The 95,796-nt window shown below is 60.8% G+C and carries 85 protein-coding genes; 37 read left to right on the plus strand and 48 right to left on the minus strand.

Features of this window, described 5'->3' with window-relative positions:
• Positions 1 to 25 precede the first annotated feature (25 nt).
• The gene (locus AB4N47_RS04990; RefSeq protein ID WP_016770864.1) at positions 26 to 247 is read left to right on the plus strand and encodes a DUF1127 domain-containing protein; all 222 of its coding nucleotides are present in this window, start codon (positions 26 to 28) and stop codon (positions 245 to 247) included.
• A gap of 64 nt (positions 248 to 311) precedes the next feature.
• Positions 312 to 1,538 (plus strand): winged helix-turn-helix domain-containing protein, encoded by a 1,227-nt coding sequence (locus tag AB4N47_RS04995; RefSeq protein WP_341639382.1) that lies wholly within the window; start codon positions 312 to 314, stop codon positions 1,536 to 1,538.
• Between the two features lie 98 nt (positions 1,539 to 1,636).
• Here AB4N47_RS04995 and AB4N47_RS05000 read toward each other — a convergent pair whose 3' ends face one another.
• Entirely contained in the window at positions 1,637 to 2,983 is a 1,347-nt protein-coding gene (locus tag AB4N47_RS05000) for a class II 3-deoxy-7-phosphoheptulonate synthase (protein WP_038861070.1), read from the minus strand.
• A gap of 151 nt (positions 2,984 to 3,134) precedes the next feature.
• Between AB4N47_RS05000 and AB4N47_RS05005 the strand changes: the two genes are divergently transcribed.
• Positions 3,135 to 3,890, plus strand: a complete 756-nt coding sequence (locus AB4N47_RS05005) for a spermidine synthase (protein ID WP_341639383.1) — start codon at positions 3,135 to 3,137, stop codon at positions 3,888 to 3,890.
• A 116-nt stretch (positions 3,891 to 4,006) separates the two neighbouring features.
• Here the strand turns inward: AB4N47_RS05005 and AB4N47_RS05010 are convergent, their stop codons facing one another.
• The gene (locus AB4N47_RS05010) at positions 4,007 to 4,798 is read right to left on the minus strand and encodes a crotonase/enoyl-CoA hydratase family protein (protein ID WP_073472434.1); all 792 of its coding nucleotides are present in this window, start codon (positions 4,796 to 4,798) and stop codon (positions 4,007 to 4,009) included.
• Positions 4,799 to 5,217: 419 nt separating this feature from the next.
• On the opposite strand from AB4N47_RS05010, the gene AB4N47_RS05015 reads away from it, so the two are divergent.
• The gene (locus AB4N47_RS05015; RefSeq protein ID WP_016770859.1) at positions 5,218 to 6,891 is read left to right on the plus strand and encodes a DEAD/DEAH box helicase; all 1,674 of its coding nucleotides are present in this window, start codon (positions 5,218 to 5,220) and stop codon (positions 6,889 to 6,891) included.
• Positions 6,892 to 7,006: 115 nt separating this feature from the next.
• On the opposite strand, the gene AB4N47_RS05020 is transcribed toward AB4N47_RS05015, so the two are convergent.
• A complete protein-coding gene (locus AB4N47_RS05020; RefSeq protein WP_341639384.1) occupies positions 7,007 to 7,774 on the minus strand; it encodes a DODA-type extradiol aromatic ring-opening family dioxygenase in 768 nt (255 codons plus the stop codon).
• A 103-nt stretch (positions 7,775 to 7,877) separates the two neighbouring features.
• Here AB4N47_RS05020 and AB4N47_RS05025 point away from each other — a divergent pair, with 103 nt between their 5' ends.
• A complete protein-coding gene (locus tag AB4N47_RS05025) occupies positions 7,878 to 8,534 on the plus strand; it encodes a thiopurine S-methyltransferase (RefSeq protein ID WP_341639385.1) in 657 nt (218 codons plus the stop codon).
• Positions 8,535 to 8,705: 171 nt separating this feature from the next.
• Here the strand turns inward: AB4N47_RS05025 and htpX are convergent, their stop codons facing one another.
• Together htpX and AB4N47_RS05035 are read right to left on the minus strand one after the other, a co-directional pair.
• Complete coding sequence (htpX, locus tag AB4N47_RS05030; protein ID WP_007908619.1) at positions 8,706 to 9,593, minus strand: protease HtpX; 888 nt, start codon at positions 9,591 to 9,593, stop codon at positions 8,706 to 8,708.
• A gap of 303 nt (positions 9,594 to 9,896) precedes the next feature.
• The gene (locus AB4N47_RS05035; RefSeq protein ID WP_016770856.1) at positions 9,897 to 11,108 is read right to left on the minus strand and encodes a pyridoxal phosphate-dependent aminotransferase; all 1,212 of its coding nucleotides are present in this window, start codon (positions 11,106 to 11,108) and stop codon (positions 9,897 to 9,899) included.
• Positions 11,109 to 11,332: 224 nt separating this feature from the next.
• Between AB4N47_RS05035 and msrB the strand changes: the two genes are divergently transcribed.
• The 3 genes from msrB (at position 11,333) to AB4N47_RS05050 (ending at position 12,773) form a co-directional block, all read left to right on the plus strand.
• Positions 11,333 to 11,728, plus strand: a complete 396-nt coding sequence (msrB, locus tag AB4N47_RS05040; RefSeq protein ID WP_130887911.1) for a peptide-methionine (R)-S-oxide reductase MsrB — start codon at positions 11,333 to 11,335, stop codon at positions 11,726 to 11,728.
• 104 nt (positions 11,729 to 11,832) lie between these two features.
• Complete coding sequence (locus AB4N47_RS05045; protein WP_341639386.1) at positions 11,833 to 12,318, plus strand: glutathione peroxidase; 486 nt, start codon at positions 11,833 to 11,835, stop codon at positions 12,316 to 12,318.
• A complete protein-coding gene (locus AB4N47_RS05050; RefSeq protein ID WP_341639387.1) occupies positions 12,315 to 12,773 on the plus strand; it encodes a MarR family winged helix-turn-helix transcriptional regulator in 459 nt (152 codons plus the stop codon). The genes AB4N47_RS05045 and AB4N47_RS05050 overlap by 4 nt, the downstream gene beginning before the upstream one ends.
• Here AB4N47_RS05050 and AB4N47_RS05055 read toward each other — a convergent pair.
• Positions 12,757 to 15,078 (minus strand): hybrid sensor histidine kinase/response regulator, encoded by a 2,322-nt coding sequence (locus AB4N47_RS05055; protein WP_258710320.1) that lies wholly within the window; start codon positions 15,076 to 15,078, stop codon positions 12,757 to 12,759. The genes AB4N47_RS05050 and AB4N47_RS05055 overlap by 17 nt on opposite strands.
• Before the next feature lie 165 nt (positions 15,079 to 15,243).
• Here AB4N47_RS05055 and AB4N47_RS05060 point away from each other — a divergent pair, with 165 nt between their 5' ends.
• Entirely contained in the window at positions 15,244 to 16,134 is an 891-nt protein-coding gene (locus AB4N47_RS05060) for an ATP-binding protein (RefSeq protein ID WP_341639388.1), read from the plus strand.
• Positions 16,131 to 16,613: a GAF domain-containing protein gene (locus tag AB4N47_RS05065; RefSeq protein WP_016770850.1), complete on the plus strand. Its 483-nt coding sequence runs from the start codon at positions 16,131 to 16,133 to the stop codon at positions 16,611 to 16,613. The genes AB4N47_RS05060 and AB4N47_RS05065 overlap by 4 nt, the downstream gene beginning before the upstream one ends.
• Here the strand turns inward: AB4N47_RS05065 and AB4N47_RS05070 are convergent, their stop codons facing one another.
• The 8 genes from AB4N47_RS05070 to AB4N47_RS05105 all read right to left on the minus strand — a co-directional run bounded on the left by AB4N47_RS05070 (position 16,614) and on the right by AB4N47_RS05105 (position 27,981).
• Positions 16,614 to 19,559, minus strand: coding sequence for an HD domain-containing phosphohydrolase (locus AB4N47_RS05070; RefSeq protein ID WP_460154427.1), 2,946 nt, complete (start codon positions 19,557 to 19,559; stop codon positions 16,614 to 16,616).
• Between the two features lie 49 nt (positions 19,560 to 19,608).
• On the minus strand, positions 19,609 to 23,253 hold the full coding sequence (locus tag AB4N47_RS05075) for a transporter substrate-binding domain-containing protein (protein ID WP_341639390.1): 3,645 nt from the start codon (positions 23,251 to 23,253) through the stop codon (positions 19,609 to 19,611).
• Positions 23,254 to 23,261: 8 nt separating this feature from the next.
• Positions 23,262 to 23,888, minus strand: a complete 627-nt coding sequence (locus AB4N47_RS05080; RefSeq protein ID WP_016770847.1) for a response regulator transcription factor — start codon at positions 23,886 to 23,888, stop codon at positions 23,262 to 23,264.
• A 372-nt stretch (positions 23,889 to 24,260) separates the two neighbouring features.
• Positions 24,261 to 25,589 (minus strand): deoxyguanosinetriphosphate triphosphohydrolase, encoded by a 1,329-nt coding sequence (locus AB4N47_RS05085; protein ID WP_016770846.1) that lies wholly within the window; start codon positions 25,587 to 25,589, stop codon positions 24,261 to 24,263.
• A 69-nt stretch (positions 25,590 to 25,658) separates the two neighbouring features.
• On the minus strand, positions 25,659 to 26,822 hold the full coding sequence (locus AB4N47_RS05090; protein ID WP_341639391.1) for an EAL domain-containing protein: 1,164 nt from the start codon (positions 26,820 to 26,822) through the stop codon (positions 25,659 to 25,661).
• Positions 26,823 to 26,942: 120 nt separating this feature from the next.
• Positions 26,943 to 27,281 carry a hypothetical protein gene (locus tag AB4N47_RS05095; protein WP_016770844.1) on the minus strand — a complete coding sequence of 113 codons (339 nt, stop codon included), beginning with the start codon at positions 27,279 to 27,281 and terminating at the stop codon, positions 26,943 to 26,945.
• Entirely contained in the window at positions 27,278 to 27,664 is a 387-nt protein-coding gene (locus AB4N47_RS05100) for a phage holin family protein (RefSeq protein WP_008079909.1), read from the minus strand. Before AB4N47_RS05100 ends, AB4N47_RS05095 begins: the two co-directional genes overlap by 4 nt.
• A gap of 2 nt (positions 27,665 to 27,666) precedes the next feature.
• Positions 27,667 to 27,981, minus strand: coding sequence for an ElaB/YgaM/YqjD family protein (locus AB4N47_RS05105; RefSeq protein WP_016770842.1), 315 nt, complete (start codon positions 27,979 to 27,981; stop codon positions 27,667 to 27,669).
• Positions 27,982 to 28,281: 300 nt separating this feature from the next.
• Here AB4N47_RS05105 and AB4N47_RS05110 point away from each other — a divergent pair, with 300 nt between their 5' ends.
• The gene (locus AB4N47_RS05110) at positions 28,282 to 29,490 is read left to right on the plus strand and encodes an ammonium transporter (protein ID WP_341639392.1); all 1,209 of its coding nucleotides are present in this window, start codon (positions 28,282 to 28,284) and stop codon (positions 29,488 to 29,490) included.
• Here the strand turns inward: AB4N47_RS05110 and AB4N47_RS05115 are convergent.
• A complete protein-coding gene (locus AB4N47_RS05115; RefSeq protein WP_016770839.1) occupies positions 29,487 to 31,199 on the minus strand; it encodes a cation:proton antiporter in 1,713 nt (570 codons plus the stop codon). The two genes, AB4N47_RS05110 and AB4N47_RS05115, sit on opposite strands and share 4 nt — an antisense overlap.
• A 198-nt stretch (positions 31,200 to 31,397) precedes the next feature.
• Between AB4N47_RS05115 and AB4N47_RS05120 the strand changes: the two genes are divergently transcribed.
• From AB4N47_RS05120 to AB4N47_RS05130, 3 genes are all read left to right on the plus strand, one after another.
• Positions 31,398 to 31,637 (plus strand): glutaredoxin family protein, encoded by a 240-nt coding sequence (locus AB4N47_RS05120; protein ID WP_122611525.1) that lies wholly within the window; start codon positions 31,398 to 31,400, stop codon positions 31,635 to 31,637.
• Positions 31,638 to 31,746: 109 nt separating this feature from the next.
• A complete protein-coding gene (locus AB4N47_RS05125) occupies positions 31,747 to 32,064 on the plus strand; it encodes a hypothetical protein (protein WP_016770837.1) in 318 nt (105 codons plus the stop codon).
• A gap of 70 nt (positions 32,065 to 32,134) precedes the next feature.
• Positions 32,135 to 33,025 carry a pseudouridine synthase gene (locus AB4N47_RS05130; protein ID WP_341639393.1) on the plus strand — a complete coding sequence of 297 codons (891 nt, stop codon included), beginning with the start codon at positions 32,135 to 32,137 and terminating at the stop codon, positions 33,023 to 33,025.
• An 82-nt stretch (positions 33,026 to 33,107) separates the two neighbouring features.
• On the opposite strand, the gene AB4N47_RS05135 is transcribed toward AB4N47_RS05130, so the two are convergent.
• Together AB4N47_RS05135 and mobA are read right to left on the minus strand one after the other, a co-directional pair.
• The gene (locus AB4N47_RS05135; protein ID WP_016770600.1) at positions 33,108 to 33,329 is read right to left on the minus strand and encodes a YgdI/YgdR family lipoprotein; all 222 of its coding nucleotides are present in this window, start codon (positions 33,327 to 33,329) and stop codon (positions 33,108 to 33,110) included.
• Positions 33,330 to 33,407: 78 nt separating this feature from the next.
• Positions 33,408 to 34,010 carry a molybdenum cofactor guanylyltransferase MobA gene (gene mobA, locus AB4N47_RS05140; protein WP_122601955.1) on the minus strand — a complete coding sequence of 201 codons (603 nt, stop codon included), beginning with the start codon at positions 34,008 to 34,010 and terminating at the stop codon, positions 33,408 to 33,410.
• 81 nt (positions 34,011 to 34,091) lie between these two features.
• Here mobA and moaB point away from each other — a divergent pair, with 81 nt between their 5' ends.
• The gene (gene moaB / locus AB4N47_RS05145) at positions 34,092 to 34,631 is read left to right on the plus strand and encodes a molybdenum cofactor biosynthesis protein B (RefSeq protein WP_341639394.1); all 540 of its coding nucleotides are present in this window, start codon (positions 34,092 to 34,094) and stop codon (positions 34,629 to 34,631) included.
• Entirely contained in the window at positions 34,615 to 35,841 is a 1,227-nt protein-coding gene (locus AB4N47_RS05150) for a molybdopterin molybdotransferase MoeA (RefSeq protein WP_341639395.1), read from the plus strand. Before moaB ends, AB4N47_RS05150 begins: the two co-directional genes overlap by 17 nt.
• 59 nt (positions 35,842 to 35,900) lie before the next feature.
• Here the strand turns inward: AB4N47_RS05150 and AB4N47_RS05155 are convergent, their stop codons facing one another.
• Positions 35,901 to 36,209 carry a hypothetical protein gene (locus tag AB4N47_RS05155; protein WP_341639396.1) on the minus strand — a complete coding sequence of 103 codons (309 nt, stop codon included), beginning with the start codon at positions 36,207 to 36,209 and terminating at the stop codon, positions 35,901 to 35,903.
• A 315-nt stretch (positions 36,210 to 36,524) separates the two neighbouring features.
• Here AB4N47_RS05155 and yegS point away from each other — a divergent pair, with 315 nt between their 5' ends.
• A complete protein-coding gene (yegS, locus tag AB4N47_RS05160; RefSeq protein ID WP_206421794.1) occupies positions 36,525 to 37,442 on the plus strand; it encodes a lipid kinase YegS in 918 nt (305 codons plus the stop codon).
• Here the strand turns inward: yegS and AB4N47_RS05165 are convergent.
• From AB4N47_RS05165 to AB4N47_RS05175, 3 genes are all read right to left on the minus strand, one after another.
• Positions 37,426 to 38,085, minus strand: a complete 660-nt coding sequence (locus AB4N47_RS05165; protein ID WP_016770832.1) for a response regulator — start codon at positions 38,083 to 38,085, stop codon at positions 37,426 to 37,428. The two genes, yegS and AB4N47_RS05165, sit on opposite strands and share 17 nt — an antisense overlap.
• A complete protein-coding gene (locus AB4N47_RS05170) occupies positions 38,082 to 38,975 on the minus strand; it encodes a sensor histidine kinase (RefSeq protein ID WP_263217635.1) in 894 nt (297 codons plus the stop codon). The genes AB4N47_RS05165 and AB4N47_RS05170 overlap by 4 nt, the downstream gene beginning before the upstream one ends.
• Positions 38,976 to 39,439: 464 nt before the next feature.
• On the minus strand, positions 39,440 to 39,910 hold the full coding sequence (locus tag AB4N47_RS05175) for a hypothetical protein (RefSeq protein ID WP_341639397.1): 471 nt from the start codon (positions 39,908 to 39,910) through the stop codon (positions 39,440 to 39,442).
• A 454-nt stretch (positions 39,911 to 40,364) separates the two neighbouring features.
• Here AB4N47_RS05175 and AB4N47_RS05180 point away from each other — a divergent pair, with 454 nt between their 5' ends.
• Positions 40,365 to 41,300, plus strand: a complete 936-nt coding sequence (locus AB4N47_RS05180; RefSeq protein WP_122611530.1) for a chemotaxis protein CheV — start codon at positions 40,365 to 40,367, stop codon at positions 41,298 to 41,300.
• Positions 41,301 to 41,487: 187 nt separating this feature from the next.
• Complete coding sequence (locus AB4N47_RS05185; RefSeq protein ID WP_341639398.1) at positions 41,488 to 42,294, plus strand: MOSC domain-containing protein; 807 nt, start codon at positions 41,488 to 41,490, stop codon at positions 42,292 to 42,294.
• A 73-nt stretch (positions 42,295 to 42,367) separates the two neighbouring features.
• Here AB4N47_RS05185 and ppnP read toward each other — a convergent pair whose 3' ends face one another.
• The 8 genes from ppnP to AB4N47_RS05225 form a co-directional block, all read right to left on the minus strand.
• Complete coding sequence (gene ppnP / locus AB4N47_RS05190) at positions 42,368 to 42,652, minus strand: pyrimidine/purine nucleoside phosphorylase (RefSeq protein ID WP_039759849.1); 285 nt, start codon at positions 42,650 to 42,652, stop codon at positions 42,368 to 42,370.
• Between the two features lie 71 nt (positions 42,653 to 42,723).
• Positions 42,724 to 43,266: a 3'-5' exonuclease gene (locus tag AB4N47_RS05195; protein ID WP_024013686.1), complete on the minus strand. Its 543-nt coding sequence runs from the start codon at positions 43,264 to 43,266 to the stop codon at positions 42,724 to 42,726.
• Positions 43,267 to 43,336: 70 nt separating this feature from the next.
• Positions 43,337 to 45,298 (minus strand): acetyl/propionyl/methylcrotonyl-CoA carboxylase subunit alpha, encoded by a 1,962-nt coding sequence (locus tag AB4N47_RS05200; protein ID WP_341639399.1) that lies wholly within the window; start codon positions 45,296 to 45,298, stop codon positions 43,337 to 43,339.
• A 112-nt stretch (positions 45,299 to 45,410) separates the two neighbouring features.
• The gene (locus AB4N47_RS05205; protein ID WP_341639400.1) at positions 45,411 to 46,208 is read right to left on the minus strand and encodes an enoyl-CoA hydratase/isomerase family protein; all 798 of its coding nucleotides are present in this window, start codon (positions 46,206 to 46,208) and stop codon (positions 45,411 to 45,413) included.
• Positions 46,205 to 47,362, minus strand: coding sequence for a citronellyl-CoA dehydrogenase (gene atuD, locus AB4N47_RS05210; protein ID WP_056788533.1), 1,158 nt, complete (start codon positions 47,360 to 47,362; stop codon positions 46,205 to 46,207). Before atuD ends, AB4N47_RS05205 begins: the two co-directional genes overlap by 4 nt.
• Positions 47,363 to 47,392: 30 nt before the next feature.
• Positions 47,393 to 49,009: a geranyl-CoA carboxylase subunit beta gene (atuC, locus tag AB4N47_RS05215; protein WP_341639401.1), complete on the minus strand. Its 1,617-nt coding sequence runs from the start codon at positions 49,007 to 49,009 to the stop codon at positions 47,393 to 47,395.
• Positions 49,010 to 49,012: 3 nt separating this feature from the next.
• The gene (locus tag AB4N47_RS05220; protein ID WP_122700113.1) at positions 49,013 to 49,897 is read right to left on the minus strand and encodes an SDR family oxidoreductase; all 885 of its coding nucleotides are present in this window, start codon (positions 49,895 to 49,897) and stop codon (positions 49,013 to 49,015) included.
• Positions 49,898 to 49,909: 12 nt separating this feature from the next.
• The gene (locus AB4N47_RS05225) at positions 49,910 to 51,694 is read right to left on the minus strand and encodes an acyclic terpene utilization AtuA family protein (RefSeq protein ID WP_341639402.1); all 1,785 of its coding nucleotides are present in this window, start codon (positions 51,692 to 51,694) and stop codon (positions 49,910 to 49,912) included.
• A 184-nt stretch (positions 51,695 to 51,878) separates the two neighbouring features.
• On the opposite strand from AB4N47_RS05225, the gene AB4N47_RS05230 reads away from it, so the two are divergent.
• The 3 genes from AB4N47_RS05230 to AB4N47_RS05240 all read left to right on the plus strand — a co-directional run bounded on the left by AB4N47_RS05230 (position 51,879) and on the right by AB4N47_RS05240 (position 54,492).
• Positions 51,879 to 52,502, plus strand: a complete 624-nt coding sequence (locus tag AB4N47_RS05230) for a TetR/AcrR family transcriptional regulator (protein WP_341639403.1) — start codon at positions 51,879 to 51,881, stop codon at positions 52,500 to 52,502.
• A 93-nt stretch (positions 52,503 to 52,595) separates the two neighbouring features.
• A complete protein-coding gene (locus tag AB4N47_RS05235; RefSeq protein ID WP_341639404.1) occupies positions 52,596 to 53,393 on the plus strand; it encodes a substrate-binding periplasmic protein in 798 nt (265 codons plus the stop codon).
• A gap of 85 nt (positions 53,394 to 53,478) precedes the next feature.
• Positions 53,479 to 54,492 carry a GNAT family N-acetyltransferase gene (locus AB4N47_RS05240; protein ID WP_341639405.1) on the plus strand — a complete coding sequence of 338 codons (1,014 nt, stop codon included), beginning with the start codon at positions 53,479 to 53,481 and terminating at the stop codon, positions 54,490 to 54,492.
• A gap of 136 nt (positions 54,493 to 54,628) precedes the next feature.
• Here AB4N47_RS05240 and AB4N47_RS05245 read toward each other — a convergent pair whose 3' ends face one another.
• Complete coding sequence (locus AB4N47_RS05245; RefSeq protein ID WP_008088195.1) at positions 54,629 to 55,183, minus strand: RNA polymerase factor sigma-70; 555 nt, start codon at positions 55,181 to 55,183, stop codon at positions 54,629 to 54,631.
• Between the two features lie 370 nt (positions 55,184 to 55,553).
• Here AB4N47_RS05245 and AB4N47_RS05250 point away from each other — a divergent pair, with 370 nt between their 5' ends.
• The 4 genes from AB4N47_RS05250 to AB4N47_RS05265 all read left to right on the plus strand — a co-directional run bounded on the left by AB4N47_RS05250 (position 55,554) and on the right by AB4N47_RS05265 (position 70,756).
• Positions 55,554 to 68,552 (plus strand): non-ribosomal peptide synthetase, encoded by a 12,999-nt coding sequence (locus tag AB4N47_RS05250; RefSeq protein WP_460154428.1) that lies wholly within the window; start codon positions 55,554 to 55,556, stop codon positions 68,550 to 68,552.
• Between the two features lie 192 nt (positions 68,553 to 68,744).
• Positions 68,745 to 69,560 carry an alpha/beta fold hydrolase gene (locus AB4N47_RS05255; protein WP_341639407.1) on the plus strand — a complete coding sequence of 272 codons (816 nt, stop codon included), beginning with the start codon at positions 68,745 to 68,747 and terminating at the stop codon, positions 69,558 to 69,560.
• A 168-nt stretch (positions 69,561 to 69,728) separates the two neighbouring features.
• Positions 69,729 to 70,406, plus strand: coding sequence for a hypothetical protein (locus AB4N47_RS05260; protein ID WP_460154429.1), 678 nt, complete (start codon positions 69,729 to 69,731; stop codon positions 70,404 to 70,406).
• A complete protein-coding gene (locus AB4N47_RS05265) occupies positions 70,358 to 70,756 on the plus strand; it encodes a ParB/Srx family N-terminal domain-containing protein (protein WP_460154430.1) in 399 nt (132 codons plus the stop codon). Before AB4N47_RS05260 ends, AB4N47_RS05265 begins: the two co-directional genes overlap by 49 nt.
• Before the next feature lie 29 nt (positions 70,757 to 70,785).
• Here the strand turns inward: AB4N47_RS05265 and dsbG are convergent, their stop codons facing one another.
• The 4 genes from dsbG to AB4N47_RS05285 form a co-directional block, all read right to left on the minus strand.
• Positions 70,786 to 71,556, minus strand: a complete 771-nt coding sequence (gene dsbG / locus AB4N47_RS05270) for a thiol:disulfide interchange protein DsbG (protein ID WP_341639409.1) — start codon at positions 71,554 to 71,556, stop codon at positions 70,786 to 70,788.
• Complete coding sequence (locus tag AB4N47_RS05275) at positions 71,532 to 72,413, minus strand: TlpA disulfide reductase family protein (RefSeq protein WP_071173088.1); 882 nt, start codon at positions 72,411 to 72,413, stop codon at positions 71,532 to 71,534. Before AB4N47_RS05275 ends, dsbG begins: the two co-directional genes overlap by 25 nt.
• Positions 72,413 to 74,146 carry a protein-disulfide reductase DsbD gene (gene dsbD, locus AB4N47_RS05280; protein WP_341639410.1) on the minus strand — a complete coding sequence of 578 codons (1,734 nt, stop codon included), beginning with the start codon at positions 74,144 to 74,146 and terminating at the stop codon, positions 72,413 to 72,415. Before dsbD ends, AB4N47_RS05275 begins: the two co-directional genes overlap by 1 nt.
• Before the next feature lie 97 nt (positions 74,147 to 74,243).
• Entirely contained in the window at positions 74,244 to 74,936 is a 693-nt protein-coding gene (locus AB4N47_RS05285) for a hypothetical protein (protein WP_122611544.1), read from the minus strand.
• 253 nt (positions 74,937 to 75,189) lie between these two features.
• On the opposite strand from AB4N47_RS05285, the gene AB4N47_RS05290 reads away from it, so the two are divergent.
• The 5 genes from AB4N47_RS05290 (at position 75,190) to AB4N47_RS05310 (ending at position 79,756) form a co-directional block, all read left to right on the plus strand.
• A complete protein-coding gene (locus tag AB4N47_RS05290; RefSeq protein WP_024013672.1) occupies positions 75,190 to 75,870 on the plus strand; it encodes a response regulator in 681 nt (226 codons plus the stop codon).
• Positions 75,870 to 77,192 carry an ATP-binding protein gene (locus AB4N47_RS05295; RefSeq protein ID WP_341639411.1) on the plus strand — a complete coding sequence of 441 codons (1,323 nt, stop codon included), beginning with the start codon at positions 75,870 to 75,872 and terminating at the stop codon, positions 77,190 to 77,192. Before AB4N47_RS05290 ends, AB4N47_RS05295 begins: the two co-directional genes overlap by 1 nt.
• A gap of 216 nt (positions 77,193 to 77,408) precedes the next feature.
• Positions 77,409 to 77,930 carry a GNAT family N-acetyltransferase gene (locus tag AB4N47_RS05300; protein WP_341639412.1) on the plus strand — a complete coding sequence of 174 codons (522 nt, stop codon included), beginning with the start codon at positions 77,409 to 77,411 and terminating at the stop codon, positions 77,928 to 77,930.
• Positions 77,931 to 78,036: 106 nt separating this feature from the next.
• A complete protein-coding gene (locus AB4N47_RS05305) occupies positions 78,037 to 79,449 on the plus strand; it encodes a diaminobutyrate--2-oxoglutarate transaminase (RefSeq protein ID WP_122601940.1) in 1,413 nt (470 codons plus the stop codon).
• 82 nt (positions 79,450 to 79,531) lie between these two features.
• Positions 79,532 to 79,756, plus strand: a complete 225-nt coding sequence (locus AB4N47_RS05310; RefSeq protein ID WP_137216173.1) for an MbtH family protein — start codon at positions 79,532 to 79,534, stop codon at positions 79,754 to 79,756.
• Positions 79,757 to 79,931: 175 nt separating this feature from the next.
• On the opposite strand, the gene AB4N47_RS05315 is transcribed toward AB4N47_RS05310, so the two are convergent.
• From AB4N47_RS05315 to soxR, 10 genes are all read right to left on the minus strand, one after another.
• On the minus strand, positions 79,932 to 80,837 hold the full coding sequence (locus AB4N47_RS05315; RefSeq protein WP_110646816.1) for a metal ABC transporter substrate-binding protein: 906 nt from the start codon (positions 80,835 to 80,837) through the stop codon (positions 79,932 to 79,934).
• Positions 80,838 to 81,737: a metal ABC transporter permease gene (locus AB4N47_RS05320; RefSeq protein WP_007917717.1), complete on the minus strand. Its 900-nt coding sequence runs from the start codon at positions 81,735 to 81,737 to the stop codon at positions 80,838 to 80,840. It lies immediately after the preceding gene.
• Positions 81,737 to 82,588: a metal ABC transporter ATP-binding protein gene (locus tag AB4N47_RS05325; RefSeq protein WP_341639413.1), complete on the minus strand. Its 852-nt coding sequence runs from the start codon at positions 82,586 to 82,588 to the stop codon at positions 81,737 to 81,739. Before AB4N47_RS05325 ends, AB4N47_RS05320 begins: the two co-directional genes overlap by 1 nt.
• Complete coding sequence (locus AB4N47_RS05330) at positions 82,585 to 83,514, minus strand: metal ABC transporter substrate-binding protein (RefSeq protein ID WP_460154431.1); 930 nt, start codon at positions 83,512 to 83,514, stop codon at positions 82,585 to 82,587. Before AB4N47_RS05330 ends, AB4N47_RS05325 begins: the two co-directional genes overlap by 4 nt.
• A gap of 35 nt (positions 83,515 to 83,549) precedes the next feature.
• Positions 83,550 to 84,125: a DUF6162 family protein gene (locus AB4N47_RS05335; protein WP_073472510.1), complete on the minus strand. Its 576-nt coding sequence runs from the start codon at positions 84,123 to 84,125 to the stop codon at positions 83,550 to 83,552.
• A complete protein-coding gene (locus AB4N47_RS05340; protein WP_016770802.1) occupies positions 84,122 to 84,460 on the minus strand; it encodes a hypothetical protein in 339 nt (112 codons plus the stop codon). Before AB4N47_RS05340 ends, AB4N47_RS05335 begins: the two co-directional genes overlap by 4 nt.
• On the minus strand, positions 84,457 to 84,999 hold the full coding sequence (locus AB4N47_RS05345) for a hypothetical protein (protein ID WP_016770801.1): 543 nt from the start codon (positions 84,997 to 84,999) through the stop codon (positions 84,457 to 84,459). The genes AB4N47_RS05340 and AB4N47_RS05345 overlap by 4 nt, the downstream gene beginning before the upstream one ends.
• The gene (locus AB4N47_RS05350) at positions 84,996 to 86,195 is read right to left on the minus strand and encodes a PepSY domain-containing protein (protein WP_122507476.1); all 1,200 of its coding nucleotides are present in this window, start codon (positions 86,193 to 86,195) and stop codon (positions 84,996 to 84,998) included. The genes AB4N47_RS05345 and AB4N47_RS05350 overlap by 4 nt, the downstream gene beginning before the upstream one ends.
• A 213-nt stretch (positions 86,196 to 86,408) precedes the next feature.
• Positions 86,409 to 86,867, minus strand: a complete 459-nt coding sequence (locus tag AB4N47_RS05355) for a VOC family protein (protein WP_122507475.1) — start codon at positions 86,865 to 86,867, stop codon at positions 86,409 to 86,411.
• A 112-nt stretch (positions 86,868 to 86,979) separates the two neighbouring features.
• Positions 86,980 to 87,432 (minus strand): redox-sensitive transcriptional activator SoxR, encoded by a 453-nt coding sequence (gene soxR, locus AB4N47_RS05360; RefSeq protein ID WP_341639415.1) that lies wholly within the window; start codon positions 87,430 to 87,432, stop codon positions 86,980 to 86,982.
• Positions 87,433 to 87,524: 92 nt separating this feature from the next.
• Between soxR and AB4N47_RS05365 the strand changes: the two genes are divergently transcribed.
• The 5 genes from AB4N47_RS05365 (at position 87,525) to AB4N47_RS05385 (ending at position 92,223) form a co-directional block, all read left to right on the plus strand.
• Positions 87,525 to 87,887, plus strand: a complete 363-nt coding sequence (locus AB4N47_RS05365; protein ID WP_263217394.1) for an antibiotic biosynthesis monooxygenase — start codon at positions 87,525 to 87,527, stop codon at positions 87,885 to 87,887.
• A gap of 101 nt (positions 87,888 to 87,988) precedes the next feature.
• Entirely contained in the window at positions 87,989 to 88,258 is a 270-nt protein-coding gene (locus tag AB4N47_RS05370) for a hypothetical protein (RefSeq protein WP_016770723.1), read from the plus strand.
• Positions 88,259 to 88,359: 101 nt separating this feature from the next.
• Positions 88,360 to 88,974 (plus strand): LysE family translocator, encoded by a 615-nt coding sequence (locus tag AB4N47_RS05375; RefSeq protein ID WP_024013660.1) that lies wholly within the window; start codon positions 88,360 to 88,362, stop codon positions 88,972 to 88,974.
• Positions 88,975 to 89,179: 205 nt separating this feature from the next.
• On the plus strand, positions 89,180 to 90,346 hold the full coding sequence (locus AB4N47_RS05380) for an aminotransferase class V-fold PLP-dependent enzyme (RefSeq protein WP_341639416.1): 1,167 nt from the start codon (positions 89,180 to 89,182) through the stop codon (positions 90,344 to 90,346).
• A gap of 68 nt (positions 90,347 to 90,414) precedes the next feature.
• Complete coding sequence (locus AB4N47_RS05385; protein WP_341639417.1) at positions 90,415 to 92,223, plus strand: aminopeptidase P family protein; 1,809 nt, start codon at positions 90,415 to 90,417, stop codon at positions 92,221 to 92,223.
• A gap of 44 nt (positions 92,224 to 92,267) precedes the next feature.
• On the opposite strand, the gene AB4N47_RS05390 is transcribed toward AB4N47_RS05385, so the two are convergent.
• Together AB4N47_RS05390 and AB4N47_RS05395 are read right to left on the minus strand one after the other, a co-directional pair.
• On the minus strand, positions 92,268 to 92,864 hold the full coding sequence (locus tag AB4N47_RS05390; RefSeq protein WP_341639418.1) for a 2-hydroxychromene-2-carboxylate isomerase: 597 nt from the start codon (positions 92,862 to 92,864) through the stop codon (positions 92,268 to 92,270).
• A 41-nt stretch (positions 92,865 to 92,905) separates the two neighbouring features.
• Positions 92,906 to 93,634: an SDR family oxidoreductase gene (locus AB4N47_RS05395; RefSeq protein ID WP_024013656.1), complete on the minus strand. Its 729-nt coding sequence runs from the start codon at positions 93,632 to 93,634 to the stop codon at positions 92,906 to 92,908.
• Positions 93,635 to 93,725: 91 nt separating this feature from the next.
• Here AB4N47_RS05395 and AB4N47_RS05400 point away from each other — a divergent pair, with 91 nt between their 5' ends.
• Positions 93,726 to 94,295, plus strand: a complete 570-nt coding sequence (locus AB4N47_RS05400; RefSeq protein WP_130927548.1) for a TetR/AcrR family transcriptional regulator — start codon at positions 93,726 to 93,728, stop codon at positions 94,293 to 94,295.
• Here the strand turns inward: AB4N47_RS05400 and AB4N47_RS05405 are convergent, their stop codons facing one another.
• Both AB4N47_RS05405 and rhtA read right to left on the minus strand, forming a co-directional pair.
• The gene (locus AB4N47_RS05405; RefSeq protein ID WP_039759777.1) at positions 94,296 to 94,577 is read right to left on the minus strand and encodes a hypothetical protein; all 282 of its coding nucleotides are present in this window, start codon (positions 94,575 to 94,577) and stop codon (positions 94,296 to 94,298) included. It lies immediately after the preceding gene.
• 169 nt (positions 94,578 to 94,746) lie between these two features.
• Entirely contained in the window at positions 94,747 to 95,634 is an 888-nt protein-coding gene (gene rhtA, locus AB4N47_RS05410; RefSeq protein ID WP_016770790.1) for a threonine/homoserine exporter RhtA, read from the minus strand.
• Between the last annotated feature and the right edge of the window lie 162 nt (positions 95,635 to 95,796).

Below are 95,796 nucleotides of genomic sequence, written 5' to 3' on the forward strand. Positions count from 1 at the left end.
GCCATCCACAAAAGGAGGCAAGACGATGAAAGGTCAAAGAGAGTATGCAAGCCAAGAACAGCTGTCCGGCCATGGCCATATCGTGTCCGATCTGCTGCACAAATTCAGCCGCTGGTATGAGCTGCATCGTGAACGGGAAATGCTCGCCGGTCTGAGCGATGAGGCGCTGAAGGACATCGGCATCAGCCGCGCCGATGTCGAGCATGAAACCGTGCGGCCGTTCTGGGACGACCCGATGCATAAATGATGAGGCTATCGCTACACAAACCCCTTTCAGGTGAGGTAGGTTGCGAGCAGACATGGAGGAATAAATGCCCGCGACAGTGTCCTTTTCCCTCAAACAGGCGCGACGTCTGGCGCTGGCTGCCCAAGGGTTCAACGGGCGCCAGCCGCCGACCGTCAATGCCAGTCATCTCAACCGGCTGATCGAACGGCTGGGTCTGCTGCAAATCGATTCCGTCAATGCCGTGGTGCGCTCGCACTACCTGCCGCTGTTTTCCCGTCTCGGTTCCTACCCCTCTGACTTGCTCGACCAGGCTGCCTGGAGTTCGGGCCGTCGGCGCACGCTGTTCGAATACTGGGGCCATGAAGCGTCGCTGTTGCCGCTGTCGATGTACCCGTTGCTGGGCTGGCGTATGCAACGGGCCAAGCGTGGCGAAGACATCTATCAGCAATTGGCGAGGTTTGGTCGCGAACAGCAGGAAACCATTCGCCGCGTGCTGACTGCGGTTGAGGAGCGGGGCGCGCTGGGTGCCGGCAGTCTGTCGACCCGCGAAGACAAGGCCGGGCCATGGTGGGACTGGAGCGCTGAGAAACATGCGCTGGAATGGTTGTTCGCCGCCGGTGAGGTCACAGTGTCGGGGCGACGCGGTTTCGAGCGCTTGTACGATTTGCCCGAGCGGGTGATTCCTGCTGCGATCCTGCAACAGCCCACGCCGGACGAGGCCGAGGCGCAACGCGGTTTGCTGTTGCATGCGGCGCAAGCATTGGGCGTTGGTACGGAAAAAGACCTGCGTGATTACTTTCGCCTGAGCCCTGCGGATGCTCGGCCGCGTCTGGCTGAGTTGGTTGAAGCTGGTCAATTGCAGATGTGTGAAGTCGCCGACTGGCGGCAGATCGCCTATTGCCTGCCGGAGCCCAAAGTGCCGCGCAAGGTCATCGCCAGTGCGCTGCTATCGCCGTTCGATTCGCTGATCTGGGAACGCAGCCGCACCGAGCGCCTGTTTGATTTCCGCTATCGCCTGGAAATCTACACACCGCAGCCTAAGCGGGTTTACGGCTATTACGTGCTGCCGTTTTTGCACAACGAGCGGATCGCCGCGCGGGTTGATCTGCGCGCCGAACGGGCGGCAGGACAGTTGGCGGTGCATGCGGTGCACGAGGAAGAACCGGGGCTGGACGAGGAGGGCATGCTGGCGCTGGCGCTGAATTTGCGGCGGATGGCGGGTTGGCTGGGTTTGGCGCGGGTGCAGTTGAATTGTCAGCGCGAGAGTGCGGCTCGGCTCAGAGTCGCGTTCGCGCAGGTTGAGGGTATCTGAGCTGGCCCCTTCGCGAGCAAGCTCGCTCCCACATTGGTTCTGTGTAGGCCACAGGTCCTGTGTGGGAGCGAGCTTGCTCGCGAAGATGGCGACTCGGTCTAGCGGCGGACTTGCTTCAGAGTCTCGGCAATCAAAAACGCCAATTCCAGCGACTGATCGGCATTCATCCGCGGATCACAGTGGGTGTGATAACGATCGGACAAGCCATCCTCGGTAATCGGCCGGGCGCCGCCGATGCACTCGGTGACATTCTGTCCGGTCATCTCGATATGGATGCCGCCGGCATAGCTGCCTTCCGCTTCGTGCACCTGGAAGAACTGCTTCACCTCGCCAAGGATCTGAGCGAAGTCACGGGTCTTGTAGCCGCTGCTGGCCTTGATGGTGTTGCCGTGCATCGGGTCGGAGCTCCACAGCACCTGCTTGCCTTCGCGCTGGACCGCGCGGATCAGTGCCGGCAGATGATCGCCGACCTTGTTCGCGCCCATCCGTGCGATCAGGTTCAAGCGGCCCGGATCGTTGTCCGGGTTGAGCACGTCGATCAGGCGGATCAGGTCATCAGGGTTCATGCTCGGGCCGACTTTGACCCCGATCGGGTTGTTCACCCCCCGCAGGAATTCAACGTGCGCGCCGTCGAGCTGACGGGTGCGGTCGCCGATCCACAGCATGTGCGCCGAGCAATCGTAGTAATCGTTGGTCAGGCTGTCGCGGCGCACGAAGGCTTCTTCGTAATTCAGCAGCAGCGCTTCGTGGGCAGTGAAGAAACTGGTTTCGCGCAGTTGCGGCGAGCTGTCCATGCCACAGGCGCGCATGAACGCCAAGGTTTCATCGATGCGGTCGGCGAGGTGGCTGTACTTCTCGGCCAGCGCCGAGTTGGCGATGAAATCCAGGTTCCACTTGTGCACCTGATGCAGGTCGGCAAAACCGCCCTGAGCGAAAGCGCGCAACAGGTTCAGGGTTGCCGTGGACTGATGGTAGGACTGCAGCAGACGTTCCGGATCCGGCACGCGGCTCTTTTCGTCGAAGCCGATGCCGTTGACGATGTCGCCACGGTAGGCCGGCAGGGTCACGCCGCCGATGGTTTCGTCGTTGGCCGAACGCGGTTTAGCGAACTGGCCGGCCATGCGCCCGACCTTGACCACCGGGCAGCCAGCGGCGAAGGTCATGACGATTGCCATTTGCAGCAACACTTTGAAGGTGTCGCGGATCTTCGCGGCGGAAAATTCGGCGAAGCTTTCCGCGCAATCGCCGCCCTGCAACAGAAACGCGCGACCCTGGGTGACTTCGGCGAACTGGCGGCGCAGCTCGCGCGCTTCGCCGGCGAACACCAGCGGCGGATAGCTGGCCAGGGTCTGCTCGACCTGGCGCAGGTGCGCGGCGTCGGGGTATTGCGGTTGTTGCTGGATCGGCAGGGCGCGCCAGCTGTCAGGGCTCCACGGTTGGCTCATCACGGTCTCGAAGTTCATACGCAGGGAAGCGCCATGTTAGCAGCAATTAGTGCGTGACCTGCTCCCGCCCCATCGCCGACAATCGCCGCTTTGCCACGGCGCCACAGCGGTGCCATCGCGTCACCGCGCCCGGTGACCATCAGGAGACGAAATGACTGAGGAGCGCGTCGAGCATCTGCTCGCCGAAGTACAGGATGAGTTCGGCGTGATTCGCGTGCTGGAAGTGGCCGATTACCGCTTTCTCGAGTTCGGCGATGCGATCGAGCAGAGCTGCGTGTTCACTGCCGACCCGAGCTGGCTGGAGTACGACTACACCCGCGCCATGCTGATCGGCGCGCTGTGCCACGAGCAGCCGGAGAGTGCGCTGTTTCTCGGTTTGGGCGCGGGCACGCTGACCCAGGCTTGCCTGAAGTTTCTGCCGCTGGAAGACGTCGAAGCCATCGAACTGCGCCCGGACGTGCCGCGCCTGGCCATCGAATATCTCGGTCTGGATGATGATCCGCGTTTGTACATCCGCGTCGGCGATGCGCTGGAATTGCTGCCGACTGCCGAGCCGGCGGATCTGATTTTCGTCGACCTCTATACCGATGTCGGTCCCGGTGTCGGGCATCTGGCCTGGAGTTTTCTCGGCGATTGTCAGAAGCGCCTGAATCCGGGCGGCTGGCTGGTGATCAACCAGTGGGCCACCGACGATGGCAAGCCACTGGGCGCGGCGTTGTTGCGCGGGCTCTATCACCGGCATTACTGGGAGTTGCCGGTGAAGGAGGGCAACGTGATTCTGATTGTCCCGGCGGATCTCGATCAGGCGCTGGACATGCAGGCGCTGACCCAACGGGCCGAAGCGCTGGCGCCGCAGCTGGGGTATTCGTTGCATTCGTTGATCAACGCGATTCGCCCCGCAACCTGAGTGGCGACTCGGTCAACTGTAGGAGCTGCCGAAGGCTGCGATCTTTTGATCTTGATTTTTTGAAGATCAAAATCAAAAGATCGCAGCCTTCGGCAGCTCCTACAGGGGGGCACTCATCAGATGCCTTTGAAGATCCCCGGCCTCCGCTCCACCAACGACCGCACCCCCTCCCGGGCATCCTCAGTGGCGAGCAACTTCTTCACCAGCGCCGGTAATGCCTGCGCCGCCGCTGTCTCCCCCTCATAGCGCGCCTGTCGCGCTGACATCAAGGTCGCCTGCACGCCCAGCGGTGCCTGCCGGGCAATCCGTTCGGCCAGCTCGATCGCGCGGGGCAGCAAATCTTCGCTGGCCATCACTTCCTGGACCAAGCCCAGATGCAACGCATCGTGGGCATCAAATTCATCGCCAGTGAGCAACCAGCGCATCGCATTGCCCCAGCCGGCAATCTGCTGGAAACGCAAAGTCGCGCCGCCAAACGGAAAGATCCCACGCTGTACTTCCATCTGCGCGAAGCGAGTGTTGCTCGCGCACAGGTTGATGTCTGCCGCCAGCATCAGCTCGATGCCGATGGTCAGGCAGTAACCCTGCGCGGCGACGATGACCGGTTTGCTCACCCGTGGGCCGACGAAAACGCCCCAGGGATCGCAGCCGCCGCTCGGAACCTGCCAGCCTTCGGCCAGGGCGGCGCTGGCATTGACCAGATCAAGCCCGGCGGTGAAGTGCTCGCCGTGGCCGAACACCACGGCGACCCGCGCTTCGCGGTCGGCTTCGAATTCGCCGTAGGCCAGGCTCAGGTCGTTGAGCAGGTCAATATCGAAAGCGTTGCGCTTGGCCGCCCGATCGAGGCCGATCAAGTGCACATGACCACGACGTTCTCGGCTGACGCGGCCGGCGCAGGGCTGATTCATGGTTAAATCCTCAAGCGGGAAGGGCGGGTGCGCGGCGCTTTGCCGCAGGTCGGTGAACCGTTTAAGCGTCATCGCCCGCAGGGCCGGGCCTTTGCAAAATAGACCGTTGCGCGATTATCCGCAAAACCCCGTTACACGGCGGTGACACACGGATAAGGGCCACAAAAAAAGCTCCCTTTTCGGGCGAAATCCGGTATAGTGCGCGCCGGCCTTTAACCGGGCCGCGTTTAGGTAGCGCATTTCCCGAAGTCAGCTTCGGCTGCACGTCCGCATTGCGGGCTCTTCCTTGACGATTCATCTTCATTCATTCGTTTTCGCAAATCCCCGCCGACAAAGCTGCCAGGGCGACTCTTGAGTCTCAACACGGCATGCGCAGCTTTGGAGCATGGGTCTTTGCGGATGCACTTAGAGGCAGACCCATGACCCAGGAAACCGGCGGATTCGCCGCTTTTAATCTCAACCCGAATATTCTTGCAGCCGTCGCAGCGACTGGCTACGAAGAGCCTTCGGCGATTCAGCAGCAATCGATCCCGATCATCATGGCCGGCCAGGACATGATTGGCCAGGCGCAAACCGGTACCGGTAAAACCGCCGCGTTCGCACTGCCTATTCTGCACCGCATCGATCCTGCCAAGCGCGAACCGCAAGCCCTGATCCTGGCGCCAACCCGAGAGTTGGCGCTGCAAGTAGCAACCGCTTTTGAAACCTACGCCAAGCAAATGCCAGGCGTCACCGTCGTGGCTGTCTACGGCGGCGCGCCGATGGGCCCGCAACTCAAGGCAATCCGTAATGGCGCACAGATTGTTGTCGCTACTCCGGGTCGTCTGTGCGACCACCTGCGTCGCGACGAGAAAGTCCTGTCGACCGTGAACCATCTGGTTCTCGACGAAGCTGACGAAATGTTGAAGCTGGGCTTCATGGATGACCTGGAAGTCATCTTCAAGGCTCTGCCATCGACCCGCCAGACCGTGCTGTTCTCGGCGACCCTGCCGCAGTCGATCCGCGCCATTGCCGAACGCCACCTGCGCGATCCGCAACACGTCAAGATCCAGACCAAGACCCAGACCGTTACCGCGATCGAACAGGCTCACCTGTTGGTTCACGCTGACCAGAAAACCTCGGCCGTACTCAGCCTGCTGGAAGTCGAAGACTTCGACGCGCTGATCATGTTTGTGCGCACCAAGCAAGCGACCCTGGACCTGGCCAGCGCCCTCGACGCCAAAGGCTACAAAGCCGCCGCGTTGAACGGTGATATCGCCCAGAACCAGCGTGAGCGCGTGATCGACTCGCTCAAGGATGGTCGTCTGGACATCGTTGTTGCCACCGACGTTGCTGCCCGTGGTCTGGACGTTCCGCGCATCACTCACGTGTTCAACGTTGACATGCCGTACGACCCGGAATCCTACGTGCACCGTATCGGCCGTACCGGCCGTGCCGGTCGCGAAGGTCGTGCACTGCTGCTGGTGACTCCACGTGAGCGCCGCATGCTGCAAGTGATCGAGCGCGTAACCGGTCAGAAAGTTGCCGAAGTACGCCTGCCAGACGCTCAAGCCGTTCTCGATGCACGCATCAAGAAACTGACCAACAGCCTTTCGCCGCTGGTCGCTGATGCCGAATCGACTCACGGCGAACTGCTTGATCGCCTGACTGCCGACATCGGTTGCACCCCGCGTGCACTGGCCGCTGCGCTGCTGCGCAAGGCTACCAACGGTCAAGCGCTGAACCTGGCCGCAATCGAGAAGGAACGTCCACTGGTGCCGAACAACGCACCGCGTGGCGACCGTCCTGAGCGTTCCGGTGATCGTCCTGATCGTGGTGACCGCGAGCGTCGCGCGCCAATGCCTTTGGGCGAAGGCCGTGCTCGTTGCCGTACCGCGCTGGGTGCGCGTGACGGTATCGCTGCGAAAAACCTGCTGGGCGCCATCCTCAACGAAGGCGGTCTGGCCCGTGAAGCGATCGGTCGCATCCAGGTGCGTGACAGCTTCAGCCTCGTCGAACTGCCGGAAGAAGGTCTGGAAAAACTCCTGACCAAGCTGAAGGACACTCGCGTGGCTGGGAAGCAGCTGAAGCTGCGTCGCTACCGCGAAGATTGATCCGCCCTTGGGCTGATTGATCGAACATAAAAAATCCCCGACTGGTTCGGGGATTTTTTTTGCCTGTTCATCGGGCGACACAACCCCTGTGGGAGCTGGCTTGCCAGCGATGACGTCAGCCGAAGCGATAAATATCCATACCCAGCGCCCCCATCGTGAAACCCTGATGCGCCACGCTGAAAACCCCGCCAGCACCGCGAGCAAAATACAACGGCAACAGATGCTCATCACTGGGGTGACTGCGCACGGCATTCGGCGCCTGCTGGCGATAATCATGCAGCGCCGTTTCATCGTCGGCCGCCAGCTTGTCGATCATCCAGTCACGAAAATCCCGCGCCCACGGTTCAATGCTTTCCGGGCCGGCATGCCAGTCCAGCTCGCGGAGGTTGTGGGTGATGCTGCCGGAGCCGATCAACAGAATGCCTTGCTCACGCAGGCTCGCCAGCGCACGGCCAACCCGGGTCTGCAACGCCGGCCCGCCACGACTCGGCAACGAGACTTGCACCACCGGAAGGTCGGCCTGCGGATACATCAACGACAGCGGCACCCAGACACCATGATCGAACGGTCGTTGCGGATCGAGCCGCGCCGGCAGGTCATTGGTGTTCAACCGCTCAGCCACCTCTGCGGCCAGTTGCGGATTACCCGGGGCCGGGTACTGAACCTCAAACAGCGCACGGGGGAAACCGCCGAAGTCGTGCCAGGTTTCCGGATGCGGGTGGCTGCTGACCAGCAGTTCCTGGCTTTCCCAGTGCGCCGAGACGATGACGATGGCTTTGGGGCGTGGCAGTTCAGCGGCCAGTCGCGCCAGTGCCGGGCCGCTGGCACCGGGCTCCAGCGCCAGCATCGGTGAACCGTGGGAGATAAACAGGCTGGGCAACATGGACGGGCTCCTGAGCGCTAAGATGAACCATCTTCAGTCAGATCATCGATCTGAATCCAATATAAGTTTCTGCGGTTTTTCATCGGTTTTTCGGGAGTGAGCCATGCAGCCTGAGTTTTGGTACAAGAAATGGGATTCGAACCAGATCGGCTTTCATCAGTCCGAGGCCAACCCGTATTTGCAGCGCTACTGGCCGGAGCTGGCGATTGCACCGTCGGCACGCGTGCTGGTGCCGCTGTGCGGCAAGAGTCTGGACCTGCTCTGGCTTGCCGGGCAGGGACATCAGGTGCTTGGAGTGGAGCTAGCGGAAAAGGCTGTCGAGGAGTTTTTCAGCGATCATCAATTGCAGCCGCAGATCAGCGAGAAGGGCGCATTCAAGGTTTATCGCAGTGATGCCATCGAACTGTGGTGCGGGGATTTTTTCGCGCTGACGGCAGAGGATGTTGCCGGTTGCACCGCGCTGTATGACCGCGCCGCGCTGATTGCCTTGCCGGACGCGATGCGCCAGCGCTACGCGGCGCATCTGCAGCAGTTGCTGGCGCCGGAGATGAAAGGGCTGGTGATTACCCTGGATTACGATCAGACGCAGATTCCCGGGCCGCCGTTTGCGGTGAATGATGATGAGGTGCAGCGGTTGCTCGGCCAGGGTTGGCAGCTGCAGAAACTGGAAGAGCGAGATATTCTGGCTGAGAGCCCCAAGTTTCAGCAGGGCGGGGTTGAGTGGTTGATGGAGAGGGTTCATCGGGTTTCTTCCAGATAGTTTTCTGTCAGCAGCTCCGGCGTCTTCGCGAGCAGGCTCGCTCCCACAGTGGGATGCATTCCAAAGGTGGGAGCGAGCCTGCTCGCGAATGGGGCTTTGCCGACAACGCATGATCTGGAGATACAAAAAAGGCCCGCATCGCTGCGGGCCTTCTTTTTCACTTCGGTCAAATCAACCGCGACGACGCAGTGCGTCAATACGCTCTTCCAGCGGCGGGTGGCTCATGAACATGCGGGCGAAGCCCTGTTTGATGCCACCGTTGATGCCGAAGGCGTTCAGGGTGTCGGGCATGTGCACCGGCAGGCCCTGTTCGGCGCGCAGACGTTGCAGAGCGCCGATCATCGCGCTGGTACCGGCCAGGCGGGCGCCGGCTTCGTCGGCACGGAATTCGCGCTTGCGCGAGAACCACATGACGATTGCGCTGGCGAGGATGCCCAGCACCAGTTCGGCGAAGATGGTCGCCACGTAGTAGGCGATGCCCTGACCTTCTTCGTTCTTGAAAATCACCTTGTCGACGAAGTTGCCGATGATTCGCGCGAAGAACATCACAAAGGTGTTCACCACGCCCTGGATCAGCGCCAGCGTGACCATGTCGCCGTTGGCGACGTGACCGATTTCGTGGGCCAGTACGGCTTTCACTTCATCGGGCGAAAAACGCTCAAGCAGGCCCTGGCTGACCGCGACCAGCGCGTCGTTCTTGTTCCAGCCGGTAGCGAAAGCATTCGCTTCGTAGGCCGGGAAAATCCCGACTTCAGGCATCTTGATCCCGGCTTCGCGGGACAATTGCTCGACCGTTTGCAGCAGCCATTGCTCATGACGGGTGCGTGGCTGGCTGATGATTTGCGTGCCGGTGCTCATCTTCGCCATCCACTTGGAGATGAACAGCGAGAACAGCGAGCCGGCGAAACCAAAGACCGCACAGAAAACCAGCAGCTGACTGAGGTCGAGGTCGACCCCGTTGGCCGCCATGAACCCGTTGAAGCCGAACAGGCTCAGGGTGATGCTGGCTATCAGCACGACCGCCAGGTTAGTGGCCAAAAACAGCAGGATGCGCATCATGGTTGTAGAACTCTCCTCAAGCTAAAGATGTAGCGTACTGCGGGGTATATAAGGTGCGGCACCGGGCTATTCAACCGAGTGACTATTTCAAACTGTGTCCTACAGCGGTTTCCTGAGCAAAAAGAAAATTCCCACCCTCGATTCCGACACGGATGACACAGCCTTTCGCCCCGCCGCCATTAGGTCAGACACGTCTGTACGGCTCGCATCGCAAGTGTAGAAGGGCTGCAAAGGCGCGGAACAAAGATGTGTTGCTGAATCAGACAGTGCGCAACAGCCAATTCGTTGCGCACTGCTGGCCCATTACTGGCGGTAGGACTTGAGGAAGTTGCCGATGCGGCCGATGGCCATTTCCAGATCATCGACGCGGGGCAGGGTGACCACGCGGAAGTGATCCGGCCACGGCCAGTTGAACGCTGTGCCCTGGACCACCAGCAGCTTCTCGGAAAGCAGCAGATCAAGCACGAACTTCTCGTCGTTGTGGATCGGGCAGACCTTCGGGTCGATTTTCGGGAACGCGTACAACGCGCCCATCGGCTTCACGCAGCTGACGCCGGGAATATCGTTAAGCAACTCCCAGGTGCGGTTACGCTGCTCCAGCAGGCGACCCTGCGGCAGCACCAGATCGTTGATGCTCTGGTAGCCCCCTAGCGCGGTCTGGATCGCGTGCTGGCTCGGCACGTTGGCGCACAGGCGCATGTTGGCCAGCATGTCGATGCCTTCGATGTAACTCTGCGCGTTGTGTTTCGGCCCGGAAATGGCAATCCAGCCGGAGCGGAAACCGGCCACGCGGTAGGATTTCGACAGGCCGTTGAAGGTCAGGCAGAGCAGGTCCGGCGCCAGAGAAGCGGTGCAGATATGCACGGCGTCGTCATAAAGAATCTTGTCGTAGATCTCGTCGGAGAACACCACCAGATTGTGCGCGCGGGCGATTTCCAGCATGCCCAGCAACACTTCCTTCGAGTACACCGCACCGGTCGGGTTGTTCGGGTTGATGATCACCATGGCCTTGGTGTTCGGGGTGATCTTGGCCTTGATGTCGGCCAGATCCGGGAACCAGTCGGCGCCTTCGTCGCACAGATAATGCACGGCGTTACCGCCAGCGAGGCTGACGGCAGCGGTCCACAGCGGATAGTCCGGGGCTGGCACCAGCACTTCGTCGCCATTATTGAGCAGCGCCTGCAGCGACATCACGATCAGCTCGGACACACCGTTGCCCAGGTAGATGTCTTCGATGCCGACACCTTCAACCTGCTTCTGCTGGTAGTACTGCATCACCGCCTTGCGCGCGCTGAACAGGCCTTTGGAGTCGCTGTAACCCTGCGCGGTCGGCAGGTTGCGGATCACGTCCTGGAGGATTTCGTCCGGCGCTTCGAAACCAAACGGCGCCGGGTTGCCGATGTTCAGCTTGAGGATGCGCTGGCCTTCCTCTTCCAGTCGTTTGGCGTGCTTGAGCACCGGGCCGCGAATGTCGTAGCAGACGTTGGCGAGCTTGTTCGATTTGCTGAACTGCATGGCGATGTGATCCCGAAAATGAACGATCCAGGCGGCAAATGGACAACCGTACTGGGATTGCTGCGTCTTCGCACAGGCGGAGGTCTGGCGCTTTTGCGCTCAGAATCCGTTTGAATGCGCCCGGTCTGGCTGCCAGACTGGCGCGTGACGAGGCGCAATCATACGTGCCGCCCGATCCGTGGAAAAGGTACAGATCGGGCTTTTTCAGCCGCTGAGGTGTGATGATGGAAAAGTTGCAGAAAACCCTGGAAGAATGGCGTGCCATGCTCGACCCCGAGCAGTACAACGTCTGCCGTCTGAGTGCCACCGAGCGTCCGTTCTCGGGCAAATACAACGACACCAAAACCGACGGTGTCTACCACTGTGTGTGCTGCAACGAGCCTTTGTTCGATTCGAAGACCAAATTCGATTCCGGCTGCGGCTGGCCAAGTTTCTATCAGCCGATCGGCGAAAGCGCGATGACAGAAATCCGCGACACCAGCCACGGCATGATTCGCACCGAAGTGAAATGCGCGCGCTGCGATGCGCATCTGGGGCACGTATTCCCGGATGGCCCGCCACCGACCGGCCTGCGTTATTGCATCAACTCGGTGTGCCTGAATCTCGAGCCGCGCGAATAACCGAAACAGGCGACATTGCGTCGCCTTTTTATCGAGCAATTAGATTGCACGCAATTCAATTGCTCGTTATGTTTGCGCCTTCCTCACCATTGCGGAGCCGACCCATGAGCGACAACCTGCTGAATATCCCGTGCACCACCATCAAGGGTGAGCAAAAGACTTTGGCCGATTTCGCCGGTAAAGCGGTGCTGGTGGTCAATACTGCGAGCAAGTGTGGCTTCACTCCGCAATACAAGGGCCTCGAAGATCTCTGGCAGACCTACAAGGACCAGGGGCTGGTGGTATTGGGTTTCCCTTGCAACCAGTTCGGCAAACAGGAGCCGGGCAATGAGGGCGCCATCAGCGAATTCTGCGAACTGAATTTCGGCGTCAGCTTCCCGCTGTTCAAGAAGATCGACGTCAACGGCGCCGATGCTCACCCGCTGTTCGTGCAGTTGAAGAAGCGCGCCCCGGGCCTGCTCGGCTCGCAGGGCATCAAGTGGAATTTCACCAAGTTTCTGATCGGCAAGGATGGCCAGTTGGTCAAGCGTTTCGCCCCGACGACCAAACCGCAGGACCTGAGCGGCGAGATCGAAGCTTTGCTGAAATGAGCCAGCCGGGTGACTCGCTGAGGCTCGACAGCCAGTTGTGCTTCAAGCTTTACGCGGCCTCGCGGGCGGTGATTCGTGCCTACAAACCGATGCTCGATCAGTTGGGCCTGACGTACCCGCAGTACGTGGCGATGCTGGTGCTGTGGGAATGGCAGGATGCTGCGCCGGAGCAACCGACGGTCAAGGCCTTGGGCGAGCGTCTGGCGCTGGACTCGGGGACATTGACGCCATTGCTCAAGCGTCTGGAGCAGATCGATCTGGTCCAGCGTCGGCGCTCGGCACGTGATGAACGCGAAGTGCATTTGAGCCTGACCCCTGCCGGAGCAGCATTACGCGAGCAGGTCGGGCCACTCAAGGCGCGCCTGCTCTGCGACAGTGGCGTTGATCTTAACCGGCTCAACGACTTGCGCGCCGGCCTCGATCATTTGCTCGGGCAAATCAAAGCGCTGACGTAGTCGGCATCCACTGATCGAGCAGCGCGGCGAGTTCTTCGCGGCGAAACGGTTTGGCCAGATAGTCGCTCATGCCCGCCGCGCGGCAGCGTTCGCGTTCCTCGGACATGGCATTGGCGGTCAGCGCGACAATCGGCAGATTCGGCCAGCGCCCGCTCTGGCGAATCTGCCGACTGGCTTCATAGCCATCCATCACCGGCATGTTGCAGTCCATCAGCACCAGATCGAAATCGGCAAACTCCAGCTGATCCAGCGCCTCGGCGCCATGCCCCGCCACCACCACATCGCAGCCAAGCTTGCCAAGCATGCCTTTTGCCACCAGTTGATTGACCGGGTTGTCCTCGACCAGCAGCACCTTGCCCCGGCGCGCGGACGGCGAGGCGTCCGCTTGCGCTTCGGTGAGGGCGGCGACCTCCGGTTGCAGAATCCGTCGCAGATGCTGGTACAGCGCGTTGCGCGCCAGCGGCCGGGCCTGCTGCTGCAAGGGGGCGAGGGCGGCGGCTTCTTCGCTGGGCAGAAAACTGCCGTAAGCAGTCACCAGCAGAATCGGCGCGGTGATGCTCGGGCGCAGACCGAACAGGCATTCCGGACAATCGGTGATCAGCACATCCGGATTCAGGCCCAGCAGCGAATCATCAATGGTGCGCTGCGTGTATTCCAGGCCCCACACCGGCAACAGGCTTTTCAGCAATTCCGCCAAGCCACTGCTGGCAGCGGTGATGGCGAGAACCTTGCCGCGTAACGGTATCGGCGGCAGCGCGCGGGTGTGAGAGGGCAGTGGCAGTTCGGCGCAGAACTGGCTGCCGAAGCCGCTTTCGGAACTGATGGTCAGCCGACCCTGCATCGCTTCGCACAGGTTGTACGTTAGCGCGAGCCCCAGCCCGGTGCCGCCGTACTGACGGGTGATACCGGCGCCGGCCTGGGTGAACGGCTGGAAGATTTTCACCTGCGCTTCCTGGGCGATGCCGATGCCGGTATCGCAGACTTCGATGCGCACGCCACCCTTGTGTGCCGACAGGCGCACATCGACCCGACCGAAGCGGGTGAATTTCAGAGCATTCGACAGCAGGTTGCTGACGATCTGCCGCACTCGGGTCGGGTCGCCCAGTACCAGCGCCGGGAAGTGCGGCTCGATCAGACAGGTCAGCTCGACGCTCGGCGCGGCGTTCTGCGAGAGCAGGTTGGCGGTGTCTTCGATCAGCGAGCCGAGGTCGAACGGGATGTTTTCCAGCTCCAGTTGCCCGGCGTCGAATTTCGACAGGTCGAGAATATCGTTGAGCAGTTCCACCAGCACCTTGCCCGAGTCGTGGGCGATCGACAGCTGTTGCTGCTGCTCGGCGTTGAGCGGGCCGTCCAGCGACAGCGCGATCATCCCCAGCAAACCGTTGAGCGGTGTGCGGATTTCATGGCTCATATTGGCCAGAAACGCCGAACGCGCTTCGGCCATGTCCAGCGCGGTGCGGCGGGCCACTTCCAGTTCTTCGTTGGATTGACTGAGGCGGGCGTTGATTGCCTTGAGTTCGGCGGTGCGCGCCGAGACGATGTCTTCCAGTTGCGCGAGGTATTCGGTCAGGCGGTTTTCCGCGGTGCGCCGCTGCTGGATTTCGGTGGCGATGTTCTCGAACTGCTGATTGGCGACCTTGACCAGCACGCCGATCTCATCGTTGCCGTGGCCGGCGGGGCACTCGAGCGTGGTCGGCTCGGCGCTGCGCGGGTCGCGGCCGCTGAGCTCACGGATGACCCGCACCAGTGGCTTGGTGAGCATCACGTAGAACAGCGCCAGGAGGATCCCGGTCAGCAGCAGACTGCGGGCGAAACCGTTGAGCAGGGTGACTTCCGCGCGGCGCAAGAAGCGGCTGCCAAAGGCGTAAGTGTCGACTTCCAGTTTGAGGACGCCGAGGGATTCGTTGGGCAAATGGTCGAGGTACAGGCGATCTTCGAAATGACGCTTGGCGCCGAACAGGAAGTCGCTGATCAGCCGATAGCTGCTCTGCAGTTCCGGGCGTTTGACGTTGGCCAGGACGGTCTCGTTGTTGTCGATCAATTGCGCGGCGATGATCGCCGGCGAGCGCAGCAGGCCGAGGGTGAGCTCCTGCGCCAGTTCGGCATCGATGTTGTAGGCGATGCGCGAGGCCGGATTGTGGCTGATTTCCAGCAGTGCGAGGATTTCCCGGTTGATGGAAGCGTCTTCGCTGGCATAATCGATGCCGATCTGCAGCAGACTGAGCAGGGTGCCCAGAATGAACCCGACCAGCACGGTAAGCCTGGCTTGCTTGTAAGACAGCCGGTGGGTGAATTTGATATCCATGGGTTGTTGAACCACTTCCGTTTCCCTTCGCTGCTCAAGCATAGTCGATCATGCAGGGATACCGAGGTTCCCGAATCGCCTTGTAACAAGGCTTGCTGAGGCGATTTTATCTGTATGTCGGCGCTGGATCGTCATCATCACTGTGAAAGTGCCCGAGGAGAAGACGTGGATTCCCGATTGAATGCTTTTCTTGAACGCGCCGAGTCGGTTCTGACGCGAATCGAACCACTGTTGCCGGCACCGCGCCCCGTCATTGACTGGAACACATGCCTGGCAGCGCGCTGGCAGCGTGACGGTCGCAGCGGCTACCTGTTGCCGCTGGAAGTCAGCCTCGACATGCGTCTGTCCGACCTGATCGGCGTCGACCGTCAGCTGGAGCAGTTGGGGCGCAACACGCAACAATTTCTTGATGGCATGCCGGCCAACCACGCCTTGCTCTGGGGTTCGCGCGGTACCGGCAAGTCTTCGCTGGTGCGTGCGTTGCTGGCCGAGCACGCCGGTGCCGGCCTGCGTCTGATCGAGATCGAACGCGATCACTTGGCTGACCTGCCACGGGTGGTCGAGCAAGTCGCCAAATTGCCGCAACGTTTCGTGCTGTTCTGCGATGACCTGTCGTTCGAATCCGGCGAAGGCGACTACCGCGTGCTGAAAAGCGTGCTCGACGGTTCGCTCGAGCAGGCACCCGACAACGTCTTGCTGTACGCCACTTCCAACCGCCGCCACCTGGTGCCGGAAAAGGAAAGCGACAACGAAAACTGGAAGCGCGTCGACGGCGAACTGCACCCGAGCGAAGCGGTGGAAGACAAGATCGCCCTGTCTGACCGTTTCGGTCTGTGGCTGTCGTTCTACCCGTTTACCCAGGAACATTTTCTCAACGTCGTCGAGCACTGGATCGGCCAGTTGGCCGCCGAGGCCGGCCTGAGCTGGCAGCGCGACGAAGCACTGGACATCCTCGCCGTGCGCTGGGCCACCGGCCGCGGTAATCGCAACGGACGTTGCGCGTATCAATTCGCCCGCTACTGGGTGGGACTGAAATTGCTGGAGCACAAGGCATGATTGATTTGCAACAAAGCGGCCAGGGCCTCGAAGGCTACGGTATGTTGGCCGCGCAACTGGAATCGCTACTGGCGGACGAGCGCGATTTCATCGCCAATGCCGCGCAGTTCTCGGCGTTCCTGTTCAACCAGCTCGATGATCTGAACTGGGCCGGTTTCTACCTCAATCGCAACGAAGAGCTGGTGCTCGGCCCGTTTCAGGGCCAGATCGCTTGCGTGCGCATCCCGTTCGGGCGCGGTGTGTGCGGCGCTGCTGCTGCCAGCCTGCAAACCCAGCGCGTCGAGGATGTGCATGCTTTCCCCGGTCACATCGCCTGCGACAGCGCGTCCAATAGCGAACTGGTTGTGCCGTTGGTCAAGGACGGACGCCTGATCGGCGTGCTCGACCTCGACAGCCCGAAGCTGGCGCGTTTCGGCGCCGAGGATCAGGCCGGCATCGAGCAACTGGCGGCGATTTTCCTGCGCCTGACCGACTGCTGATCAACCGCTGAGGCCAGCCTTGTGCAACAGGCTGGCCGTATCCACGCTGTCGATTTGCGCGGGATCAAGAAACCGCGTCGCGTACTGCAGGTACACACCCTCATTGATGAACAGGCCGAACAGCGGCGCATCGATGTGCGCTTCACGGCACATGGTCGCCATGATCCCCAGCGCCTCGCTCAACGACTTGGCTTTCTTGTAAGGGCGATCGGCGGCAGTCAGCGCTTCGAAAATATCGGCAATCGCCATCATCCTCGCCGGCAGGCTCATCTCCTCGCGTTTCAGCCGTTTCGGATACCCGGTGCCATCCATTTTTTCATGATGACCACCGGCGATCTCGGCAATGCTGTCCAGGTGGCCGGGGAAGGGCAGGTGGCTGAGCATCATGATCGTCTGCACCATGTGATGGTTGATGATGTAGCGCTCTTCACGGGTAAGGGTGCCGCGGGCGATCTTCAGGTTGTGCAGCTCGCCGCGGTTGTACTTGTACTCGGGTACATCGAGTTTGAAGCCCCAGGGGTTGTCCTCGGGGATCAGCTCGTTCTTGTCGCGTTCGATCAGATGCTCGGGTTTGTCGGCGAGCAGTGTTTCACTGACGGGCAGCGTCGCCGCCGGTGTTTTTGCCTGGCGGCGGTTTTCTTCCCATGACACACCGAGGCGATCATCCAGTGTGCGCAGCCATCTGCGTTGCGCGACTTGCTCGAGGCGCAGCAGATCGGCCTCGGCCATGGCCTCGCCACCGAGATTGCAGCGGGCGACAAAGGCGAAGTCGTCGTCGAGCATCAGCAACTCACTATCACGGGCGCGGGCCAGCGCCGCTTCGTCTCCACCGCTTGCCAGCGTCTGCCAGTAGTTGATCCACACGTCACGCTTGAGCACCTCGAAGCGGGTGCGGATTTCGTGGATGCGGTCGTTGATGGTCTCGAGCTTGGTGGCCTTGTCGACTACGTATTCCGGCGTCGTGACCTTGCCGCAATCGTGCAGCCACGCTGCGATGTGCAACGCCTCCCATTCATCCTCGCTCGGTTGGTAAGCGCTGAACGCCGGGTCCTGGCTTGCCGCAGCGGCCTGGGCGAGCATCAGCGTCAATTCCGGAACCCGCTGGCAGTGGCCACCGGTGTAGGGGCTCTTGGCATCGATCGCGCTGGCGAGCAGTTGGATGAAGGCATCGAGCAGTTGTTTCTGCCGCGCTTGCAGACGCTGACTTTCGATGCTCACCGCCGCCGCGCCGGACACCGCCTGCAAGAAGGCGATACGATCGGGGCGCAGCTTTTCCAGATCGCCCGGCGCGCCGCTGTCATTGACCAGCAGAATCAGCAGGCCGATGGTTTCGTCGTGCTGGTTGTGCAGGCGGATACCGATCAAGTGGATGCGCGGTGATTCCATGGCCAAGAGGATTTTCTGCAAGTCGCCGGCCTGATCGAAGCCCAGATGGCTGACGGTATTGTTGGCGCTGGCCAGTTGCTCGAACCACGCCGGGCCGGTGTTCTTATGCAGCTCGCGTCCCTCAATGTCGAACGCCTCCAGCTTCCGCGGCACGCCATCAATCACCAGTCCATAAGGTTCCATGCGCGCGCCGTCGGCTTCGCGCAGGTAGATCAGACCGGCCTGTGCCTGAGCGATCTGCACGGTTTCGAACAGCACGCGTTCGAGTAGCGGGGCAAAACGGGTTTCGGCGCAAAGGCTGTCGGTGATGCGGAAGAAACTGCCGAGGGTTTCTTTCATCCGCGCCATCGACAGGCTCAATTGATCGACTTCCAGTACGGGCGAGCGGCGCGCCAGCGGGGAACTGAAGTCGAAGCTGCGGATGGCGTCGGCTTCTTTGACCAAGGCATGCAGCGGCTTGACCAGAATCCGCGAAATCACCCAGCCCAATGGCAGGCACAGCAACAGGATGGCGAGGGTGATCAGCGCGCCTTGCCAGCGCATCCGGAACGCATCCACCAGCAATTCGTCTTCCGGCACCAGCAGCGCCAGTTGCAGACCTTTCGGCCCGCCTTCCTCGATGCTGGTGCGCGCGACGATCCATTGCCGATCGTTTACTTGCAGACGCTTGCCGATAGTGTCGGAGCTGAGCAGCGCGTTCAGCTCAGGGCTGAGATCGGCCGCTCTGGCCAGACGCGCAGTGCGGTCATCGATGATCAGGCGATGGCTGTCGTGATAGGCCACGGCGTTGCCGTCGGTGTCGTACAACGCGATTTCTGTCGAGGGCGTGACCCGGTGCTTGCCCAGGGCGGTCGACAGCGAAGCGAGGGTCAGATCGGCGCCGATCACGGCATTCTCGCCGCTGCGCCGGGCCAGCGTGGTGCCGACATTGTGGGTCGAGAAAAATACATAGGGCTCGGTGGTGATCTGCCCGGCCTGTTGCAGGGCGTCGCTGAACCAGGTCCGGCTGCGCGGATCGTAAGGCTCGTCTGGATGATCGCGGCGGCTGAGCGGCGTCAGTGCCTGATCAAAGAACAGTGATTGCGAGCGTACAGTGCCTTGCGGCTCGTGCTCGATGCTCCAGACCTGATAGGCCGCCGCTTCAGGCGCCTGAAGCTGTGCCTTCAGAGCCGGAGTGCGCAGCGCGCGCACCATGAAGAAATCGCCATTGGCGTAACCCAGATACAACGACGCCAGCGCCGGGTTATCGGTGAGCGACTGGCTGAAGGGTTTGAGCAACGGCAGGCGTTGTTGCAGATCGCTCGCGTGGGCCGCCGGGGTGTCCGCCAGCAGGCTCAGCAGGTTGCGGATCGGCTGATAGGTTGCCTGCAGATCGAGGCGTACATCCTGCTCGATGCGGTCAAACAGCTTTTCGCTGCTCGACAGGATGATCTGCGTGGTCTGGTGATAATTGAACAGGCCCAGCACCACGCCCGTAAGCAATAAAAGAAAGGTGAACATGACGCTGATGTGCACGTGCAGCGGCAACCGGCGTTGCTCGGGGCGCAGTGGGCTGTGCATTGCTGGCTCTCCATGAATGTTTAACTCACTGCTCAGCGTCCAAGCATAGTTAAGACTCGCTGTCTGTGCCTTGATCGGCCAGGGTCAATTGCTGCTGCAGGGCCTGCGCCAGTTCGAGCATCGCCTGACTGGTTGCCGCCCAGCGACGGGCAATCTCCTGTGATGCGAGCGCTTGCTCGCAAGCGGCCTCAAGCTCATCGCAACATTCGATCAACCGCGAGGCCTGCGCGATGCGTGCTGCGCCCTTGATCTTGTGCGCAACCACCGCCAGCGCTTCGCGATCATCCTCGGGTGACAGCCTGAGCAGTTCCTCGCGGTCGAGGCGGCTGCTCTTGAGCAGCTCCACCAGCATGCGTCGGGTTTGCCCGGGGTTGTTGCCGGTCAGCAAGCTCAGACTTTGCAGATCGAACACCGAGGCCGGTGAAGCCGGCGTGATGCCGTCGATCCACTGTCCGAGCAGGGTCAGACTCAACGGTTTGAACAGGCAGTCGTCCATGCCGGCGAGCTTGCAGCGCTGGACTTCTTCCGGCTGAGCATTGGCGGTGAAACCCAGCACGGTGCACGGCGGGCGATGGTTTTGCAGTTCAAGCTGGCGAATCCCACGGGTCATGTCATAGCCGTTCATCAAGGGCATGTTGCAGTCGACGATCACCAGATCGAAATGATCGGCCTTCCACCGTTCGAGGCCGCTGCAGCCATCTTCGGCAATGCTGAAGCGATGTCCGAGAAACTCAAGTTGCTGACACATGAGCAGACGGTTGGCCGGATGGTCGTCGACAACCAGGACATGTAACGGCATGGTCGCGGGCTTGATCAACGGTTCGCTTTTCGGCGGATTCGCCTTTGCCGGCAGGCTGTCCAGCGGCAGCGATATGCACACCTGAGTGCCGATGCCGGGCTGGCTGCTCAACTGCAGTTGTCCGCCCATCATTTCGCACAGGTTGCGACTGATGACCAGCCCCAGTCCGGCGCCGTTTTTTGCCTGCCGACTGCCGTTTTCCGCCTGCGAGAATGGCTCGAACAAGCGCTGTTGATCTTCGGCGCTGATGCCTGAGCCGCTGTCCTGCACGGTCAGCTGCATCAATGTTCGCCCAGCAGCGTCTGCCGGGATCAGGTCGAGGGTGATCCGCACGTGGCCACTGTCGGTGAACTTGATAGCGTTGCTGACCAGGTTGGACAGCACCTGCTTGAAGCGCAGCGGATCCAGATGCACATCCACAGCCGGGTGCGGCGGGTTGAAGACGACTTGCAAGGCAAGGTTTTTCTGCCGCGCGAGGCCGTCGAAGATGCGTGCAACGGAGGTCACGGTATCGACCAGATTGATCCATTCCGGGGACAGGCTCAGACGCCCGGATTCGATGCGGGCAATGTCGAGGATATCGCCGATCAGCCCGAGCAGATCCTTGGCCGAATGGTAGGCCGTGTCGATCGATGCGCGATCGGGGTGTTGCGGATCGATGCGTCGCAGGGTCAGTTCGAGCATGCCGATTACGGCGTTCATCGGCGTACGGATCTCATGGCTCATGGTTGCCAGGAAGGTACTTTTGGCCCGGTTCGCCTCGTCCGCCTGTTCTTTCGCCGCACGCAGTTTTTCAAACAATTGGCGGCGTTCACTGATGTCTATCCAGCCGCCGATAATCCCTTGAACGTCACCGCTGGAGTCGCGGTAGGGAAGAATCCAGTGGTAAATCGTCAGACGGCGGTTGCCGATGTGCAGGGGCCGGTCGAGGATCAACGGAATGCCTTCGGCAATGACTCTCTGGTAATCGGCCTGGAATGCCTCGGCCTCGCATGCGTTGCTCAAGGTGCCCTGCATCACGCCTTTGCCGATGATGTCCTCGCGTCTGGCGTTGAACGCTTCGAGATAACTGTCGTTGCAACTTTGCAGCAGACCCTGGCGATCTCGCACGTAGATCGGGTGCGGCGTGCCGTTGACCAGCGAGCGCATGAACTCCAGTTGATCGTTCAGCGCACGTTCGGCAGCCTGGCGTTGTTTGATCTGGTGGCGCATGTAGGCGTTCCAGGTCAACAACAGCAGCAGGATCAGACCGGCGGCTGCGACTACTTGGTAGAACAGGCGCTGGTAGTTTTGCCAGATGTTCTGTGATGCCGTGGAGTAACCGCGCCAGCGGCCGTTGATCACGCCGAGCTCCTCGGGAGCGATGCTCAGCAGCGCCTTGTTGATGATCGAGGCCAGTTCGGTGTTGTCACGGGCGGTCGCCAGCGAGAAGGCTGCCTGACTGGTGCCGATCGTGGTGGTGATTTGCAGTGGCCGATCGAATATGCGCGAGGAGATGAAATAGTTGGCGATCACCAGCGAGTTCACCGCACCGTCGACATGGTTGTCGGCGAGCATCGACACGGCGCTGAACGTGTCGGGGGTTTCGATCAGTTCGATGCCCGGAAAATTCTCATGCAAGTAGGCGACCAGCGGATTGCCTTGGGCGATCGCCAGACGCTTGCCTTTGAGTTGGCCCAGATTGGTCGGGCTGTCGGCGCTTTTGCGGGTCAGCAGCACGTAGGAATTTTCCAGATACGGGCGACTGAAGCTCAGGTTTTTTTCACGTTCGGCGCTGGGCAGCAGGGCGGCAATCAGATCGGCTTTGTGGTTGTCGATCTGCCTGATCATTTCCGCATCGTTGCGGCTGCGCTGAACCTCGAAACGCAGGCCGGTACGCAAGCGGATCAGCTCGAGCAGGTCGGCGCTGATGCCGCGGAAATTGCTGGCGCTGTCGAAGAAGGTCAACGGTGCGTAAGCTTCATTGACCACCACGCTGACGACGGGATGCTGCTTGAGCCACTTTTCCTCACGATCAGTCAGCTGCAGTTTTCTGTCAGTGAGCAGCAGGTCGCTGCCGGCGCTCCAGCGCTTGGCGATGTCGTCGCGCTGACTGCTCGGGATCGCTGCGAGCACCGTGTCGATGATGCCCAGCAGCTGCGGATTGCTGCGCCGCACGGCGAAGCTGAAGCCATGGGCTTCCTGCTTGCCGAAGTTGGCCATACGGACATTGTTGAGATAGCCCTTGTTGATCATGTAATGGGTGGAGAGGGTGTCGCCGAGAAACACATCGGCCTGGTCGAAGGCCACCGCGTTGATTGCGTTCTGGTAGGACGGATAGCAGGTGATCAGCGCTTTGGGATACAGCGCTTTGATCTCGGGCACCGGCAGGTAGTGATACACCATGCTCAGGCGCAGCCCGGCGAGGCCTTCGGTCAGCGAGCGGGTTTCGTCCTCGCGGGTTACCAGTACCGGCTGATCGATCGCATAGGGTCTGGAAAGCGCGAGGTTGGCATTGCCTGCTTCGTAGCCGTTGGCTGTGCCAAGCAGGTCGATCTGGCCATCGATCAAGGCGCGAATTGCAGCCTCGCGCGAGGGAAAGCGTTGCACGCGAATCGGCAAACCGGTGGCCTGACCGAGAATCCCTGCGTAATCGGCGGTCAGTCCCTCGTGGTCCTGGCCACTGACGGTCATGTCGAATGGCGGGTAATCAGGTGCGGAGGTACCCAGTTTCAGTTCGCTGCGAGTCTGCAGCCATTGCCGTTGTGACGGCTGCAGGACCGTTTGAACGGCCTCGGTGGCCGAGCGGCTGAGCAATGCATAGTCCGGTGAAGCGCTTGGCGCGGCGAGGGCATTGGCGCTCAGGTACAGAACAGCGCTCAAGGCAATCAGGTAGTCCTTTACACGGCTGGGCATGCGGAGTCTCACACGAGTGCGTTACGTTTGGCCATCTCGATAAGTTCTACAAGGGATCTGGCTTTGAGTTTTTGCATCAGACGCTTTTTATAAGTGCTGACGGTCTTGTTGCTCAGAAACATGCCCTTGGCTATTTCCTTGTTGGTACGTCCCTGAGCAAATAACTGCAATACCATCAGTTCGCGGTCATTGACGGATTTGAACAGTTCAAGTTCAGCGTATCGAGTGTCGTCGGCGCGCACCGGATTAAGCGCTTGACTGGGGAAATAGTTATAACCGGAAAGTACCGCTTTGATTGCGCTGACCAATTCGCTCAAGTCTTCCTGCTTGCAGACATATCCCGATGCGCCGGATTGCATGCAACGAATGCCGAACAGCGTAGGACACTGCGCCGTCAGAATCAGAATCTTGAAATTCGAACCCATGGTGTTGAAGCGGGCCAGCACTTCGAGGCCGTCCAGCTTGGGGATGCTGATATCGAGAATGACCAGGTCGGGCATGCATTCACGGACCATCTGCATGGCATCGACACCGTTATCGGTCTCGCCGACGACCTTGTAGCCTTCATGTTCCAGGAGCATTCGCACGGCGAGGCGGATGACCGGATGATCGTCCACAATAAAAACGGAGTTCATAAATAGAGTCCCATGCAAGCATGAATAAAGCGCGCACCTTAGCTCAGATGCATGAGCACTCGCATGGACTGGTAGTGTCGCGACTACGTTATCGGATTAATCCTACGCGTAATGAGGAAAGAGACTACGTTGAAATTAGGTTCGGCGTAAGGAAGGGCGAGCAATCAATTGACCGAAGATTGAAATGATCCGAAGGCCAATATTGATATTCAATTATTTGTCGGTGTTTAAAGTTGTGTTTAATCAGCGGTGTTTATTTGATCGGGTTAATGGGTCAAGCGTAGTTGAATCTCACCTGGTTCACAGGGGCATTCAGCAAAACTCTCATGGTGGTCAGCCGGTCAGATCAGTGACCGGCTGACCCCTCAAGACTCAGTGACTTGAACGCCCGGTCATTTCCAGTGCCATGTCACTGGCGTAACTGTCGGTCATGCCGGCGATGAAATCGATCATGCGCAGAAACGAGCTGTGCAACGAACCCTGCGGATCCGGCGCATTGTTGCCAAGCAAATCGAGGATGCGCCGGCTCTTGAACGACGGCGTGCGACCGTTGTGCTGCTCCAGCGCGGCGCCGCAGAACGAATTGAGCAGGATCTCCAGCGTCGTGTACGCGCCGATCTCATGCAGGGTCTTGCGTTTGTCCTGAAAGATTTTCTTGCGCGCGATGTCCTTGGCGTTCAACACGCAGCGCTTCGCCGGCCCGTGCATGTGTTCGACCAGATCGCCGTGCAGCGTGCCGGCGAGCAGAGCATCCTGCTGTTCGACAAATGCCCGCGCTGCCGCGTTGGTCAGGTGCTCGATGGCCTTGCCGCGCAGGATCGCCAGTTTACGCCGCCGGGAATCCTGCGGGCCGAGCTGGCGATAGGTTTCCGGCAAATCGTCGCCGACCAGACCGAGCAGCAGTGACTCGACCTCGGCATATTCGAGCAGCTCCATTTCCAGACCGTCTTCGAGATCGATCAGCGCATAGCAGATGTCATCGGCCGCCTCCATCAAGTACACCAATGGATGGCGTGCCCAGCGCTGGTCTTCGATTTGCGGCAGGCCGAGCTTGTGAGCGATCTGTTCGAGCAGCGGCAGCTCGCTCTGATAGCAGCCGAACTTGTGTTTCTTGTAGCCGAGGGAGTCGGCGTGGCGCGCGGTCCACGGGTACTTCAGGTATGTCCCCAGCGTCGCGTAGGTCAGGCGTGTGCCGCCGTCGAACTGGTGATATTCCAGCTGCGTAAGCACGCGAAAGCCTTGAGCATTGCCTTCGAAATTGAGGAAATCACCACGCTCGGCCTCGCTCATGCCGTCCAGCCAGCCACGCCCGGCGGCTTGTTGAAACCAGTGGCGAATCGCGTCTTCGCCGGAATGGCCGAACGGCGGATTGCCGATGTCATGCGCCAGGCAAGCCGATTGCACGACCATGCCGAGGTCGGCCGGGTCGCACCAGTCTGGCAGCGCGCTGCGCAAGGTTTCACCGACACGCATGCCCAGCGAACGGCCGACACAACTGACTTCCAGCGAGTGGGTCAGGCGGGTATGAATGTGATCGTTGCTGGTGACCGGGTGCACTTGGGTCTTGCGCCCGAGGCGGCGAAAGGCACCGGAGAAAATGATGCGGTCATGGTCTTTGTGAAAAGGGCTGCGGCCGAGTTCTTGTGGGCTGTGCAGCGGCTTGCCGAGGCGTTCGCGGTTGAGCAGGGTAGGCCAATCCAAGGCTGATTCTCTCCGTCTGGTGACTGATCGCCCTAGCTTCCCGGTTCGGCTGCGCGCCTGCAAGCGGAACTACAGACCCGCCGCATCGATATCGATCAGCAACAGCCGTTCGCCGTTATCGAAAAACTGCCCCGCAGTCAGGCAATACTGGTTGCTGGTGGCATCGCGATAGGTGTTCGACAGGGTCAGGCGGCGTTCTTCCCAGCCTTCGGCCAGCAGATGATAGAAGTACGGTCGCCACGACCAGTTGTGCCCCAGATAGCGGTCATCGGCGAACCAGCCGTCATGGCGCCATTCGAGGTTGGGCGTCAGTTGCGTGCCGTGGCGATCGCACTGATAAAAGCGCAGCAGCCAGGGAAACGCCTGCAATTGCGGCAACGCACTGAGCGGGGCGCGGGCCTGCGCCCATTGCTGCAGAATCGCCATCAGTTCGCTGAGCTGCTGACGCATCTGCATCAGCTTTCCGCGCTCGCTGAGTTTCTGTTTTACGTAGCGCTGCCTGAGTTGGGCGAAATGCGCGACGAAAGCATCCGTAGCGAAGAAGTCTTCCTGCGCCCGGGCGAAAAGAAAACCTTGTACGTAGCGCGAGCCGCACTCCAGGGCGAAATTCAGCTGTGCTTCGGTTTCGACGCCTTCAGCGATGATCCAGCAGCCGGTTTTTTCGGCCATCTGCGCAAGTGCTTTGACCACGTCACTGCTCGGTCCGCCGAGGGCCGCAGCCTGAAACAGGCGCATGTCGAGCTTGAGAATGTCCGGTTGCAGGGCCAGTACCCGATCCAGCTGCGAATAGCCGGCGCCAAAATCATCGATGGCGATTCTCGCCCCTGCGTTACGGTAGCGCCCGACCACGTGGGCCAGGCATTCGCTGTTACCGCCCAGTTCGGTGATTTCGAAGACGATGCGCTGCGGATCAACCTGGTGTCGCGCCAATTGCTTGAGGCTTGGCAGCGCTTGATCGGCGCGCAGGCGACTGATCCAGCGTGGCGACATGTTCAGGCTGAGGAACCACTCCGCCGGCGCTTCATGCAGGCGGCTGAGGGCGTGGTCACGGATCTGCCGATCGAGACGGCGCAAGGCGGTGGCCGGGGTCCGTGGGTCGGCGAACAATGGCCCGACCGAGGTCAGTTGACCATCGCTCTGGCGCAAGCGACCGAGTGCTTCGACACCAGCGATGCGGCCTGTGGCGGTATCGATGAAAGGCTGAAAACAGGCGAGCGGTTGCCCGTCGATCACGGCAAGTCCTTAATCTTGTTTTTGGTTTGGCCGCGCTTGCCGGATAGGCACGCGGGATGGAATCTCCCGATAAGGAGATTCATCCCGGCGCTATTGCAAGAATGTAGCCAGATGGGCGCTTCAGCGTTTGCCCGAGCTGTGCATGACCAGTCTGATCAGCGGCCCAAGCGTCGTGCCCAGACGCAGCAGTCGCGTCAAACCGCCACCACTGCTGCGTTTCGAGCCTTTGCCGGTGAGGAAACCCAGCAGCGTCACCGCCGCCACGCCCCACAACGGCGCGTGCTTGATGCCAAAACCGTCCTGCACGTTCTGCTTCATGCCACGCATGCGCTGCAACGGTTGCAACACTTGCGCGGTTTCGTGGCGGATTTCCTGACGGTGCATTTCCATGCGCAGGCGGATCAGCGCCTTGCGCATTTCCCGGCGTGAGCTGTTGTGCGGAAGTTCAGGCAGGCTCATGGCAGCAGGCGCTCCCGGTCGTTGGCCAGCTCTTCGAGCGTGCCGTGGAAAGGCGAGGACTCATCGAAAATCGCCGCTTTGAGGCGTAGGCCGCAGAAGATCGACGCCAGCGTGTAAAACACGCACAGGCCGATGATCGCTGCCAGGCGGTAGGTGTCCCAGAAGATGATCATCACCAGCGTCGACAGACCCACCAGCAACAGCAGGGCAAACACCAACGCCAGGCCGGCGAACAGCAGCAGGCTGACAGTGCGTGATTTCTGCTCCTGCAGTTCGATGCCGAACAGCTCGACATGACTGTGCAGCAGGCCCAGAACGGCAGCGCCGAGGCGACGCGTGGAGGAGGCGGTGCCCGCAGTCGGGCCGGATTCACCGATCGACATGATCAGCGCCGAGTTGCCAGCAGGCCGATCAGAAAGCCGACGCCGGCAGCGATGCCCACCGACTGCCATGGGTTGGCCGATACATAGTCTTCAGTAGCGGTGACCGCCGCCTGACCGCGTTCGCGCAAGGTGTCTTCAGTCACTTTCAGGGTTTCCCGGGCACGCAGCAGGCTGTCGTGAATCTGGGCACGCAGCTCATCGGCCTGATCGCCAGCGAGGGTCTTGGTGTGCTCGAGCAGGCGTTCGGTGTCGGCGACCAGAGTCTGGAAGTCGTTCATCAGGATTTCTTGAGCAGTCTTTGCCTTGATGCTGGCCATGGGTGGATCTCCGTAGGTGGCTTTGAAGCGTTCGAGTATGAGCCTTGCGCGAAGGTTCAGTGCAAATGCCTGGTACAACTTTTGCTGTGTCGTGGTGCGTCGCTCGGCGTATGTGCGCTGTTGCCGGGCGTCCGAGCAGAAAACTCTAATTCATTTGCTCGCGGTTCGTGATCGGACATCGATATATGCGCCAAATCAGTTCATCAACCCTGCCGTTGGATATTTGATGAGTCGTAATTTGGTGCATGAAATGCCCGCATGAACCGCTTTGGTGCCTTTTAGCCTTGGGTCTGCCTCCTCATGGAAAATCTGCAAAGCGCTGTGGACTCGCTGGTTCACAGCTCCAACACGTTGTTCATTCTGATCGGTGCGGTGATGGTACTGGCGATGCACGCCGGTTTCGCCTTTCTGGAGGTCGGCACGGTCCGGCAGAAGAATCAGGTTAACGCGCTGGCGAAAATCCTCAGCGACTTCGCCGTCTCGACCCTGGCCTATTTCTTTATAGGCTATTGGATCTCCTATGGCGTCACCTTCATGCAACCGGCGGCGGTGCTCGCGGCTGACCACGGCTATGGCCTGGTGAAGTTTTTCTTCCTGCTGACCTTCGCTGCCGCGATCCCGGCGATCATTTCCGGCGGCATTGCCGAACGCGCGCGTTTCGTCCCGCAGTTGTGCGCGACGGCGCTGATCGTGGCGTTTATCTATCCGTTTTTCGAAGGGCTGATCTGGAACGGCAATTTCGGCTTGCAAGGCTGGCTGACGGCGCAGTTTGGCGCGGCATTCCATGATTTCGCCGGCTCGGTGGTGGTGCACGCCGTGGGCGGTTGGCTGGCGTTGGCCGCTGTTCTGCTGCTCGGCCCGCGCAATGGTCGCTATCGCGATGGGCGCCTGGTCGCGTTCGCGCCGTCGAGCATTCCGTTTCTGGCACTGGGCTCGTGGATCCTGATTGTCGGCTGGTTCGGCTTCAACGTGATGAGCGCGCAAACCCTGCAAGGTGTCAGTGGCCTGGTCGCGGTCAACTCGCTGATGGCCATGGTTGGCGGTACCGTCGCGGCGTTGATCGTTGGGCGCAACGACCCTGGCTTTCTGCACAACGGCCCGCTGGCCGGGCTGGTGGCGATTTGCGCCGGCTCCGACCTGATGCATCCGGTCGGTGCGCTGGTAACCGGCGCGATCGCCGGAGCCTTGTTTGTCTGGTGCTTTACCGCTGCCCAAGTCAAATGGCGCATCGACGATGTGCTGGGCGTATGGCCGCTGCATGGTTTGTGTGGCGTGTGGGGCGGGATTGCCTGCGGCATCTTCGGTCAGTCTGTGCTGGGTGGCCTGGGCGGTGTCAGCCTGATCAGCCAGTTGATCGGCACTGCGCTTGGCGTCGCGGTCGCGCTGGTCGGCGGCTTCGTCGTCTACGGCGCGATCAAGGCATTGCATGGGCTGCGCCTGAGTCAGGAACAAGAGTATTACGGCGCCGACCTGTCGCTGCACAAGATCGGCGCGGTGAGTCAGGACTAGATTTCCTCATCATTGGCTCCGGGATAGAAACCGTGGAGCAGGCGATAGCGATCGATACGCACTTGATCGACCTTCTCCTGCACTTTGTGTGCGGGCAGGCCAAGCATGATCAGCGCGTGTGAAGCGAGCATCAGGCTTGACTCCAAAAGCTCCGGCACCACCTCGGTGGCGCCCGCAGCTCTGAGTTCCGCCGATTGGCTGTCGTCACGGGTGCGTACCAGAATCGGCACCTGTCGGTTGAGTCGCCGGGCTTCGCGCAGAATGCGCAACGCCACGTCGCTCTGATCCACGGCGATTACCAGCAGCCGGGCGCGCAACAGGCCAACCGCAGTAAGCAGATCGCCACGCGCCGAGTCGCCGTAATGCACGTCGCTTTCCGCAGATGCGGCTTCCTGCACCCGCACCGGATCGTTGTCCAGCGCAACATAGGCTTGCCCGGCGTTGCCCATGAAGCGGCCGATGGACTGGCCGACGCGCCCGTAGCCGCAGATCACCACGTGCTGGTCGAGGTCGGCGTTGAGCGCGCTGATCTGTTCGATCTGCGCCTCCTGATTGGGCTTGCGGTGCAACACGGCGGCGATGCGCGGCGCCGCACGCAACAGCAGTGGCGTGAGCAGCATCGAACAGAACGTCGCTGCGAGCAGCAGGGCGCCCGGTTCGGCCGGCAACAGGCTGTTCTGCTGCATCTGCGCCATCAAGGCAAAACAGAACTCCCCACCCTGGGCCAGGGCCAGACCGCTGCGCCACGCGGTTTCGCTGTCACTGCCGCGCCATTTCACCAGCAGCGCGACCACGATGCCCTTGATCAGCATCAGGCCGAGCGTCAGGCCGATGATCAACAGGCTGTGACTGACGAACAATTGCAGGTCGATCAGCATGCCGATGCTGACGAAGAACACGCCGAGCAGAATGTCGCGAAAGGGCCGGATGTCGGCTTCGATCTGGTGCCGGTAATGGCTTTCCCCGAGCAACATGCCGGCGAGGAAAGCGCCGAGTGCAGGCGACAGCCCCAACAAGTGCGTGAGCCAGGCAGTCAGCAGCACGATCACCAGCGCCAGCAGGACGAACAGCTCCGCAGAGCGCGAGGCCGCCACCTCATGAAACAGCCGTGGCAATAACCAGCGACTGGCGAGCAGCAGGCCGAAGAACAGCACCACGGTTTTGCCCAGGGTCAACGGCAAGGCCCAATACCAGGCCTGCTCGCTGGTGCCGGCGAAGACCGGAACCAGTGTCAGCAGCAATACCGCGACAACGTCCTGAAACAGCAACACGCCGACCGCGTTCTGGCCGTGGCTGCTGAATACTTCACCAAGACTGCCCAGCTCCTTGGTCACGATCGCCGTGGATGACAGCGATAACCCTGCCCCGAGTAACAGCGCCGGCATCAGCGGCATGCCCAGGCCCATCAACAGTGTGCCGAGCAGCGCTGTGCTGATCAGCACTTGCTGACTGCCGAGGCGAAACACCACCTGACGCAGCGCAATCATCTTCGACAGGGAGAACTCCAGACCCAGCGAAAACAGCAGAAACACCACGCCCAGCTCGGCGACATCCGGCAGATGTTCGCTCTCGTTGACCCAGTCGAATGCGTTCGGCCCGACCAGTAAGCCCACGCACAGGTAACCCAGCACCGGCGGCAGTCGCAGGCGCCGGAACAGGGCAATCACCACCAGGGATGAGGCGAGGATGATCAACAGATTTGCAAACACGGGACACTCCGCTGTCAGGGCGTTGGCCTCTGAAGCGTAGAGGCAAAAAGTCCGCGAGGATGACGCATTTGCAATTTGCGGTGAATGATTTGCGTCAGGATTTTGCGCCGGCAGCGTTCGGGCCTTTGGGCGGCGCCGGGTCGACGAGGGTTTAGTGGCGTCCTAGAATGGGCTCACTTGTTTTCCGGTAATGCCGTCATGTCTCCAGAATGTCAGCTGTTCGGCACCCTCGGGTGTCATCTGTGTGAAGTTGCCGAAGCCGAGCTGATGCCCTTCGTCGAGCATGGTCTGCTGGTTGAATTGGTGGACATCGCCGAAGACGAATCGTGGTTCGAAAAATACAGCTTGCGCATCCCGGTACTGCGGCGGGTTGACACTGGCGCTGAGCTGGATTGGCCGTTCAGTGGCGACCAGGTAGTGGCATTTTTAGGCTGTTGATATTGCCTTGATCCTTCCGCTGGTCGCAGCGATACATCCTTGCGTTGGCGCTCGCTGAATTCTTCGGTTACTGTATGTCCATACAGCAATCGAGTCAGAGGGATGAACCGTGGTCAATGTCGAACAGTTGAAGAGCAGCGTTAACCGGATGTCGGTCGACGTGGTGCGCGAGGCCGTCCTCGAATTGCGCCTGGACGGGCTGGTCACGGAAGGCAAGACGCCGTTCAACAAGCTGCATTTCAACACCTGCTTTGCCGAGATCGAAGCCCTGTTCCAGCGCGCCGGTTATCACAAACAACTGGATGTGGTCGGTTATCAGGGCCTGTTGTACGCGTTGTACGACCCGGGGCGTTGGGAAGCGGTCGATGTGTTGCGCTGGCTGAAGGAGTTCACCGAAGCGGCGGCCCTCAAGTCGATTCCGGCCTGATCAAACTGCGCTAGGTGGCTTTGCCTCACTGTTGGATAATGCCGGCCTGCATTGAGGATTTCTGTTTCGTATGACCAGTCCCGTATTTTCCGCTGCGCACAATCAGGCCAGCACCTTGTACTTGCCGCCCGGTCCCTGGCTGACGGTACTCGATTGCCTGTGCGAGCACTTCAGTGCCATCGGCCGCGAACAGTGGCTTGACCGGATTGCTCGCGGACGGGTGCTGGATGCGCAGGGCCAGCCGATTGCGCTGGACTTGCCGTACAGGGAAGGGCTGCGCATTCATTACTTTCGTGAGGTGCCGGACGAAAAGCCGATCCCGGTTCTCGAGTCGATTCTCTATGCCGATGAACACTTGGTGGTGGCCGACAAACCTCACTTTCTGCCAGTCACCCCGGCCGGAGCATATGTCGAACAAACCCTGCTGCGGCGGCTGATCCGTAGGCTGGACAATCCGCATCTGGTGCCGCTGCACCGCATTGACCGGCACACCGCAGGGCTGGTGATCTTCTCGGCCAATCCGCAGACCCGCTCGGCCTATCAGTCATTGTTCCCGACCCGGCAGATCGACAAGCGCTACGAAGCGATCGCCCCGGCGCTGCCCGAGCTGGATTTCCCTTTGGTGCACAAGAGCCGTTTGATCGATGGCGAGCCGTTTTTCCGTATGCAAGAAGGGCCTGGCGCCTGCAATACCGAAACGGCGGTCGAAGTGCGTGAGAAAAATGGTGATCTGTGGCGCTATGGCCTGTATCCCGTGACCGGCAAAAAGCATCAGCTGCGGGTGCACATGACGGCGCTGGGCGCGAGTATTTGCAACGATCCGTTTTATCCGACTGTGTTGAAAGATGTCGAGGACGACTACGCCAACCCGTTGAAGCTGCTTGCGCAAGGCCTGCGCTTCATCGACCCGGTGACCGGTGAGTTGCGGGAGTTCGAGAGTCAAATCACCTTGCAGTGGTAATGCTGAAACTGCTTTCCGAGCGCCCATGAAAAAGCCCGCATGACAATGCGGGCTTTTCTGTATCCGGTAACGACGCGGAGCCTTACAGCTCTTTAACGGTACGAACCTGATCCTTGTTGATGCGGGTCTCTTTGCCGTCCAGCTGCTGGAACTCGTAGAAGCCCGAATCATCATCGTATTTCGGGGTGTCGACGGCCTGGATTTCGCGACCGTCATTCAAGGTGATCACTGTTGGCGAGGAGCAACCTGCGAGGGTTGCCAGGCCCAGTGCGAGCATGAAAGTGGCGAGGGTCCGTTGAGTCATGAGTGTGTCTCCGAATGGGAAATCTTCTGGTTACTGAGCTTGAGACGTAAACAAGGCGTGAGAGTTCCTTGGATAATGTCAGTCTGACACAGTGTTGTGCAGATGTAACAATTCCGGGGTGTTGAGGTTGGCCAGTCGCGGGTCGTTGTCAGGGCATTGCAATGCGACGGCGCCGAGGCTGCGCATTACCCGCCCCGGGCTGCGCTCGCCTGCATTCCAGGCTGCTTCGAATGCCGGCAACAGCGCCACGGGAATCACGCACAGCAGCGGTTCCCAGTGCTCGCCGTGGCGCAGCATTAAAGGTTTTTCACGTTGCAGATCGGCAGTAATCAGCATGTCTTCGAGCAAGGCCTTGTCGATTCGCGGCACATCACATGGCAGCACCAGCAGATGCGCATGGCGCGCCGCTTTCAGCCCGGCACGAATACCGGCCAGCGGCCCGGGGAAATCGCCTTCATCATCCATCACCAACTGATCGGCAAACCCGGCATAACGCTCGCGATTGCGGTTGCAAGAGATGATCAGGTCGTCGGTCAACGGCCGTACCTTGCGCTGCAGATGCGCGATCAACGGCTCGCCCAGCCACTCGATAAGCCCCTTGTCCTGACCGCCCATGCGCTGGCCGCGTCCACCCGCCAGAAGCAGGACGGAGCAGGGCGGCAATTGACTGTTCGAGGGCATGACGACTCTCCAGAGGGGCGGCGGGAAAATGAGCCGCTGTGATATAACACCGGGCTGTTTCCCCTACAACTGGAAGAGCCTATGAAAGCCAAGGCTGATGTACCTTTCGTGCCGCTCAATATTGCGGTGCTGACTGTCAGCGACACCCGAACCCTGGAAACCGATACCTCCGGCCAGGTCTTCGTTGATCGCTTGATCGCGGTCGGTCACGCGCTGGCCGAGCGGGTTTTGCTTAAAGATGATCTCTACAAAATTCGCGCGCAAGTCGCCAACTGGATTGCCGACGATGTGGTTCAGGTTGTGTTGATCACCGGCGGCACCGGCTTCACCGGGCGTGACAGCACGCCGGAAGCGGTGGCATGCCTGCTCGACAAGCAGGTCGACGGTTTTGGCGAACTGTTCCGCCAGATCTCCGTGGCCGATATCGGCACTTCGACTGTGCAGTCCCGGGCCCTGGCTGGTCTGGCCAACGGCACGCTGGTGTGCTGCCTGCCAGGTTCGACCAATGCAGTGCGCACCGGTTGGGACGGCATTCTCGCTGAGCAACTGGACGCCCGTCATCGTCCCTGCAACTTCGTCACCCATCTGAAGCAGGCGGCGCCTTGTGAATCCCGTGGGTAAGCCGGGCAAGACCGGCAGTTTGCTGCCTGTCGAAACGGCGCTCGAGCGCTTGCTGGCCATGGCCGATGCGTCGCGCATTGTCGAGCGCGAGCACTTGCCGCTGGCTCAAGTCGAAGGGCGGGTGCTGGCGGAAGATCTGATCTCGACACTGAATCTGCCGCCATGGCCGAACAGCGCCATGGACGGCTACGCCTTGAACCTGGCGGATTGGCAAGGCGAGCCGCTGCCGGTCAGTCAAAAGGTCTTCGCCGGGCAATCTCCACTTCCTTTGGAGCCAGGCACCTGCGCACGCATCTTCACCGGGGCACCGCTGCCGCCGGGCGCGGACTGTGTCGAGATGCAGGAAAATGCTGAAGTCCAGGCCGATGGCCGAGTGCGCTTTCTTGAGCTTTTGAAAGCCGGGCAGAACATTCGTCCGCAGGGCCAGGAAACCACGGTCGGCGAATTGGTGCTGCAAGCTGGAACCCGGCTCGGACCGATTGAGCAGGGCCTGGCTGCTTCGCTTGGCTGTGCCGGCCTCAATGTCGTGCGCAAACCTCGCGTCGCTGTTTTGTCCACCGGCGACGAGCTGGTTGAACCCGGCCAGGCATTGGGTCCGGGCCAGATCTACAACAGCAATCGCGTACTTCTGTGCAGCTGGCTGCAGCGTCTGGGTTGTGAAGTGATTGATGGCGGAATTCTCCCGGACGATCTGCCCACCACGCGGGCGCGGCTGGGCGAATTGCAAGGCGTCGATCTGATTCTGTCTACCGGCGGGGTCTCGGTCGGTGAGGCGGATTTCCTCGGCATTGCCCTGCGTGAAGAAGGCGAGTTGGCCCTGTGGAAGCTGGCCATCAAGCCCGGAAAACCATTGACGTTCGGTCATTTTCGCAACGTGCCGGTGATTGGCCTGCCCGGCAATCCCACCTCGACGCTGGTGACGTTCGCCCTGCTGACGCGGCCTTATCTTTTGCGTCGCCTGGGTGTGCAAGATGTCGAGCCGCTCAAGTTTGCAGTGCCAGCAGGTTTTGTCTGGCCGGTGGCCGGCAACCGTCGTGAATATCTGCGCGGGCGCTTGGAACAGGGGCGGGCGATCATTTACCGCAACCAGAGTTCGGGTGTGCTGCGTAGCGCCGCGTGGGCCGACGGTTTGGTGGAAGTCCGAGAGGGCCGCACGCTGAGCGAGGGTGATGAAGTGAGCTTCATTCCCCTCAGTGACCTTCTGGGGTAGGCCATCTCGTCCATGCACGCGTCGGCTGATACGCACGGCGCGTGCAACGAATGATTCGGTCAGTTGCTGATCAACGTCACCAACTGGTCGAATCGGCTGTTGGCCACCCATCCCAGCAGTCCAAGGATGACAGCGGTGGCACCCGCCGAATACGCCAGACGGTGTTTGATCGTCCGCACATCATTGAGCACTTCGTCCATGTCGCGGCGCATGTATTTGAAGTGAGTCTCCAGCTCGCTGAGTCGGGGTTCCATATCAAACTCTCCAGGGGTCTTGGCGCTGTTACAGAAGTCTGGTTTCTTGCTGGCACGACTTTCGGCGAGAGCGGCGACCGGGCTCACCGGTGCCTTGGTTTCATGGTTGCGCATGGAAGTACTCGCTGGTCGTAGCAACTGCACGCTTGCTGATTATTCCATTGCTCGATTCATGGAAATGAATCGCGGGGTATCCGTTCATTACCGGCACATCCTTGTGTTATTGAGTTGAAAGTTGGTGCTGCCGGCACACGGTGACCCAATGATCGGACGGGGTCAATTAAGCCGATTCCTCTTGTTCCGTACGAAAAAATACCGCTGTGTAGGACGCTGGCCGTTTGAACAGCAATTAATTGCCATCCCTGCGGCTTTTTTAACGCGCGCAGTGGTCAAGATGTTTCAATCGATTTCAATTCTTGGAGTGACGTTATGAGTGAACGCCGGGCACTGCTGATCTTGCATGGCAAACAGGCACTCAACGAGGATGTCCGCGCTGCCGTCGAAGCCAAGCGTGAGCAAGGCTGGGAACTGGCTGTCCGAGTGACCTGGGAGGCCGGCGACGCCCAGCGTCTGGTCGAGGAAGCGTTGGCGGCCGGCTACAGCAAAATCATCGCCGGTGGCGGTGATGGCACGTTGCGCGATATTGCCGAGGCGCTGGCTCAGCATCCGCAAAAAGCCAGTCTTGTGTTGCTGCCGCTGGGCACCGCCAATGATTTTTCCCGCGCCGCCGGTATTTCCCTGGAGCCGGCCGAAGCCCTTGAGCTACTGGACATTCAGCCCTCGGATATCGATCTGGGCGAGGTGGGCGGGCAGATTTTCCTGAACATGGCGACCGGCGGATTCGGTAGCCAGGTGACCGCCAATACTTCGGAAGACCTGAAAAAGGTCTTGGGCGGCGCCGCTTATCTGTTTACCGGCCTGACCCGGTTCAGCGAACTGCATGCCGCTTACGGCGAGTTGCAGGGGCCGGACTTTCATTGGCAGGGTGAACTGCTCGCACTGGGAATCGGCAACGGACGGCAGGCGGGCGGCGGCCATGTGCTGTGCCCCGAGGCGCGAGTCGACGATGGTTTGCTGGACATCAGCATTCTGCCGGCACCGCAGGAGCTGGTCGGCACGCTGAAGAATCTGCTGAGCGAGGGCTTCGGCCTCGACAATATGTTTGTGCGGGCGCGATTGCCGTGGGTCGAGATCAAGGTCGCCGAAGGGCTGAGCATCAATCTCGATGGCGAGCCGCTGGAGGGCGACAGTCTGCGATTTGTTGCGAAACCTGCAGCGTTGCAGGTGCATCTGCCGAAGGACTCGCCGTTATTGGGCCAACAACCGTCAATCAGTCATCAAGGCTGATGATCTGCTCACGCACGGCGAACAGCACCAGACCCGCCACGTCATAGATCTGCAAGCGCTTCATGATCTGTGCGCGGTGGGTTTCGACGGTCTTGACGCTCAAGCCCAAGCCGTTGGCAATTTCCCGGGTCGATTTGCCGCGCACGATCAGGCGAAGGATTTCCAGCTGGCGCGCGGTCAGATTGTGCGAATCGGCGACGTCCGGCTGGCTTTTCTGGTTTCGCGTCAGTGCCTGATTGATCACCGTATGGGCAATGGCCGGGCTGAGGTAGCGTTCGTTGTTGCGCAGGGCTTCCAGCGCGTGCTCGAGCTCGGTGGCCGTGGTGTCCTTGAGCAGGTAGCCATGAGCGCCGGATTCCAGTGCCTGCATGATCAGCGCCGGATCGGTGTGCATCGACAGAATCAGCACTTTGCTCTGCGGCCGCACGCGCTTGAGCCGTTGCAGCGCTTCCAGGCCACCGGTTTCTCTCATCGAGATGTCCAGCAATACGATGTCCGGGCTCAATTGCTCGACCATTTCAAGCAATTGCGAACCATCACTGGCTTCGCCGATTACCGCGTAACCGGGAATATCCAGTACCAGAGCGCGCACGCCGGCTCTGATCAGCGAGTGGTCATCCACCAGAAGTAAGTTACAAGTCAACGCATAACCTTATTCGTACTGGCCCGTTCGAGTGCCCGAGGCGCCCACGGGAAAAGTGCTTCGATTCGAGTGCCTTTGCCCGGCTCGCTGATAACGCTCAATGTGCCGCCCAACTGTTCGATACGCTCGGCCATTCCGGCCATGCCGCGTTGACCTTCTCTGGCCGGGTCGGCCGCCGGGGCAAAACCCAGGCCGTCATCACTGATCAACAGCGTCAGACCTTGCGGCAATCGCTGTACCCGAATCAACAGGTTTTTTGCCTGTGCGTGCCGGAGGATGTTGGTCACGGCTTCCTGGGCGATGCGAAACGCGGCGACGGCCATTTCCTCGGGAATGCCGTTGAGCCGCTGCTGGCAATCGAGACTCCAGTTGACCGGCGTGTTGGCCAGTGTCTTGAGCAAGTGCGCACGCAGGCTGGCTTCGAGGCCCAGGCTGGTCAATTGACGTGGATTGAGAATCGCCGAGACGTCACGCACCTTGTTCAGGGTTTCATCCAGCGTGTCGCAGAGGACCTTGCATTGTTCCTGCAGATCTTCCGGCAGGCGGCGTTTGAGCCAGTCACTTTGCAGCTTGGCGGCGGTGAGCAACTGGCCGATATCGTCGTGCAATTCACGGCTGAGGCGATGTCGTTCGTTCTCCTGGACTTGCAGCAGTCGATCAGCCAATTCTTGTGGCTGAAACTTGATCGATTTGCGCGACAAGCGATATTGCACCCAGACGCACGCGGTGGCGGCGATGTCGAGTGCCAGCAATCCCAAGGGAATGCGCGCGGAAACAACATACGCCAGCAGACTTCCCAGGGTCGCCAGAACACACAGAACCAGTGTGAAGCGCCGGGCGTTTTCCCGCGAGGGTGGCCATGTGATGAGTGACTTGAGACTGGCGTACATAACGGATGGAGCCAATGGATGTTCGCTGCGGGCAGACCGACCGGTGACTGGCGGATCTCTGTGTGGAAATACTGTCAATTATGTTATTGATTCATACCGCATTCGTTAAGCAATCATTGACCGGCAATAACATTGCTAATGAAACGCTGGAGTCACTGTGCCATTAAACGGCAGGTAATTAACCGGCGGCATAATACCACTTAACATACCGTTGGTCGCGGTCGCTATATATGTCCATTCAGTCAGGAAATACCGAATCGTGGACGCAAGTTCCATATTGGAAAAAGTTGGAGTTTTTGTAGTTGGACGACTTCGATTCTGCCTGGAAGTGTCTCTGGGAGCACACAGGGAAAACCCTGATGGCGGCATCTGGAAATCAGCCGTTGGTCGGGCAGATTATTTGCCCCGGATTGTCGCTGGCAGGTATGCACTATTCAATTACGACAGTTTCGCGGCCTGTTTTCTCAAGCCTGGTGCGCTATCAGGGACGTAGAGAGCAAACGTTTGCTCATCATCTTCGGTTCGTACGTGTCCTGGCCCATTTGTGCCGCGAAGGCCTCAAGCAGGGCTGTCTGCTCGCTGCCATCAAGGCTCAGTTGTCCGGTTTTATGATCGACCAGCTCAAGCTGCCATGCCATCAGGGTGAAACAGTCTCGCAAGGCATCGAGGGCCTGTTCGTGCAGGTCGACGCGATCCTGGGTCAGATTCAGCAGACTGTAGATGTGCAGGGAAAACTCGGAGATTGCTTCCAGTGCCAACGCTTCGGCGCGGCCGGCCAGCTTCAACAGAGTGCCGAGCATGCAGTCGATGGCATCCTTGTCATTGCTGATCAGTTGCAGATGGCTCAGGCATTCTTCGGACTTGGCGAGAAGCGTTTCGGCCTCGACCAGAAATTCGGGGAAACGTTGCGCCCAGTCTTTACGGTCGATTGGCATGTTCATCTCCACCACGTCGTGTTGGTTGACGGATGGCCGTATGTGGCGACGATCGTGAATCGTCGGCAGATCGCGCCCGGCGGTGCAGGTGCACGGACCGAGGGGTTCCAGAGGGTGGGTTGCCACTGAATTGCGATCGCACACAATAGCCTGACTCCGTTCATGCAATGAGAATGGCGTCACAGTAATGGCTATTGGAAATGGCGAATATCAGGTTGGGCCTGATTGATCCTAGGGGAATCCCTTAGGCGCGGGAACCTAACGTGCAAACCGAGGTCGCGCCGCAATGAATCTAGCAGATGAAATCACGATTGCCAGTAAAGCATGATGTCAGTGTGACATCAATGGTCGTTTATGGCATTTTTAGCGGCGCGCTTTACAGCAATCAAGATTAGCTGAATGCAGCCGATAAACCCCCATAGTGAATTCATCAGAACAAGCCCAGGAGTCATTGATGGCCGGCATTCTCGACACGGTAGACCAACGCACGCAACTGGTGGGTGAGAATCGCCTGGAAATCCTCATGTTTCGCCTGGCCGGACGCCAGCTGTTCGCGATCAACGTGTTCAAGGTTCAGGAAGTGCTGCAACTGCCCAAGCTGACCCTGATGCCGCAGCGTCATCCTTTCGTCTGCGGCGTGGTCAATCTGCGCGGACAGACCTTGCCGGTGATCGACCTGTCCCAGGCAATTGGTATGCGCCCACTGGTGCCGGGCCCGAACAGCACGATCATCGTCACCGAATACAACCGTTCGGTGCAGGCCTTCCTCGTTGGCGGCGTCGACCGCATCGTCAACATGAACTGGGAAGCCATTCTGCCGCCGCCGACCAGTGCTGGCCGCCAGCATTATCTGACCGCGATCAGCAAGGTCGACGATCAACTGGTGGAGATCATCGACGTCGAGAAAGTCCTCGCTGAAATCGTCCCGTACAACGCCAAGGTGTCGCGCGAGAAACTCGACGACCCGGTACTGGAGCGCGCCCGTGGCCGCGAAGTGTTGCTGGTGGACGACTCCAACGTAGCGCTTTCGCAATTGCGCGATACTCTCGGCCAGCTCGGGGTGAAAATGCACATTGCCAGCGACGGTTTGAAAGCCTTGAACATGCTCAAGGCCTGGGCCGATACCGGCGTGCACATGACCGATAAACTGCTGATGATCTTCACCGATGCGGAAATGCCGGAAATGGACGGTTATCGCCTGACCACGGAGATCCGCAACGACCCTCGCCTGCGTGGCCTGTACGTCGTGCTGCACACCTCGCTGTCCGGTAGTTTCAACGACTCGATGGTGAAGAAGGTCGGCTGCGACAACTTCCTCTCCAAATTCCAGCCGGACAAACTGGTCGACGTGGTGCGCCAGCGTCTGATGCTCGACGTCGTGCCAGCCTGAGACACGCACATTTTGCTACCTGTGGGAGCCTGCTCGCGAAAGCGCTGGGTCGGACACATTGATGGTGAATGTGCCGGCCTCTTCGCGAGCAGGCTCGCTCCCACAGAAGTGTATTTACATTAATGACGGCTTTGATTCGGTATTGAAGCTCGTATAGGGTGGCGTTTTTCCTCCAAGGAAGCTGGCCATGCTGCGTCTGAGCGCGCTTTATCGTTACCCGTTGAAATCCGGCAAGGGCGAAATCCTGCAAAGCATCGAGCTGGACAAGCTCGGGCTGGCAGGCGACCGCCGCTGGATGCTGGTGGACGAGGCCAGCGGGCGCTTTCTGACCCAGCGTGCCGAAGCGAAGATGAGTCAGTTATCGGCGTTATGGAATGCCGGCGGCGGTCTGACCCTCAGCGCTCCCGAGCAGGGTTCTATCGAAGTCGCGCTGCCCGCGGCCGACGCCGAGCTGCGCGGTGTGACGATCTGGCGTGACACCCTGCGGGTGCCGGACGCCGGTGATCAAGCCGCGCGTTTTGTCAGCGACTTCCTTGGCAAGCCGACACGTCTGGTGCAAATGCCGCTGGAGCGGGCACGCACCACGCAGTCGGGTTTCGGCAAGGATGACGATCAAGTGGCGTTCGCCGACGGTTATCCATTGCTGCTGATCGGCGAAGCTTCGCGGCTGGCCCTCTCGGAAACGGTAGGGCGAGAGCTGGAGATGCTGCGCTTCCGTCCGAATCTGGTCATCGAAGGCAGCGCACCTTACGCCGAGGATCAATGGAAACGTATTCGCATCGGCGATATCGAGTTTCGCGTGGTCAAGCCGTGCGCGCGTTGCATCATGACCACTGTTGACCCGCAAACCGGTGAACGCAGCGCCGATCGCGAGCCGTTCGCGACGTTACAGAAACATCGCTCAACCGCCGATGGCGCGATGTTCGGACAGAATCTGGTCAACGACGGCAACGGCCGCCTGGAAGTCGGCATGCCGGTGGAAATTCTCGAATAGAGTTTCCCCTGAAACGAAAAATGCCCGGGTCTTTTGGACGCGGGCATTTTTTTGCGCTGTGAAACCGGCGGGATCAGCCGCGGTATTCGCACAGGTAAGCGGTATCGACCGCGACCTTCAGCTGGAACTTGCTGTTGGCCGGGACGTTGAACTGGCTGCCGGCGGCGAAGGTTTCCCAGTCGCTGCTGTCTGGCAGTTTTACGCTCAGCGCGCCGGAAACCACATGCATGATCTCGCGCTGGCTGGTGCCGAATTCGTATTCGCCCGGGGCCATGACGCCAATGGTCGCCGGACCTTCAGCGGTGCCAAAGGCGATCGACTTGACGGTGCCGTCGAAGTACTCGTTGACTTTAAACATGGGCGGATTCCTCGAAAAGGGCTTAAAAGGGGGCGGCCAGTATGCACAAGGCTTTTCGCGCCGTCACGCGTCTAAAGCGGCAGGACCAGCGGCAATAACCGTGCGGTATTGCGGGCATCTTCCAGCGCGCGATGTTGTTGGCCGTTGAACTGCATGCCCGCCAGTTGCAACGCGCCGTTGAGCCCCAGCGGTCGTTCCAGGCGCCGGGCCTTGGCGAAGCGCTGTTTGAGGTTCATGTGCGGGACTTTGCTCAGGCCGCTGTCGATGTTCAGGCGCTGCCACTCCTGGAGCAACTGCTGGCGATCGTAACCGCCCCAACTGGCCCAGCCTTCAAGGCGAGCCTGATGCTGCGCCAGCCAACGCTCAAAGGCCGGCCAGACTTCGCTCAGCGGTTGCGCCGAATCGATGTTGGCCTGAGTGATGTGTGTCAGCTCCCGACAGAATGGCGTCAGCAATGGCCGGCGGGTCGGTTTGACGAAGCGCTGGAAGTGATCCTGCTCGCGCCCGGCGCGGTCGACCAGGGTCGCACCGATCTCGATAATTTCCATTTCCGTGACCGGCCAGCCACCCTCGTCTGTGGTGGCTTCCAGATCTATGACCAGCCAATGGGGCATCGCAGGGTTCCTGATTTCCGCGTTCTGATTTATCAGAGCGTAGTCAAACCCCGCGCTTGTGCCCGGGCGACTACTCGACCTGCAACAGAACCTGACGATTTTTTACCTGATCGCCGACCTTCACTTGCACCCGTTTGAGCACGCCATCGATGCCGGCCTTCAACGGATGCTCCATTTTCATTGCCTCCAGCACCACCAGCAATTGACCCTTGCTGACCGTACTGCCCTCGCTGACCAGCACATCGACAATGGCACCGTCCATCGGGGCTTTCAGGGTGCCGGAGGCGACGCTGGTCTGACTGTCGATCGGCGCATGAGTTCGATCCTCCATGCGCAGGCTGCCCGGATGGGTGAACAGCCACAGCTGCCGATCGTGCAGACGATAGGCGTGGCGCTGGCGCAGACCGTCGACTTCGATGGTGATCGATTGCGCGGCGTGCTCAATGATTTTCACCGCCACAGTGCTTTCGCCAGCCTGCACGACCAACTCGCCGGGTTTGCGCGCCAGCACCGCCAGCGTCCAGTCCTGCTCGTCACTGCCGAGTCGATAGTGCAACGGCACGCTAGCGTTGTTGCGCCAGCCGTTCAGCGGGGCGCGATGGGGCAGGGCGCTGGCCTGGTAGAACAACGCCACGGCAATCGCCAGTTGCGCCGTCGTCGGCACATAAGTGATGAGGCTGGCATGGCTGGAAAAATGTTGCTGGATGAAAGCGGTGCTGAAGTCGCCGCTGATGAACTGCGGATGTTGCAGCAGGCCTTCGAGCAAGCGTTGGTTGCTTTGCACGCCAAGCAGCACGGTGTCCTGCACCGCACGCAACAATTTGCGTCGCGCCTCTTCGCGGGTGGCGCCGTGGGCGATCAGTTTGCCCAGCAGCGGGTCGTAGAACGGGCTGACCGACTGACCTTCAAGCAGACCGTGATCGATGCGCGCACCGTGATCCGAAGCCGGTTGCCATGCGGCAATTCGGCCGGTTTGCGGAAGAAAATCCGCAGCGGGATCCTCAGCGTAGAGGCGCACTTCCATGGCGTGACCGTCGAGGCGAATCTGTGCCCGCGTCAGCGGTAGCGGCTGGCCCTCGGCAACCAGCAACTGCCATGCGACCAGATCGAGGCCGGTGATCATTTCCGTCACCGGATGCTCGACCTGCAGACGGGTGTTCATCTCCAGAAAGTAGAACTGCCCGCGTGCGTCGAGGAGGAACTCCACGGTGCCGGCGCCGACATAATCCACCGCGCGCCCGGCCTTGAGTGCCGCTTCGCCCATGGCCTGGCGCAGCTCGGCGGTCATCACCGGGCACGGCGCTTCTTCGATGACTTTCTGATGACGGCGCTGGATCGAGCAATCGCGTTCGCCGAGGTAGACCAGATGGCCGTGCTGGTCGCCGAATAGCTGCACTTCGACGTGACGCGGTTCGATCAACGCCTGCTCAAGAATCAACTCGTCGCTGCCGAAACCGTTCATTGCTTCGGACCGCGCGGTGCGCAGTTGCGCCGCCAGTTCGCTGGCCTCGTGCACCAGGCGCATGCCACGTCCACCGCCACCGGCACTGGCCTTGATCATCAGCGGATAGCCGATGCGCTCGGCTTCGGCCAGCAGGGTCGCGTCGTCCTGCGCTGCGCCTTGATAGCCGGCAATGCATGGCACGCCGGCGTCGAGCATGGCGATTTTCGACAGGCGTTTGCTGCCCATCAGTTCGATCGCTCCGACGCTGGGGCCGATGAAAGTCAGCCCGGCTTTGGCGCAGGCGCGGGCGAAATCGGCGTTTTCCGAGAGAAAGCCGTAGCCCGGGTGAATCGCGTCGGCGCCGCTGCGGCGGGCGGCGTCGAGGATCGCCGCAATGTTGAGGTACGACTGCTGCACCGGCGCCGGGCCGATATGCACGGCTTGGTCGGCCATTTGCACGTGTAGCGCATCGGCGTCGGCGTCGCTGAACACGGCGACTGTGCGATAACCCAGCGCCTGGGCCGTGCGCTGGATGCGGCAGGCGATTTCACCGCGGTTGGCGATCAGGATTTTGTGGATGGCGGGCATGGTGGGGTTCCTGAAATGATAGCGGTGAATGGGGTGGCCTCATCGCGAGCAGGCTCGCTCCCACATTTGGAATGCATTTCAACCTGTGGGAGCGAGCTTGCTCGCGAAGCTTTCAGATAGCCCACCGCGGTTTACGCTTTTGCATAAAGGCCAAGGTGCCTTCGATCCCTTCGTCTCCAGTCACTGCCGCGCTGAACCACTGCGCCGCGTCATCGAGCAATTCATTCGACGGCTGCCCGGCACTCGCCAACAGCAATTTCTTGGTCATCGCATTCGCTTCCGGTGCGCAGCGCAGCACCTGTTGCAAGACCTCATCCAGTCGCTCGGCCAACGCTTGCGCATCCTGTTCAACGAAATGCACCATCCCCAATCGCTGTGCCTCAGCGCCATCGAAACGCGCCGCCGTCAGCGCCAGTCGCCGGGTTTCGGTCAAGCCGATCCGTTGCACCACAAACGGTGCGATTTGCGCCGGGATCAGGCCGAGGCTGGTTTCCGGCAAGCCGAACTGCGCCTGGTGATCGCTAATCGCAACATCGCTGACGCAGGCCAGACCGAAGCCGCCGCCGAGCACCGCGCCTTGCAGCACAGTGATCAGCACCTGCGGCGTGTGCTGGGCTTCCTCCAGTAACGCACCGAACGCCCGGTTCAACTCGCGATAAGCGTCCGCGCCCTGAGCCCGTGCGCTGGCCATGTCCTTGATGTCGCCGCCGGCGCAAAAATGCCCGCCGGCACCGCTGAGCACCAAGGCCCGCACTGTGCGGTCATCGTGCATCGCCGTCAGCACCGCGCGCAGTTCGGCGACCATTTGCAGGCTCATCGCGTTGCGGCTGTCCGGGCGGTTGAGGGTGATGTGCAGCACGCCGCCATGCAGTTCCAGCAACAGCGTCTGGCAATCGGGCAGGCGGCTCATTTCTTTTTCCCCGGCAGGATGCCCATCAGCTTGCAGATGATCCCCAGCATGATTTCGTCGGCGCCGCCGCCAATCGATACCAGGCGCACATCGCGATAGGCGCGGGCCACCGGGTTGTCCCACATGAAGCCCATGCCGCCCCAATATTGCAGGCAGCTGTCGCTGACTTCACGGCCGAGGCGTCCGGCCTTGAGCTTGGCCATCGACGCCAGGCGCGTGACGTCCTGACCTTTGATGTACTGCTCGGTGGCCTGATAGACCAGCGCGCGCAGGCATTCGATTTCGGTCTGCAATTCGGCGAGGCGGAAGTGGATCACCTGGTTGTCGATCAGCGCGTTGCCGAAGGTCTTGCGCTCCTTGCAGTACTCGATGGTGCTGTCGATGCAATATTCCAGGCCCTTGATCATGTTCGCCGCGCCGAACAGGCGTTCTTCCTGGAACTGCAGCATCTGCATCATGAACCCGGCGCCTTCATGGCCGATGCGATTGCGCTGCGGCACGCGCACGTTGTCGAAGAACACCTGCGCGGTTTCCGAGCTGCGCATGCCGAGCTTGTCCAGGTGCGAACTGAGGCTGATCCCCGGGGTGTTCATCGGCACCATGATCAGCGACTTGTTGATGTGCGGCTTGTCGTCCGAAGTGTTGGCCAGCAGGCAGATGAAATCGGCGCTCGGCGAGTTGGTGATCCACATTTTGCTGCCGTTGATCACGTAGTCATCGCCGTCCTTGCGTGCTGTGGTTTTCAGCCCGGCGACATCGGAGCCGGCGCCGACTTCGGAAACGCCGATGCAACCCACCTGTTCGCCCGTGATCGCCGGCCGGAGGAATTCTTCGCGCAGTTCGTCGGAGCCGAAGCGGGCGAGGGCGGGTGTGCACATGTCGGTCTGCACGCCGATCGACATCGGAATCCCGCCGCAATGAATGGTGCCGAACTCTTCGGCGGCGACGATCGAATAGCTGTAGTCGAGGCCCATGCCGCCGAATTTTTCCGGCTTGGAAATGCCCAGCAGACCCAGCTCGCCAGCCTTGCGGAAAATCTCGTGGATGGGAAAGCGCCCGGCCTTTTCCCATTCTTCGACGTGCGGGTTGATCTCGTGCGTGACGAACTGGCGGACGGTGCGGCGCAGGGCTTCGTGTTCCGGGGTGAAGATCATTGTTGTTGTTCTCCGTAGGATCCGTGGCGGTCAGAAGCGGCTGACGCCGAAGCTGTTGGGTTGCAGCTTGCGCGTGTCGGCTTCGTGGCAGATATCCAGCAAGTAACCGAGCAGGGTGCGGGTGTCGCGCGGGTCGATCAGGCCGTCGTCCCACAGGTTGGCGCTGCCGTACAGGGCGGTGGATTGGCTGTCGAGTTTCTGCGCGGTCATCTGTTCGAGCATGTCGAGCATTTTCGGATCCGGCTCGATGCCGTCCTTGAGCTGTTTGGCTTCGGTAACGATGCGCAAGACCTTGCCGGCCTGTGCGCCGCCCATTACTGCCGTGCGGCTGTTGGGCCAGGCGAAGATGAAGCGCGGATCGAGCCCGCGCCCGCACATGGCGTAGTTGCCGGCGCCGTAGGAACCGCCGACGACAATGGTCAGTTTAGGCACCCGTGCGTTGGCCACCGCCTGGATCAGTTTCGAGCCGTGCTTGATCACGCCTTGCTGTTCCGATTCGGTGCCGACCATGAAACCCGTGGTGTTGTGGAAAAACAGCAGCGGCGTCTGGCTCTGGTCGCACAACTGGATGAACTGCGCCGCCTTGCTCGCACCTTGCGGGGTGATCGGTCCGTTGTTGCCAATGAAGCCGCAGGCGCGGCCCTGGATTTTCAATTGGCCGCAAAGGGTTTGCTGATCGAACTCGCCTTTGAATTCGAGAAAGTCCGATTCATCGGCAATCCGCGCGATAATTTCGCGCACATCGTAGGGCTTTTTTGCATCGTCCGGGATCAGCCCGAGCAGTTCGTCGATGGGGTAGAGCGGTTCTTTGAATTGCGGCTGCGGCAGCCACGGCAGCTGCTCGTTCCAGGGCAACATGCGCATGATGTCGCGGACCTGGCGTATGCCGTCAGCGTCGTTTTCAGCGAGATATTCGGCAGTGCCGGCGACCTGCGCGTGCATCTCGGCGCCACCGAGTTCTTCATCGGTGGCCACTTCGCCGGTCGCCGCTTTGAGCAATGGCGGGCCGGCGAGAAACAGCTTGGCCTTGCCGCGCACCACCACTACGTAATCCGATAACCCCGGTTGATAGGCGCCGCCTGCGGTGGCCGAGCCGTGTACCACGGTGATCTGCGGCAAACCCATGGCTGACATGCGCGCCTGATTGGCGAAACTGCGCGCACCTTCGACAAAGATCTCTGCCGCGTAGTTGAGGTTGGCGCCGCCGCTTTCAGCGAGGGTGATCATCGGCAGTTTGTTCTCCCGCGCGATCTGTTGCAGGCGCAGGGATTTTTTCAGGCCGCTCGGCGAGATCGTGCCGCCCTTGATCGCGCTGTTGTTGGCGACCACCATCGCGCGGATGCCGCAGACATAACCGATGCCGGCAATCAGCCCGCCACCGGCCGAACTGCCGTCCTTGTCGTCGTGCAATTTATAGCCGGCGAGGCTGGCCAGTTCGAGAAACGGCGCGCCGGGGTCGAGCAACAGGTTCAAGCGCTCGCGGGGCAACAGTTGCCCGCGTTTGCTGAATTTGTCTTTGGCTTCGGCGGCCTTGTTCAACAGGTTCTGTTCAAGCTGCTGCACCTGCTCGATGGCGGCGAGCATGGCCACGCGGTTGCGCGCGAACGCTTCGCTGTGCGGATCGAGTTGCGACTGAATCTGCGCCATGGCTTATTCCTTGTCCTTGAGCACGTCGGGACGCAACACTTCTGGTAAATACGCGCGGTGAAAACCGTTGAACGATTCGCTGTGGCTGGCCTTGTGCAGCGGCCAGGCACGACTGCCGAGGCTGGCGGCGCCGTCGATTTTTACCGTGGTGCCGCTGATGAATGCCGCCGCCGGGCTGAGCAGAAACACGATCGCCGCACTGACTTCCGATTCGGTGCCGATACGCTTGAGCGGCACATGCTCGCGCAGGGTCGGAATCACTGCTTTGAATGCGCCCTCGTAAGTGTCCATGCCGCTGGAGGCGATCCAGCCCGGCGCCACGGCGTTGACCCGGACCCCGGCGTAACCCCACTCGAACGCGGCAGTCTTGGTGAAGTTGTCCATGCCCGAACGCGCGGCGCCCGAGTGGCCCATGCCGGGCATGCCGCCCCACATGTCAGCGAGCATGTTGACGATGCTGCCGCCGTGTTTGCTCATCGACTGGTTGAACACTTCCCGGGCCATCAGAAACCCGCCGACCAGATTGGTCCGCAGCACGGTTTCAAAGCCCTTCTGATTGATCGAGGCCAAGGGCGACGGATACTGGCCGCCGGCATTGTTGACCAGACCGTGGATCGGCCCGTGTTCGGCGATCAGCTCTTTGACCAGTTGCTTGACCGCTTCTTCATCGCGGATATCGCAAGCCTTCCAGTGCGCGCGGCCGCCGTCCTCGGCGATTTCGGCGGCGACTTTTTCCAGCTTTTCCGGCTTGCGCCCGACCAGCAGCACATTGGCGCCGAGGGCCGCCAGTTCATGGGCGGTGCAGCGACCGATGCCGCTGCCGCCGCCGGTGACAATCAGGTTCTGGCCGCTGAACAGATCGGCGCGAAAAATCGACGCGTAAGCCATGCACACCATCCTCTAGTCGAGCTGTTCGGCGATGCTCTGCGGCACCGGGATCTGGATTTCCAATAGTTGCTGGGCGAAGGCTTTGCCTTGCGGGTCGATGCGCAGACTGGCGACACCGCCACCGCCGAGGGCGTTTTCCAAAAGAAAGTTGAGGCTGTGGGTGCCGGGCAGATACCAGCGTTCGACACGCCCGAGAAGCGGATCGAGGACGTGGCGCATCCAGTCGACCACCACCGAAGGGGTCAGCGCTTCGGCGATCCATGGCAGGTAATCGGGATGGCGCGGCATCACGCCGATATTGCTGTGGTTGCCCTTGTCGCCGGAGCGCGCCACCGCCAGTTTCACCAGCGGCACACTGGCATCGGCGCGGCCCTGGGGTTTGGGTGGCTGATGGGCGAGCGGCAAATCTGCGCTGTCGAGGGCCACCGGGTCGGGGAGGGCGCAAGGATGACGTTCGCCTGCGATGTCGACTTGCAGGGCGCAGGCGCTTTTATCGACGAGGAACGAGAACAAGCGGATGACTGGGTACACGGTCGGACGTCCGCCGACAATGCCGGTCAGACCGGGCGCCATACCGGTCGCGGCCTGGGCGATCTCTTTGGAAAACAGCACCAGCGCGCGTTTGTCAGGGTGGCGCACGGCGATTTTGATCACCACTTCACGGCTGTCGCGGCGCTGGCCGTGGGGGCCGTAGGTGGCTTCGCTGCCGAGCAGTTCGACATGGGTTTCGCTGTACGGCGCCCAGCCGCGCAGGCTGAACATCTCGGCGGTCTTGTCGATGATCGCCTGACTGACCCGCCGCGCCTTGTCCACCGCGTCGATGCCGGCCATCAGGCAACTGGCGGTGCAGCGAAAACCGTCCGGGTACGTGGCGCTGACCTTGTATTTGTCGCTGGGTGGCAGGCCTTTGGCACCGTGCACCTGCACGACGTTTTTGCCTTGTTGCTGGAGTTTGACCTGAGTGAAATCGCAGATCACATCGGGTAACAGATAGGCCTGCGGATCGCCGATTTCGTAGAGCATCTGCTCGCCGACGGTCAGCGGCGTAACCAGGCCGCCGGAGCCTTCGGGTTTGCTGACGAGGAACTGGCCATCGGCGCTGACCTCGACGATCGGAAAACCGATGTGCTCGTAATCCGGCACCTCGCGCCAGTCGGTGAAATTACCGCCGGTGCACTGCGCGCCGCATTCGATGATGTGCCCGGCCAGCGCGGCCTGGGCGAGTTTTTCGTAGTCATGCCACGACCAGTCGAATTCGTGAACCAGCGCCGCACTGACCACGGCGCTGTCGACCACCCGGCCGGTGATGACAATGTCGGCACCCAGGCGCAACGCTTCGACAATTCCCGGCGCGCCGAGGTAGGCGTTGGTCGACACGCACATACGCGGCAATGGGGCGCCGCTGAACATTTCGCGGATATCGGCGGGGTTTTTGAGCTGTCCTTGCAAGTCGTCGCCGAGCAACACGGCGATCTTCAGCTGGACCCCAGCCTGGTCACAGGCCGCTTGCAGGGCCGTCGCGCAGGCCTGCGGATTGACCCCGCCGGCATTGCTGATCACGCGGATGTTCTGTTCGGCCAGTTGCGTCAGCAGCGGCGCCAGCACTTCAACGAAGTCACCCGCGAACCCGGCCTGCGGGTCTTTCAGGCGCGCGCCGGCCATCAGCGACATGGTGATCTCGGCCAGATAATCGAACACCAGATAATCCAGGTTTCCGCCGGAGACAAGCTGGGCGGCAGCAGTGGAAGTGTCGCCCCAAAAAGCACTGGCGCAGCCGATTCGCACGGTGGTTGGCATTTTTATCTCCGACTCAGGGACCTGCGACAGAAGTGTCTGGAGGCTACCAAGCAAGCGCTTGGTTTGCAAACAGGCGAAACATTCTTCTGCCCAAGCGCTTGCTTGGTGCCCGCGCGCGGCTTAAATTGCGCGCAACCCTGCGGTTACAGGGGGCAACACACTGATCGACTGTAGGAGAGAACGGGTGGACGAGCAAAAAGCCCTGCGGGTCATGCGCGAACTGGTCGACCAAGGCCAGTTGACCGACCCGGACAGCGCCCGCGGCAAATTGCTGCAAGTGGCGGCTCACCTGTTTCGCAACAAAGGCTACGAGCGCACCACGGTGCGCGATCTGGCCAGCGCTGTGGGCATTCAGTCGGGAAGCATTTTTCATCACTTCAAAAGCAAGGATGAAATTCTCCGCGCGGTGATGGAGGAAACCATCCGCTACAACACCGCGCTGATGCGCGCAGCCCTGGCCGAAGCCGGTGACGTGCGCGAGAAAGTGCTGGCGCTGATTCGCTGCGAATTGCAGTCGATCATGGGCGGCAGTGGCGAGGCGATGGCGGTGCTGGTGTACGAATGGCGCTCATTGTCCGAAGACGGCCAGGCTAAAGTCCTTGCTTTACGTGACGTTTATGAAGACATCTGGCTGCAGGTGCTGAGCGAGGCCAAGGATGCCGGCTATATTCGCGGCGACGTTTTTATTACCCGACGTTTCCTTACCGGCGCACTGTCCTGGACCACCACCTGGTTCCGTGCCGGCGGCAGTTTGAGCCTCGATCAGCTCGCCGATGAAGCGCTGATTCTGGTCCTCGAAGCGCGTTGAACGGTTGTCGGACCGGCCGACAAACTGGCTAAGTCGGCGAAACCGCCTAGCTTGAATGCATTGATCGCTATTTTTTTCGGGGAGTGGGGTGTTTTGAAGTCTTCGCCAATTCGGACAGCCGCCGGGCTGATGCTCGCTGCGCTGGCTGCGTTATGGGTATTGCCCGCTCAGTCAGCGCAATTGGTCCGGGTCGGCGCCGCGCATTTCCCGCCCTACACGATTCGCCCGGAAAACGGCGCCGATACCGGCCTGTTGCCGCAATTGATCGAGGCGCTGAACCGCTCGCAGAGCGACTATCAGTTCGTCCTGGTGCCGACGTCGATCCCGCGCCGTTTCGGTGATTTCAAGCAGGGCCGCATCGATATGGCGATCTTCGAGAACCCCGAGTGGGGCTGGAAGGACATTCCCCACGACGACGTCGACATGGGCCTGGAAGACGCCGAGATTTTCGTCGCGCAACGCGAAGACGGCCGCCAGCAAAACTACTTCTCGAGCCTGTCGGGCAAACGTCTGGCGCTGTTCAGCGGTTATCACTACGAATTCGCCAACTTCAACGCCGACCCGAAATACCTCGCGCACAACTACAACGCCACGCTGACCTATTCTCACGACAGCAACCTGCTGATGGTCCTGCGCGGACGCGCCGACATTGCCTTGGTCACCCGTTCCTATCTGTTCGATTACCTGCTGCGCAACGAGAAGGTCCGCGACGAGCTGTTGGCTTCGCAGCGCACCGATCAGATCTATCACCATTACTCGATTCTGCGGCCAAACGCTCCGATCACCGGCGAAGCCTTCGGCAACCTGCTGCAGCGCTTGCGCGACAACGGCGAATTGCTGAGGATTTTCGAGCCGTACAGGATTGCCGTGATGCCGGCGCCTCATCACTGAAGCGCTAATTGCCTCTCGCGCTTAAATTTCCCCTCCCGGCTCACGTCACTTCGTTGAACTGTCGACGATTACGTGAGCCCGACCCATGTCCAATCTGAATGACCTGACTGCCCTGGCATTGCCCTCGGGCAGTCGCTTGATCGCTGATGCTACCGAGAGCCGCTTGAGCCTGAGCCTGGACGGGCAACCGCTGATTCGGCTGCGCCTGGACCGCGAGGCCAATGGCCCGATTCAGCTTGATGAACGTTTTGCCCTGCCGCCCGGGCAAGCCTTGTGGGCCGCCTGTTATTGGCTGTTCGCCCGTGACCCGGCGTGCCAGCAATTGACCTGGCAACTCGATCAGCCACCGACCGAAGCCTTGCGCAGTGGTCTGCTGATCAATACCGAAGTCGCCGGTGAGTATCGCTGCGAGCGCACGCTGTTCTGGCAACTGCCGCAGCCGTGGCTGGGCACTTCACTGACCGGCAGCTATCCGCAGCAAATGGTTATCAGCCATGGCAAGCGCCATCCGCTGCGACCGGTGAAGCCGCGCGGTGAAGTCTACCGGCGTTTCGATGCGCGGCTCGGCGCGTGGATTTCCTTGCGAACGCTGGAAATCGAGGAAGATCTGTCGCGCTTCAATCGCTGGCAGAACAGCCCGCGCGTGGCGAGTTTCTGGCAGGAGGAGGGCAGCCTTGAGCAGCATCGCGACTATCTCAACAAGCTCGATGCCGATCCGCACACGCTGACGCTGATCGGCTGTTTTGATGATCAGCCATTCGCCTATTTCGAAGCCTACTGGGCCAAGGAAGATCGCATCGCGCCGTTCTACGATGCCGGCGATTACGACCGTGGCATTCACATGCTGGTCGGTGAGGAAAGTCATCGCGGCCCGCATAAAGTGGCGAGTTGGTTATCGGCGCTGGTGCATTACCTGTTTCTCGATGATCCACGGACCCAGCGCGTGGTTGCCGAGCCACGTGCCGACAACGCGAAGATGATCGGCCATATGCACAACCAATGCTTTCACTGCGAGAAGGAATTCGATTTCCCGCACAAGCGCGCGGCGTTGATGATTCTGGGACGGGAGCGGTTTTTTGATCGGTGCCGGTTGGCCTGATGTATTCGGCCTCGGAATTTCGTTGGGTCTGAGGCCGCTTTCGCGAGCAGGCTCGCTCCCACACTGGATTTGTGTCGTTGATCAAACCCTGTGGGAGCGAGCCTGCTCGCGAATGGCTTGACGCAGAATCCGGATCCTAACGACGACCGGCAATCACCGCATCCCGCCGACTGCCCGAGACCTTGCGGCAGTGCACCAGCGCATCACGAATCATGAAGTTGACCAGGGTGGGCGATACGCCCAGTTCCTTGGCGATGTCCTTTTGCGGCACGCCGTGCAGACGGTACATCTCGAAGGCATAACGGGTGCGGCTGGGCAGTTCGGTCAGCGCATCGGCGATGTGTTCCAGAGTCGAGAAGTTGATGTGCGAAGTTTCCGGCGAAGCGCCCTGAATCACCACGTTCAAGCCTTCCTCTTCCGGGCCTGAGTATTTCTGTTCGAGCGCCTGCTTGCGGTAGTGATCGATGGCGAGGTTGCGCACGATCTGGAACAGGTAGCTCAGCTGAGCCTTGATCGACGACGTGATCGGCGGCGCCGATTGCAGTCGGAAAAACGCATCCTGAACCACATCTTCGGCACGAGACCTGCAACCGGTAATGCGGGCTGCAATCTTGACCAGAATCAGTCGATTGTCGACGAATGCCTGAAGTAGCGGTGAATCGCACCTGCTTGTGGATACTTGTTCCGTCATGGAAATCACCTTGCTGCCAATAGGTTAGTGGGAGGGCCTCGGGGGACGGCGCCGTCCTACACATCGAGCGACAAATTATGTTGAATGATAATGATTGTCAAATGAGAAAGAGAGGTATTGCTGTAAGGCGATGTGTTTTGCCAACTGCGACACGCCGCCGCACCCCAGCCCCGCTGGACGTCGCGCCTGCCGACTAATTATTTCCCCACTCCATCCGTTCTCATTGGTGAATGGCCCGGGTGCAGATCCCCGGCCTCAGCGCATTCCGATGCCTTGCGCGGTCGGCACAGACCGCGCCCCGCACGCCTCTCGACAGGTGTGACGCAGCCACCCGATTCCACTTGCAAGCCGAATTCAGGCAGGAAACCTCATGACCGACGCGTTCGAACTCCCCAGCACCCTGGTCCATGCCCTCAAGCGTCGCGCGGCCCTGACGCCGGACCGACTGGCCTTGCGTTTTCTCGCCGAAAACCCGGAACAGACCGTGGTGCTCAGCTATCTGGAACTGGATCAACGCGCGCGCACCATCGCCGCTGCGTTGCAGGCTCAGGCTGGATTCGGTGAGCGTGCGGTGCTGCTGTTTCCCAGCGGCGCGGATTACGTCGCGGCGTTTTTCGGCTGCCTGTATGCCGGTGTGATTGCGGTGCCGGCCTATCCGCCGGAATCCGCCCGTCGTCACCATCAGGAGCGTTTGCTGTCGATCATCGCCGACGCCGAGCCCACGCTGTTGCTGACCAGCGCCGACCTGTGCGATGCCTTGCAACAAATCGACGGCGCGCCGCCGCTGTTGTGTGTCGACACCCTCGACAGCGCACTGGCCGAACAGTGGGTTGAACCGAGCCTGCCAGCCGAGCACATCGCCTTTCTGCAATACACTTCCGGCTCCACCGCGCTGCCCAAGGGCGTGCAGGTCAGCCATGGCAATCTGGTCGCCAACGAACTGCTGATCCGTCACGGTTTCGGCATCGACGTCAACCCGGACGACGTCATCGTCAGCTGGTTGCCGCTGTATCACGACATGGGTTTGATCGGTGGTCTGCTGCAACCGATTTTCAGCGGCGTGCCGTGCATTCTGATGTCGCCGGCCTACTTCCTCGGCCGGCCGTTGCGCTGGCTGGAAGCGATTGCCGAATACGGCGGCACCATCAGCGGCGGCCCGGATTTCGCCTACCGTTTGTGCAGTGAGCGGGTCAGCGAATCGGCCCTTGAGCGCCTCGATCTGAGCCGTTGGCGCGTGGCCTATTCCGGTTCCGAGCCGATCCGTCTCGACACCCTCGAGCGCTTCGCCGAAAAATTCGCTGCTTGCGGTTTCAGCGACAACAGCTTCATGGCTTCGTACGGTCTGGCCGAGGCGACCCTCTTTGTCGCTGGCACACCGCGCGGCACCGGCATCCCGGCGTTGCGCGTGGACGATCAGGCGCTGGCGCAAAACCGCGCCGAGCCGGGCGACGGCAGCGCGGTCATGAGTTGCGGCATCAGCCAGCCTGAGCACGCGGTGCTGATCGTCGAACCGAATACCCTCGAAGAACTCGCCGACAACGCCGTCGGCGAAGTCTGGGCCGCCGGCCCGAGCATCGCCCACGGTTATTGGCGCAACCCCGAAGCCAGCGCCAAGACTTTTGTCCAGCACGCCGGCCGCACCTGGTTGCGCACCGGCGACCTGGGTTTTATCCGTGCGGGCGAGTTGTTCGTCACCGGGCGCCTGAAAGACATGCTCATCGTCCGCGGACACAACCTCTATCCGCAGGACATCGAGCAGACCGTCGAGCGCGAAGTCGAAGTGGTGCGCAAGGGCCGCGTGGCGGCGTTCGCGGTCACTCACGACGGCGAAGAGGGCATCGGCATCGCTGCGGAAATCAGCCGCAGCGTGCAGAAAATCCTTGCGCCAGATGCGCTGATCAAAGCCATTCGCCAAGCCGTGGCCGAGGCGTATCAGGAGGCGCCAAGCGTGGTGGTGCTGCTCAATCCGGGCGCGTTGCCGAAAACCTCCAGCGGCAAACTGCAGCGCTCGGCGTGCCGCAATCGTCTGGCTGATGGCAGCCTCGACAGTTACGCGCTGTTCCCTTCGATCACAGCCGCAACGGAAAACGCGACCAGCAGCACTTCGGACCTTGAAGCGTTGATCGGGCAAATCTGGGCCGAGCAACTCAACGTCAAGCAGGTCAGTGGCGACGACCATTTCTTTCTGCTCGGCGGCAACTCGATCGCTGCCACGCAAGTAGTGGCGCGGGTTCGCGAAGCACTCGGTGTCGAGCTGAGCCTGCGCCTGCTGTTCGAAGCGCCAACCCTGTCTGCCTTCGCCGCCGCTGTGGCGCAGCTAAAACAGGACGGCGGCAGCGCTCAAGGTCCGATCAGCACCTTGTCGCGCAGCGAGCCGATGCCGCAGTCGCTGGCACAAAACCGTCTGTGGATCACTTGGCAACTCGATCCACAGAGCAGCGCCTACAACATTCCCGGCGGCCTGCGCCTGCGTGGTGAACTCGACGAAGACGCCGTGCGCAGCAGCTTCCAGCAACTGATCGAACGCCATGAATCACTGCGCACACGTTTCTTCGAACGCGACGGTGTGGCATTGCAGCAAGTGCTCGCCGCTGCCGAATTCAACCTGCATCTGATCGACATCAGCGACCTGCCAATGGCCGAGCGTGAAGCCCGTGCCGAGCAGATTCGCGAAGACGAGGCGCGCACTCGGTTCGATCTGGAAAAAGGCCCGTTGCTGGCGGTGAAACTGGTGCGTCTCGATGACGAAGAACATCAACTGCTGGTGACCCTGCACCACATCATCGCTGACGGCTGGTCGCTGAATATCCTGCTCGACGAATTCTCGCGTCTCTACGCGGCGGCAACCCAAGGTGCGCCGGCGACACTGGCCGCGCTGCCCACGCAATACGCCGACTACGGCAACTGGCAGCGGCAATGGCTGGCGCAAGGCGAGGGCGAGCGGCAACTGGCGTACTGGAAAGCGCAGTTGGGCGAAGAACATCCGCCATTGGAACTGGCCACCGATCACCCGCGCTCGGCCAGACACAACCACAGCGCCGCGCGCCACAGCGTGCGCTTGAGTAGCAAACTCAGCGAGGCGATTCGCCAGACTGCGCAGGCCCACGAAGCCACGCCGTTCATGCTTCTGCTCGCTGCCTTGCAAAGTTTGCTGCACCGCTACAGCGGTCAGCGCGACATTCGCATCGGCGTGCCCAACGCCAACCGTCCGCGCCTGGAAACCCAAAGCCTGATCGGCTTCTTCATCAATACCCAGGTGTTGCGCGCGCAAATCGATTCGCGCCTGACATTTGCCGAGTTGCTGAACCAGACGCGCCAGGCCGCACTCGGCGCCCAGGCCCATCAGGATCTGCCCTTCGAACAACTGCTCGAAGCGTTCCCGCAGGCCCGCGAACAGGGACTGTTCCAGGTCATGTTCAACCATCAGCAGCGCGACCTCAGTGCACTCAAGCGCCTGCCGGGTCTGCTCGCCGAAGAACTGCCGTGGCACAGCCGCGAAGCCAAGTTCGATCTGCAATTGCACAGCGAAGAGGATCGCAACGGTCGTCTGAGCTTGGCGTTCGACTACGCCAGCGAACTGTTCGACGCCACGACCATCGAGCGTCTGGCCGAGCATTTCCATAATCTGCTCAGCGAGGTCTGCGAACAGCCACAGCAGGCCATCGGCGATCTGCGCTTGCTGGCCGCCAGCGAGCAGAATCAGCAGAAGGACTGGAGCGTCGCTCCGTGCACCCCGGCGCAACAATGGCTGCCGGAACTGCTCGAGCAACAATTGCGCAACACCCCGCAACGCACCGCGCTGGTGTGGGACGGCGGTAGTCTGGATTTTGCCGAGCTGCACGCGCAAGCCAACCGGCTCGCCCATTACCTGCGCGACAAAGGCGTTGGCCCGGACGTGTGCGTGGCCATTGCTGCCGAGCGTTCGCCGCAACTGCTGATCGGTCTGCTGGCGATCATCAAGGCCGGCGGCGCCTATGTGCCGCTTGATCCGGATTATCCGGCCGAGCGTCTCGCGTACATGCTCCGCGACAGCGGCGTCGAACTGCTCCTGACCCAGACGCAATTGCTCGAGCGTTTGCCGGCCAGCGATGGCGTCAGCGTGATCGCCATGGATGCGCTGCACCTGGATAAATGGCCGAGCCAGGCACCGGAACTGCGACTGCACGGCGACAACCTCGCCTACGTGATTTACACCTCGGGTTCCACCGGGCAACCGAAAGGCGTCGGCAACACCCACGCCGCGCTGGCCGAGCGCCTGCAATGGATGCAGGACACTTACCGCCTCGACCAAACCGACGTGCTGATGCAAAAAGCGCCGATCAGTTTCGACGTCTCGGTGTGGGAATGCTTCTGGCCGCTGATCACCGGCGCGCGTCTGCTGCTTGCCGCCCCCGGCGAGCACCGCGACCCGCATCGCATCGCGCAACTGGTCCAGCAATACGGCGTGACCACGCTGCACTTCGTCCCGCCGCTGCTGGCGCTGTTCATCGACGAGCCGCTGAGTGCCAAGTGCACCAGCCTGCGCCGGGTGTTTTCCGGCGGTGAAGCCTTGCCCGCCGAGTTGCGCAACCGTGTGCTGACGCAACTGCCGGTGGTGCAATTGCACAACCGTTATGGCCCGACTGAAACCGCGATCAATGTCACCCATTGGCACTGTACAACTGCCGATGGTGAGCGCTCGCCGATTGGCCGGCCGCTGGGCAATGTGGTCTGCCGCATTCTCGATGCCGATCTCAATCCAGTGCCAGCGGGCGTGCCGGGCGAGTTGTGCATCAGCGGCATCGGTCTGGCTCGCGGTTACCTGGGTCGTCCGGCGTTGACCGCCGAGCGTTTTGTCGTCGATCCACTGGGCGAGCAGGGCGCCCGCTTGTACCGCACCGGCGACCGTGCGCGCTGGTCCTCGGATGGCGTGATCGAATACCTCGGCCGTCTCGATCAGCAGGTCAAGCTGCGCGGCTTTCGCGTTGAGCCGGAAGAAATCCAGGCGCGACTGCTGGCGCAAAATGGCGTGGCCCAGGCCGTGGTGCTGGTGCGGGAAACCGCTGCCGGTGCGCAACTGATCGGCTACTTCACGGCGACCGATGCGCAGGAAAATGCCGATGAGCAAATTATTCGGCTGAAAGATGCCCTCGCTGCCGAACTGCCGGAATACATGGTGCCCGCACAATTGCTGCGCCTTGATGCGATGCCGCTGAGCCCCAGCGGCAAACTTGACCGCCGCGCCTTGCCCGAGCCGCAATGGCAGGTGCGTGAACACGTCGAACCGGTCAGCGAACTGGAGCAACAAATCGCCGCGATCTGGCGCGAAGTGCTGGGTCTGAAGCAGATCGGCCTGCGCGATGATTTCTTTGCCCTCGGCGGTCATTCGCTGCTGGCCACGCAGATCATTTCACGCACACGTCAGGCCTGTGACGTCGAACTGCCGCTGCGCACCTTGTTCGAGCACAGCGAACTGGGCGATTACGCCGAACAGATTCGCCTGATCCAGGTCAGCGGCCGCACCAACCCACAGCTGCCGATCGGCACAGTCGACCGCAGCCAGGCTGTGCCGCTGTCCTATTCGCAGCAGCGCATGTGGTTCCTCTGGCAGATGGAACCGGACAGCCCGGCTTACAACGTCGGCGGCATGGCGCGCTTGCGCGGCGTGCTGCATGTCGAGCATTTCGAGGCGGCGTTGCAGGCGCTGATCCTGCGCCACGAAACCCTGCGCACCACATTCCCAAGTATCGATGGCGTTGCCCGCCAACAGGTGCATGCCGAGACCGGCGTGCGCATGGGCTGGAAGGATTTCTCCAGCCTGCCGGCAGAAGTCCGGGAGCTACAAGTGCAACAACTGGCCGATGCAGAAGCGCACCAGCCGTTCGATCTGGAAACCGGTCCGTTGCTGCGTGCCTGTCTGGTCAAGACTGCCGAACACGAGCATTACTTCGTCCTGACCCTGCACCACATCGTCACCGAAGGCTGGGCGATGGACATCTTTGCCCGCGAACTCAGTGCGCTGTATGAAGCGTTCGTCGATGAGCGCGAATCACCGCTCGCGCCGCTGCCGGTGCAATACCTCGACTACAGCGTCTGGCAGCGTCAGTGGCTGGAGTCCGGCGAGCGCCAGCGCCAGCTCGACTACTGGACCGCGCAACTCGGTCGCGAACACCCGCTGCTGGAACTGCCCGGCGACCGTCCGCGTCCACCGGTGCAGAGCCATCAGGGCGAGCTGTTCCGTTTCGATCTGAGCGACGATCTCGCTGCGCGGGTGCGGGCGTTCAATGCGCAAAACGGTCTGACCCTGTTCATGACCATGACCGCCGCGCTCGCCACATTGCTCTACCGCTACAGCGGCCAGACCGACCTGCGCATCGGCGCGCCGGTGGCCAACCGCATCCGCCCGGAAAGCGAAGGGCTGATCGGGGCGTTTCTCAACACCCAGGTGCTGCGTTGCCAGCTCGACGGGCAGATGTCGGTCGGCGAACTGTTCGAGCAGGTGCGCCACACCGTGATCGAAGGCCAGTCCCATCAGGATCTGCCGTTCGATCACTTGGTCGAAGCCTTGCAGCCGCCACGCAGCGCGGCTTACAACCCGCTGTTCCAGGTGATGTGCAACGTGCAGCGCTGGGAGTTCCAGCAGAGCCGCACCCTCGCTGGGATGACTGTCGAGTATCTGGCCAACGATGCGCGGGCGACCAAGTTCGACCTCAATCTGGAAGTCACCGACCTCGACCATCGCCTCGGCTGCTGCCTGACTTACAGCACCGATCTGTTCGACGAGCCGACCATCGAACGCATGGCCAGGCATTGGCGCAACCTGCTTGAAGCGTTGATCGCTGATCCGCAGCAACGCCTCAGCGAACTGCCGTTGCTCGACAGCACCGAGCAACAGCACCTGCTCGACAGCCTTGGCATCGAGCCGGGCGAGCATCGTCTCGATCAGTGCATCCATCATCTGTTCGCCGAGCAGGCACTGGCGCGCAAAGACGCACCAGCACTGACCTTCGCCGGGCAGACCCTGAGCTACGCCGAACTCGATGCCCGGGCCAATCGTCTGGCCTGGGCGCTGCGTGAGCGCGGCGTCGGCCCGCAGGTGCGGGTGGGGCTGGCGCTGGAGCGTTCGCTGGAAATGGTCATCGGCCTGCTGGCGATTCTCAAGGCTGGCGGCGCCTATGTGCCGCTGGATCCGGAGTACCCGCTCGACCGTCTGCATTACATGATCGAAGACAGCCGCATCGGTTTGCTGCTCAGCGATCGGGCGATGTTTCAGGCCCTGGGTGACTTGCCGTCAGACGTGGCTCGCTGGTGTCTGGAAGATGACAGCCCGGGATTGGCCGACTACCCGGCCAGCGAGCTGCCGTTTATCAGCCTGCCGCAGCATCAGGCCTACCTGATTTACACCTCGGGCTCGACCGGCAAACCGAAAGGCGTGGTGGTCTCCCACGGCGAAATTGCCATGCACTGTCAGGCCGTGATCGAACGCTTCGGCATGCGCCCGGACGACTGTGAACTGCATTTCTATTCGATCAACTTCGACGCCGCCACCGAACGTTTGCTGGTGCCGCTGCTCAGCGGTGCGCAGGTGGTGCTGCGGGCGCAAGGGCAGTGGGACGCGGAAGAAATCTGCGGCTTGATTCGTGCGCATCGGATCAACGTCCTCGGCTTCACGCCGAGCTACGGCAGCCAATTGGCGCAATTCCTTGCCACGCAGAATGACGTCCTGCCGGTGCGCATGATCATCACCGGCGGTGAAGCGCTGACCGGCGAGCATCTGCAGCGCATCCGCGCGGCATTCCAACCGGCGCAGTTTTTCAATGCTTACGGCCCGACTGAAACCGTGGTCATGCCGCTGGCCAGTCTGGCGCCGCAGGTACTGGAAGAGGGCGCCGGCAGTGTGCCGATCGGCAGCGTGATCGGGGCGCGAGTCGCCTACATTCTCGACGCCGATCTGGCCTTGGTGCCGCAAGGTGCGACCGGTGAATTGTTTGTCGGTGGCGCCGGTCTGGCCCAGGCCTATCACGACCGTCCGGGCATCAGCGCCGAGCGTTTTGTCGCTGACCCGTTTGCCGCTGATGGCGGACGCATGTACCGCACCGGCGACCTGGTGCGCCAGCGTGCCGATGGTCTGGTCGAGTATCTGGGGCGCATCGACCATCAAGTGAAAATCCGCGGTTTCCGCATCGAGCTGGGCGAAATCGAAACGCGCCTGCTCGATCACCCTTCGATCCGCGAAGCGGTGGTGCTGGCGCTGGATGCGCCGAGTGGCAAGCAGTTGGTGGGTTACCTCGTTAGCGATGTCGCCGGACACGGCGAAGCGCAACAGGCTGAACTGCGCGAAGCGCTCAAGTCGCACCTCAAGGCGCAACTGCCGGACTACATGGTGCCGACCCAGCTGATGCTGCTGGCAAGCATGCCGCTGACCGCCAACGGCAAACTCGACCGCCGCGCTTTGGCGGCGCCCGATCCCGAGTTGAATCGTCAGGACTACGTTGCGCCAAGTAACGAGCTGGAGCAGACCCTGGCGCGGATCTGGTGCGATGTGCTCAACGTCAGGCAGGTCGGCCTCAACGATAACTTCTTCGAACTCGGCGGCGACTCGATTCTGTCGATTCAGGTGGTCAGCCGCGCGCGTCAGCAGGGCATTCATTTCAGCCCGCGCGACCTGTTCCAGCACCAGACCGTGCAGACGCTCGCCGCCGTTGCCAGCCGCACCCAGCAAGTGACGGCCGAGCAGGGCTTGGTGGTCGGCGAGTCGCGTCTGACGCCCATTCAGCACTGGTTCTTCGATACGGACATTCCCCAGCGTCAGCACTGGAATCAGGCGCTGTTGCTGGAACCGACTGTGCGCCTCGAGCCGCAACGATTGCAGCAAGCTTTGCTGGCCGTGACCGAGCAGCACGATGCGCTGCGTCTGCGTTTCACTGAAACCGATGATGCATGGCAAGCGACGCATCAAGTGCTGTCGAGTGATGATCTGCTCTGGCAATTCAACGTCGATTCGCTGGACCGGTGCGAAGCCCTGTTCGCCGACGCGCAACGCAGTCTGCATCTGCACAACGGCCCGTTACTGCGCGCGGTGCTGGTCGATGTAGCGAATGATCAGCAACGTCTGTTTATCGCCATCCACCACTTGGTCGTCGACGGCGTTTCCTGGCGCGTGTTGCTGGATGATCTGCAAACCGCCTATCGCCAACTCGACGCTGCGCAGCCGCTGAAACTGCTGGCGAAAACCAGCGCCTTCAAGGACTGGGCCGCGCGTTTGCAGGCTTATGCCGGCAGCGAATCCCTGCGTGAAGAACTCGGTTGGTGGCAAACGCAACTGGCCGGGCCAAGCGCTGATCTGCCTTGCGAAAACCCGCAGGGCGGTAGGCAGAATCGTCATGCGCAAACCGTCAGCGTGCGCCTCGATGCCGAGCGCACGCGGCAGTTGCTGCAACAGGCACCGAGCGCTTATCGCACTCAGGTTAACGACCTGCTGCTGACCGCGCTGGCCCGTGTGCTGTGCCGCTGGAGTGGCCAGCCCTCGGCACTGATTCAACTGGAAGGCCACGGTCGCGAAACCCTGTTCGACGAGATTGATCTGACCCGCACCGTCGGTTGGTTCACCAGCGCTTATCCGCTGCGCCTGACTCCGCACAATGTCGAAGAGGCCGCCGGGCAGGGCGCTTCGATCAAGGCGATCAAAGAACAATTGCGCGCCGTTCCGCATAAAGGTCTCGGTTATGGCGTGTTGCGTTATCTGGCTGATGACGGCTGCCGGCAGAGCATGGCCGCGCTGCCGCAGGCGCAGGTCACCTTCAACTACCTCGGCCAGTTCGACCAGAGCTTCGGCAGCGATGCGCTGTTCCGTCCGCTGGATGAAGCGGTCGGTGCCGCCCACGATCCGCAGGCGCCGTTGCCCAACGAGCTGAGTGTCGACAGTCAGGTTTACGGTGGAGAACTGCTGCTGCGCTGGACTTTCAGTGCCAAGCGTTATGAGGCGCAAACCATTAACGATCTGGCCGCCGCCTACCTCGGTGAGTTGCAAAGCCTGATCGCCCATTGTCTGCAAGACGAAGCCGGCGGCCTGACGCCATCGGACTTCCCGCTGGCCAGACTGACTCAGGCGCAACTCGATGCGCTGCCGGTGCCAGCCGCGCACATCGAAGATGTCTACCCGCTGACACCGATGCAGGAAGGCATGCTCCTGCATACCTTGCTCGAGCCGGGCACCGGTCTGTACTACATGCAGGATCGATATCGCATCAACAGCGAGCTCGACCCCGAGCGTTTCGCCCAGGCCTGGCAAGCGGTGGTCGCTCGTCATGAAGCATTGCGCGCTTCGTTCTGCTGGAACGTTGGCGAAGACATGCTGCAAGTGATTCACACGCCGGGGCGCACGCCGATCGAGTATCTGGACTGGAGCGCCGTCGCCGAAACCGAGCAGGAACCACAGCTGCAAGCGCTGCTGAAAAGCGAGCGCGAAGCCGGGTTCGATCTGCTCAATCAGGCACCGTTTCACCTGCGCCTGATCAAGGTCGGCGCGGCGCGTTATTGGTTCATGATGAGCAACCACCACATCCTCATCGACGCCTGGTGCCGTTCGCTGCTGATGAACGACTTCTTCGAGATCTATACCGCCCTCGGTGAAGGTCGCGAAGCGCAGTTGAGCGTGCCGCCGCGTTATCGCGATTACATCGGTTGGCTGCAACGCCAGAACTTGGCCGAGGCGCGGCAGTGGTGGCGGCAGAATCTGCAAGGCTTCGAGCGCACCACGCCGATCCCGAGCGACCGGCCGTTCCTGCGCGAACACGCCGGTGAAAGCGGCGGCATGATCGTCGGCGACCGCTACACCCGCCTCAATGTCGAGGACGGCGCACGGCTGCGGGAACTGGCGCAGGCACATCAACTGACCGTCAACACTTTCGCCCAGGCTGCGTGGGCTCTGGTTTTGCGGCGCCTGAGCGGCGATCGCGACGTGCTCTTCGGCGTGACCGTGGCCGGGCGCCCGGTGGAGATGCCGGAAATGCAACGCACTGTCGGCCTGTTCATCAACAGCATTGCGTTGCGGGTGAAGATGCCGGCGGACGATCAGCGCAGCAGCGTGCGCCAGTGGCTCAGCGCGTTGCTCGACAGCAACATGCAACTGCGCGAGTACGAATACCTGCCGCTGGTGAATATCCAGGAACAGAGCGAATTGCCCAAAGGCCAGCCGTTGTTCGACAGCCTGTTCGTCTTCGAAAACGCCCCGGTGGAAGTCTCGGTGCTTGATCGTGCACAGAGCCTGAATGCGACCTCGGATTCCGGCCGCACCCACACCAACTTCCCGTTGACGGCGGTGTGTTACCCGGGCGATGACCTTGGCTTGCACCTGTCCTATGACCAGCGTTACTTCGACGAGTCGACGGTCGAGCGCATGCTCAGTGAGTTCAAGCGCCTGCTGCTGGCGCTGGTCGACGGCTTCCATGGCGACATGGCCGATTTGCCGCTGCTGGGCGACGAAGAACGTGACTTCCTGTTGCACGGTTGCAACCAGAGCGGCCATGACTATCCGCTGGAGCAAAGCTACGTGGCGTTGTTCGAAGCGCAGGTCGCGGCGCATCCGCAGCGCATCGCCGCCAGTTGCCTCGATCAGCAATTGAGCTATGCCGAACTGAATCACAACGCCAACCGCCTCGGCCATGCCCTGGTCGCTGCCGGTGTGCGCATGGATCAACCGGTGGCGCTGCTGGCCGAGCGTAATCTCGACCTGCTCGGCATGATCATCGGCAGCTTCAAGGCCGGCGCCGGTTACCTGCCGCTGGACTCGGGTCTGCCGAGCCAGCGCCTGAGCCGCATCATCGAGCTGAGCCGCACGCCGTTGCTGGTGTGCAGCGCAGCCTGCCTTGAGCAGGCGCAGACCTTGCTCGAAGAGTTTGGCTGTTCGAATCGTCCGCGCCTGCTGGTATGGGAAGAGGTGCAGGCATCGGTGGCAGCGACGCACAATCTCGGCATTCACAGCGGCCCGGACAATCTCGCTTACGTGATCTACACCTCGGGTTCGACCGGGCTGCCAAAAGGCGTGATGGTCGAGCAGCGCGGCATGCTCAATAACCAGTTGAGCAAACGCCCTTACCTCGACTTGAGCGAGGCCGATGTGATCGCGCAGACCGCCTCGCAAAGCTTCGACATTTCCGTCTGGCAGTTCCTCGCCGCGCCGTTGTTCGGCGCGCGGGTCGACATAGTGCCGAACGCGATTGCCCACGATCCGCAAGGTTTGCTGGGCCATGTGCAGGCGCAGGGCATCACCGTGCTCGAAAGTGTGCCATCGCTGATTCAGGGCATGCTCGCCGCTGATCACATGAGCCTTGATGGTTTGCGCTGGATGCTGCCGACCGGTGAAGCGATGCCGCCGGAACTGGCCCATCAATGGCTGCTGCGTTACCCGGATATTGGTCTGGTCAATGCTTACGGCCCGGCGGAATGTTCCGATGATGTGGCGTTCTTCCGCGTTGACATGGCCTCGACGCGCGGCAGTTACTTGCCGATCGGCACGCCGACCGACAATAACTTGCTGTACCTGGTCAGCGGCGCGCTGGAACTGGTGCCATTGGGCGCGGTGGGTGAATTGTGTGTGGCTGGCACCGGCGTCGGGCGCGGCTACGTCAGCGATCCGTTGCGCACCGCGCCGGTGTTTGTGCCGAATCCGTTCGGCGCGCCGGGCGAACGCCTGTACCGCACCGGTGACCTGGCACGGCGCCGCACCGACGGCGTGCTGGAATACGTCGGCCGCGTCGATCATCAAGTGAAGATTCGCGGTTACCGCATCGAGCTCGGTGAAATCGAAGCGCGTCTGCATGAACAACCGGAAGTGCGCGACGCGGCGGTGGGTGTGCAGGAAGGCGTCAACGGCAAGCATCTGGTGGGCTACCTGGTCGCGGCCGATGCAGCGCTCAATCCGGGCGAACGCCTGGAGCGGATCAAGCAGCGCCTGCGCGCCGAACTGCCGGAATACATGGTGCCGCTGCACTGGCTATGGCTGGAGCAGATGCCACTCAATGCCAACGGCAAACTCGACCGCAAAGCCTTGCCAACGCTGGAGATAGGTCTGTTGCAGAGCGAGGATTATCTGGCGCCGCGCAATCAGCTGGAGCAGACCCTGGCTGATATCTGGGCTGAGGTGCTGAAGGTGGAAAAGGTCGGCGTGCGCGACAACTTCTTCGAACTGGGCGGGCACTCGTTGCTGGCTACGCAGATCGCTTCGCGGGTACAGAAAGCCCTGCAACGCAACGTGCCGCTGCGCGCGATGTTCGAATGCAGCACGGTGGAGGAACTGGCCGAATACATCGATGGGCTGGCGGCCAGTGACATTACAGAGGAGAAGGTCGATCGGTTGAATGATCTGATGGCGGAGCTGGAGGGGTTGTAGTCCTCCGGCGCTTGGGCCGGCCTCTTCGCGAGCAGGCTCGCTCCCACACGGGGTCTGTGTTGTTTACAAAACCCCTGTGGGAGCGAGCCTGCTCGCGAATGGCGTCTGTACATTGCCGTACATTTCCATCCTTGACGATCAACAACCGGCAGCTCAGTCTGCCGGTTCTGTTTTTTCTCGCGGAGGTGGTCGATGCCCTTTTTCACGGTTGACGGACAAGCACTGCACTACATTGATCAAGGCACCGGCCCCGCCGTGTTGCTGGCCGGCAGTTATCTCTGGGATCAAGCGATGTGGGCGCCGCAGATCGCCGCGCTGACCCCGCACTATCGCGTCATTGCCGTGGATCTGTGGGGCCATGGCGAGTCCGGCAAGTTACCTGAAGGCACGACATCGCTGGACGACATCGCCCGACAGGCGCAGGCCTTGCTTGATCATCTGGACATCGACCACGTCACCCTCGTCGGGCTTTCGGTCGGCGGCATGTGGGGCGTGCGCCTGGCACTGTCCGCACCGCAACGTCTCAACGGTCTGGTGCTGATGGACACCTACGTCGGCGTCGAGCCGGAACCGACCCGGCAGTATTACTTCTCGTTGTTCAAGCAGATCGAAGACAGCGGCACCATCTCCGAACAATTGCTCGACATTGTCGTACCGATCTTCTTCCGCCCGGGCATCGACCCGCAGTCGGCGCTGTATCAGGACTTCCGCGCGAAATTGAAGAGCTACTCGCCCGAGCGTCTGCGCGACAGCATCGTACCGATGGGACGCATCACGTTTGGCCGCAACGACCTGTTGCCACGCCTGGACGAGCTGAACCAGGCGACGACGCTGGTGCTGTGCGGTGACCAGGACAAACCCCGGCCACCGTCGGAAGCACGGGAAATGGCTCAGTTGATTGGTTGCCCGTGTGTGCTGGTGCCGGAGGCGGGGCATATCTCCAATCTGGAGAATCCCGGGTTTGTCACTGAGGCGCTGCTGGCGTTTCTGGCCGAGCGCAACTGCTAGACCGAGTGAGCTTCATTCGCGAGCAGGCTCGCTCCCACAGTCAATCGCATTCCTTCAGCATGAATGCAATTTCTGTGGGAGCGAGCCTGCTCGCGAAGGGGCCTCTCAGGTCACCATGCAATCACGAGTGTGAAACTCATCTATAAAAGCATTTGATAAGGGAATGACGTGCAACAGTTCTGGTGGCGTGACCTCAGGGATCTTGAGGACAAGTGGGTCGGGTTGAGTATTGAGGTCAACCGACCGAAATCAAGCAAACCGCCGCTTCATCTGCAAAGTGGCAACAACGGGCGGATGAAGTTGATGCTCAATGAAAGCCCACTCTTCTGGGCGACCATTGCCACCTCATATTACGGTGCTTGGCTGGTTCGCAATCCGCGGCCCGTTCAACTGGAATCGCCATCCGTGCCATTCATCGGTTCGGCTGACGTTCAGGAGCACTTTGAATTACCCGTCCAAGAGCGCTTCCCGCGCTGGTGTCGCTATTTCATCAACCAGTTGATGAACAATCAGGCTGACTTTCTCTATCCCGGCCACTGGGTGGCGCGCCCTTTATTGACAGCAGTTAGCCGATACAAAACCGTCGCAGGTCGGCATGGCTGGTATTTTTCCACCCCGGCCGATGCGTCCAGTCATCTGCCAAACTGGTACGCGCGCGGCGAGGGCATTCTCGACAATGTGCAACCGCATACCGTGCATTGGCTTGATTGGGATTTGGGACACTTAATCGGTCTGCACACGGTTGACCCTTTAGCAGGTCGCCTCAAATGGTGGCGCAAAAAGCCAGGGAGGGCAGCTTGCCGCCGATCCTGCTCTGGTATGTGGGCGGACTGTGTTCTTACGTGATCATCGATGGACATTACAGATTGCAGGCCGCGCTCGATGAAGGTGTCAAACCTGATTTCATTGTCCTGAGTTCGACCAAAGCCCAGCAAATCAAACCATGCGAAGCAACGCAACAGCGCGTGTTCGGTTCGTTGATGTTGCAGAACGCGAGAAATCCCAAGTTCAACGTTCACACATTCAATCAGGCGCTGATCAATACGTTTGACGACCGTCCCTGGCATTGGGCGGGGACGCACGCCTGGGCCGGTATTTCCTCAGACCAAGCGTGGTGCGCTGAGGTGACAACTTTTCTCACGGAACAGGGAAAGACTGAGCACTTGCAGGACATTATCGAACGGTGTGAGTACTGATAGACCGCACCGGTCGGTGGTTGTGAAGGCTATTTCGGCCCGAGAATCTTCACCAACTTGTCCGGCGATGGCGCGCCTTGCTGCTGTTGCAGTTCGCCTTTGTCGTCCATGTAGAAAATCGCCGGGGTGGCTTGCAGTTCGAGGTCTTCCATCAACTGCATGTTCGCCGCGAGTTTGGTTTGCACGGCGACCGGAATGTCTTTCAACGCCTTGAGGGCGCTGCCCTTACCGGCGCTCTCATGATCTTGCAGGGCCTTGGCCGGGTCTTTCGCCGCCAGCAGCGCGGCTGATTTGCCCGGGCTGTCTTCGCGGATGATGCCGACCATGATGTGGCGCAACTGCACTTTGCCGGCCTTGACCCATGGCCGCGCCTGTTCCCAGAACATGTTGCAGTACGGGCAATTCGGATCGCTGAACAGGTACACCGTGCGCGATGCATCCTTGTTGCCGTCCTGAATCCAGTTGCTCGCCTCGAACTTGGCCCAGACTTCCTTGGACATCGGCGCGTAGACCAGTTTCTGCAAAGGCTCGCTGCTCAGGTCCTTGCCGTCGGCGTCGTACAGGTTACCCACCACGACATGTTTGCCGTCCGGGGTCAGGTACAGCGCCATGCCGCGATTCTGGTATTGCGCGGCGTACCCGCGCAGGCCATCGGGGGCGTCGAACTGGCCGACGATTTTCGCGCCCTTGGCTTCGATCTTTTTGATTGCGGCGGGCAGTTCTTCAGCAGCCTGCACCGACGGCAAGTGCAGCAGGGCAGTGCCCAGGGTCAGCGTCAGCAGGTGGCGGAGGCGGGGCATGGCAGTTTCCTTGCAGAGTTGGCCGGGGCAACGGCCTGATTCGGGCTTGAAGGCGAAGTGTCGAAGGTTTCCAGGGCGCGGGCGAGGCTGGCGTTCGACAGTTCACCGAGGTGACTGGTCAGCAAGCGACCGTCCGGGCTATAGAACAGCGTAGTCGGTAACGCCATGGAACCCACGGCCTGACCGAGACGGCCGCGGCGGTCGAACAGCACGTTGTTCAGGCTCAGGCCCTGGGTTTCCAGGAACGTCGCCACGCTTTGCATGCTTTCGGCCTGATTGACGAACAGAAATGTCAGGTCAGGGCGCTGTTGCTGGGCATTCTCCAGCACCGGCATTTCTCGCCGGCACGGCGGGCACCAGGTCGCCCACAGGTTGATCACCAGCGGCCCGCCCTGATACTCACTGAGCTTGATGGTTTCGCCAGCGGCGTTGCGCAGGGATATATCCGGCAGGCGCGTACCCTGTTCGTAGATATTCAGCGACAGGGTGGCAAGCAGCCAGAACGCCACGCCACTGACCACGCCGAAACCCAACGGTCGACGCAAAGCGGGCCGGCGCCAGCCGCGATACAACGCCGCCAGCAGCAGCACGATCACTCCGGGCCAGGCGAGGAAACCGCCGTCGCGCAGATCGATGATCTGCCACGGGTCATTGCGATAGTGCGACCAGTACAGCGCGACAAACGCAATGCGCGCCGCGAGCATGCCCAGCAAGAACAGGCTGAACAGCGCTGACTCGGGGTTATCGCCGCCGCGCTTGGCCACTCGCCAGCCGACAAATGTCGCCAACGCCAGAGCACTGATCAGCAGCAGGTGGTTGAGCGCGATGGCGAAGGTGCCGAGGGTGAACGTCAGCATCAGTTGGCATCTCGGGTGGCGGACCAGCGTTGCAGGAAGGTATCGGCATCGACCTCGCCGGTGATGCGCTGGCTGCGGCGTTCTTCGCCGTCAGCGCCGATCCAGATGAACGTCGGCGGCCCCGGCACTTTATAGCGACTGAGCAGCTCACGGCTCGCAGCGTTGTCGGCGGTCACATCCAGGCGCAGCAGGCGCACGTCGCTCAGGGCCTGCATGACCTTGGTCTCACCGAACACCTTCTTCTCCATGACTTTGCACGACACACACCAGTCGGCGTAGTAATCGAGCAACACCCACTGGCCCTGAGCCTTGGCCGCGTCGAGTTCGCGTTGCAGGGCGGCCGGTTCCTTTATTGTGCTGAAGGCATCGTGACCCGTTGGCGACGCGCTGGCGACAGGGCCGGCGCTGTAGACCTGCAATGGCTGATACGGATCATCACTGCCGCCCGCCGCACCGATCACCAACAAGCTGCCCCACAAACCGAGCAACAAGGACAGGGCGCCAAACATCTGCGCGACGCGGCCAAACCCTGCGGATTGTTTCCAGGCGCTGTAAGCGGCGATCAACAGCAGAGCGCCGCACAGCCCCAGCCACAACGACGGGTCCAGTACCGGGCGCAGCATCAACAATGCAGTGGCAAGAAAGAGGAAGCCGAATATGCCCTTGAGCAGATTCATCCACGCCCCGGGTTTCGGCAGGAAACGGTTGCCCACTGTGACCAGCAGCAACAGCGGCACACCGATGCCGATGCCCAGCGCAAACAGAATCAGACCGCCGTGCAACGCGTTACCGCTCTGCGCGATGTACAGCAGCGCGCCGGCCAGTGGCGCGGTCATGCACGGCCCGACCAACAGACCGGACAATGCGCCCAGCACACCGGCGCCGATCAGGCTGCCGCCGCTGCGGCTGCGCGACGCATGTTCAAGACGATCACGCAGGGCCACCGGCAGTTGCAGCTCGAAGAAGCCGAACATCGGCAATGCCAGCACCACGAAAATGGCGGCAAACGCACCGAGCAGCCAAGGATTCTGCAACCACGCCTGCAGGTTCGCACCGAGCAGCGCAGCAATCACGCCCATCGCCGCATACACCAGCGCCATGCAGATCACGTAGCTGCTGGCCAAGGCAAACCCGCGCCGTGGTGTGGCGCCACTGCCGACGATCATCCCGGCGAGAATCGGCAGCATCGGCAGCGAACACGGGGTAAACGCCAACAGCAGGCCGAGTCCGAAGAACACCAGCAGACTCCAGCCCAGCGCCCGTTGTTGCAGACTGCTGGCCAAAGCCTGATCCGGGGCTTCAGCGCCTGTTGTTGCTGCGGCTTTGCCACCCAGGTCAATCACCCGGGTTTGCGGTGGATAGCACAGACCGGCATCGGCGCAGCCCTGATAACTGACCTTGATCTGACCGCTGGCCGCTGCCGGGATTTTCACTTCCAGGCCTTGGCGGTACACCGGCTGCTCGCCGAAAAACTCATCGCTGTGGGATTCGCCTTCAGGCAACACCGGCTGCTGATCGGCGGCCAGCCCGTCGAATTTCAGGCGTTTCTGATACAGGTAGTAGCCGTCAGTGATCTGCCAGAACAGCTGGGTTTCGCCCGAGTCCAGAAGCTCGGAGGTGAGTACGAATGCCTTGTCGACGGGTAAAAAGTCCGGCTTGGACTCGAACGGATTGTTTCCGGCCTGAGCCAGACCGGAAACCAGTAGAGCAAACAGAAGAAAAAAATGACGCATGGAGGAGCCTTGTCCCTGTGCAAGTGGGGTGCAGGATGGGCGGCGGCGATTAACCGATAATTAACCCTATCCTACTAGGCTCGCCGGGATTGACCAATCAGCCACGCAGCAGGCCGGGCCAATTACCGTCATCAATGGTTCTGGGGCCGGCAACGAGTCGGTCGGACTGAATGTTGTAAGTGAGGTACTGATTGTTGGTCAGGAAGATATACCAGTAACTGTCTGCAAATGTCCGGTCATTCTGCGCCGCGGTGATTATCCGGTCCTTGTAAGGTTTCAGCGCGCCCAGCTGATATTCGCCGAAACGGTTGTACTTGACGGTCTTGGCCTTGTAGTCGAAAGACAAGTAGTGGCCGTCATCGAGGATGAATCGAAACAGGAAAGGGTGGCCGGTCAGTTGAAACCAGGTGCCGGCGATGATCTTGTCAAAATATGGAAGAATCGGCTTCCATACCGAGTCGGCTACCTTGTAGAAGGCGGCAACTTTATCGCTGTCCTGATCGTATTTGCAGACCATCGGAGTTGTTCCGTCATAAAAGAAAAGCCAGGCAATATCCTCGTCACTTCCGGCGTTCCAGCCGAAGGAAGTGGTAGTCAAGCCAAAGCGCAGATCTTTGGTATACGGGGCGAAGTTGTCCCAGTTGCCTGCCGTGGCGGTTGGATAATTGGACGGGACACTATTGTCGCCAAGATCAAAGCGCGAATAGGTATCGGTGTCCTTGAAGAAAAAATAAATTCGATCAGGGCCGGAACGCCAGTCTATGGCAACAAAGTTATTCAAGTTGGTCATGTTTGAAAGTCCATTTAAGTGCGGGGTTGAAGTTGCCAGTTGAAGCTAGATGAAGTTGCGTTGGCGATAAAGGCTGGAATTGTTTCCGGATGGGTAACGGGATAATAAAGTTTGCATGGCAGGCTCGCGTCGGTTGCTGGGATGCAACAACCTGACCGTATTTTCGTGCAGCTTTGCGAAGTCGACGTGTGCCGCCATAATTGCCCCTTAATCCTTGCCTGCTTCACTCGCCTTTTTTATTTCCGGAGCCCCTATGCACGTACTGGTTTGCGAAGACGATGAGCTGATCGCCAGCGGCATCGTCGCCGGGCTCAAGGCACAGGGCCTGACCGTCGAGCACGTCAACACCGCGTCCAAGGCGCGGGCGATGCTCAAGGTCGCCGAATTCGACGTGATGGTTCTCGATCTCGGGTTGCCCGACGAAGATGGCCTAAGGTTGCTCCAGCAATTGCGGCAGAGCGGCCTGGAAATCCCGGTTCTCATCCTCACTGCCCGTGACTCGGTGACCGATCGTGTCGACGGTCTGCAGGCCGGCGCTGACGACTACCTGCTCAAGCCTTTCGACCTGCGCGAACTGTTCGCTCGCCTGCAAACCCTGTTGCGCCGAGTGGCCGGGCGCAGTGTCAATCTGATCGAGCATGGCGCGCTTACTTACGACCCGAGCAGCCGCGAAACCCGCCTCGCCGGGCAACCGGTGGACCTGTCGCGCCGCGAGCAGTCGCTGTTGCAGGCATTGCTGCACAATCGCGGCCGGGTGCTGTCCACCGAGCAACTGAAGGACAGCGTCTACGGCTTCAACGACGAACTGGAAAGCAACGCACTGAACGTGCATATCCATCATCTGCGCAGCAAGCTTGGCAAAGGCATCGTCGAAACCGTGCGTGGTCTGGGCTATCGCCTCGGGCCTGCCGATGGCGGAGAGCAAGGCAAGTGATGAGTCTGCGCCTGCGCCTGAGTCTGACGCTCGGCGCTGCCTTCGCGTTGATCTGGGCGCTGGCGGCGGCGTGGATGCTCAGCGATCTGCGCAATCAGATGATGTTCTCCCTCGACCAGCGACTGGTCGCTTCGGCGCGCATGGTCGCCGGTTTGCTTGAGCAATTGCCGACGCTGCCGAGCAAGGGCGAGGGCACCCACTTCAGTGCTGAACAGCTGAACATTCCCGGCGGCATGGCCTGTCAGGTCAGCTCATTGCGCGGCGAGATTCTCGCGCGAAGCCACAACAACCCCGAGCAAGCGCTGGAAGCCGAGAAAATGGGCTTCCACGATCAAATGATCGACGGCGCACCGTGGCGCAGTTTCACCCTGGCCCGGGGCGATGTGCGCATCACTACGGCGGATCGGCAGATCGAACGCGAAGCCTTGAACATGTCGATTCTGCTCGCCGCTTCGGTGCCGGTCGGTGTGGCCTTGCTGGGTTGCCTGTGCCTGCTGTGGCTGGGCATCGGTCAGGGTCTTGCACCACTCAATCGTCTGCGCGAGGCGCTGATGCGGCGCAATGCCGATTCCCTTGAGCCCTTGCAGTTGCAGGCGTTTCCCAGCGAATTGAAGCCGTTGCTGGAAACCCAGAATCAATTGTTCCAGCGCATCGGCAAGACCATCGAGCGTGAGCGTCGCCTCACTGGTGACGCCGCGCATGAACTGCGCAGTCCGCTGACGGCGATCAAGACCCACCTGCAAGTCGCGCGCATGACCGACGGCAGTGCCCGCGATCAATCGCTGGCCCGCGCCGAGGATGGCGCCGATCGCCTGCACCGCACCCTTGAACAGTTGCTGCTGCTGGCGCGGGTCGAAGGCAGCCTGTCGTTCGATGACGGCTCGCAATGCAGCGCCGAGCAAGTGGCCAGACTGGCGATCCAGGACGCCACCGGCGGTGAACGGCTGCGGATCAAACTGCACGTGCCGGACGACCTGTCCGCCGCGCCGCTGCAAATGCCCGCGGTGCTGGCGATTGCTGCACTGCGTAACCTGCTCGACAACGCCCTGCGCCATACGCCTGAAGATTGCGCGGTCGAGGTCCATCTGGAAAACATCGGCAATCGCGTGCGTTTTGTCGTGCGTGACCATGGTCCTGGCATTGCTCCAGATGATTTGCAGCATCTGACCCAACGCTTCTGGCGCAACGGGCAAAGCACCGGTTGCGGGCTGGGGCTGGCGATTGTCCAGGCGATTGTTCAGCGCTGTGACTGCGCCCTGCATTTCGACAGCCGCCCGGATGGCTTGCGGGTGGAACTGACCATGCCGTTGCAAACCCTCTGATCTCACCTCGGATCCCCTGTGGGAGCGAGCCTGCTCGCGAATGCGGTAAGTCATCCAATATCGACGTTGACTGGTCCGACGCTTTCGCGAGCAGGCTCGCTCCCACAAAAGAACATGTTCTGGCACATCAAATGTAACTTCTCGGCGTTCGCTATCCGCCAGGGTTGGGGCTAAGGTCAACCCAGCTTTGACTCAAAGGATTGAGGGAACTGCGCCATGGAAGCACCCGTCTGCGTACGTTCGGCCACTCTGGCCGACTCCGGCATCATCAACCGTATTGTCGAGCGCTCGATCCGTATCGGATGTGCACTCGATCACCGCAACCATCCGCTTCTCGTCAGCGACTGGCTCAGCCGCTCCTCCGCCGATTTCATCAGTAGCCGGCTCGCCGACCCACACTTCTGTCTCTGCGTCGCTTTGCTTGATGACATACCGGTTGGTGTCGGCATGGCTCGGGTCGGTGGCGAAATCCTGCTGTGTTACGTCCAGCCGGAATCCTTTCGCCGGGGCGTCGGCAGGGCGCTGATGCACAATCTCGAGGGCTGGTTGCGCATTCGTGGTGTGCAGCATGTGCACCTCAACAGCACCCGCACCGCCGAGGCGTTCTATCGGCATCTGGGTTACCAACAGGCAGCGCCACCCGGCCACTCCATCGGCCTGCAAACCGTGCCGCTGCGCAAACCTTTGTCCTCACCGGCCGGACAACTCGATCAAGGGTGTAAATCCGCACCGCGCTGAAGCGTTTCCAGAACAGGAAAACCTGCAAGTGCGCCCCGCGACCGGAACGCGCACCTGTCGGTGTGCTGTTCTGGTCACTATCCATAGCGAATTGAGGGGTCGAGAGATGTCAGTCGCCACCAGTCTTATCGAAGCGTCGTCGGCCCGGGTCGCCTCGGCGCCGGCGGAAACGTTGTTCGAATTCAACGAATCACCGTTGTTGGCGCGGCAGAGCCGGCAGGAGTCCAACGCACGCAGTTATCCTCGGCGTATTCCCTTGGCGCTCAAGCGTGCCAAGGGCCTGTATGTCGAGGATGTTGAAGGACGTACATTCATCGACTGCCTGGCCGGCGCCGGCACGCTGGCGCTGGGGCATAACCACCCGGTGGTGATCGAGGCGATCCAGCAGGTGCTGGCTGATGAGCTGCCGCTGCACACCCTCGACCTGACTACGCCGGTCAAGGATCAATTCGTCCAGGACCTGTTCGGACTGCTGCCGACGGAGTTGGCGGCGCAAGCGAAGATCCAGTTTTGTGGCCCGACCGGCACCGACGCCGTGGAAGCAGCGCTGAAACTGGTGCGCACCGCAACCGGGCGCAGCACCGTGCTGTCATTTTCCGGCGGTTATCACGGCATGAGCCAAGGTGCGTTGAGCCTGATGGGCAGCCTGGGGCCGAAAAAACCATTGGGTGCCTTGCTCAGCAACGGCGTGCAGTTCATGCCTTTTCCCTACGATTACCGTTGCCCGTTCGGTCTGGGCGGCGCAGCGGGCGTCAACGCCAATCTGAGTTATCTGGAAAGCCTGCTCAACGATCCCGAGGCCGGCGTGCAATTGCCGGCGGCGGTGATCGTTGAGGCGGTACAGGGTGAGGGCGGGGTGATACCAGCGGATGTCGAGTGGTTGCGCGGCTTGCGCCGGATCACCGAGAAGGCCGGTGTGGCGTTGATCGTTGATGAGATCCAGAGCGGTTTCGCCCGTACCGGCAAGATGTTTGCCTTTGAACACGCGGGTATCGTTCCGGATGTGGTTGTACTGTCCAAAGCCATCGGTGGCAGCCTGCCGTTGGCGGTGGTGGTTTACCGCGACTGGCTCGACACCTGGCAACCCGGCGCCCATGCCGGCACGTTCCGCGGCAATCAGATGGCCATGGCCGCCGGTTCAGCGGTGATGCGCTATCTGGTGGAGCACAAGGTTTGCGAGCACGCCGCCGCCATGGGTGATCGACTCAGCGAGCATCTGCACATCCTGCAACGCGACTTCCCGCAACTGGGCGATATTCGTGGTCGCGGCCTGATGCTCGGCGTCGAACTTGTGGACCCGAACGGCGCGCCCGACGCGCTCGGTCATCCGCCAGCGTTTGCGCGTCTGGCGCCGCTGGTCCAGCGTGAATGCCTCAAGCGTGGCCTGATTCTGGAGCTGGGCGGTCGCCATGGCGCAGTGGTGCGCTTCCTGCCGCCGCTGGTGATCACTGCCGCGGAAATCGACCGGGTGGCCGAGATCTTCGGTCGCGCATTGGCCGCTGCCACCACCGCGCTGTAAATTTTTCCGCGCGGCGAACGTTCTTTCTACATACCCGGCTGCATTCCTTGTGCAGCCGACCTTACAACGATGGAGAACCAGCATGACGTCAGTATTCGACCGCGAGGACATCCTCTTTCAGGTCGTGGTCAACCACGAAGAGCAATACTCGATCTGGCCCGATTACAAAGCTGTGCCGCAAGGCTGGCGCACCGTGGGCAAGAGCGGCCTGAAAAAGGAATGCCTGGCCTATATCGAAGAAGTCTGGACCGACATGCGCCCGTTGAGCCTGCGCCAGAAGATGGATGCGCAAGTCCCGGCGCAATAAGCGACCGGACAAAAAGAACCCGCTGGACCAGTGATGGTCAGCGGGTTTTTCATGTCTGGAGAGTGACGTTGTGGGCGCAGGCCTCTTCGCGAGCAGGCTCGCTCCCACAATTGAAATGCGATCCCCTGTGGGAGCGAGCCTGCTCGCGAAGAACGATAACGCGGATTTACTGGAACTACGCTCCGCTCAACCCCTTGAGCAACAAATCCACATTCCCCTCCAGCTCCGCCAGCGGATCCGCCGCATCGGTACTCAACACCACCAGGCGGCTGCCGGATTCGGCAATCGCTGCTTTCACCGGCTCCGCGGGCTGGCGATGGTGCAGCACCACCGCCACGTCATTGTCCTTGAGCGTCGCTGTCAGCTTCTTCAACTCCTCTGGCGTCCACTCTGCATCAGGACGCGCGTCCTGTCCGGCCAGTTCAAGGTTGAGGCTGCCAATCAGATAGCCGAAGTGATCGCTCAGGCTCATCACGCTCAGGTTGTCCGCCTCGGCCAGACGCGCTTCGGTGTCCGCGCTGAGTTTCAGCAAACGCTGTTTCAACGCCGCCAGGTTGGCCTCGATCGCAGGCTTGGCGCTCGGCGCCAGGCGCACCAGGTCTGCGGCCATCACATCGGCCATGCGCCCCATGTTGTTGCTCGCCAGCCATGGCTGGCTGTTCAGGCCATCAACCTGCAGGCCCGGCTGCACGGCGATGCCGGGCAGGGCGCCGTCGACCGGGCGCGCAGCGTCGACTTCGACGATACGGATGTTGCTGCGCCGCGCGATCGGGTACAGCGGATCATCGGCCCACAGCGAACGCAGACCGATTACCGCGTCCGCGTCGGTGGCCAGTTTGCTCAGCGCCGGAGCGCCACGGCCGGTGAAATACGCGGTCTGGCGGCTGCCGGGCAGGTTGGCCGGCGCCGCGCGTTCGAGGTTGACGTTCGTGCCCTTGAGCAATGCCTCGCCCAATCCATAGGTGATCGGTAACGAGGCCAGAACGCGCAACGGTTTCGCAGTTTCAGCCGCCATCAACGGAGTGCAGACCACGCCACACAGGGCCATGGCCAGAGTCAGGTTACGCAATGAAAAAGCCATTTATCCAAGGTTCCCTTTCAGGCTGGGGACGACGCCGCGCGCAATGGCGGCGAGGGCGAAAGCGATGCCGGCGACCAGAATGATCGCGGCGCCGGACGGGATCGGCAGATCGAATACGATCGGCGCAAGAATCCCGCACAGGGTGCTGACGGTAGCGATCAGCACCGAGCACCAGAAAAACCCTTTCAGCGACTGACTGAGCAAGCGCGCCGCTGCCGCAGGAATCACCAGCAAGGCACCGACCAGAATCGCGCCAATCACCTTCACTGCCGCGACGGTGATCAAGGTCACCAGGATCACGAACAGGTAATCCAGGGTCTTCACCGCTACGCCACGCACCGCCGCCAGTTGCGGATTGAAACTGGCGAGCATGATGCGGTTGTACAGCGGCAGGGCGAGGGCCATGACCAGCGAACCGACGATGGCCAGCACCGCCAGATCATTGCCGTTGACGGTCAACACCGAACCGAACAGCACGTTTTCCAGAATGTGCACGTTGATTTTTCCGGCAAGAATCAGCAGCAGGCTCGCGCCCAGGGCCAGCGACACCGAGAGAAACACGCCGATCAGCGTATCCGGTGCCAGCCCTGTGCGGTTGCGCAAGTAATTGAGCAGGATGCCGAACAGCAGGCAGTAGCCAAACAGGCTGCCGTACGGGCCGGTGTAGGGTTCGCCGAGCAGGATGCCGATGGCGACACCGGTCAACGCGGCATGGCCGACTGCTTCGGAAAAGAACGCGAAGCGCTTGACCACCACCAGCGTGCCGAGCCCGCCCAGCACCGGGCCGATCAGTAGGCCGGCGAGCAAGGCGTTGACGACAAAACCGTAGGCCAGCGCTTCCGGCAGATAACCGGAAGACGCCCAACCCTGGACCATCAAACGAAAGGCTTCGTAGCTCATCAGACCGCGCTCCGTGGATGGGTGGAAAACAGCGTCAGCAGACGTTCCGGAGTCAGCGCCTGTTGCGGTGTGGCATCGAACAGCACGCGGCGGTTGAGACCGGTAACCCGATCGGCCAGCCGACCCACCGCCTCCAGGTCATGTTCGATCCACAACACCGTGATGCCCGCCGCGCGCCAGTCAGTCAGCAGACGTTCGAACACCTGGATCCCGGCCTCATCGAGGGCCGACATCGGCTCGTCGAGCACCAGCAATTGCGGCGCCGGAATCAAGCCCTGCGCGAGCAGCACCCGCTGCCGCTCGCCGCCGGACAGCGCGCCCATGCGGCGCTTGCGCTTGTCCTGCATGCCGACGCGCTCAAGTGCCTCGCCGATGGCGCCGGCGTAGTGTTTGCTCAAACCGAGAAAGGCTGGGCGGCGCTGACACATGGCGGCCATGAAATCGTCGACGGTCATCGGCAGGCCGCGATCGAACTCCAGCGCCTGCGGGACGTAACCAATGGTGCCAGGCTCGCCGGGCCAGTGCAGGCTGAGCTGGCCCTGATGCGGCATCTGCCCGAGCAGGGTCTTGATCAGCGAACTCTTGCCACCGCCGTTGGGGCCGACCAGCGCATGCACGCTGCCGGGCTGCACCTGGAAGCTGACCTTGTCGAGAATCGTCGTGCGCCCCAAGGTCAGGCTGATATCCGCAAACTCCAGCGCCGGCCCATTTTTCCCCTGCGAGAGCGAGCCTGCTCGCGGATGCGGTGTGTCATTCCGCGAAGATGTTGCCTGATCCGGCGCATTCGCGAGCAGGCTCGCTCCCACCGGGTTATCGGTGTTGTCAGGGATCAGAGTTTCTTTCGACGTCATGCCCCTGACTCCTGAATCGCCCGAACCACGGTGTTGAGGTTGCCGGTCATTTCCTTTTCGTACTTGTCGGCGGTGTATTCGCCGTAGGAAATGTGCGACAGCGGGTACAGCTTCACCCCGGATTCGCGCTGGATGGTGTCGACGTAGCTGGACGGGAAATCCATCTCCGAGAAGATCACTTTGACGTCGAGTTCACGCAACTGGTCGATGGTCTTTTTCAGCTGACTCGGGCTTGGCTCGATGCCGTGGGCGGGCTCGACCACGGCCGTCACTTCCAGACCGAATTCGCGCAAAAGATAGTCATAAGCCGCATGCACTGTGGCCACGCGCAGTTCGGCGTTGGGTGCCTGGGTCAGTTTGGCCAAAGCGTCGGCGCGCATCTGCCGCAGGCGTTTGCCATAGGCGCGGGCGTTTTGCGTGTAGATCTTGGCGTTGTCCGGATCGATCTTGCCCAGCTCGCGGGCGATGTTGTTGACCTGGGCGATGGAGGCGCTGATCGACAGGAACGTGTGCGGATTGACCACTTTGCCGGCGCCGCGCGCAGCGACACCGGTGGCCGCCAGCAATGGCACGTTCTCGTTGGCTTCGATGGTTTTGACGTTGGGTGTTTCGCTGGCGGCGATCATCCGGTCGGCGAAGTCGTCATGACCGACGCCGTTGAGCACGATCACGTCCAGTCCGCTGATGCGCTTGATGTCTTCGGCGCGCGGTTCGTAGGCGTGCGGATTAAAGCCCGCAGGAATCAGCGGCACCACTTCGGCCTTGTCGCCGACGATGTTGGCGACGTAGCTGTAATACGGATGCAGAGTGATGCCGATACGCAGGCGTTTGCCTTGCTCGGCGCTGGCCAACGGGCTCAGCAGGCAGGCGCACAGGCCAAGCAGAAACAGGCTTAACAAGGAACGGCGAGGAGATGAAATGGACATGGGCAAGCAGTCTTCTCTCGGATAAAGGCGAGGAATCAATGGCGATGTTCGCGGGTAACCCCGGCATCGAATTGCGCGACGATCTGTTTCCAGCCAGCGGCGGACAGCGCGGCGTCAGACAGATCTTCAGCAGGCGCGGGATCGGCGCTGCGCTTGAGCCAGATGTCCGGCGCCGCGTTGGCGTCAGTGCCGACACGCATCAGAAATGAACCGGCGACATCAGGCGTCGCACTACGGCCGAAATAGGCGCGTTCGGCGAGCATCTGCCATGCGTGACCACCACGGCTGACTGAACTGGCGTCCTGCGCGAACGGCGCGAAACCTTCGTCAGCGAGCATTTGTGGCGTCGGCAGGGCTTGTTGCTCTTCGCGCAGCAAGCGGATTTCGTCGAGGGTTACCCGCAGGTCGGCATAGATGCCTTGCTCGGCGGCGCTGAGATCGCGGCGGGCGTCGTACTGGTTGCTGGCGACCGGCTCCGGTTCATGGGAAACCCCGCGCCACGCCACCACCGAGCCGGCGACCGCGAGGATCAGCAGGCACAACAGCAGCACATTGAGGGTTTCATGGCCGGCGCCGGCCGGGCGTACCACTTGCGTCGTCGGGCTACTCATGGGGCTTCGATATCCGCCTGGTCGATTTCCACAACGTGGCCGGGGCCGGCGTCGAACAGCACATAGAACTCGCTGCCGGGTTTCTTGAACGTCAGCGTTGAGTCGTCACCGAGTTTGCCCGGCACCAGAATGGTTTCGTCGTAGCCGATCACGTCGAGGGTCACCCCCGGCGCGCCGCTGCCGTCGGAAAAACCGCCGGTGCATTTGATCTGTTCGGCATCGATGGCTTTGCATTCGCACATCGGGTTGTGCGCCAGGGCGCTGGCGCTGAAACCGGCGCTCAGCAGCAGCGCGGCGCTGGCGAGCAAACGGGTCTGAAGGGGTGAGCGAGTCATGGTTTGGCTCCTTGTTTGTTCAGCCACGCAACCGTGGCGGGGGAGGCTTGGCTCAGGGGAATCGCGGCTTGGTGCATGCTGCCGTCCCAGCCTTCCATGGTGATCCACAGCTCGGCGTCAGGTTTGGTCTTTGCCGGGATCGGCATTTGCGTGCCCATGCGATAAGGCGTACCGAAGAAGATCGTGCCAGCGGCGCGCAGACTGCGCGGCTTGCCGATGCGCAGGTAAGTAGCCTTGACCTGTTCGACGCAGGTATCACAAACGGCGGCAGTGAAATCCTTCATATAGCCGGCCGGACCGCTCAGGTGCGGTGCCTCGTCGCGCAGTTCGGCCAGGCGCAGGCTCCACGGGCCGACCTGAACCGTGCCTATTTCCCGTTGGCCCAGGCCACTGTCGCCGCGAAACAGCGAGGCATCGGCAAAGTATTTCGGCATGAAGCCCAGCGGGATCAGCAACAGCAGGACATTGATGTGGAAACGCCACTTGTGCCAGAAACGCGACAGGCGCGAGGGCGGTGTGACCGAGATGGCTTTGTTCACAGGCTCGCCTCCGAAGGCTCACGGCGCAGCGCCGGTTGGGCGGTGACGCGGTTTTTCTTGTCCTCGCGTTTCAGCGCATTGGCGGTGGCCAACGCGGTGCGCTTGGTCCAGATCAGCAGGCCGCTGAGGATCATCATGCTCAGCAACAGACCGAAGAAGAACCAGATCAGTTTGATCCAGATGCCGCCGAAGTCGCCGGTGTGCAGCGGGCGCATGGATTCGGTGACGAATTCCAGCGAGGACCGATCGGACAACAACCGTGAGGAGGCCATTTCGCCGTTGTACGGGTTGAGAGTCGCGGTCTGATACATCAGCGGATACCAGCCACGGCCGCTGACGCTCATGTGCGAGTAGGCATTGCCCGGCAGGTTGACGTAGCTGGCTTCCAGGCCCGGAATCTTCTGCTGGGCGATTTCGATGGCGCGGTCCAGGCTGATACGCGGCGGCGGGGTGCCGGCGGCCGAGATCGGCACACTTTCGCGGGACATCGCCGGAATGATCGGTTCGCTGGAAATGGAAATCTGGTTATCGAACAGGATCGCCTTGATCAGGAACCAGATGCCGGTGATGGAAATCACCGCGATGAACCAGATCGACCAGATGCCGCACAGGCGATGAAAGTCGCCCCAGAAAATCCGCGCGCCGTGGCGCACGCGCAGTGTCGGGCGCAGGAAACCTTTCCAGAAGCGCTTGTACACCACCAGCCCGGTAATCAGCGACACCAGCATCGGCACGCCGAGCAGCGACACCAGATACCAGCCCCAGCTGTAGCCATTGGTGAACGGCACCAGCCACCAGCCATGCAGGGCGCGCGTGAACGCTTTGAAATCAAAGGCCGGCGCGGTGCCCTGGATGACCCCGGTGTACGGATTGACATAGACCGTCAACGAGCGCCCGTCGGGGTAGCTGACTTCGACGTCGAGGGCAAAGTGCGACTCGTCCGGGCGATTGATGCTCTGCACCAGGGTATGCGGCTCGGCCTGTTTGATCGCGGCGAGAATCTGGTCGTAGCTAAGTCGCGGCGCATCGTCCGACGGTTGACTGGCGCGCATTTGCGGGTTGGCCAGCCAGACAATCTCCTGGCTGACCACCGCCAGCGTGCCGGTGACACAGACGATCAGCACAAAGAACCAGATCGGCAACGCCAGCCAGCTATGCACCAGGAACCACAGTTTGGAACGGGATTTCTTCGACATGATTGCGCGTCTTGATTGCGGTGGAAGGGGCCGGGCTACGGGCTTCGCAGCACGGAACTCCCCGGGAGGCCGTTCGTGGCTTTTGCCTACGCGAACGGCCTGCATTCCTATAAGACGGATGAGCGAAGAAAATCCCGAAAGCGGATATGAAAGTAAATGTTTCGCAATTACATCGACAGCGTGTATTTAGCGGTCGGTTCCAACAACAAGTCCTCAGTTTTGGTTGAACATTTCCATCGCCCGCTGGCGAATCTGCTCTTCGCTCAGATCTTCCTTGTGCGTGGCGAGAAACCACAGATGGCCGAACGGATCTCTCAAGGTACCGCTGCGGTCACCGTAAAACTGGTCTTTGACCTCGGAGACGCTTTGCGCCCCGGCATCCAGTGCTTGTTGAAAGGACTGGTCGACATCGGTGACATACAGGTGCAAGCCGATCGACACCGCCTGCTGTGGATTGCTCAACGGCCCTTGGTCGCAAGGCGTGCCGAGCATGATCGCGCTGTCGCCGATGCGCAGCTCGGCGTGGCCGATGTTGCCGTCGGGCATGGTCAGGCGCATGACTTCGCTGGCATTGAAGGCTTTCTTGTAGAACTCGATGGCCTCGGCGGCCTGTTGGATGCCGAGATACGGGGTAATGCTGTGATACCCCTCGGGAATGGGTTTGACGCTCATGACGTTCTCCCTGTTTTTGTTTTCAACAGACGTGGTTACACCGGATTTACCCGGAGCAATCACTATAGAACCGTCCTTACTGCACAGGTTTTCCGCCGACGAGCAGCAATCATCACTCATCGCGAAAGTGCGGGCCTGGCCCTCGATCACCGAGCATGTCGCCTTTATTGCGCAATGGACACGCCTCCATCGACAAACAGCCACAGCCGATGCACCCGGTGAGCTGATCGCGCACCAGCGTCAATTGCCTGATTCGTTCATCGAGTTCGCGCTGCCATTGTTCAGATAGCGTTTTCCAGTCAGCTGCAGACGGCGCGCGATCCTGCGGCAGGATTTTCAGCGCTTCGCCGATTTCCGCCAACGGTATCCCCAGACGTTGCGCGACTTTGATCAACGCCACCCGGCGCAGGACGGCGCGCGGATAGCGGCGCTGGTTGCCGGCATTGCGTTCACTCTTGATCAAACCTTTGGCTTCATAAAAATGCAGCGCCGTGACCGCGACGCCACTGCGCGCCGCAACCTCACCCACGGTGAGAGGCTTGTGCACCTGCTCCTTGCTGATCATGCGGAAAATACTCTTGACCTTGACTTAACTAGAGGTTTTACCCTGCAGCTCTTCGGGTCGCAAGGCTCGCTTCAAGATGAGTGGGGCTTTCCATGAGCAATCGCAGCTTTACCCAATTGATCGAATTCGAAATCGAACCCCGCCAGCAAGCAGCGCTGGTCACGGCACTGGCGACGCAGACCGAGGGGCTGGCCCAGCGTTACGACGGGTTTCTCAGCGCCAGCGTGCAGGCCAGCGACGACGGCCGCCGCGTGCTGAGCTTTTTGCAATGGCAGAGCCGCGAAGCGGGGGAGGCGGCGTTTCGCAGTTTCGAAAGCGGCGAGGAGGATTTCTGGCAATTGATCCGTACCCATCGGGCGAAAAACGTGACCTTCAACTCGTTCCAGGTGCACAGCAGTATCGCCCGCAGCCACGACGACGCGCTGCACTGCCGTTTGCCGGTCAGCCAGTATTAGCGCAAAGCTGATAGCCACTATTGAGAGCGTTGATTTCTGCGCGAGCGAGCCGGGGCGTAGCCTTTCTCCATCGACCCCACATTGCTCGCCAGGACGCTCCCATGAACCGTTTACTGACTGTTTCGCTGATGCTCGCTGTTTCCGTACTCGCCGGTTGTGCCGGCCATGTTTCGCCCGAGCTGCGCCCTTACACCGCTGAAGAATCCCGCGAACTGGCGCTGGAAGCGCTGAACCGCAGCGGCTTGTCATTCGACGAATACCACGCGAAAAAAGCCCAATTGCTCGGCCAGCCGCAGAAGACTTTCGGCTTCGACCAACAGGGTGAGATGAGCGCCGAACGTGCCATACAGCTGCACGGTCGTCCGAGCTGAAAGCAAACTGTACTGCTTGAAGTTTTCCCTAACTGTCCGTGGGTTTGCCGGGCCGTGTGGGATAGGGTCAACAGCTGAACGACCCTGGATGGACTGCCTCGATGAACCTCTCGCTTGATCTGCTGTTGGGCTTTGCCCTGTTTGCCCTTGTCACCTCTATCACACCGGGGCCGAACAACACCATGTTGCTGGCGTCCGGAGTGAATTTCGGTTTCAACCGCACCATTCCGCACATGCTCGGCATCAGCTGCGGCTTCTTCCTGTTGGTGGTAGCGGTGGGCTTCGGCCTTGGCGCGGTGTTTCAGGCCTATCCGATTCTGTATACGGTGCTGCGTTATGTCGGCGCGGCGTATTTGTTGTATCTGGCGTGGAAAATCGCCCACTCCGGCCCGGTCGGCGACAGTGCCCACGGCGAGGCGAAACCGATCAGCTATCTGGGCGCCGCGGCGTTCCAATGGGTCAATCCCAAGGCGTGGATCATGGCCATCGGTGCCATCAGCACGTACACGCCGATGCAGGGTTACTTCTATAACGTCGTGATCATCGCGGCGGTGTTCGCCATCATCAATCTGCCCAGTGTCGGCCTGTGGGCGGCGTGCGGCACGCTGTTGCGCAATGTGCTGAAAGATCCGCGCTGGTTGCGCGTGTTCAATTGGGGCATGGCGGCGCTGTTGGTGATCTCGCTGTATCCGTTACTTCTGGAAAGCTTTCACTGACGCATTGCTTCAATCGCCGGCCCGATGCCTGTTAAGCTCGGTTTCAGGAGCGTTCCTACGCACTTTTAAATGAAGCCCTACTTCTTTAACGGCATCCGATCAGGTATTGATGACGCTCTCGAACCCATGCACAGCTCACGAGGCTGTGCATTGTCGTTTGCAGACACGAGCCTCCTGATCCCGGAACACGCTCTGCGAGTCCTTTATGAACACACGTCCGTTGTATTTCGATTACGCCGCCACCACCCCGGTGGACGAGCGGGTCATCCAGGTGATGATCGAATGTCTGGGTTTTCACGGTAACTTTGGTAACCCGGCGTCCAGCTCCCACGCTTTCGGCCAGCAGGCCCGGCAGACGGTCGAGCAGGCGCGCCGGCAAGTTGCCGATCTGGTCGGCGCGCAGCCTGAGCAGATTGTCTGGACCTCCGGGGCCACCGAATCCAACAACCTCGCCCTCAAAGGCGTCGCTCAGGCCCGTGGCATTCCCGGCGGCCATATCATTACCAGTCAGATCGAACACAAGGCCATTCTCGACACCGCGCGGCAATTGCAGGACTCGGGCATTGCCGTGACCTATCTGGTGCCGGACGCCCAAGGCTTGATCACGCCGCAAGCGGTCAGCGAAGCGATGCGTGACGACACCTTTCTGGTCTCGCTGATGCTGGTCAACAACGAGTTGGGCACGGTCAACGATGTCGAGGCGATTGGCGAAGTGGTGGGCAGTCGGCAGGCGTTGTTTCATGTTGATGCGGCGCAAGGCGCGGGCAAAGTCGCGATCGAGCTGAGCCGCTGGCCGGTGGATCTGATGTCGTTTTCCGCACACAAACTCTACGGCCCCAAGGGCATCGGCGCCTTGTATGTCGGCCCGCAGGCGCAGCAACGCTTGCAGGCACAGATCCACGGCGGCGGTCATGAAGGTGGCCTGCGCTCCGGAACCCTGGCGACTCATCAGATTGCCGGGATGGGCGCTGCTTTCGCTTTGGCCGCCGACGCATTCGATGAAGAGAAAAAATCCATCATCGCTTTGCGCGAACGCTTGCTCGAACAGCTTTTGAAGTTGCCCGGCGTGCGCCTCAATGGCAGTGCCTCGCAACGTATTCCGCACACCCTGAGCCTGACCTTCAGCGAGGGCGAGTTCAACAGCGCCGCATTGAGCCATTCGATCGCGTTTTCCGCGACGTCGGCGTGTAATTCCGCAAGTAATGAGCCGTCCCACGTGCTGCTCGCGCTCGGACACGATGCGCGGCTGGCGGGGCGCACCATTCGCTTGAGCCTCGGGCGGTTTACCACCGTCGAGGATGTCGACAAGGCCGTTGACCTGATCACCACCGCCTGTGCCAGTGCCCCGGCATTCTGGGCGGCAGGGCTCTAAACAGCAGATGCTTTCCATGGCCGCGAAGGCTACGAACAATAACGATGACGCGATTAGCAGGAGACATGATGAGTTCCCACACCTTGACCGAAGGATCGGTGCCTCAGCGCCTGGCGCATACCCGTGAACTGATGCGCCGCGAAGGCATCCATGCGCTGCTGGTGCCGTCCGCCGACCCGCATCTTTCGGAATACCTGCCGGGTTACTGGCAGGGCCGGCAATGGCTGTCGGGTTTCCACGGTTCGGTCGGTACGCTGATCGTCACTGCTGATTTCGCCGGCGTGTGGGCCGACAGTCGTTACTGGGAACAGGCGACGAAAGAGCTCAACGGCAGCGGCATCGAACTGGTCAAGCTGCAACCGGGGCAACCGAGCCCGCTGGACTGGCTGGCGGAGCAAACCCCCGAGGGCGGCGTGGTTGCGGTGGATGGCGCGGTAATGGCGGTGGCTTCGGCGCGCACGCTGAGCAGCAAACTTGAAGTACGCGGCGCTCGCCTGCGCACCGATACCGACCTGTTGGAGGAAGTCTGGCGTGATCGCCCGAGCCTGCCGAACGCGCCGATCTATCAGCATCTGCCGCCGCAAGCGACCGTCAGCCGTGGCGAGAAACTGGCGAAACTGCGCGAAACCTTGCAAGAGCGCGGTGCTGACTGGCATTTCATCGCCACCCTGGATGACATTGCCTGGCTGTTCAACCTGCGCGGTGGTGACGTCTCGTTCAACCCGGTGTTTGTTTCGTTCGCCTTGATCAATCAGCAGCAAGCCACGCTGTTCGTGGCGCTGAGCAAGGTCGATGCCGATCTGCGCGCCGTGCTCGAGCAGAATGGCGTGACGCTGCGTGACTACAGCGAAGTGGCCGATGCATTGCGTGCGGTGCCGAGTGGCGAGAGCCTGCTGGTCGACCCGGCACGAGTGACCACAGGTTTGCTGGATCATCTGGACAGTGGCGTGAAACTGGTCGAGGGCCTCAACCCGACCACGCTGGCCAAATCGCAGAAAAGCGAGGCCGACGCTCAGCACATCCGTAAAGCCATGGAGCAGGATGGCGCGGCGTTGTGCGAATTCTTTGCCTGGCTGGAATCGGCATGGGGGCGCGAGCGCATCACCGAACTGACCATCGACGAGAAACTTACCGCTGCCCGTGAACGTCGCCCCGATTATGTTTCGCTGAGCTTCAACACCATTGCCGCATTCAACGCCAATGGCGCGATGCCGCACTATCACGCTACCGAAGAAGAGCATGCGGTGATCGAGGGTGATGGTCTGTTGCTCATCGACTCCGGTGGCCAATACCTTGGCGGTACCACAGACATCACGCGCATGGTCCCGGTGGGTACGCCGACGCAGGAGCAGAAACAGGACTGCACGCGCGTGTTGAAAGGCGTGATTGCGCTGTCGCGGGCACGATTCCCGAAAGGCATCCTGTCGCCGCTGCTCGACGCCATCGCTCGTGCGCCGATCTGGGCTGACAACGTCGACTACGGTCATGGCACCGGTCATGGCGTTGGCTATTTCCTCAACGTTCACGAAGGTCCGCAAGTGATCGCTTATCAAGCGGCACCGGCACCGCAGACGGCGATGCAGCCGGGGATGATTACCTCGATCGAACCCGGCACTTATCGCCCGGGCCGCTGGGGCGTGCGCATCGAGAACCTGGCGATGAATCGCGAGGCCGGCAGCAGCGAATTCGGCGACTTCCTCAAGTTCGAAACCCTGACGCTGTGCCCGATCGATACCCGCTGCCTGATTGCCGACCTGCTGACTCAGGAAGAAAAGCAGTGGCTCAATGCTTATCACAGTGAAGTACGCGAGCGTCTGAGTCCGTTGCTGGATGGCGCGGCGCTGAGCTGGCTGAACGAGCGCACTGTGGCCATTTGATCGATTTACCCAAGGCACCGCTCGCGATGCCTTGGGGCTCGGCTTCAATCCTGGCGCAATGCCTCTTCTACGAAGTCGAGTCGATCCTGACCGAAGAACAGCTGATCGCCGATGAACATGCTGGGGGCACCGAAGACGCCGCGCTTGATGGCGGCTTCGGTGTTTTCCTTGAGTGCGGCTTTTACTGATTCATCATTGGTCAGCGCCATTATCTCTTGGGGGTCGAAGCCGTTTTCAGTCAACACGGCGGCAATGGCTTGCGGATCGTTGAGGTTACGGCCTTCAACCCAAAGCGCCCTGAACAGGCAATCGACGAATTCGGCGAAACGCTGCGGCTGGCGCATCTGCATGCCAGTGACGGCACGCATCAATATCAGCGTGTTGATTGGAAAGTGCGGATTGAATCTGAGCTGGACGCCATAGCGTCTGGCGAAGCGATCGAGATCCTGAAACATGTAGCGACCCTTGGCCGGAATCATTGCTGGCGAAGCATTGCCGGTGGCTTTGAACACGCCGCCCAACAGCATCGGGATATAGATCAGTTCGTTCTGGGTATCGGCGCAGATTTTCGCTAGCTGGGTGTGCGCCAGATAGGTGGTGGGGCTGCCGAGGTCGAAATAGAATTCCACGGTTTTCGTCATGATCAAATCGCTCTCTTATTGTTGTAATGAGGGGGGAGGGCTTACCAGCGTTCGTTCCATGGGCGCAGGTCCAGCTCGAAGGTCCAGGCATCCCGTGGCTGACTGTGCAGATACCAATAGTTTTCAGCGATGTGCCCTGGATCGAGAATGCCGTCCTGATCCTTGGTCGCGTATTTCTCGGGAAAGCTGTCGCGGATGAAGTCGGTATCGATCGCACCATCAACTACGACGTGGGCGACATGAATGTTCATCGGCCCCAACTCTCTCGCCATGCTTTGCGCCAGTGCGCGGATGCCGTGTTTGGCTCCGGCGAAAGCGGCAAATCCAGAAGCACCGCGCAGCCCGGCCGTGGCACCAGTGAACAGAATCGTGCCGCGCTGCCGAGTGACCATGCGCTTGGCCACTTCACGGGCATTGAGAAAACCGGAGAAGCAGGCCATCTCCCAGATCTTGAAATATTTGCGCGCGGTTTCTTCGAGAATGCTGCAGGGCACGTTGGCGCCGATGTTGAAGACAAAGGCCTCGATCGGGCCGACGCGGGTTTCGATATCTTCGATCAAGGCGATGACGTCATCTTCCTTGCGCGCATCGCAGGCAAAACCATGGGCCTCACCGCCCTCAGCGATGATTGCGTCAACCAGAGGCTGCAATTTGTCGGCGCTGCGCCGGGTCACGCAGGCTATAAACCCCTCACTGGCAAAGCGCTTGGCAATTGCCCCGCCGGTGGCATCACCGGCACCGACAACCAACACGACCTTCTTGTTATTCATGGGTGAATCCCTTTGGGTTAACGATCGTTTAGTTAACGAACGTTATGCTAGGATTCGGGCAGCGTCAAGGCGATCTACTTCAGGAGATGACATGCGTTATTCGGCCGGACACAAATCGGAAACCCGCGAACGATTGCTGCAAAGCAGCGCGCTGTCGGCAAAGAAATCGGGGTTTTCCACGGTGGGCGTGGATGGCCTGATGAAAGCCATCGGTTTGAGTGGCGCCGCGTTCTACAGCCACTTTTCATCCAAGGATGCGTTGTTCGCTGCCATCGTCGAGCGAGAGTTGAGTGAAAGTCTTGAACGCCTTGGTGGCCAGGGCGGTGCAGATCGGCAGCGGCTGGAGCGTTGTCTGAAGCAGTACCTGAGCATGGCCCACGTCGAGCAACCCGAGGCCGGTTGCGCGCTGCCGACATTGGGCGCGGAGATTGCCCGTGCCGATGTACAGGTGCGTGAGCAGGCTGAAAACTGGATCTGCCGTCTTCAGCGGGGCTGGGCCGAGATACTGGAAAGCGAGAGTCTGGCCTGGTCGGTGCTGTCGCAATGCGTGGGCGCATTGGTGGTCGCGCGGATGCTGGCAACACCAGACGTGCAGCGTACGGTGTTGCGCTCGAGTCACGAGGAAATTACGCGTCAGCTCGCTTTGCCACGAGCCGAGTAGTTATTTGCAGATGACGATCATGCTGCGGCTGGTATAACCGGCGGGGTTCAAGCCGAACGGATAATCGCCAGGTTCTTCGACGGCGTCCCCGGATTTGGCGATCACCTTGTAGCCCTTGGGCGCGCAGGAATTGGCGGCGCTGGTGTAGCACTTGTCCCATGAGGATGAAAGTCCGGAACAGTTGATGTGCAGCCCCTTCTTGCCGCGTTTGACCTGGGTTTCCGAGGTCGCTGCGCAACTCGCGATCGCCAGCAGGGCGATCAATAGCAAAATTCGTTTCATTACCATCCTTAATAGCGGCCACGAGTCTGGTGCTCGGGTCTGCCTGTATTCGCTCGCGTTTGCAGCGTTGTGCCGTCCTTTGCAAAAAAATCCATGCCTGGCGATGGGTTACGAAGCTAAACATGGCCTAAATGAGCGCCAATTACCAGACCCCACTTTCTATTACGCTTCAGTCGGCAGCGACAGCAGGCTTTGCTCCGCTGCCCATGGTCATGGTTGCGCCCACTGACGCCAGAATAATGCACAGGATGGCCAGCCATTGTGACAATGAAAGGTATTCCTGGAGAAAAAGCAGACCTGATAGTGCTCCGAAGGCCGGTTCGATACTCATGAGCGTGCCGAAGGTGCGCGCGGGCATTCGCGTCAGGGCGACCATCTCCAGGGTATAGGGAAGGGCGGTGGACAGAATGGCGACGCCGATAGCGATCGGAATCAGCGATGGTGTAAGCAGCGCAGCGCCGGCATGAACAATGCCGATCGGCGCCACGAACAGCGCGGCGATCATCACGCCGAGGGCTGCCGTCGTCACCCCGTTGTCGGCGCCGGCCTTTTGCCCGAACAGAATGTACAGCGCCCAGCACACTCCGGCGCCCAGCGCATAACCCGCTCCGACCAAATCAATGCCGGCAGTGGTTGCCCCGGTAGGTATCAATAGAAGCAAGCCGGCCGCAGCAAGCGCAATCCATACAAAATCGATGGCGCGGCGAGAGGCATATATAGCTACAGCCAGAGGGCCGGTGAATTCCAGCGCAACGGCGATGCCCAGCGGCACTGTGCGCAGCGACATATAAAAGAGGAAGTTCATTCCACCCAATGCCATTCCGTAGACGATCACGGTACGAAGAGACTTGGCGGTCAGCTTTGCACGCCATGGGCGCAGTATCAGCAGCATGATCACGCTGGCAAAGATCAAGCGAAGAGTGGTTGTTCCTTGTGCGCCGATAATGGGGAACATGCTTTTGGCCAGAGAAGCGCCCGACTGGATGGACGCCATGGCTATCATGAGCAGGCAAACCGGAAACAATGTGGAAGCAAGGGAGCGAGGTTGATCATTCATTGCGCGGCAGCATCCAAGGCAAAAAAACAGTATTGTTGTGGTAGTGGGCAATATACTGCGCATTGGATGGGGGCGCGTCTATATATAGAAAGCGTTTTTGCTGAGTTGAAAGAAAAGCGAAATTAACGGTTGACGGCAGATACCAGAGGTCTATAATTCGCC

The sequence above is a fragment of the Pseudomonas sp. S3_G06 genome (genome assembly GCF_054667565.1).

Bases quoted from the DNA above. Each gene is read 5' to 3' on its own strand.
- mobA (WP_122601955.1), bottom strand. From the start codon at position 34,010: ATGCCCTCGAACAGTCAATTGCCGCCCTGCTCCGTCCTGCTTCTGGCG.
- AB4N47_RS05240 (WP_341639405.1), top strand. From the start codon at position 53,479: ATGTCCAATCTGAATGACCTGACTGCCCTGGCATTGCCCTCGGGCAGT.
- AB4N47_RS05380 (WP_341639416.1), top strand. From the start codon at position 89,180: ATGAACACACGTCCGTTGTATTTCGATTACGCCGCCACCACCCCGGTG.
- AB4N47_RS05225 (WP_341639402.1), bottom strand. From the start codon at position 51,694: ATGCCAACCACCGTGCGAATCGGCTGCGCCAGTGCTTTTTGGGGCGAC.
- AB4N47_RS05175 (WP_341639397.1), bottom strand. From the start codon at position 39,910: ATGCCAATCGACCGTAAAGACTGGGCGCAACGTTTCCCCGAATTTCTG.
- msrB (WP_130887911.1), top strand. From the start codon at position 11,333: ATGGAAAAGTTGCAGAAAACCCTGGAAGAATGGCGTGCCATGCTCGAC.
- AB4N47_RS05300 (WP_341639412.1), top strand. From the start codon at position 77,409: ATGGAAGCACCCGTCTGCGTACGTTCGGCCACTCTGGCCGACTCCGGC.
- AB4N47_RS05130 (WP_341639393.1), top strand. From the start codon at position 32,135: ATGACCAGTCCCGTATTTTCCGCTGCGCACAATCAGGCCAGCACCTTG.
- AB4N47_RS05220 (WP_122700113.1), bottom strand. From the start codon at position 49,897: ATGGCTTACGCGTCGATTTTTCGCGCCGATCTGTTCAGCGGCCAGAAC.
- AB4N47_RS05120 (WP_122611525.1), top strand. From the start codon at position 31,398: ATGTCTCCAGAATGTCAGCTGTTCGGCACCCTCGGGTGTCATCTGTGT.
- dsbD (WP_341639410.1), bottom strand. From the start codon at position 74,146: ATGCGTCATTTTTTTCTTCTGTTTGCTCTACTGGTTTCCGGTCTGGCT.
- AB4N47_RS05355 (WP_122507475.1), bottom strand. From the start codon at position 86,867: ATGAGCGTCAAACCCATTCCCGAGGGGTATCACAGCATTACCCCGTAT.
- AB4N47_RS05005 (WP_341639383.1), top strand. From the start codon at position 3,135: ATGACTGAGGAGCGCGTCGAGCATCTGCTCGCCGAAGTACAGGATGAG.
- soxR (WP_341639415.1), bottom strand. From the start codon at position 87,432: ATGATCAGCAAGGAGCAGGTGCACAAGCCTCTCACCGTGGGTGAGGTT.
- AB4N47_RS05045 (WP_341639386.1), top strand. From the start codon at position 11,833: ATGAGCGACAACCTGCTGAATATCCCGTGCACCACCATCAAGGGTGAG.
- yegS (WP_206421794.1), top strand. From the start codon at position 36,525: ATGAGTGAACGCCGGGCACTGCTGATCTTGCATGGCAAACAGGCACTC.
- dsbG (WP_341639409.1), bottom strand. From the start codon at position 71,556: ATGCCCCGCCTCCGCCACCTGCTGACGCTGACCCTGGGCACTGCCCTG.
- AB4N47_RS05155 (WP_341639396.1), bottom strand. From the start codon at position 36,209: ATGCGCAACCATGAAACCAAGGCACCGGTGAGCCCGGTCGCCGCTCTC.
- AB4N47_RS04990 (WP_016770864.1), top strand. From the start codon at position 26: ATGAAAGGTCAAAGAGAGTATGCAAGCCAAGAACAGCTGTCCGGCCAT.
- AB4N47_RS05255 (WP_341639407.1), top strand. From the start codon at position 68,745: ATGCCCTTTTTCACGGTTGACGGACAAGCACTGCACTACATTGATCAA.
- AB4N47_RS05365 (WP_263217394.1), top strand. From the start codon at position 87,525: ATGAGCAATCGCAGCTTTACCCAATTGATCGAATTCGAAATCGAACCC.
- AB4N47_RS05055 (WP_258710320.1), bottom strand. From the start codon at position 15,078: ATGGATATCAAATTCACCCACCGGCTGTCTTACAAGCAAGCCAGGCTT.
- htpX (WP_007908619.1), bottom strand. From the start codon at position 9,593: ATGATGCGCATCCTGCTGTTTTTGGCCACTAACCTGGCGGTCGTGCTG.
- AB4N47_RS05025 (WP_341639385.1), top strand. From the start codon at position 7,878: ATGCAGCCTGAGTTTTGGTACAAGAAATGGGATTCGAACCAGATCGGC.
- AB4N47_RS05195 (WP_024013686.1), bottom strand. From the start codon at position 43,266: ATGCCCCATTGGCTGGTCATAGATCTGGAAGCCACCACAGACGAGGGT.
- AB4N47_RS05315 (WP_110646816.1), bottom strand. From the start codon at position 80,837: ATGGCTTTTTCATTGCGTAACCTGACTCTGGCCATGGCCCTGTGTGGC.
- AB4N47_RS05010 (WP_073472434.1), bottom strand. From the start codon at position 4,798: ATGAATCAGCCCTGCGCCGGCCGCGTCAGCCGAGAACGTCGTGGTCAT.
- ppnP (WP_039759849.1), bottom strand. From the start codon at position 42,652: ATGTTTAAAGTCAACGAGTACTTCGACGGCACCGTCAAGTCGATCGCC.
- AB4N47_RS04995 (WP_341639382.1), top strand. From the start codon at position 312: ATGCCCGCGACAGTGTCCTTTTCCCTCAAACAGGCGCGACGTCTGGCG.
- AB4N47_RS05295 (WP_341639411.1), top strand. From the start codon at position 75,870: ATGAGTCTGCGCCTGCGCCTGAGTCTGACGCTCGGCGCTGCCTTCGCG.
- AB4N47_RS05395 (WP_024013656.1), bottom strand. From the start codon at position 93,634: ATGAATAACAAGAAGGTCGTGTTGGTTGTCGGTGCCGGTGATGCCACC.
- AB4N47_RS05310 (WP_137216173.1), top strand. From the start codon at position 79,532: ATGACGTCAGTATTCGACCGCGAGGACATCCTCTTTCAGGTCGTGGTC.
- AB4N47_RS05205 (WP_341639400.1), bottom strand. From the start codon at position 46,208: ATGAGCCGCCTGCCCGATTGCCAGACGCTGTTGCTGGAACTGCATGGC.
- AB4N47_RS05340 (WP_016770802.1), bottom strand. From the start codon at position 84,460: ATGACTCGCTCACCCCTTCAGACCCGTTTGCTCGCCAGCGCCGCGCTG.
- atuC (WP_341639401.1), bottom strand. From the start codon at position 49,009: ATGGCGCAGATTCAGTCGCAACTCGATCCGCACAGCGAAGCGTTCGCG.
- AB4N47_RS05070 (WP_460154427.1), bottom strand. From the start codon at position 19,559: ATGCACAGCCCACTGCGCCCCGAGCAACGCCGGTTGCCGCTGCACGTG.
- AB4N47_RS05080 (WP_016770847.1), bottom strand. From the start codon at position 23,888: ATGAACTCCGTTTTTATTGTGGACGATCATCCGGTCATCCGCCTCGCC.
- AB4N47_RS05320 (WP_007917717.1), bottom strand. From the start codon at position 81,737: ATGAGCTACGAAGCCTTTCGTTTGATGGTCCAGGGTTGGGCGTCTTCC.
- AB4N47_RS05400 (WP_130927548.1), top strand. From the start codon at position 93,726: ATGCGTTATTCGGCCGGACACAAATCGGAAACCCGCGAACGATTGCTG.
- AB4N47_RS05275 (WP_071173088.1), bottom strand. From the start codon at position 72,413: ATGCTGACGTTCACCCTCGGCACCTTCGCCATCGCGCTCAACCACCTG.
- AB4N47_RS05245 (WP_008088195.1), bottom strand. From the start codon at position 55,183: ATGACGGAACAAGTATCCACAAGCAGGTGCGATTCACCGCTACTTCAG.
- AB4N47_RS05075 (WP_341639390.1), bottom strand. From the start codon at position 23,253: ATGCCCAGCCGTGTAAAGGACTACCTGATTGCCTTGAGCGCTGTTCTG.
- AB4N47_RS05250 (WP_460154428.1), top strand. From the start codon at position 55,554: ATGACCGACGCGTTCGAACTCCCCAGCACCCTGGTCCATGCCCTCAAG.
- atuD (WP_056788533.1), bottom strand. From the start codon at position 47,362: ATGATCTTCACCCCGGAACACGAAGCCCTGCGCCGCACCGTCCGCCAG.
- AB4N47_RS05035 (WP_016770856.1), bottom strand. From the start codon at position 11,108: ATGCAGTTCAGCAAATCGAACAAGCTCGCCAACGTCTGCTACGACATT.
- AB4N47_RS05325 (WP_341639413.1), bottom strand. From the start codon at position 82,588: ATGACGTCGAAAGAAACTCTGATCCCTGACAACACCGATAACCCGGTG.
- AB4N47_RS05020 (WP_341639384.1), bottom strand. From the start codon at position 7,774: ATGTTGCCCAGCCTGTTTATCTCCCACGGTTCACCGATGCTGGCGCTG.
- AB4N47_RS05015 (WP_016770859.1), top strand. From the start codon at position 5,218: ATGACCCAGGAAACCGGCGGATTCGCCGCTTTTAATCTCAACCCGAAT.
- AB4N47_RS05390 (WP_341639418.1), bottom strand. From the start codon at position 92,864: ATGACGAAAACCGTGGAATTCTATTTCGACCTCGGCAGCCCCACCACC.
- AB4N47_RS05330 (WP_460154431.1), bottom strand. From the start codon at position 83,514: ATGTCCATTTCATCTCCTCGCCGTTCCTTGTTAAGCCTGTTTCTGCTT.
- moaB (WP_341639394.1), top strand. From the start codon at position 34,092: ATGAAAGCCAAGGCTGATGTACCTTTCGTGCCGCTCAATATTGCGGTG.
- AB4N47_RS05385 (WP_341639417.1), top strand. From the start codon at position 90,415: ATGAGTTCCCACACCTTGACCGAAGGATCGGTGCCTCAGCGCCTGGCG.
- AB4N47_RS05375 (WP_024013660.1), top strand. From the start codon at position 88,360: ATGAACCTCTCGCTTGATCTGCTGTTGGGCTTTGCCCTGTTTGCCCTT.
- AB4N47_RS05335 (WP_073472510.1), bottom strand. From the start codon at position 84,125: ATGAGTAGCCCGACGACGCAAGTGGTACGCCCGGCCGGCGCCGGCCAT.
- AB4N47_RS05185 (WP_341639398.1), top strand. From the start codon at position 41,488: ATGCTGCGTCTGAGCGCGCTTTATCGTTACCCGTTGAAATCCGGCAAG.
- AB4N47_RS05290 (WP_024013672.1), top strand. From the start codon at position 75,190: ATGCACGTACTGGTTTGCGAAGACGATGAGCTGATCGCCAGCGGCATC.
- AB4N47_RS05285 (WP_122611544.1), bottom strand. From the start codon at position 74,936: ATGACCAACTTGAATAACTTTGTTGCCATAGACTGGCGTTCCGGCCCT.
- AB4N47_RS05095 (WP_016770844.1), bottom strand. From the start codon at position 27,281: ATGAGCCTGCCTGAACTTCCGCACAACAGCTCACGCCGGGAAATGCGC.
- AB4N47_RS05170 (WP_263217635.1), bottom strand. From the start codon at position 38,975: ATGTACGCCAGTCTCAAGTCACTCATCACATGGCCACCCTCGCGGGAA.
- AB4N47_RS05105 (WP_016770842.1), bottom strand. From the start codon at position 27,981: ATGGCCAGCATCAAGGCAAAGACTGCTCAAGAAATCCTGATGAACGAC.
- AB4N47_RS05200 (WP_341639399.1), bottom strand. From the start codon at position 45,298: ATGCCCGCCATCCACAAAATCCTGATCGCCAACCGCGGTGAAATCGCC.
- AB4N47_RS05405 (WP_039759777.1), bottom strand. From the start codon at position 94,577: ATGAAACGAATTTTGCTATTGATCGCCCTGCTGGCGATCGCGAGTTGC.
- AB4N47_RS05065 (WP_016770850.1), top strand. From the start codon at position 16,131: ATGATTGATTTGCAACAAAGCGGCCAGGGCCTCGAAGGCTACGGTATG.
- AB4N47_RS05000 (WP_038861070.1), bottom strand. From the start codon at position 2,983: ATGAGCCAACCGTGGAGCCCTGACAGCTGGCGCGCCCTGCCGATCCAG.
- AB4N47_RS05180 (WP_122611530.1), top strand. From the start codon at position 40,365: ATGGCCGGCATTCTCGACACGGTAGACCAACGCACGCAACTGGTGGGT.
- AB4N47_RS05370 (WP_016770723.1), top strand. From the start codon at position 87,989: ATGAACCGTTTACTGACTGTTTCGCTGATGCTCGCTGTTTCCGTACTC.
- AB4N47_RS05305 (WP_122601940.1), top strand. From the start codon at position 78,037: ATGTCAGTCGCCACCAGTCTTATCGAAGCGTCGTCGGCCCGGGTCGCC.
- AB4N47_RS05050 (WP_341639387.1), top strand. From the start codon at position 12,315: ATGAGCCAGCCGGGTGACTCGCTGAGGCTCGACAGCCAGTTGTGCTTC.
- AB4N47_RS05110 (WP_341639392.1), top strand. From the start codon at position 28,282: ATGGAAAATCTGCAAAGCGCTGTGGACTCGCTGGTTCACAGCTCCAAC.
- AB4N47_RS05350 (WP_122507476.1), bottom strand. From the start codon at position 86,195: ATGTCGAAGAAATCCCGTTCCAAACTGTGGTTCCTGGTGCATAGCTGG.
- AB4N47_RS05135 (WP_016770600.1), bottom strand. From the start codon at position 33,329: ATGACTCAACGGACCCTCGCCACTTTCATGCTCGCACTGGGCCTGGCA.
- rhtA (WP_016770790.1), bottom strand. From the start codon at position 95,634: ATGAATGATCAACCTCGCTCCCTTGCTTCCACATTGTTTCCGGTTTGC.
- AB4N47_RS05100 (WP_008079909.1), bottom strand. From the start codon at position 27,664: ATGTCGATCGGTGAATCCGGCCCGACTGCGGGCACCGCCTCCTCCACG.